This is a genomic window from Lysobacter sp. A289 (assembly GCF_054072675.1).
In genome coordinates this window covers 2,108,801-2,221,407 of record NZ_JBSVRN010000001.1, presented here as the reverse complement: position 1 = coordinate 2,221,407, position 112,607 = coordinate 2,108,801, and the positions used below count along the sequence as shown (strand labels likewise).

At 65.6% G+C, this 112,607-nt stretch carries 102 protein-coding genes, 1 tRNA gene and 3 pseudogenes (1 of these 106 cut by a window edge); 75 read left to right on the top strand and 31 right to left on the bottom strand.

Features of this window, described 5'->3' with window-relative positions; genetic code table 11:
- Positions 1 to 598 carry the 3' portion of a hydroxymethylbilane synthase gene (hemC, locus tag ACW5DN_RS10290; protein WP_456962577.1) on the top strand. It extends 341 nt beyond the left edge of the window, so the window shows 598 of its 939 coding nt (coding positions 342-939); the start codon falls outside the window, past its left edge; its stop codon occupies positions 596 to 598.
- A 15-nt stretch (positions 599 to 613) separates the two neighbouring features.
- Here the strand turns inward: hemC and ACW5DN_RS10285 are convergent, their stop codons facing one another.
- Positions 614 to 1,273: a DUF481 domain-containing protein gene (locus ACW5DN_RS10285; protein ID WP_456962576.1), complete on the bottom strand. Its 660-nt coding sequence runs from the start codon at positions 1,271 to 1,273 to the stop codon at positions 614 to 616.
- A 117-nt stretch (positions 1,274 to 1,390) separates the two neighbouring features.
- On the opposite strand from ACW5DN_RS10285, the gene ACW5DN_RS10280 reads away from it, so the two are divergent.
- Positions 1,391 to 2,368 carry a helix-turn-helix transcriptional regulator gene (locus ACW5DN_RS10280; RefSeq protein WP_456962575.1) on the top strand — a complete coding sequence of 326 codons (978 nt, stop codon included), beginning with the start codon at positions 1,391 to 1,393 and terminating at the stop codon, positions 2,366 to 2,368.
- Between the two features lie 48 nt (positions 2,369 to 2,416).
- On the opposite strand, the gene ACW5DN_RS10275 is transcribed toward ACW5DN_RS10280, so the two are convergent.
- Positions 2,417 to 2,635, bottom strand: coding sequence for a hypothetical protein (locus ACW5DN_RS10275; RefSeq protein ID WP_456962574.1), 219 nt, complete (start codon positions 2,633 to 2,635; stop codon positions 2,417 to 2,419).
- Between the two features lie 241 nt (positions 2,636 to 2,876).
- Between ACW5DN_RS10275 and ACW5DN_RS10270 the strand changes: the two genes are divergently transcribed.
- The 18 genes from ACW5DN_RS10270 (at position 2,877) to ACW5DN_RS10185 (ending at position 21,424) form a co-directional block, all read left to right on the top strand.
- Complete coding sequence (locus tag ACW5DN_RS10270) at positions 2,877 to 3,812, top strand: patatin-like phospholipase family protein (protein ID WP_456962573.1); 936 nt, start codon at positions 2,877 to 2,879, stop codon at positions 3,810 to 3,812.
- 98 nt (positions 3,813 to 3,910) lie between these two features.
- Entirely contained in the window at positions 3,911 to 4,144 is a 234-nt protein-coding gene (locus ACW5DN_RS10265) for a hypothetical protein (protein ID WP_456962572.1), read from the top strand.
- Positions 4,145 to 4,240: 96 nt separating this feature from the next.
- A complete protein-coding gene (locus ACW5DN_RS10260; RefSeq protein WP_456962571.1) occupies positions 4,241 to 6,367 on the top strand; it encodes a prolyl oligopeptidase family serine peptidase in 2,127 nt (708 codons plus the stop codon).
- A 117-nt stretch (positions 6,368 to 6,484) separates the two neighbouring features.
- Positions 6,485 to 8,605 (top strand): S9 family peptidase, encoded by a 2,121-nt coding sequence (locus ACW5DN_RS10255; protein ID WP_456963037.1) that lies wholly within the window; start codon positions 6,485 to 6,487, stop codon positions 8,603 to 8,605.
- A 98-nt stretch (positions 8,606 to 8,703) separates the two neighbouring features.
- A complete protein-coding gene (locus tag ACW5DN_RS10250) occupies positions 8,704 to 9,144 on the top strand; it encodes a YbaN family protein (protein WP_456962570.1) in 441 nt (146 codons plus the stop codon).
- 52 nt (positions 9,145 to 9,196) lie between these two features.
- Complete coding sequence (lptM, locus tag ACW5DN_RS10245) at positions 9,197 to 9,535, top strand: LPS translocon maturation chaperone LptM (RefSeq protein ID WP_456962569.1); 339 nt, start codon at positions 9,197 to 9,199, stop codon at positions 9,533 to 9,535.
- Entirely contained in the window at positions 9,528 to 10,394 is an 867-nt protein-coding gene (dapF, locus tag ACW5DN_RS10240; RefSeq protein ID WP_456962568.1) for a diaminopimelate epimerase, read from the top strand. Before lptM ends, dapF begins: the two co-directional genes overlap by 8 nt.
- Positions 10,391 to 11,065, top strand: a complete 675-nt coding sequence (locus ACW5DN_RS10235; RefSeq protein ID WP_456962567.1) for a DUF484 family protein — start codon at positions 10,391 to 10,393, stop codon at positions 11,063 to 11,065. Before dapF ends, ACW5DN_RS10235 begins: the two co-directional genes overlap by 4 nt.
- Before the next feature lie 645 nt (positions 11,066 to 11,710).
- A complete protein-coding gene (gene xerC, locus ACW5DN_RS10230; protein ID WP_456962566.1) occupies positions 11,711 to 12,610 on the top strand; it encodes a tyrosine recombinase XerC in 900 nt (299 codons plus the stop codon).
- A 126-nt stretch (positions 12,611 to 12,736) separates the two neighbouring features.
- Positions 12,737 to 13,288 carry an ATP-dependent protease subunit HslV gene (hslV, locus tag ACW5DN_RS10225; protein ID WP_456962565.1) on the top strand — a complete coding sequence of 184 codons (552 nt, stop codon included), beginning with the start codon at positions 12,737 to 12,739 and terminating at the stop codon, positions 13,286 to 13,288.
- Positions 13,289 to 13,290: 2 nt separating this feature from the next.
- Positions 13,291 to 14,670 (top strand): ATP-dependent protease ATPase subunit HslU, encoded by a 1,380-nt coding sequence (gene hslU / locus ACW5DN_RS10220; RefSeq protein WP_456962564.1) that lies wholly within the window; start codon positions 13,291 to 13,293, stop codon positions 14,668 to 14,670.
- Positions 14,671 to 14,728: 58 nt separating this feature from the next.
- Positions 14,729 to 14,914 (top strand): hypothetical protein, encoded by a 186-nt coding sequence (locus ACW5DN_RS10215; RefSeq protein ID WP_456962563.1) that lies wholly within the window; start codon positions 14,729 to 14,731, stop codon positions 14,912 to 14,914.
- Entirely contained in the window at positions 14,886 to 15,413 is a 528-nt protein-coding gene (locus ACW5DN_RS10210) for an RNA polymerase sigma factor (protein ID WP_456962562.1), read from the top strand. Before ACW5DN_RS10215 ends, ACW5DN_RS10210 begins: the two co-directional genes overlap by 29 nt.
- Positions 15,410 to 16,051, top strand: coding sequence for a hypothetical protein (locus ACW5DN_RS10205; RefSeq protein ID WP_456962561.1), 642 nt, complete (start codon positions 15,410 to 15,412; stop codon positions 16,049 to 16,051). The genes ACW5DN_RS10210 and ACW5DN_RS10205 overlap by 4 nt, the downstream gene beginning before the upstream one ends.
- Before the next feature lie 335 nt (positions 16,052 to 16,386).
- Entirely contained in the window at positions 16,387 to 18,162 is a 1,776-nt protein-coding gene (locus ACW5DN_RS10200) for a S8 family serine peptidase (protein WP_456962560.1), read from the top strand.
- A 140-nt stretch (positions 18,163 to 18,302) separates the two neighbouring features.
- Positions 18,303 to 18,875, top strand: a complete 573-nt coding sequence (locus ACW5DN_RS10195) for an NADPH-dependent FMN reductase (RefSeq protein WP_456962559.1) — start codon at positions 18,303 to 18,305, stop codon at positions 18,873 to 18,875.
- 72 nt (positions 18,876 to 18,947) lie between these two features.
- On the top strand, positions 18,948 to 19,847 hold the full coding sequence (locus ACW5DN_RS10190) for a pirin family protein (protein ID WP_456962558.1): 900 nt from the start codon (positions 18,948 to 18,950) through the stop codon (positions 19,845 to 19,847).
- Positions 19,848 to 20,149: 302 nt separating this feature from the next.
- A complete protein-coding gene (locus tag ACW5DN_RS10185; protein WP_456962557.1) occupies positions 20,150 to 21,424 on the top strand; it encodes an APC family permease in 1,275 nt (424 codons plus the stop codon).
- An 81-nt stretch (positions 21,425 to 21,505) separates the two neighbouring features.
- On the opposite strand, the pseudogene ACW5DN_RS10180 reads toward ACW5DN_RS10185, so the two are convergent.
- Positions 21,506 to 21,808 (bottom strand): annotated as a pseudogene (locus ACW5DN_RS10180) (nucleoside deaminase); the annotation flags it as partial.
- A 164-nt stretch (positions 21,809 to 21,972) separates the two neighbouring features.
- Here ACW5DN_RS10180 and ACW5DN_RS10175 point away from each other — a divergent pair.
- From ACW5DN_RS10175 to ACW5DN_RS10165, 3 genes are all read left to right on the top strand, one after another.
- On the top strand, positions 21,973 to 22,350 hold the full coding sequence (locus ACW5DN_RS10175) for a BlaI/MecI/CopY family transcriptional regulator (RefSeq protein WP_456962556.1): 378 nt from the start codon (positions 21,973 to 21,975) through the stop codon (positions 22,348 to 22,350).
- On the top strand, positions 22,347 to 23,897 hold the full coding sequence (locus ACW5DN_RS10170) for a peptidoglycan DD-metalloendopeptidase family protein (RefSeq protein ID WP_456962555.1): 1,551 nt from the start codon (positions 22,347 to 22,349) through the stop codon (positions 23,895 to 23,897). The genes ACW5DN_RS10175 and ACW5DN_RS10170 overlap by 4 nt, the downstream gene beginning before the upstream one ends.
- Positions 23,898 to 24,073: 176 nt before the next feature.
- Positions 24,074 to 26,311, top strand: coding sequence for a TonB-dependent receptor plug domain-containing protein (locus tag ACW5DN_RS10165; protein ID WP_456962554.1), 2,238 nt, complete (start codon positions 24,074 to 24,076; stop codon positions 26,309 to 26,311).
- A gap of 118 nt (positions 26,312 to 26,429) precedes the next feature.
- Here ACW5DN_RS10165 and ACW5DN_RS10160 read toward each other — a convergent pair.
- The 3 genes and pseudogenes from ACW5DN_RS10160 to ACW5DN_RS10150 all read right to left on the bottom strand — a co-directional run.
- A pseudogene (locus ACW5DN_RS10160) lies at positions 26,430 to 26,705 on the bottom strand (nucleoside deaminase); the annotation flags it as partial.
- Positions 26,706 to 26,714: 9 nt separating this feature from the next.
- Positions 26,715 to 28,145, bottom strand: a complete 1,431-nt coding sequence (locus ACW5DN_RS10155) for a metallophosphoesterase (RefSeq protein WP_456963036.1) — start codon at positions 28,143 to 28,145, stop codon at positions 26,715 to 26,717.
- 5 nt (positions 28,146 to 28,150) lie between these two features.
- Positions 28,151 to 30,712, bottom strand: coding sequence for a TonB-dependent receptor (locus tag ACW5DN_RS10150; RefSeq protein ID WP_456962553.1), 2,562 nt, complete (start codon positions 30,710 to 30,712; stop codon positions 28,151 to 28,153).
- 348 nt (positions 30,713 to 31,060) lie between these two features.
- Between ACW5DN_RS10150 and ACW5DN_RS10145 the strand changes: the two genes are divergently transcribed.
- Complete coding sequence (locus ACW5DN_RS10145; RefSeq protein WP_456962552.1) at positions 31,061 to 32,389, top strand: hemolysin family protein; 1,329 nt, start codon at positions 31,061 to 31,063, stop codon at positions 32,387 to 32,389.
- Entirely contained in the window at positions 32,382 to 33,719 is a 1,338-nt protein-coding gene (locus tag ACW5DN_RS10140) for a hemolysin family protein (protein ID WP_456962551.1), read from the top strand. The genes ACW5DN_RS10145 and ACW5DN_RS10140 overlap by 8 nt, the downstream gene beginning before the upstream one ends.
- A gap of 45 nt (positions 33,720 to 33,764) precedes the next feature.
- Here the strand turns inward: ACW5DN_RS10140 and ACW5DN_RS10135 are convergent, their stop codons facing one another.
- Together ACW5DN_RS10135 and ACW5DN_RS10130 are read right to left on the bottom strand one after the other, a co-directional pair.
- Positions 33,765 to 34,574 carry an undecaprenyl-diphosphate phosphatase gene (locus ACW5DN_RS10135; protein WP_456962550.1) on the bottom strand — a complete coding sequence of 270 codons (810 nt, stop codon included), beginning with the start codon at positions 34,572 to 34,574 and terminating at the stop codon, positions 33,765 to 33,767.
- A 72-nt stretch (positions 34,575 to 34,646) separates the two neighbouring features.
- Complete coding sequence (locus tag ACW5DN_RS10130) at positions 34,647 to 35,102, bottom strand: nucleoside deaminase (protein WP_456962549.1); 456 nt, start codon at positions 35,100 to 35,102, stop codon at positions 34,647 to 34,649.
- A 172-nt stretch (positions 35,103 to 35,274) separates the two neighbouring features.
- Here ACW5DN_RS10130 and ubiE point away from each other — a divergent pair, with 172 nt between their 5' ends.
- The 3 genes from ubiE to ACW5DN_RS10115 all read left to right on the top strand — a co-directional run bounded on the left by ubiE (position 35,275) and on the right by ACW5DN_RS10115 (position 38,949).
- The gene (gene ubiE / locus ACW5DN_RS10125) at positions 35,275 to 36,069 is read left to right on the top strand and encodes a bifunctional demethylmenaquinone methyltransferase/2-methoxy-6-polyprenyl-1,4-benzoquinol methylase UbiE (protein ID WP_456962548.1); all 795 of its coding nucleotides are present in this window, start codon (positions 35,275 to 35,277) and stop codon (positions 36,067 to 36,069) included.
- A 73-nt stretch (positions 36,070 to 36,142) separates the two neighbouring features.
- Positions 36,143 to 38,092 (top strand): M1 family metallopeptidase, encoded by a 1,950-nt coding sequence (locus ACW5DN_RS10120; protein ID WP_456962547.1) that lies wholly within the window; start codon positions 36,143 to 36,145, stop codon positions 38,090 to 38,092.
- Between the two features lie 134 nt (positions 38,093 to 38,226).
- Complete coding sequence (locus ACW5DN_RS10115) at positions 38,227 to 38,949, top strand: hypothetical protein (RefSeq protein ID WP_456962546.1); 723 nt, start codon at positions 38,227 to 38,229, stop codon at positions 38,947 to 38,949.
- Between the two features lie 30 nt (positions 38,950 to 38,979).
- Here ACW5DN_RS10115 and ACW5DN_RS10110 read toward each other — a convergent pair whose 3' ends face one another.
- Entirely contained in the window at positions 38,980 to 39,912 is a 933-nt protein-coding gene (locus tag ACW5DN_RS10110; protein ID WP_456962545.1) for a carbohydrate kinase family protein, read from the bottom strand.
- A 274-nt stretch (positions 39,913 to 40,186) separates the two neighbouring features.
- On the opposite strand from ACW5DN_RS10110, the gene ACW5DN_RS10105 reads away from it, so the two are divergent.
- The 12 genes and pseudogenes from ACW5DN_RS10105 to ACW5DN_RS10050 all read left to right on the top strand — a co-directional run bounded on the left by ACW5DN_RS10105 (position 40,187) and on the right by ACW5DN_RS10050 (position 54,213).
- Positions 40,187 to 41,233, top strand: a complete 1,047-nt coding sequence (locus ACW5DN_RS10105; protein WP_456962544.1) for a rod shape-determining protein — start codon at positions 40,187 to 40,189, stop codon at positions 41,231 to 41,233.
- Positions 41,234 to 41,270: 37 nt separating this feature from the next.
- A pseudogene (mreC, locus tag ACW5DN_RS10100) lies at positions 41,271 to 42,215 on the top strand (rod shape-determining protein MreC); the annotation flags it as partial.
- Between the two features lie 14 nt (positions 42,216 to 42,229).
- Complete coding sequence (gene mreD / locus ACW5DN_RS10095; RefSeq protein ID WP_456962543.1) at positions 42,230 to 42,715, top strand: rod shape-determining protein MreD; 486 nt, start codon at positions 42,230 to 42,232, stop codon at positions 42,713 to 42,715.
- A gap of 3 nt (positions 42,716 to 42,718) precedes the next feature.
- Positions 42,719 to 44,662 (top strand): penicillin-binding protein 2, encoded by a 1,944-nt coding sequence (gene mrdA / locus ACW5DN_RS10090; RefSeq protein WP_456962542.1) that lies wholly within the window; start codon positions 42,719 to 42,721, stop codon positions 44,660 to 44,662.
- Positions 44,659 to 45,771 (top strand): rod shape-determining protein RodA, encoded by a 1,113-nt coding sequence (rodA, locus tag ACW5DN_RS10085; RefSeq protein WP_456962541.1) that lies wholly within the window; start codon positions 44,659 to 44,661, stop codon positions 45,769 to 45,771. The genes mrdA and rodA overlap by 4 nt, the downstream gene beginning before the upstream one ends.
- Before the next feature lie 80 nt (positions 45,772 to 45,851).
- Entirely contained in the window at positions 45,852 to 46,991 is a 1,140-nt protein-coding gene (gene mltB, locus ACW5DN_RS10080; RefSeq protein WP_456962540.1) for a lytic murein transglycosylase B, read from the top strand.
- Positions 46,988 to 48,349 carry a septal ring lytic transglycosylase RlpA family protein gene (locus ACW5DN_RS10075; protein WP_456962539.1) on the top strand — a complete coding sequence of 454 codons (1,362 nt, stop codon included), beginning with the start codon at positions 46,988 to 46,990 and terminating at the stop codon, positions 48,347 to 48,349. The genes mltB and ACW5DN_RS10075 overlap by 4 nt, the downstream gene beginning before the upstream one ends.
- A gap of 78 nt (positions 48,350 to 48,427) precedes the next feature.
- Positions 48,428 to 49,645 carry a D-alanyl-D-alanine carboxypeptidase family protein gene (locus ACW5DN_RS10070; RefSeq protein WP_456962538.1) on the top strand — a complete coding sequence of 406 codons (1,218 nt, stop codon included), beginning with the start codon at positions 48,428 to 48,430 and terminating at the stop codon, positions 49,643 to 49,645.
- Positions 49,646 to 49,700: 55 nt separating this feature from the next.
- On the top strand, positions 49,701 to 49,979 hold the full coding sequence (locus ACW5DN_RS10065) for a DUF493 family protein (RefSeq protein WP_456962537.1): 279 nt from the start codon (positions 49,701 to 49,703) through the stop codon (positions 49,977 to 49,979).
- Positions 49,967 to 50,719: a lipoyl(octanoyl) transferase LipB gene (lipB, locus tag ACW5DN_RS10060; RefSeq protein ID WP_456962536.1), complete on the top strand. Its 753-nt coding sequence runs from the start codon at positions 49,967 to 49,969 to the stop codon at positions 50,717 to 50,719. Before ACW5DN_RS10065 ends, lipB begins: the two co-directional genes overlap by 13 nt.
- Positions 50,720 to 50,730: 11 nt before the next feature.
- Positions 50,731 to 51,732 carry a lipoyl synthase gene (gene lipA, locus ACW5DN_RS10055; protein ID WP_456963035.1) on the top strand — a complete coding sequence of 334 codons (1,002 nt, stop codon included), beginning with the start codon at positions 50,731 to 50,733 and terminating at the stop codon, positions 51,730 to 51,732.
- A gap of 240 nt (positions 51,733 to 51,972) precedes the next feature.
- Positions 51,973 to 54,213 (top strand): carboxy terminal-processing peptidase, encoded by a 2,241-nt coding sequence (locus tag ACW5DN_RS10050; protein ID WP_456963034.1) that lies wholly within the window; start codon positions 51,973 to 51,975, stop codon positions 54,211 to 54,213.
- Between the two features lie 21 nt (positions 54,214 to 54,234).
- Here ACW5DN_RS10050 and ACW5DN_RS10045 read toward each other — a convergent pair whose 3' ends face one another.
- From ACW5DN_RS10045 to ACW5DN_RS10030, 4 genes are read right to left on the bottom strand one after another with little or no spacing between them, the layout of a single operon-like run.
- Positions 54,235 to 55,545, bottom strand: a complete 1,311-nt coding sequence (locus ACW5DN_RS10045; RefSeq protein WP_456962535.1) for an ABC transporter permease — start codon at positions 55,543 to 55,545, stop codon at positions 54,235 to 54,237.
- A 55-nt stretch (positions 55,546 to 55,600) separates the two neighbouring features.
- On the bottom strand, positions 55,601 to 56,758 hold the full coding sequence (locus ACW5DN_RS10040) for an ABC transporter permease (RefSeq protein ID WP_456962534.1): 1,158 nt from the start codon (positions 56,756 to 56,758) through the stop codon (positions 55,601 to 55,603).
- 7 nt (positions 56,759 to 56,765) lie between these two features.
- The gene (locus tag ACW5DN_RS10035) at positions 56,766 to 57,458 is read right to left on the bottom strand and encodes an ABC transporter ATP-binding protein (RefSeq protein ID WP_456962533.1); all 693 of its coding nucleotides are present in this window, start codon (positions 57,456 to 57,458) and stop codon (positions 56,766 to 56,768) included.
- Between the two features lie 54 nt (positions 57,459 to 57,512).
- Complete coding sequence (locus ACW5DN_RS10030) at positions 57,513 to 58,742, bottom strand: efflux RND transporter periplasmic adaptor subunit (protein ID WP_456962532.1); 1,230 nt, start codon at positions 58,740 to 58,742, stop codon at positions 57,513 to 57,515.
- A gap of 168 nt (positions 58,743 to 58,910) precedes the next feature.
- Here ACW5DN_RS10030 and ACW5DN_RS10025 point away from each other — a divergent pair, with 168 nt between their 5' ends.
- The 4 genes from ACW5DN_RS10025 to ACW5DN_RS10010 are packed head-to-tail and all read left to right on the top strand — an operon-like array spanning position 58,911 to position 62,535.
- Positions 58,911 to 59,840, top strand: coding sequence for an ABC transporter ATP-binding protein (locus ACW5DN_RS10025; protein WP_456962531.1), 930 nt, complete (start codon positions 58,911 to 58,913; stop codon positions 59,838 to 59,840).
- On the top strand, positions 59,840 to 60,619 hold the full coding sequence (locus ACW5DN_RS10020) for an ABC transporter permease (protein WP_456963033.1): 780 nt from the start codon (positions 59,840 to 59,842) through the stop codon (positions 60,617 to 60,619). The genes ACW5DN_RS10025 and ACW5DN_RS10020 overlap by 1 nt, the downstream gene beginning before the upstream one ends.
- Positions 60,620 to 60,625: 6 nt before the next feature.
- Complete coding sequence (locus tag ACW5DN_RS10015) at positions 60,626 to 61,936, top strand: sensor histidine kinase (protein WP_456963032.1); 1,311 nt, start codon at positions 60,626 to 60,628, stop codon at positions 61,934 to 61,936.
- Entirely contained in the window at positions 61,933 to 62,535 is a 603-nt protein-coding gene (locus ACW5DN_RS10010) for a response regulator (protein WP_456962530.1), read from the top strand. Before ACW5DN_RS10015 ends, ACW5DN_RS10010 begins: the two co-directional genes overlap by 4 nt.
- Positions 62,536 to 62,546: 11 nt before the next feature.
- Here ACW5DN_RS10010 and ACW5DN_RS10005 read toward each other — a convergent pair whose 3' ends face one another.
- From ACW5DN_RS10005 to ACW5DN_RS09975, 7 genes are read right to left on the bottom strand one after another with little or no spacing between them, the layout of a single operon-like run.
- Positions 62,547 to 63,935 carry a leucyl aminopeptidase family protein gene (locus tag ACW5DN_RS10005; RefSeq protein WP_456962529.1) on the bottom strand — a complete coding sequence of 463 codons (1,389 nt, stop codon included), beginning with the start codon at positions 63,933 to 63,935 and terminating at the stop codon, positions 62,547 to 62,549.
- A complete protein-coding gene (locus tag ACW5DN_RS10000; RefSeq protein ID WP_456962528.1) occupies positions 63,932 to 64,666 on the bottom strand; it encodes an HAD family hydrolase in 735 nt (244 codons plus the stop codon). Before ACW5DN_RS10000 ends, ACW5DN_RS10005 begins: the two co-directional genes overlap by 4 nt.
- Positions 64,659 to 65,798 carry an AI-2E family transporter gene (locus tag ACW5DN_RS09995; protein ID WP_456962527.1) on the bottom strand — a complete coding sequence of 380 codons (1,140 nt, stop codon included), beginning with the start codon at positions 65,796 to 65,798 and terminating at the stop codon, positions 64,659 to 64,661. Before ACW5DN_RS09995 ends, ACW5DN_RS10000 begins: the two co-directional genes overlap by 8 nt.
- Positions 65,795 to 66,232 (bottom strand): hypothetical protein, encoded by a 438-nt coding sequence (locus tag ACW5DN_RS09990; RefSeq protein WP_456962526.1) that lies wholly within the window; start codon positions 66,230 to 66,232, stop codon positions 65,795 to 65,797. The genes ACW5DN_RS09995 and ACW5DN_RS09990 overlap by 4 nt, the downstream gene beginning before the upstream one ends.
- Positions 66,233 to 66,289: 57 nt before the next feature.
- Entirely contained in the window at positions 66,290 to 66,979 is a 690-nt protein-coding gene (locus ACW5DN_RS09985) for a phage holin family protein (protein WP_456962525.1), read from the bottom strand.
- A gap of 9 nt (positions 66,980 to 66,988) precedes the next feature.
- Positions 66,989 to 67,375, bottom strand: a complete 387-nt coding sequence (locus ACW5DN_RS09980) for a hypothetical protein (protein ID WP_456962524.1) — start codon at positions 67,373 to 67,375, stop codon at positions 66,989 to 66,991.
- Positions 67,376 to 67,407: 32 nt separating this feature from the next.
- Complete coding sequence (locus tag ACW5DN_RS09975; RefSeq protein ID WP_456962523.1) at positions 67,408 to 68,847, bottom strand: Do family serine endopeptidase; 1,440 nt, start codon at positions 68,845 to 68,847, stop codon at positions 67,408 to 67,410.
- A 390-nt stretch (positions 68,848 to 69,237) separates the two neighbouring features.
- On the opposite strand from ACW5DN_RS09975, the gene ACW5DN_RS09970 reads away from it, so the two are divergent.
- The 4 genes from ACW5DN_RS09970 to ACW5DN_RS09955 all read left to right on the top strand — a co-directional run bounded on the left by ACW5DN_RS09970 (position 69,238) and on the right by ACW5DN_RS09955 (position 82,036).
- A complete protein-coding gene (locus ACW5DN_RS09970; RefSeq protein WP_456962522.1) occupies positions 69,238 to 71,421 on the top strand; it encodes an adenosylcobalamin-dependent ribonucleoside-diphosphate reductase in 2,184 nt (727 codons plus the stop codon).
- Between the two features lie 145 nt (positions 71,422 to 71,566).
- On the top strand, positions 71,567 to 72,133 hold the full coding sequence (locus ACW5DN_RS09965; RefSeq protein ID WP_456962521.1) for a histone H1-like repetitive region-containing protein: 567 nt from the start codon (positions 71,567 to 71,569) through the stop codon (positions 72,131 to 72,133).
- A 77-nt stretch (positions 72,134 to 72,210) separates the two neighbouring features.
- A complete protein-coding gene (locus ACW5DN_RS09960) occupies positions 72,211 to 73,062 on the top strand; it encodes a TSCPD domain-containing protein (RefSeq protein ID WP_456962520.1) in 852 nt (283 codons plus the stop codon).
- 292 nt (positions 73,063 to 73,354) lie between these two features.
- Positions 73,355 to 82,036 carry a GH36-type glycosyl hydrolase domain-containing protein gene (locus ACW5DN_RS09955; RefSeq protein WP_456962519.1) on the top strand — a complete coding sequence of 2,894 codons (8,682 nt, stop codon included), beginning with the start codon at positions 73,355 to 73,357 and terminating at the stop codon, positions 82,034 to 82,036.
- Positions 82,037 to 82,072: 36 nt separating this feature from the next.
- Here ACW5DN_RS09955 and ACW5DN_RS09950 read toward each other — a convergent pair whose 3' ends face one another.
- Positions 82,073 to 83,368, bottom strand: coding sequence for an APC family permease (locus ACW5DN_RS09950; protein WP_456963031.1), 1,296 nt, complete (start codon positions 83,366 to 83,368; stop codon positions 82,073 to 82,075).
- Between the two features lie 151 nt (positions 83,369 to 83,519).
- Here ACW5DN_RS09950 and ACW5DN_RS09945 point away from each other — a divergent pair, with 151 nt between their 5' ends.
- Complete coding sequence (locus tag ACW5DN_RS09945; RefSeq protein WP_456962518.1) at positions 83,520 to 84,293, top strand: N-acetylmuramoyl-L-alanine amidase; 774 nt, start codon at positions 83,520 to 83,522, stop codon at positions 84,291 to 84,293.
- Here the strand turns inward: ACW5DN_RS09945 and ACW5DN_RS09940 are convergent.
- Both ACW5DN_RS09940 and ACW5DN_RS09935 read right to left on the bottom strand, forming a co-directional pair.
- On the bottom strand, positions 84,290 to 85,474 hold the full coding sequence (locus ACW5DN_RS09940) for a PQQ-dependent sugar dehydrogenase (RefSeq protein WP_456962517.1): 1,185 nt from the start codon (positions 85,472 to 85,474) through the stop codon (positions 84,290 to 84,292). The genes ACW5DN_RS09945 and ACW5DN_RS09940 overlap by 4 nt on opposite strands.
- 25 nt (positions 85,475 to 85,499) lie before the next feature.
- Positions 85,500 to 85,997 (bottom strand): hypothetical protein, encoded by a 498-nt coding sequence (locus tag ACW5DN_RS09935; protein ID WP_456962516.1) that lies wholly within the window; start codon positions 85,995 to 85,997, stop codon positions 85,500 to 85,502.
- Positions 85,998 to 86,137: 140 nt separating this feature from the next.
- Here ACW5DN_RS09935 and ACW5DN_RS09930 point away from each other — a divergent pair, with 140 nt between their 5' ends.
- From ACW5DN_RS09930 to ACW5DN_RS09905, 6 genes are all read left to right on the top strand, one after another.
- Positions 86,138 to 86,320 (top strand): CPXCG motif-containing cysteine-rich protein, encoded by a 183-nt coding sequence (locus tag ACW5DN_RS09930; RefSeq protein WP_456962515.1) that lies wholly within the window; start codon positions 86,138 to 86,140, stop codon positions 86,318 to 86,320.
- Between the two features lie 273 nt (positions 86,321 to 86,593).
- Positions 86,594 to 86,953 (top strand): EF-hand domain-containing protein, encoded by a 360-nt coding sequence (locus ACW5DN_RS09925; RefSeq protein ID WP_456962514.1) that lies wholly within the window; start codon positions 86,594 to 86,596, stop codon positions 86,951 to 86,953.
- A 78-nt stretch (positions 86,954 to 87,031) separates the two neighbouring features.
- On the top strand, positions 87,032 to 87,772 hold the full coding sequence (locus ACW5DN_RS09920) for an HAD family hydrolase (protein WP_456962513.1): 741 nt from the start codon (positions 87,032 to 87,034) through the stop codon (positions 87,770 to 87,772).
- A 100-nt stretch (positions 87,773 to 87,872) separates the two neighbouring features.
- Positions 87,873 to 88,310 carry a hypothetical protein gene (locus tag ACW5DN_RS09915; protein WP_456962512.1) on the top strand — a complete coding sequence of 146 codons (438 nt, stop codon included), beginning with the start codon at positions 87,873 to 87,875 and terminating at the stop codon, positions 88,308 to 88,310.
- A 52-nt stretch (positions 88,311 to 88,362) separates the two neighbouring features.
- Positions 88,363 to 88,812: a hypothetical protein gene (locus ACW5DN_RS09910; RefSeq protein WP_456962511.1), complete on the top strand. Its 450-nt coding sequence runs from the start codon at positions 88,363 to 88,365 to the stop codon at positions 88,810 to 88,812.
- Positions 88,813 to 88,841: 29 nt separating this feature from the next.
- Entirely contained in the window at positions 88,842 to 89,519 is a 678-nt protein-coding gene (locus ACW5DN_RS09905; protein ID WP_456962510.1) for a hypothetical protein, read from the top strand.
- Here the strand turns inward: ACW5DN_RS09905 and ACW5DN_RS09900 are convergent.
- The 3 genes from ACW5DN_RS09900 to msrB form a co-directional block, all read right to left on the bottom strand.
- Complete coding sequence (locus ACW5DN_RS09900; protein ID WP_456962509.1) at positions 89,516 to 90,238, bottom strand: DUF1499 domain-containing protein; 723 nt, start codon at positions 90,236 to 90,238, stop codon at positions 89,516 to 89,518. The genes ACW5DN_RS09905 and ACW5DN_RS09900 overlap by 4 nt on opposite strands.
- Before the next feature lie 88 nt (positions 90,239 to 90,326).
- Positions 90,327 to 90,974, bottom strand: coding sequence for a peptide-methionine (S)-S-oxide reductase MsrA (gene msrA, locus ACW5DN_RS09895; RefSeq protein ID WP_456962508.1), 648 nt, complete (start codon positions 90,972 to 90,974; stop codon positions 90,327 to 90,329).
- 83 nt (positions 90,975 to 91,057) lie between these two features.
- Positions 91,058 to 91,582 carry a peptide-methionine (R)-S-oxide reductase MsrB gene (gene msrB, locus ACW5DN_RS09890; protein WP_456962507.1) on the bottom strand — a complete coding sequence of 175 codons (525 nt, stop codon included), beginning with the start codon at positions 91,580 to 91,582 and terminating at the stop codon, positions 91,058 to 91,060.
- 231 nt (positions 91,583 to 91,813) lie between these two features.
- On the opposite strand from msrB, the gene ACW5DN_RS09885 reads away from it, so the two are divergent.
- The 5 genes from ACW5DN_RS09885 (at position 91,814) to arsS (ending at position 97,364) form a co-directional block, all read left to right on the top strand.
- A complete protein-coding gene (locus ACW5DN_RS09885) occupies positions 91,814 to 93,967 on the top strand; it encodes an FAD-dependent oxidoreductase (protein ID WP_456962506.1) in 2,154 nt (717 codons plus the stop codon).
- 3 nt (positions 93,968 to 93,970) lie between these two features.
- Positions 93,971 to 94,750 (top strand): glycosyltransferase, encoded by a 780-nt coding sequence (locus ACW5DN_RS09880; protein WP_456962505.1) that lies wholly within the window; start codon positions 93,971 to 93,973, stop codon positions 94,748 to 94,750.
- Positions 94,747 to 95,433, top strand: coding sequence for a TIGR04282 family arsenosugar biosynthesis glycosyltransferase (locus ACW5DN_RS09875; RefSeq protein WP_456962504.1), 687 nt, complete (start codon positions 94,747 to 94,749; stop codon positions 95,431 to 95,433). Before ACW5DN_RS09880 ends, ACW5DN_RS09875 begins: the two co-directional genes overlap by 4 nt.
- Positions 95,434 to 95,518: 85 nt before the next feature.
- Complete coding sequence (locus ACW5DN_RS09870) at positions 95,519 to 96,397, top strand: sterol desaturase family protein (protein WP_456962503.1); 879 nt, start codon at positions 95,519 to 95,521, stop codon at positions 96,395 to 96,397.
- Positions 96,390 to 97,364 (top strand): arsenosugar biosynthesis radical SAM (seleno)protein ArsS, encoded by a 975-nt coding sequence (arsS, locus tag ACW5DN_RS09865; RefSeq protein WP_456962502.1) that lies wholly within the window; start codon positions 96,390 to 96,392, stop codon positions 97,362 to 97,364. The genes ACW5DN_RS09870 and arsS overlap by 8 nt, the downstream gene beginning before the upstream one ends.
- Before the next feature lie 3 nt (positions 97,365 to 97,367).
- Here the strand turns inward: arsS and ACW5DN_RS09860 are convergent, their stop codons facing one another.
- A complete protein-coding gene (locus ACW5DN_RS09860; RefSeq protein ID WP_456962501.1) occupies positions 97,368 to 98,132 on the bottom strand; it encodes an SDR family NAD(P)-dependent oxidoreductase in 765 nt (254 codons plus the stop codon).
- Between the two features lie 126 nt (positions 98,133 to 98,258).
- Between ACW5DN_RS09860 and ACW5DN_RS09855 the strand changes: the two genes are divergently transcribed.
- On the top strand, positions 98,259 to 99,161 hold the full coding sequence (locus tag ACW5DN_RS09855; protein WP_456962500.1) for a LysR family transcriptional regulator: 903 nt from the start codon (positions 98,259 to 98,261) through the stop codon (positions 99,159 to 99,161).
- A gap of 14 nt (positions 99,162 to 99,175) precedes the next feature.
- Here the strand turns inward: ACW5DN_RS09855 and ACW5DN_RS09850 are convergent, their stop codons facing one another.
- The gene (locus ACW5DN_RS09850; RefSeq protein WP_456962499.1) at positions 99,176 to 99,973 is read right to left on the bottom strand and encodes an anti-sigma factor family protein; all 798 of its coding nucleotides are present in this window, start codon (positions 99,971 to 99,973) and stop codon (positions 99,176 to 99,178) included.
- 5 nt (positions 99,974 to 99,978) lie between these two features.
- On the bottom strand, positions 99,979 to 100,497 hold the full coding sequence (locus ACW5DN_RS09845) for an RNA polymerase sigma factor (RefSeq protein WP_456962498.1): 519 nt from the start codon (positions 100,495 to 100,497) through the stop codon (positions 99,979 to 99,981).
- Between the two features lie 190 nt (positions 100,498 to 100,687).
- Here ACW5DN_RS09845 and ACW5DN_RS09840 point away from each other — a divergent pair, with 190 nt between their 5' ends.
- From ACW5DN_RS09840 to ACW5DN_RS09810, 7 genes are all read left to right on the top strand, one after another.
- Positions 100,688 to 101,692 (top strand): YncE family protein, encoded by a 1,005-nt coding sequence (locus tag ACW5DN_RS09840; protein WP_456962497.1) that lies wholly within the window; start codon positions 100,688 to 100,690, stop codon positions 101,690 to 101,692.
- 31 nt (positions 101,693 to 101,723) lie between these two features.
- Positions 101,724 to 102,035, top strand: coding sequence for a high-potential iron-sulfur protein (locus tag ACW5DN_RS09835; protein ID WP_456962496.1), 312 nt, complete (start codon positions 101,724 to 101,726; stop codon positions 102,033 to 102,035).
- A 155-nt stretch (positions 102,036 to 102,190) separates the two neighbouring features.
- Positions 102,191 to 103,261 carry a tRNA dihydrouridine(20/20a) synthase DusA gene (dusA, locus tag ACW5DN_RS09830; RefSeq protein WP_456962495.1) on the top strand — a complete coding sequence of 357 codons (1,071 nt, stop codon included), beginning with the start codon at positions 102,191 to 102,193 and terminating at the stop codon, positions 103,259 to 103,261.
- 36 nt (positions 103,262 to 103,297) lie between these two features.
- Entirely contained in the window at positions 103,298 to 104,224 is a 927-nt protein-coding gene (locus tag ACW5DN_RS09825; protein WP_456962494.1) for an arginine deiminase-related protein, read from the top strand.
- 137 nt (positions 104,225 to 104,361) lie between these two features.
- Positions 104,362 to 104,736, top strand: a complete 375-nt coding sequence (locus ACW5DN_RS09820) for a PepSY domain-containing protein (RefSeq protein ID WP_456962493.1) — start codon at positions 104,362 to 104,364, stop codon at positions 104,734 to 104,736.
- A 90-nt stretch (positions 104,737 to 104,826) separates the two neighbouring features.
- Positions 104,827 to 105,510: a response regulator transcription factor gene (locus tag ACW5DN_RS09815; RefSeq protein ID WP_456962492.1), complete on the top strand. Its 684-nt coding sequence runs from the start codon at positions 104,827 to 104,829 to the stop codon at positions 105,508 to 105,510.
- 28 nt (positions 105,511 to 105,538) lie between these two features.
- Positions 105,539 to 106,933, top strand: a complete 1,395-nt coding sequence (locus ACW5DN_RS09810) for an ATP-binding protein (RefSeq protein WP_456962491.1) — start codon at positions 105,539 to 105,541, stop codon at positions 106,931 to 106,933.
- Between the two features lie 67 nt (positions 106,934 to 107,000).
- On the opposite strand, the gene ACW5DN_RS09805 is transcribed toward ACW5DN_RS09810, so the two are convergent.
- Positions 107,001 to 107,744: a M90 family metallopeptidase gene (locus ACW5DN_RS09805; protein ID WP_456963030.1), complete on the bottom strand. Its 744-nt coding sequence runs from the start codon at positions 107,742 to 107,744 to the stop codon at positions 107,001 to 107,003.
- Positions 107,745 to 107,756: 12 nt separating this feature from the next.
- Positions 107,757 to 107,954: a hypothetical protein gene (locus ACW5DN_RS09800; RefSeq protein WP_456962490.1), complete on the bottom strand. Its 198-nt coding sequence runs from the start codon at positions 107,952 to 107,954 to the stop codon at positions 107,757 to 107,759.
- A gap of 300 nt (positions 107,955 to 108,254) precedes the next feature.
- Here ACW5DN_RS09800 and birA point away from each other — a divergent pair, with 300 nt between their 5' ends.
- The 7 genes from birA to ACW5DN_RS09765 all read left to right on the top strand — a co-directional run bounded on the left by birA (position 108,255) and on the right by ACW5DN_RS09765 (position 112,542).
- Positions 108,255 to 109,250: a bifunctional biotin--[acetyl-CoA-carboxylase] ligase/biotin operon repressor BirA gene (gene birA / locus ACW5DN_RS09795; RefSeq protein ID WP_456963029.1), complete on the top strand. Its 996-nt coding sequence runs from the start codon at positions 108,255 to 108,257 to the stop codon at positions 109,248 to 109,250.
- On the top strand, positions 109,250 to 110,011 hold the full coding sequence (locus tag ACW5DN_RS09790; RefSeq protein WP_456962489.1) for a type III pantothenate kinase: 762 nt from the start codon (positions 109,250 to 109,252) through the stop codon (positions 110,009 to 110,011). The genes birA and ACW5DN_RS09790 overlap by 1 nt, the downstream gene beginning before the upstream one ends.
- Positions 110,012 to 110,047: 36 nt before the next feature.
- Positions 110,048 to 110,767 carry a hypothetical protein gene (locus ACW5DN_RS09785; RefSeq protein ID WP_456962488.1) on the top strand — a complete coding sequence of 240 codons (720 nt, stop codon included), beginning with the start codon at positions 110,048 to 110,050 and terminating at the stop codon, positions 110,765 to 110,767.
- A gap of 12 nt (positions 110,768 to 110,779) precedes the next feature.
- Positions 110,780 to 110,855, top strand: a tRNA-Thr gene (locus tag ACW5DN_RS09780).
- Positions 110,856 to 110,870: 15 nt separating this feature from the next.
- Positions 110,871 to 111,794, top strand: a complete 924-nt coding sequence (gene rocF, locus ACW5DN_RS09775) for an arginase (protein ID WP_456962487.1) — start codon at positions 110,871 to 110,873, stop codon at positions 111,792 to 111,794.
- A gap of 174 nt (positions 111,795 to 111,968) precedes the next feature.
- The gene (locus ACW5DN_RS09770) at positions 111,969 to 112,133 is read left to right on the top strand and encodes an entericidin A/B family lipoprotein (RefSeq protein WP_456962486.1); all 165 of its coding nucleotides are present in this window, start codon (positions 111,969 to 111,971) and stop codon (positions 112,131 to 112,133) included.
- 208 nt (positions 112,134 to 112,341) lie between these two features.
- Positions 112,342 to 112,542, top strand: coding sequence for a CsbD family protein (locus tag ACW5DN_RS09765; protein WP_456962485.1), 201 nt, complete (start codon positions 112,342 to 112,344; stop codon positions 112,540 to 112,542).
- Positions 112,543 to 112,607 lie beyond the last annotated feature (65 nt).

The window sequence follows — 112,607 nt, the reverse complement described above, 5'->3', positions numbered from 1 at the left end:
CGCCAGCCTGCCCGAGGGTGCCGTGGTTGGCACCTCGTCGTTGCGGCGGCAGGCGCAGTTGCGTGCGCTGCGGCCGGACCTGCAACTGCGCGACCTGCGTGGCAACGTCAACACGCGGCTGGCCAAGCTCGATGCCGGTGATTACGACGCGATCGTGCTCGCTTGCGCCGGCTTGCAACGGCTCGGCTTTGATGACCGGATCCGGTCGCGGTTGCAGGCGCCGGACTGGCTGCCGGCACCGGCGCAGGGGGCGATCGCGATCGAATGCCGCGACGACGATGCCGCCACAGCGGCGCTTTGCGCGGCACTGGACCACGCCCACACCCGCACCTGCGTGGAGGCCGAGCGGGCGATGAACCGCGCCCTGGACGGCAGCTGCCACGTGCCCGTCGCCGGTCTGGCCACGCTTGACGGCGAGCGTTTGCGATTGCACGGGCTGGTCGGTTCGGCAGCCAACGGCGGCGCGGTGCGTGCCGATGCGGAGGGCAGCGCCGATGCCCCCGAAGCGCTGGGGGCGAAGGTCGCCAGGGCGTTGCTCGATCAGGGCGCCGGCGAGTTGCTGGCGCAAGCTTTGTCATTCCCCGCGACGCGGGGCTGACTAACGAGGGTCTGGCTAGAACCGTCGCCGCAACTGCAGCGACGACTCCGCCGATTCGGTGCCGGTGACACCGGCCTCGTTATGGCGGATCTGGAAGTCGCCTTCCAGGGTCCAGAACGGCCACAAGGCGACATCCAGGCCAACCGACTGCTTGACGAACGTCGCCCCTTGTCCCGTTTCGAACTGGATGGTCTGGTTCCATCGCGCGCGCTTGGTGATCTGGTGCCCGATGTCGATCTCGCCCCGCAGCACCGGGCCTGACAGGTTGATGCCATCGTCGTGGAGTGGCGCAAGCCGGTAGGCGGCGCCCAACTGCACGCCCAGTTGGGTCGGGCCGTTGCGCAGCGCCTGCAGGTGGTAGCGGGTGCCGATACGCCAGTCATTGGCGTAGCTCGCCTTGGCATCACGCGGGCGTGCCGGTGCGCTCAGTCCGATCCACGGGCCACTGCCGGGCAAGCTCAGCCGCCCGCCGCGCTTGCTGTCGAACGCCAGATGATTGCCAAGCGGGGAGGCCGCGCGCTGCCATTCTTCATCGCCACAGCGAGTCGAATAGCAGAACAGCCGCAGCTGCGCAGGGTCGCTGCCAAGCGCCATCAGCGCCGGGTCGCCAACCGCCGCTGTGGGCAGGGTGATGAATGGGCCGGTAAGCAGGATCAGCCCCAAAGTGCCAAGCATGGTCAACTGTGGATCGGGGAGGAACGCTCATTATGGCAATGATCACGTACCGACCCAAATACGTCGGTTCAGCTGGCAACAGTGGCGGCGGCTCTAGCCCGATGCGATGCTTGCGCCATGGAACGTATCGAACGCATTCACGCCCTGCACCGGATCCTGACTTCCGCGCGCTATCCGGTCACGGTGCAGCGTCTGCAGGAGGAGCTGGAATGTTCACGGGCGACGGTCTATCGCGACCTCGCCTACCTGCGCGATCAGTTGATGGCGCCGGTGATCGGCAACGGCGAAGCCGGGTTCCGTTACGACCCCGACGAGGGTGATCGTTTCGAGTTGCCCGGCCTGTGGCTGAACTCCGAAGAGCTGCACTCGCTGTTGGCGGCCCAGCAGTTGATGCTGCGCAGCGGCGGCGGTGTGTTGTCGAACGCACTGGCGCCGTTGCAACACCGCATCGAGAAGCTGCTCGACGACCATGCCGGCGGCCGGCGGGTGCCGATCGAGCGCATCCGGGTGATCCCGCACCGCACCCGGCGACTGGACGAAACCGCGTTCCGCCACGTCGCCACTGCGGTGCTGGACCGCAAGCAGCTGGCCTTCGAGTACCGCGCCCGCTCCACCGACCAAGCCACCCGGCGCACGGTGTCCCCGCAACGCATGACCCACTATCGCGACAACTGGTACCTGGATGCCTGGGACCACGACCGCGATGCATTGCGCAGCTTCGCGGTCGACCGCATCAGCAACGCCCGCCAGCTAGACGGGGCGGTGCATGACGTTCCGGACGAGGAGCTCGATCGCCAGTTGGCCTCCAGCTACGGCATTTTCTCCGGCACTCCGAAAGGCTGGGCGACAATCGTGTTCAGCGCCAAGGCCGCGCGCTGGGTGGCCGATGAGCATTGGCACTCGCAGCAGCAGGGTCGGTTCCTCAATGACGGGCGCTATGAACTGAAGGTGCCCTTCAGCTCCGGGCGCGAGCTGTTGATGGATGTGCTGCATTACGGCAGCGACGCCGAGATCCTCGAGCCACCGGTGTTGCGGGAGCAGGCGCGCGCCTTATTGTCGCTGGCAATGGGCAACTACGAGCGCGACCCCCGCTGACCGGTCAGAACCCGTAGACGAATGCATGCCAACCCACTGCGTGCCGGGCTACGGTTTGCGCGCGCTCCTCACCAGGTACAGGCCGAGCACGACGGCGACCGCCGCCACCAGCGCGCTGGGCAGCAGTCCCCGCAGTAGCGCGCCAATCGATGCGGCACCCGCTTCCATGTCCATGCCGATCGGATCGATGACGCCGTAGCCAAGCAGCATGATGAAGGCGAAGCCGAGCGCGATACACAGGTAACCGATGTACAGCCGCGTGTTCATGACGTGTCCTCCTGTTCGCCGGTGACAAGTGTGCCGGCCGCACGGCGGTTACGCGAGCGACCGCGGGTGAGGACGGCTGGCGATGCGTCGCGTTCGCAGCGGCCGGCCATCGTTGCGTCCGTGGCATCCTTGAGCCAGGGTCACCTCGATCCGCAACCACGCCCCTTGCCATGGCCTGTATCGAAGATCTCCCAGACAGTCGACCTCAAAGACTCTCGGTCGATCCGGTTGCGGGTTGCTGATGGCCGGCGCAGACGCCCCCCGGATCGAGCGCGACGAACCGGTCGCCCTGGTGCTCGGTGCCGGTGGCGCGCGCGGGTTCGCGCAGATCGGCGTGATCGAGTCACTGCAGAAGCGCGGCCTGAATATCGTCGCGGTTGCCGGCTCGTCCTGCGGAGCGTTGGTCGGCGGCTTGTTTGCGGCCGGGCAGCTCGACGTGTTCCGCGAGTGGGTGTTGTCGATGAGCCGGACCGACATGTTGCGCCTGCTCGATCCGGTGTTTGGCCAGCCCGCGCTGTTTGAAGGCACGCGCTTGATGGCGGCGTTGCGGAAACGCACCGGCGACATCCGGATCGAGGACCTGCCGATCGACTTCACCGCGGTTGCGGTCGACTTGCCGCGCCAGCGAGAAGTCTGGCTGCGTGACGGTGACCTGTGGGATGCGGTGCGCGCCTCGATCGCGATCCCCGGCGTGTTCACCCCGCACCGCGTAGACGGTCGGGAGTTGGTCGATGGTGGCCTGCTGGCGCCACTGCCGATCGCGGCGACCCGCCTGTCGGGTGCGCACCGATTGATTGCGGTCGACATGAACAGCTGGCCGAGCAGCCCGCCCGGCAGGCCTGCGGAGCCGGATGCACCCGAACCGCGCATCGGCGATGAGAGCCCTGCGCACGGGGGCCTGCTCGACTGGATCGAGCGTCGCTTCCATCGCAACGGCAACGATGCCGGCGCGTCCATGGACACCGGATCCCAGTACGGCTTCATTGAGCTGATGGCGCGTTCGCTGGACACCATGCAGGCACAGATCGCGCGCGTGCAGATGGCGTTGGACCCGCCCGAACTGGTGATACGGATCCCGCGCGATGCTTGTGAGTTCTACGAGTTCTGGCGCGCGCGCGAGCTCATCGCGATCGGTCGCGCCGAAGCCGACAAGGTGCTTGACGCCGCCGGCTACTGAGCTTCGTCCAGGCGCGTGGCGGCAACGTCATCCATGCGGTCGCAGCCGGTGAGATCGCGCAGCGCAATGCTGCGACTCCACCCATCAGGAGCCGCGCCATGAACCGTTCCGACCGAGTTGCCATCGATCCGATTGATCCGCGTATCGAGGACGTGCTGCGTTATGCCAGCGCGATCGGCGCGACCTTGCTGGTGTTGCTGCCGGCGGCGCGCGGTTCCAGCGAGATGATCGGCTGGCTGCCGTTGTGGTTGCTGGTGATGCCGCTGAGTGGCTGGTGGTTGGTGCGCCAGGTCCGCCGCCCGCGAGTCGCTGCGTCGGCCCGTCACGGGTGACTTGGTGCACGCGGCCGGCATCGGGCCGCCGTGCTAGCGTGCGGGCTTCGTGTTTCACCTTTGTCCAGATAACTTTGTCCAGATACCGGAGCGCCCATGTCCACGCTGTCGCAGGCCTGCCAGGCCGCCATCCTCGTTGCCGGCCTGACCGTTGCTGCGGGCGCTGCCCACGCCCAGGAGTCCGCTGTGTCCGATCCCTATCTCTGGCTTGAGAACGTCGAAGGGAAGAAGGCGCTTGATTGGGTCAAGGCCCGCAACGCCGTGACCGAAGCCGAGCTCGCCAGCACGCCGGAGTTCAAGCAACTGGAAGCGAAGATCCTCGCGATTCTCGACTCGGAGGCGAAGATCCCGTCCGTCAGCAAGATTGGCGACTATTACTACAACTTCTGGAAGGACGCCGGGCACGAGCGCGGCATCTGGCGTCGCACCACGCTGGCCGAATACCGCAAGGACTCGCCGCAGTGGGAAACCGTCATCGACCTGGACGCGCTCAACCAGGCCGAGGGTGAGAACTGGGTCTGGCACGGCGCGGACTGCCTGAAGCCGGCCTATGAGCGCTGCCTGATCGCGCTGTCGCGCGGCGGCGCCGACGCCGATGTCACCCGTGAGTTCGACCTGTCCACCCAGTCCTGGGTCACCGACGGTTTCTTCCGCGACGAGGCCAAGGGCGGGCTGGGCTGGATCGACCGCGACCATGTCTACGTGTTTACCGATTTTGGCCCCGACGCGGACGGCGCGCCTACGGTGACCGAGTCCGGCTACCCGCGCGTGGTCAAGCAGTGGACCCGCGGCACCCCGATGTCCGAGGCCACGGTGGTCTATGAAGGCCAACCCGACGACATGTATATCGCCGCCGCCCACGACCACACCCCCGGCTTCGAGCGCGATTTCGTCAGCCGCTCCCTGGCGTTCTACAACGACGAGTTGTACCTGCGCAAAGACGGCGAGCTGACCAGGATTGATGCGCCCAACTCGGCAAACAAGTCGGTGCACAAGGACTGGCTGGTGCTGGAGTTGCGCGAGCCGTACGAGGCTGGTGGCAAGACCTGGCCGGCCGGCAGCCTGATCGCGGCCAATTTCGACGATTTCATGGCCGGTGGACGCGACTTCACCGCACTGTTCGAGCCCAGCGAGACCACGTCGCTGGCCGGCTCGGCCGTGACCGCCAACCATCTGGTGTTGAACGTGCTCGATGACGTGCGCAACCAGCTCAGCGTGTTGACGCCGCCGGAAGACGGCCAGGGCGAATGGACCCGCAGCGCCTTCGTCGGCCAGCCCGAGGGCAGCGTCAAGGTGTGGGCAGTCGATCCCGACGACAACGACCAGCTCTGGATCACCGCCGACGGCTATCTCAGCCCGGAGACGTTGGCGATCGCCGAGGTCGGCCAGGCACCGCAGGTGCTGAAGACCATGCCGGCGTTCTTCGATGCGTCCAGCCACCAGGTCGAGCAGTTCTTTGCCACCAGCAAGGACGGCACGCAGGTTCCGTACTTCATCGTCAAGCCGAAGGATCTGGTGCTCGATGGCACGACACCGACCCTGCTGTACGGCTATGGCGGCTTCGAGATATCGATGCTGCCCGGCTACTCGGGCAACGTTGGCACGGCGTGGCTGGAGAAGGGTGGCGTGTACGCGGTCGCCAACATCCGCGGCGGCGGCGAGTACGGTCCGCGCTGGCACCAGGCCGCGCTCAAGGCCAACCGTCACAAGGCCTATGAGGACTTTGCCGCAGTCGCCCAGGACCTGGTTGCACGCAAGATCACCTCGCCCGACAAGCTCGGCACCCAGGGCGGCAGCAACGGTGGCCTGCTGGTGGGCAACATGTTGACCCAGTATCCAGAGCTGTTTGGCGCCATCGTGGTGCAGGTGCCGCTGTTGGACATGAAGCGTTACCACAAGCTGCTGGCCGGGGCGTCGTGGATGGCCGAGTACGGCGATCCGGACAAGCCGGAGGAGTGGGCGTTCATCAAGACCTTCTCGCCGTACCACCTGTTTGATGCCGACAAGGACTACCCGCCAACCCTGTTCACCACCTCGACCCGCGACGACCGCGTCCACCCCGGCCATGCGCGCAAGATGATGGCCAGGATGCTGGAGGCCGACAAGGACGTGCGCTATTACGAGAACATCGAAGGCGGTCATGGCGGCTCGGCCAACAACAAGCAGGCCGCGCACATGAGCGCGCTGGCGTATACGTTCCTGTGGAACCAGTTGGCGGACTGAATGCACAAAGGCCGGGCATGCCCGGCCTTTTTTTGCAGGAGCGACGCCCCGTAGCCCGTTGTACTTCCCACTTCCGGCCCCCATCCCATGAATCCCACTTTGTTGCTTGCCGCCTTGATGACCCTCTCCAGCCCGACCCTCGCCCAGACCCTGCCCGCGCCGCCCGATGCGGCGCAAAAGCCGCACACCGTCACCGCGCCGCATGGTGCCGAGCGCCAGGACGAGTACTACTGGCTGCGCGATGACAGCCGCACTGCCCCGGAGATGCTGGCCTACCTCAACGCCGAGAACAGCTACGTCGACACGGTGATGGCGCCGCTGCAGGGCGTTCAGGACACCCTGTACGAGGAGATCGTCGGGCGCATCAAGCAGGACGACAGCTCGGTGCCGTATCGCGAGCGTGGCTGGTGGTACTACACCCGGTACGAGACCGGACAGGACTATCCGGTGCATGCGCGTCGCCACGGTTCGATGGACGCCGCCGAAGAGGTCTTGCTGGACGTCAACGCGATGGCCGCCGGCAAGGACTACTTCAGTGTCGGCGACTGGGAAGTCAGCCAGGACAACCGCCTGCTGGCCTGGGCCGAGGATGACATCGGACGCCGCCAGTACGTGATCCGGATCAAGGACCTGGAGACCGGCAAGGTCTTCGATGACGTCATCGCCGGGGTGGCGGCGAACATCGTCTGGGCCGACGACAATAAAACCCTGTTCTACGTCGAGAACGATCCGGAAACCCTGCTCACGGTGCGGGTCCGGAAGCACGTGCTCGGCACCCCGGTCAGCGACGACGTGCTGGTGTACGAGGAGTCCGATGACACCTTCTACATGGGCATCGGCCGCACCCGCGACGACCAGTACATCTGCATTGGCGTGGAAAGCACGGTGTCCAGCGAGTCGCGTTGCGCGCGGGCCAGCGACCCGAGTGAGTTCGTGGTGTTGGCGCCACGCCAGCGCGATGTCGAGTACGACGCCGACCACCATGGCGGGCGCTGGGTGATCCGCACCAACGCGCCGGATGCGGACGGGCAGGTGGCCGACAACTTCAAGCTGATGACCGCGCCCAGCCATGCCAGCTCGCGCGCCCAGTGGCAGGAGTGGATCGGTCACGACGAAGACGTGTTCATCGAGGGCTTCGAGCTGTTCGACGGGTTCACTGCGGTGGCCGAGCGCTCCGGTGGCCTGGAGCGGATCCGGCTGCTGCGCGGGGAGGCCGGCCAGCCCAATGCCGATGCGGAGTATGTCCAGGCCGATGAGTCGGCCTACTCGATGGGCCTGGCGGTCAATTCCGAATCCGATACCGACTGGCTGCGCTACAGCTACACCTCGCTGACCACGCCGGCGACGACCTACGAGCTCAATACCCGCACCGGCGAGCGCAAGCTGCTCAAGCGCCAGCCGGTGATCGGCTACGACCCGGACCAATACGTGACCGAGCGGGTCTGGGCGCCGGCCCGCGATGGCGTGAAAGTGCCGGTATCGCTGGTCTACAAAAAGGGCTTCCAGAAAAACGGTGAGGCGGCGCTGCTGCAGTACGCATATGGCAGCTACGGCTACTCGATGGACCCGGCATTCAACCTGCCGGTGGTGAGCCTGCTGGACCGTGGCATGGTCTACGCCATCGCCCACGTCCGCGGGGGCCAGGAGCTGGGCCGCCAGTGGTACGACGACGGCAAGCTGTTGAACAAGCAAAACACCTTCAACGACTTCATCGACGTGACGCGGTACCTGGTTGATCAGGGTTACGCGGCCAACGACCGGGTGGCCGCGTATGGCGGCAGCGCCGGCGGCTTGCTGATGGGCGCGATCGCCAACCAGGCGCCCGACAGCTACAAGGTGATCCTGTCGCAGGTGCCGTTTGTCGACGTCGTCACCACCATGCTGGATCCGAGCATCCCGCTGACAACCAACGAGTACGACCAGTGGGGCAACCCGGAAGACAAGGTCTTCTACGATTACATCCTGGCCTACTCGCCGTACGACAACCTGGTCGACCAGGACTATCCGGCGATGTTCATCGGTACCGGGCTGTGGGACTCGCAGGTGCAGTATTGGGAGCCGGCGAAGTACGTCGCCCGGCTGCGCGACCTGGCGACCGGTGACGCACCGATCCTGTTCCGGACCAACATGGACGCCGGTCATGGCGGCAAGTCGGGACGGTTCCGGCGCTATCGGGAACTGGCCGAGATGTACGCGTTCGCGCTGGATCAGTTGGAGGTTGCTCCGCCGGCCTCTTGAGCTGCGCTGGCGTGGGTTACGCCAGTGGAGTGGAGGGCCAGGGACGAAGATTGGGGTCGAGGATCGGCACCGGAGTGTCGATTCGCCGACAATGGGCCATGCCTGACCGTGCGCCAATCCCGGACCCGCTCGCCCCGACAGTCCTGCTCGCCCCGCCCGCCCCGGTAGCCAGCCGGCTGCGTTGGGCCTGGTGGCTGGTCGCCTACCTCAGCTTGGGTCTGGGTCTGGTCGGGGTGGTCGTGCCCGGCCTGCCGACCGTCCCGTTTGTGCTGCTTTCGGCCTATGCGGCCGCCCGTGGGTCTGCCCGCCTGCACCGTTGGCTGCTGGCCCATGCCCTGTTCGGGCCCATGATCGTGGACTGGCAACGCGGCGGGACGGTCGCGCGCCGGGCAAAATGGTGGGCGAGCCTATCGATGGCGGTGTGTGCGGTGGTGATGTTCCTGACCGCGCCGCAGTGGTGGATGGCCGGTACCGGCACCGGGGTCATGGCGCTGGTGGCGGGTTGGTTGTGGTTGCGGCCTGAACCGCCAATCCGATGAGCTTCGCAGCCACGGCCGCCACCGCTACACTGCGCCGATGAACACACAAAAAATGATGTGGCTTGCTGGCGCGCTGACGGTGTCGCTGTTGGTGCTGAGCGGCTGTGGCAACAAGGGCCCGCTGGTGATGCCCGATGCGGTTCCGGTCGAGCCTGCGGACACCGATTCCGAACCACTGCAGACCGATACCCCGCCGGTGGACGTTGGCTCGCCAGTGGATGACATGCCCGTCGATCCGGTGCCGATCGACCCGGCCACGGTTCCCGACACCGACACCGAATCAACCGACGCCAACGCGGACGCCGACGCCGACGCCGACGCCGACGCCGACGCCGACGCCGACGCCGACGCCGACGCCGACGCCAACGCCGACGCCGACGGGAATGGCTGAGCCGGCGACATCGGTGGCGGCACCGGCCTTGCGTTTCAGCAAGATGCACGGCGCCGGCAATGATTTCGTCGTGTTGGACCTGCGTGGCGAAGTCCCCGCGCCCAGCCGGTCGTTGTGCCGCGCATTGGCCGACCGCCACATGGGTGTCGGCTGCGACCAGGTTCTGACCGTCGAGCCGGCCCGTGAGCCAGGCTCGGTCGCCAGCTACCGGATCTGGAATGCCGATGGCTCGGGATCGCAGCAATGCGGTAACGGCGCGCGCTGCATCGCGGCCTGGCTGGTGCGTGACGGCGCGGCGGCGGCGAGTGCCGACTTCGCGATGGACAGTCCGGCCGGCACGCACGTGGCCGAGCGATTGGACGACGGCGACTTCCGGGTCGCAATGGGAGTGCCGCAATTCGATCCGGTACGGATTCCGTTGCATGGCTTCAGTTCGGCGCGCGATGCCTACGTGCTGCCGGTGCGCGGCTCGATTATCGAAGTAGGCGCGGTGTCGCTGGGCAATCCGCATGCCTTGATCGAGGTCGAGCAGATCGACGAGGCGCCACTTGAGGCCATGGGTCGCAACCTGCAACAAAGCGCCGCGTTCCCGGAGTCGGTCAACGTCGGCTTTGTCCAGGTGGTCGCGCGCGACCATATCCGGCTGCGCGTGTATGAGCGTGGTGTCGGCGAGACACTGGCGTGTGGCAGCGGCGCCTGTGCGGCGGTGGCGATCCTGGTCCGCCGGGGCCGGGTCGATCGTGACGTCCGGGTCGTCCTGCCCGGTGGCGAGCTACGCGTTGCATGGCCGGACGATGACGCGCCGATGCTGCTGGCCGGGCCGGCCAAATTCGTATTCGAAGGAGAATGGATTGCATGAGCGAGACCACCGAAACCCTGGGTGCCCACGAAGTCGCCGCGTGGCTGCGTCGTCATCCCACCTTCCTGCAGCAGTTCCCCGACTTGTCGCTGACCCTGGTGGTGCCGCGCGAGGAAGGCTCGGCCGCATCGTTGGCCAGTTACCAGTTGGAGGTGCTGCGCGACAAGAACCGCGAGCTGTCCAAGCGGCTGCGTGAGCTGTTTGGCAATGCGCAGGAGAACGAGCGGCTGGCAGTGCGCACCCATCAGTTGGCGTTGGCGCTGATGCGCCAGGACACTGCCGCCGATACGGTGCGTGCGATGGCCGCCAGCCTGGCCGAGGACTTCAACGGCGATCTGGTGCGACTGGTGTTGTTCGAGCCCGTTGAGGGGCTGGACGAGGACGAGTGGCTGCAAGTGGTGCCGCGCGATGACGCCCGTCTGCAAGCGTTCCGAGATTGCCTGGACGATGGGGAGCCGTTGTGCGGGCGGCTGCAGCCGGACAAGCATGCGTTGCTGTACGGGATGCAGGCCGAAGAGGTGCATTCCACCGCGTTGCTCTCGCTGCCCAACCTGGGCCTGGTCGCTGTGGGCAGCCGTGACCCGAACCGGTTCTTCCCGGGGATGGGTACCTTGTTCTTGCGAATGATGGGCGAGGCGCTGGAAACGGCGCTGGCGAGGTATGCGCGCTAGTCACGACACCGACACCGACCTCAGCCGCGACTGGGACAGCAACCGCGATCGCGATCGCGACAGCAACCGCCACTGCAATCTCAATCTCAATCGCAATCGCAATCGCAATCGCGACAGCAACCGCAACCGCAACCGCAACCGCGACAACTACAGCGACAGCGACAGCCAGAGCGGTCTCTCGGCTCCGGCGGGGGCGGCGCCCTGCCGGGGGTTTGCTACTCGGCTCGGTCAGGCCATCCATGGCCTGACTCGCCGCCGCAGGCCATCCATGGCCTGCTTTCCGCAAACCCCCGACAGGACGCCGCGTCGACGTTTCATTGACGAGGTGGCTACCCACCGTCATCCCCGCTACCCATCGTCATTCCTCTACCCACCGTCATCCCCGCGAAAGCGGGGATCCAGTGACGTTCGCTCCGTACCCCTGACCCCTCCAGTCGCCCACCGTCATCCCCGCCACCCACCGTCATCCGGCTACCCACCGTCATCCCACCACCCACCGTCATCCCCGCGAAAGCGGGGATCCATGGACGTTCGCGCCGTGGCCCTGACCCTCCAGTCGTCCGCCGTCATCCCCGCTACCGACCGTCATCCGGCTACCCACCGTCATCCCACCACCCACCGTCATCCCCGCGAAGGCGGGGATCCATGGACGTTCGCTCCGTGCCCATAACCTCTCCAGTCGACGACTTCCTGTCCCATCTGGCGGTTGAACGGCGGATGTCGCCGCACACCCTGGATGCCTACCGGCGCGATCTGACCGCGTTGTCGCAATGGGCGGACGGGCAGGGGCTGGCGGTGTTGGATGTGCGCACCGAGCCGTTGCGCGGCTTCATCGCCGCCGAGCATCGCCGGGGACTGTCGCCCAAAAGCCTGCAGCGCCGCTTGTCGGCGTGCCGGAGCTTCTATGCCTGGCTGCTCAAGCACGGCCGTGTCGAGGCCAACCCTGCCGCCGCGATCCGCGCACCGAAGGCGCCACGAAAACTGCCCGAAGTGCTCGATGCCGACGAGGTAAAAGTTCTGGTCGAAGTGCCGACCGACGTGCCGTTGGGGCTGCGAGACCGAGCCATGCTGGAGCTGTTCTATTCGTCCGGCCTGCGCCTGAGTGAGTTGTGCGCGTTGCGCTGGCGTGACCTCGACCTGGCGGACGGACTGGTCACGGTGCTGGGCAAGGGCAGCAAGCAGCGCAGCGTGCCATTGGGCTCCTACGCCCGTGCCGCGCTGGCCGAATGGCACGGTTCCACGGGCGCCGATAGTGACAGCCCGGTGTTTCCCGGACGCAACGGGCCGATCACCCCGCGCGCGGTGCAATACCGGTTGCGGCAACTGGCTCAGCGCCAGGGCGTGTTCAAGCGCGTCCACCCGCACATGCTGCGGCACAGTTTCGCCAGCCACATCCTGGAGTCCTCCGGCGACCTGCGCGGCGTGCAGGAACTGCTCGGCCACGCCGACATCGCCACCACCCAGATCTACACCCACCTGGACTTCCAGCATCTGGCCAAGGTCTACGATTCCGCCCACCCGCGCGCAAAACGAAAAAAGGACTGAATGATGCCCGTAGCCAGGGCGCAATAGCCCAAAGGGCGTATTGCGCCAACCGCCAATCTCGTTGCCTTCACCCTTGCCTCTCGCCGGACCCATCCCCACCTCTGGTTGACACCCACGGAGGCCTGTATGGACCCCAGCCAGAACCCCAACGTGTTCCACGCCACCACCATCATCTCGGTGCGCCGCAACGGCCGCGTCGCGATTGCCGGCGACGGCCAGGTGACGCTTGGCAACACGGTGATGAAATCCAACGCCCGCAAGGTTCGGCGCCTTGGCCGCGACGGCCAGGTCATTGCCGGTTTCGCTGGCGCCGCTGCCGATGCGTTCACTTTGTTCGAAGTCTTCGAGGCCAAGCTCGAAAAGCACGGTCAGCTGACCCGCGCCGCCGTCGAGATGGCCAAGGATTGGCGCACCGAACGCCGCTTCGGCAAGCTCGAAGCGCTGCTGACGGTCGCCGACAAGGAGGCCTCGTTGGTCATCAGCGGCACCGGTGACGTCATCGAGCCGGACGACGGCATCGTCGCCATCGGCTCCGGTGGCATGTACGCGTTGTCGGCCGCGCGTGCGCTGATGGCGCATACCGAAATGGACGCCAGGGCCATCGCGGTCGAGGCGATCAACATCGCCGGCGGCGTGTGCATCTACACCAACCGCAACGTCGTGGTGGAGGAACTGTGAGCATGAAACTGGACAACACCAACGCCACCATGACCCCGCGCGAGATCGTGCAGGCGCTGGACACCCACATCGTCGGCCAGCAGGACGCCAAGCGTGCGGTTGCCATCGCGCTGCGCAACCGCTGGCGCCGCAGCCAGCTCGACGAGGAGCTGCGCAACGAGGTCATGCCCAAGAACATCCTGATGATCGGCCCGACCGGTGTCGGCAAGACCGAGATCGCGCGGCGGCTGGCGACGCTCGCCAACGCGCCGTTCGTGAAGGTCGAGGCGACTCGCTTCACCGAGGTCGGTTACGTCGGCAAGGACGTCGAGCAGATCATCCGTGACCTCGCCGATACCGCGGTCAAGTTGTATCGCGAGCAGGCCAAGCACAAGGTTCGCACCAAGGCCGAAGAACGCGCCGAGGACCGCATCCTGGACGCCTTGCTGCCCCAGCGCACCAAGGGTCTGGGCGGTGGCATCGGCTTCGATCCGCAGGTCGCCGCCGCCGAGCCGTCGGCGCAGGAGTCGGAGACCCGCATCAAGCTGCGTCGCCAACTGCGCGCGGGTGAATTGGACGAGCGCGAGATCGATATCGAGACCGCAATGAATGTCGGCGTCGACATCCTCGCCCCGCCGGGCATGGAGGAGATGGGCCAGCAACTGCGGCAGATGTTCTCGCAGGTGTCGGGCGGTAAGACCAACAAGAAAACCCTGACCATCAAGGCCGCCCGTCCGCAGCTGATCGAGGAAGAGGCCGGCAAGCTGGTCAATGAGGACGAAGTCCGCGAGGCCGCTATCGAGGCGTGCGAGCAGCACGGCATCGTGTTCATCGACGAGATCGACAAGGTCGCCAAGCGCGGTGAAAACGTCGGCGGCGGTGACGTGTCACGCGAAGGTGTGCAGCGCGACCTGCTGCCGCTGGTGGAAGGCTCCACCGTCAGCACCAAGTACGGCTCGGTGAAGACCGACCACATCCTGTTCATCGCTTCCGGCGCGTTCCACATGGCCAAGCCGTCGGACCTGATCCCTGAGCTGCAGGGCCGGTTCCCGATCCGGGTTGAATTGTCGGCGCTGACCAAGGCCGACTTCATCCGCATCCTGACCGAACCCAAGGCTGCGCTGACCGTCCAGTACGTCGAGTTGATGAAGACCGAGGGCGTCAGCGTCGTGTTTACCGACGACGCCGTGGATCGGCTGGCCGAGATCGCCGCGACTGTCAACGAGCGCCAGGAAAACATCGGCGCCCGCCGCCTGCACACCGTGCTCGAACGCCTGCTCGACACCCTCAGCTACGAAGCCCCCGACCGCGATGGACAGGCCGTCACCATCGACAGTGCGTATGTCGACGAGCACCTGGGCGAGCTGGTGCAGGACCCGGATTTGAGTCGGTACATCCTTTAGCTGTCAGGTTTTCTGAGCGGCGGGCGACTAACCATCCAGACCCAAACGGAAACGCCACATGGATGCCGCTGTCCCGTTCGCTGCTACCCACACCCGTCCCGCCTTTCGGATTCTGTCGACTTGGCTGGCCGACGCCTGGCGTCTGTTCCGCCGGGCGCCGGTCCGGATGTTCCTGCTGCCCTTTGCCACGTTGGTCGGCTACACGAGCTATCGCGATGTATTCGACCGTCCCCAACTTGATTGACTCCGCGCCGGCGGCGACCGATATCGACGAGGTGCTCCGTCAGCACGGCCCAATGCTGTCGCGCATCGCCGCCAGCTATGAGTTCGAACCCGCGCGCCGTGAGGATCTGCTGCAGGAGATCAGCCTGGCATTGTGGCGGGCACTGCCGCGCTGGCGCGGCGAGGCATCACTGCGCACGTTCGCGGCCAGGGTTGCGCACAACCGCGCGGTGGATCACCTGGGCAAGTATTGCCGGTTGAACGAGAACGAGATCGACGAACACCATCCCGACCCGGCCGCCAACCCCCAGCAACACACTGAAGTGCAGCAACGCCGCGACGCCTTGCTGGCCGCAGTGCGACGACTTGCGCTGGGCCAGCGGCAGGTCGTCGTGTTGGCATTGGAGGGCTTCTCGCAACGTGAGATCGGCCAGTCGCTTGGGCTGGAGGAAAATACCGTGGCCCAGCGCCTCAGTCGCGCCCGCAAACAACTGGCCGAGTGGCTGGGAGGCAGTGCATGAATACCGGTGCCGACAGCCGCGACGGATCCGGCGCGACCGCCCCGGCGAGCGACGGATGGAACGCCCTGGCTGCCGATTGGCGCGCGCAGGCGACGGCGAAGATCGATGTCGAGGGACTGCGCCGGGCGGTCGCGCGGCGAGGGCGCCGCCTGCGCTGGATGATGGGCGCGGAAGTGCTGCTGACGACCGTTGTAATCGGCATGTGTGTCTGGGCGACGTTGCTGCTGGAACGACCGCTGCTCTCGCCGACCGGATTGTTGGTGGTGATCGCATGTCTGCTCGGCGTCCAAGGCTGGTCGCTGTGGATTCGTCGGCGCCAGGTCCGCGACAGCGGCCTGAACGTGCGCGCGTTGCTTGCGCTGGAGCGCGACCGCATCAGGACCTCGCTGCTCTACTGGCGAGTCAACGTCTGGCTGGCGGTCGCGCTCTGGTGCGTGCTGTTCGGCGTGTTGATGCAGGGTTTGGTGGTGCCTGCCGACGACGGCGGTTCTGGCATGTCACTGCGACAGGCGATGGCGTTGCTGGTCAACGTCCCGGTCATGCTGGGTTTCGCCACGTTTGCATGGTGGTGGTGCGGTCGCGGCAGGAAGCGACTACAGCGACTGCAAGCCTTGCAGGATGCGCTCGATGCCGACTGACGATTTCATCCGCATCCTGACCGCGCGCCGGACAGGCCGTCAACATCGCCCGCAACTACGTCGATGAACACCTGGCGAACTGATGAAGGACCCGGATCTGAGTCGGTATATTTGGTAATACTTAACCAATTGCAACCGTGCCGACCTGCTCAGGTCTAATGGCGGTTGCAATTCACGCGCGGAAATGGTGCGACGCACAGTAACCCGGCCCGAAGTCGCTGCTAGGATCTGGAGCGGGCTGCTGGAGGGAGCCCGTGGCTCGGGATATGACATCCCGGGATTACGCTCACCGGGTCTCCGCGCCCGGCCATAAAAACTCTTTGGGGATACACCAGATGAAGCAGCAGAAACTCGTAATGGCGCTCGGCGTCGCCTTGACGATCTCGGTCTCGAGCTCGGCATTTGCCGCGCAGCCGGATCCGAACCGGGTCATGGTGAAGTACAAGGATGGCGCGTCCGCGCAGGTCGAATCCGCTTTGCGCGGCGTAGGCGGCAACGTCCATGCCCGTCTGGCAAAGCAGCGCGTCTTTGCGGTCACGCTGCCGCCGCAAGCACTGCAGGGACTGCGCAACCGCCCCGACATCGAATACATCGAACTCGACGCCCCGCGTTACGCGATGGGTCAAACTACGCCCTACGGAATCAACACTGTCCAGGCGCCGCAGACGTGGTCCGTAGGCGCGGACGGCACCGGAATCAAGGTGTGCGTGATCGATTCGGGCATCAATGCCGCGCACGAGGACTTCGCCGGCGTCGCCATGTCTGGCTACCCATCGGGTTGGAACAACGACAGCTGCGGCCATGGCACCCATGTTGCCGGCACCATCGCGGCGGCCAACAACAGCGTTGGCGTCGTCGGCGTAAGCCCCGGCGAAGTATCGTTGCACATCATCAAGGTGTTCGATGGCGCCAGCTGCGGCTGGAGCTACGCCTCCACCCTCGCCGACGCCGCCAATCGCTGCGAGGCGGCCGGTGCCAAGGTCGTCAGCATGAGTCTGGGTGGCAGCACCAGCAGCCGAACCGAGGAAAGCGCGTTCGCCAGCCTCAACAGCAACGGCATCCTCAGCATCGCGGCCGCCGGCAACGACGGCAACAACCGTCACAGTTACCCGGCGTCTTACAGCAGCGTCATGTCCGTCGCCGCGACCGACAGCAACAACGTCGTGGCGAGCTTCTCGCAGTACACCGACCAGGTGGAAATCGCCGCACCAGGCGTCGGCGTGCTCAGCTCCTACCCCTTCCGTGATGCGGCCATGTCGGTCGGCGTGAGCAGTTTCATCGTGTCCGCGCTGAGTGGCAGCGTGCAATCGACCGCCAACGGCACAATGGTCAATGGCGGTCTCTGCACCAGCGCCGGCAGCTGGGGCGGTAAGGTGGTGTTGTGCGAGCGTGGCGACATCGCATTCGTCGACAAGGTCAACAACGTGACCGCCGGCGGTGGTGCCGCCGCCGTGGTCTACAACAACGAGCCGGGCGGCTTTTCCGGCACTCTCGGTGATGGGGTCACCTCCGCCATCCCGGGCATCAGCATGAGCCAGGAAGATGGCCAGGCACTGGTGGCAGGATCGCTCGGCCAGACCGCGAGCGTCAGCACGATCGTAGAGTCCAATACCAGCGGTTACGCTTATCTGGATGGCACCTCGATGGCGACCCCGCACGTATCGGGCGCCGCCGCGGTTATCTGGAGCGCCAATCCGTCTGCGACCAACCAGCAGGTCCGCGACGCCATGAATTCGACCGCCCTCGACCTGGGTGCCGCCGGCCGCGATAACTATTACGGCAACGGCCTGGTGCAGGTGTTCGATGCCACCGAAGCCCTGTTGGGTGGCGGTGATGGTGGTGGCACCGATCCGGTTGCTGCACCGACCGGCCTCAGCGCGTACTACTTCGGCACCAGCAAGGGCAAGAAGCAATTCAACCTGGCCTGGACCGATGGCGCGGTCACCGTCGACATCTACCGCGACGGCAGCAAGGTCGAGTCGGCGATCAGCAACACCGGTGGCTACAGTGACCTGGTGAAGCTCAAAGGCAGCGGCAGCGGCACGTTGACCTACAAGGTATGCAGTGCGGGAACGTCGGACTGCTCGGCCAACGCGACAGCGAGCTACTGATCCGCTGATCTCGCTGCAACCGGCAACCCCTGGGGGCCCGCATCGCGGGCCCCCTTTTTTTGCTTCTCGCGGCGGTCTCACGCGTCCTTAACCGCACAAGGTCATCCTCGCGACGTTGACCTTTTACCCAGGAGCAGATGATGAAGACCTACAAGGTGGGATATCTGATTGGCAGCATCGCCACAGAGTCGATCAACCGGAAGCTCGCCAACGCGTTGATCAAGTTGGCGCCGGACCAACTCAAGTTTGAGGAGATCTCCTACAGGGACCTGCCGATCTACAGTTACGACTACGACGCCGACTATCCCGAGCCCGGCCGCAAGTTCAAGCAGGCGATCGAGGGCTCCGACGCGATCCTGATCGTGACGCCGGAGTACAACCGCTCCATCCCCGGCGGACTCAAGAACGCCATCGACTGGGCCAGCCGGCCGTGGGGTACCAACTCCTTTGCCAAGATCCCGTCGGGTGTGATCGGCACCTCGCCAGGCGCGATCGGCACCGCGGTGTGCCAGCAGCATCTGCGCAGCATCCTGGGCTTCCTCAACTCGCCGCAGATGAACTCGCCCGAGGCCTACATCCAGTTCAAGGACGGGATGATCAACGATGCCGGCGAGATCGCCGACGCGTCGACGGCGGAGTTCCTGGGCAACTACCTCAAGGCGTTCCACGAGCACATCGCGCATGTCCTGACGGTGTTGCCACGCGGTGCCTGAGGCCGTCTGCGTGCAGTCGGTGCGATAGTTGGGCCATCGTGGACCTGTGCGGTCCCAGACCGGAGTCTTTCGATGATCGAACTCGTCATCCAGCAGCGCCGCCGCGACCTCGGCAGCTTTGAGGTCGGCCGCGTACTGCCGTTCGCCAAACGCCGCATGGTCGGCCCCTACATCTTCTTCGACCGCATGGGCCCGAAGGACCTGCCGCCGGGTCTGCCGCGCGAGGCCGACGTGCGCCCGCATCCGCACATCGGCCTGTCAACTATCAGCTACCTGTTCGACGGCGAAATCATGCACCGCGACAGCGTCGGCTCGGAGCAGGCGGTGCGCCCGGGCGAGGTCAACTGGATGACCGCCGGCCGCGGTATCACCCACTCCGAACGCTTCGAGCGGCTGCGCCGCGAGGGCGGGCCGATCGACGGCATCCAGGCCTGGGTGGCGCTGCCCGACGAACGCGAGGAGATGGACCCGGGCTTCTGGCATTACGCCAGCGACGCGCTGCCGGTGTTCGACGGCGAGGGCGTGGTCGGGCGCCTGATCGCGGGCCGACTTGCCGGCGTGGTGTCGCCGGTTCGGATCGACTCACCGCAGTTCTACGTGCACTGGCAGCTGCGTGCGGGCTCGCGCGTGTCGCTGCCCGCCGAATATCCCGAGCGAGCGGTCTACGTCGCCAGAGGCGAGGTTGAAGTGGACGGCCAGCTGATCGAGCCCGGCGCCATGGCAGTGCTCACCCCCGGCAAGGCCGTCACCATCGCCGCCCTCGGCGACGCCGTGGTCATGGCCCTGGGCGGCGAGCCGGTGGGGCCGCGCTATATCGACTGGAACTTCGTGTCGTCGTCGAAGGAGCGTATCGACCAGGCGCGTGAGGACTGGAAGGCCGGGCGCATGAAACTGCCCGACCTCGACAACGATGAGTTCATCCCGCTGCCGCCGAAGATCGGCGAGGCGCGTGAACCCGAACCGATGTCGTGAGCGAGAGGGCGCCGCGTGTGGCTGGTAACGGGTTCTGGCCGGGAGCCGACGTTTTCGTTAAGTGGCCGCTCCCGACCCGAAGCGGACATCGGTCGCGCTAGTCAACCGCTGAGATCCAACTCAACGCTGAGCTGGTAGCCTCCCGGGTACTATCCGCGTTCGCCTCCAATGCAGCTCTGTCGATCCCCACTCAAGCCCCGAGGCCATCCGCTGCAGGTCGCTGCCCGCCGCTGTTTTTCGCACGAAGCTTCCTGACCCTGCCGACAGCCCGGCACTACTGATGTAGCTGGAGCCGCCGATAGATGACGAAGCCAACTCAGACCACGCCGGCTGAGCCGACCCGATTGGCTCGAAAGCTCCACATGCTTGATGCGATCGTGATCGGGCTGGGAGCGATGATCGGTGCCGGTGTATTCGCCGTAGTCGGACCGGCGGCAGAAGCCGCCGGCACCGGCCTGCTGGTGGCACTGGTGATCGCGGCACTAGTGGCCTACTGCAATGCCCTGTCGTCGGCGCAGCTGGCTGCGCTCTATCCAGAATCAGGCGGGGCCTACGTCTACGGCCGCAAACGGCTCGGCGACCTGTGGGGCTTTCTGGCCGGCTGGGGTTTCGTGGTCGGCAAACTGGCCAGTTGTGCGGCGATGGCGCTTACGTTCGCCAGCTATGCCGCGCCGCAATGGATGCGGCCTCTGGCGGTGTCGGCTGTGTTGATGATGACGGCGGTGAACTATTTCGGCATTCAGAAGACGGCGCTGCTGACGCGTGCGATCGTGGTGGTGGTCCTGATCTCGCTGGGAATCGTCGTGGCTGCCTCGTTATCCGGCGGGCAGGTTCGAGCCGACCGTCTGCTGCCCCTGACCGGAACCGGACCGTACGGTGTGCTGCAGGCCGCCGGCCTGTGGTTCTTCGCCTTTGCCGGTTACGCGCGCTTGGCCACGCTGGGTGAGGAGGTGGTCGATCCTGTGCGCACAATTCCGCGGGCGATCCCGGTCGCGCTCGGCATCACGTTGCTGGTCTATGCCGCGGTCGCAACCACCGCTGTGCTTGCAGTCGATGTCGAAACGCTCGCTCGCGCCACGGCGCCCCTGGTCACGATGGTCGAAGCCGGCGGCCGGGCAGCCTGGTCGCCGGTGGTGCGGATCGGCGCGACGGTGGCCTCGCTTGGTGTGTTGCTGTCGTTGGTGGTCGGCGTCAGCCGCACCACGTTCTCGATGGCCGCCAACCGTGATCTGCCGCACTTCTTCGCCGCGGTGCACCCGCGTTATCGGGTGCCGCACCGTGCCGAGCTCGGCGTCGGCTTGCTGGTGGCCACCGCCGTGGTGTTCGTCGACCTGCGATCGGCCATCGGCTTCAGCGCGTTCACAGTGCTGACCTACTACGCGGTGACCAATGCATCGGCGCTGACGTTGAAACCCTCCGAGCGCCGCTGGCCACGCTGGATCGCGGCAGTCGGCCTGGCCGGATGCGCGACACTGGCCTTTACGCTGCCTGTGCCATCCGTACTCGCGGGTGCCGCGGTGTTGCTGACGGGTGTACTCATATTTCTGGTGCGGGGCCAACGAGCACCGGCACCGTAGATGCCGCTCGGGACAAGGAGGCGGCTCGCTGTGTGTTGCATCGATCATATGAAGCCGCCGCCGGAAGCAGCCATTCAACAATCACTCCTCCCCAATATCCTCATTCCACACCGCCGGATTCTCCGCGATATACACCTGCATCATCTCGATGCTTTCGCGGTCCGCAAGGTCGATGACCTTGACGCACGCTTCGCGCAGCCAGTCGATGCCGCCGCTGAACGTCTCCGATTCGCCGACCACCACGGTGCCGATGTTGAACTGCCGCACCAGGCCGCTGCAGTACCAGCACGGGGCGAGGGTGGTGACCATGATGGTGTCGCGGTAGCTGCGCTGGTGGCCGGCCTTCGCATGGTTTGCTGGTGCCAGCCGACGACGGCGGTTGTGGCATGTCACTGCGACAGGCGATGGCGTCGTTGCTGGCCAACGCCCCGGTCATGCTGAGTTTCTCCACGTTTGCATGATGGTGGTGCGGTCGCGGCAAGAAGCCATTGCCCGCGTGCGACAACTGTCGTAAGGTTGCGACATCCGTCAGGGCAAGGACAACGCCGATGCTACGCCCCTCTAATGCCGAGCTGGAGTTACTGAAGTGCTTGTGGAGAAGCAACGCGTGCAGCGCTCGTGAGTTGCACGATGGCGTCGTGGGTACTCTCGGCTGGTCCTACTCTTCGACTCGGAAAACGTTGGACCGGATGGTCGAAAAGGGACTGGTTTCTGAATCCAGCCATCACGGCCTGAACGTCTACAGGGCTGCCGTCAGCAAAGTCTCGATGCTTGCTGCGCTGAGCCGGGACTTTGCCAAGCGTGTACTGGAGATCGACGGGCCATTGCCCATTCAGGCGTTTGCAGATAGTCGTCTGCTGAGCGAGCGGGAAATCGAGCAGCTCGAGACCATGCTGCAGAAGCCTGATCCGGACAAGCAGCCGTGAATCCGAACCCGCCTGATGTCGGGTTCTGGGTGCTCACCCTCACCTCATGTATGGCTATGGGCGCGATGGCGTGGGCAGGGGGGCGATACTTCCACGCCGCGCTGCGCGTTTCTCACGCATCGCGAGGCTATTGGATATCCGTGTGGGCACTTGCCGTGGTGCCGCCCTGCTTGGCGATGGCACTGCAGTGTCTGCTGCCGGATCACACGCTCGCTTCGCTGCCCACGCCACTACCGCTCGACGAAGCGCCTTATCTAGCCGCTTGGTCTTCGGGGCTGGGTTCGACGACAGGGATCGACGACGGTGTTCGGACAGCGAACACCTGGCTGGAGCTGTTGATGTTGACGGCCTACTTGGTCGGCGCGGCCGTCAGCGCCTTCCGCTGGGGCAGGGGAACGGCTGCGGTAAAACGTATCGTGCAGAACAGCCGCTCGTTCGACCGGTCCAGAGTCGGGGCCCTGACGAACCTGGAGGCACGGCGCCTCGATGACTGCGGAATCAATCTACTGATGACGGAAGATCGTGTCAGCCCGTTCGCGCTGTGCTGGCCGCGGTCAACCATCATCATTCCCGTGGCGCTCACCCAGCGCTTGAGTGACGCGCAGCTGCAAATGGTGCTGCGTCATGAAGCGGCACATATTTCAGCCAGAGATCCCAAGCGTGCGGCGTTCCTGCGTGCCGTCGGGGTTCTGTTCTGGTTCAATCCGTTCCTGCCGCGGATCGTGCACCGTATTCAGATGGCTGCAGAATTGTGCTGCGATGCATCTGCAGTAGCAGGTGATACGCACGGACGTCGTGCCTATGCCGAAGCGTATTTGAGCACGCTGCGTATCAGCGCATCCTCCTTGATCCCCGTTTCAGTTGCGTTCTCGGCATGGGATCCCGCTCTCCACAAGCTGAGGATCAGCCACATGATCCAAGGGGACCGACGTGGCAGACCGCGATTGATTGTGCGTGTTTTGCTCGCCGGATTGGCCTTGACGGCCGGCGGTGTCCTCGCGACGACCCACCTCGGCGCTGCAGACCTCCGCCGAACAAACGGAACCAGCATCGGGCCGGCTTTCGTGACATCCAACACGCGGACAGAAGATGCGCGAGCGTCAGCAGTCGAGGCTGCGTTTTCGCGAACCACCCCTGCACTGCCGCAGCAGCGAACTTTCAGGTTTCCGCTCGCACATCCCGAAATTACCGGCGCCTTTGGTGAGATGGGAAGCGCACGCGCTCGCGCGCATAGGGGCCTGGATTTTCGCGGGCGACGCGGCACACCGGTTCATGCACCGGCTGCCGGCACCGTCGTCGCAGCGACGGCCCTCTACGGAGGGTCCCCCAACTACGGGACCGTTGTCGTGCTGGACCACGGCGACGGATGGCAGTCTCTGTACGCGCATCTCGATGGGTTCGATGTCTCGGTGGGCGACCGCGTCTCCATCGGTGATCGGATCGGACGTGTCGGTACCACGGGGAAAGTGACCGGCGCACATCTGCACATGGAGTTGCTGTTGAACGGGCAGCGGGTCGACCCCCAACCCTTGTTGGTGAGCGGATAGCCCACCGTTTCGCCGCGGGCTCGCACGGCCGCCACACCATTGCTACAACCCCCTGCTCTGTCGATTCATGAGGGCAGCGGCTGAGCTTTGCCTGCCCGCAGGACCACCCCCCGACCAGAGCACTTCGAATGCTATTTCTAGACAACAGGCGGAACGTCCACCATGGCCGACTGCGTATGCAGATGGGCCTCCTCGCTATATTGCTGCCGATGGCAGCCATGTCCCATGCGTCGTTAGCATCGCAGACGATTGACGACACGCCATCCTCCGCAGCCACGAAACTCGCGCCCGCTCCCACCGAGCCCACTGCGTCCACTACCGCCGCAACGCTCGACGGGGGAAACAACGTATCGGCCACCGACCTGTCCACCTTGACCGTAACTGGTGCCGGCTATGACCCGCGGCGCGACGACACCGCGGCCAAGATCGTGGTGGACCAGAAAGAACTGCTCAGGCACGGCGACATCACGCTGACCGACGCACTCAAGCGCCTGCCGGGGATAACCATCGGCTCGTCAGGCGGCATCTCGCTACGCGGTTTGGGCAACGGCTACACGCAAATTCTGGTCAACGGGGTAAAGCCCCCCGCGGGCTTCGACATCGAATCACTGTCGCCGGAAACGATTGAGCGTATCGAAATCATCCGTTCGGTGACGGCCGACCTGCGCGCCGAGGGCATTGCCGGCACCATCAACATCGTGTTGACCCAGGGCGCCCGCAAGGACAGTAGCCAACTCAAGTTGGGCTTGGGCAACTCGAACGGTAAGTGGCTTCCGAATCTGAGCTGGCACCAGTCGCGGCAGGACGACTACCGAAGCTATACGCTTAACGCCACGGCTACCCGGCGTGAATTGCTGGTCGAGGAAAGCGGCACCGAAACGGGTCGGGATGCTATGGGCGTGGCCAACCTGCTGCGTACCACGGCGGTACGCGCGGAAGGCTTCCGCGATGCCTTGTCCGTGGCGCCCAGCCTCAACCTGAAGCTCGAGAACGGCGGCAACTTCTCAGTTCAAGGATATTTTGACGCGAGCAATTATAACAAGTACGTCGATGTCGACTGGCACACCCTGCAGGGTCCAGAACTCAAGCATGCGCACTACGACCAGTTCACCGGCATCAACGTTGTGCAGCTGCGCGGCGACATCAACTGGACCTACGATTTCGAGAACGGCGGCAGCTTCACCACCAAACTGAGCTTGGGTGGCAATCGGGAGGAGTCGGAGTTTCGCGAACAGGGCTACGCCGTCAACGGCACCCAGAATCTTGAGGATCATACCGACGGCCAACTGCGCGTCCACGGTGCCAACTCCACCGGCAAGTACTCGTTCGCGACACTGGGCGACCATCGCCTCGAACTGGGCTGGGAGGGCAGCGTCGACCGCCGCCGAGAGAGCCGCGTGCAGCGTCTCTTTCCGGTCGGCGGCGAGTCGGAGTACTTCAGCGACCTGTCCTACGACGCTCAAGTTCGACACCTGGCCTTCTACGGGCAGGACGACTGGACCCTGACACCGCACTGGTCGATGTACCTGGGTCTGCGCGGGGAACGCATCGAAACCATCAGTGACGGCAACGAGTTCGAGCGGATTCACAACCGCGCCACCATCCTCTCGCCGGTGCTGCAGTCATTGTGGAAATTACCGGGTAGTAACAACGATCAGATCCGTCTGGGTGTGAGCCGCACCTACAAGTCACCAACCTTGCGGCTGCTAATCCCACGTCCCTACACCTCCACCAACAACCGTGCTCTCAATCCCGACCGGCAGGGCAACCCCGACCTGCGGCCGGAACTGTCTACCGGCCTAGACTTGGCGTACGAGAAGTACTGGAGCAATGGCGCACAGCTAAGCATGGGCGCCTATCTGCGTGAGATAGAAGGCGTCATCCGCAGCGAAACCCGCCTGATCAACGGTCGCTGGGTGTCATCGCCATTCAACGGCGACGATGCCACTGCGTGGGGCCTGGAGATGGACACCAAGTTCAGCCTGAACAAGCTGTTTAGCGGCGCGCCGGCGATGGACGTCCGCTTCAATGTGACGCGCAACTGGTCGGAAGTAGACGGCGTGCCCGGTCCAGACAACCGCCTAGACCAGCAACCCAAGCTTAGCTCCACCTTGGGCACGGACTATGAGGTCAGTCCGGTCTGGACGGTGGGTGCGAGCTATACCTATCGTAGTGGCGGCTCCATCCGCACGACCCTGTCCCAGATCGACAGCGAATCGGCCCGAAGGGAGTTCGATGCCTATTCGCTGTGGACGATGTCCGACAAGGCCAAGCTGCGATTGAGCGTGAGCAGCATTCTCGAGCAGGACGTCGTCACCGGCACGAAACACTTCTACGAGGAAGGCACACAGCAGATTGAGCGGCGCCGACAGACGCCAGTGATCGTTCGCGCCCAAATGGAACTGAAGCTCTGAACTTCATTGTCACCTTTCCGCTCACGCTGATAACGTCTCTACGCGACGCGTTCTTGAGGAACGCCAATAGGGTGCAGTTTTGAGTGTCTGCTCATGCCGGGAGCGGTCACCGAGCTAATCACTCTTCCCCAATATCCTCGTTCCACACTTCCGGATTGCCGGCGATATACCCCTGCATCATCTCGATGCATTCCCGGTCCGCGAGGTCGATGACCTTGACGCCGGCTTCGCGCAGCCAGTCGATGCCGCCGCTGAACGTCTCCGACTCGCCGACCACCACGGTGCCGATGTTGAACTGCCGCACCAGGCCGCTGCAGTACCAGCACGGGGCGAGGGTGGTGACCATGATGGTGTCGCGGTAGCTGCGCTGGCGGCCGGCCCGGGCTGGTGTGTCGCGGATCGCCTACTCCCAGCATCTGTCGGTACGCCCTTTGAGCGTCTGCGTGCGCGGGCAACTGCGCTCGCCGATGCGGCCCTCCTCGACTTCGCGCAACTGTTTGCCGTCCGAACCTTCATCGATCAGCTCGAACGCGTCGTACAGGCGCCCGGTAGCCGTGCGCGCTTCGTAGCGCAGGCGCGGCCCGCTGATGCGGATCACCTGGAACAACTGGCTGTCCTCGGCGATCGGGTGCATGTCGCGGCGTGCGACATCGGAAATTCGGTACTGCTTGGCACCGGCCACGGACACTACGAACTGCGGTGTGGCAGGTGCATCGTCGCCGGTGCTGGCAGCGCGTCGGCCGTAGAGGTGGTCGTGTCCCTGCAGTACCAGGTCGACCCGATGTTTCAGCAATACCGGCAGGATGTGCTCTTCCAGTTCGGCACTGTCGCGGCCTTCGCGCAGCGGCCAGACCGGCTGGTGCATCAGCACGATCGACCAGCGATGTGGGTTATCCGCCAGTACCGTGTCGAGCCAGCGCGCCTGCGCGGTACCGGCATCCAGATCCAGTACCGAGGTGCCGTCGATCACCGCCACGCGCACGCCCTGGTAGTCGAACCAGTAGGTCGTGTCCGGCGCTTCCGGCGCGCCATTGCGCGGCAATGCAAAATGGCGCTGCCACGGCACGCCGAGTACGCGTCGCTCGCGGGGGGTGTCTTCGTATTCCTCGAAGAACTCATGGTTGCCCGCCGCAGCCGCGGTCGCGATCCGGGAATGCAGCGCGTCGCCCGCGTCGAACCACTCGCCCCACTCGTTGTCGTCCTCGCCGTCGCCGCCGCTGACCAGGTCGCCGGCATACAGCGCCAGGCGCGCGTCCGGTGCGGTGCGCAGTGCCTGATGTATGACCCGGGTAGTCAGGCTCAGGTTCTTGTTCTGGGTATCGCCGAAGTACAGCAGGGTCAGCGGCACGTCTGCCGCCGCGGCAGTGCGCAGGTGGGTCCACGCGCTCCAGGTGCGGTCGCCCTGCACCCGCCAGGCGTACAGCGTGTCCGGTTGCAGCCCATCGACCTCGGCACGGTGGTGGTGCGCCATTCCGTTCTCGGTCTGCAGGGGCTGGCTGGCCGCACGCACCTGCCGGGGCACGCCCATGTCGGGCGAATCGCCGGCAATCACGATTTCCAGCAGCGGCGCCTGCACCGACGCGTTGGTGCGCCAGGCCACCGCGAACCCGGTGGATGCATCCTGCGCGGGCGACGAGACGACGCGGTCGGGAAAGCCGCTGGGGGCGTAGCGCATCACGCCAGCGGGCACCAGCGTGTTCGGTTCGACCTCGCGGGTATCCTCCGCGGCGTGCGCCGTCGTTGCCAGGCCGATCGCGAGCAGCGCCGCGACCACCGCGCGACGTCGTGGCTGAAGACCCGGGGTCACCCGCCCGATCGCGCGAACAATCCGCATCGTCATCAGAAGTTGGCCTTCAGGCCGAGCGCATAGGTGCGGCCGTACAGTTCCTGCTGAAGCGTATTGTCCGGCGTGCCCTGATACAGCTCCAGCGGCTCGTCGAGCAGGTTCGCGGCTTCCAGATACACCGTCCACGCATCGTTGAACGCGTAGCCGACCTGAAAGTCGAGCTGGGTGTTCTGGGCGACGTAAATGTCGTTGTTGGCGTCGTCGCCGATGCTGTCCAGGTACTCGCCGCGCTGCACGAGCGCCAGGCGCGAGCTTAACCCGCCGTGCTCGTAGCCCACGAATGCGCTGTAGATCTCTTCCGAGGCACGCGGCAGGCTGAAGGTTTCGCCGCTGCGATCCTGGTCCAACATCGTGAACTCGGTATCGAGCACGGTCGCGCTGACCCCGACCAACAGACCGTTCAATGCACCGGGCAAACCGCTCAGTTGTTGTTGCCAGTTGAGCTCGATGCCGGTGACCTGCGCATCGTCGCCGTTGACCGGGCGGGTGACTTCAAAGTCGGGGAACTCGCCGTCGTTGTCGCTGGTGGTCTCGGCGATGTAGCCGTCGATCGACTTGTGGAACAGGCCGACGGAGAAGATGCCGGAATCACCGATGTAGCGCTCGGCGGAGAAGTCGAAATTACTGGACTCGTACGGGTCCAGGCCCGGATTGCCAGCGTCGATTTCGGCGTCTTCCAGGTTGATCGACAACCGTGGCGACGCGTCGCCGAAAGCCGGTCGCGAGACGGTATTGGTCCACGCGCCGCGCAGCACCCAGTCGTTGGCGTCGTAACGCAGATGCAGGCCCGGCAGCACGTTGGTGTAGCTGCTGGACACGCTGCGCTGGCCGAACGGCACGATCACCTCGCCGTCGGCGCCGGTCTCGATAACGGTACCGGTGGCCTCGAAATCGGTGCGCTCCACGCGCGCGCCGGCGATCACCCGCAGCGCGTCGAAATCCATGGTTGCCATCAGGTAGCCTGCAGTTATGTCCTCGCTGGCGGTATAGCTGTCGGCCTCCATCAGCACCATGTTCTCGATTGCATCCTTCGGACGCTCGCCGATCCGGTCGCCGTTGTCGCGCAGGTAATCCAGCAGCGCGCCGGAGCTGATGCCATCGCCGAGCTGGCCCAGACGGAACGACGGCGCGGCCGTGGTCCATTCGCCCAGGCTCAGGTCGGGGACGTCGCGCAACTCGAACTCGCCGACATCGGCCTCGCGGTCGCGCCAGCGGCCGATCAGGCCGGTCTTCCATCGCACGCTGCCGCTGCCGAACGCGAAGTTGACAGCGGCGCTCAACTCGTCGTCGTCGACGGCCTTGGGCTCGAACACGAAGCGGTCGAGCTGGTAGTTGTCGTTGCGCAGCCAGGCGTCGCCGGCCGGGTCGAGGATGTCGTAGCGCGGGACGCTGCGGGTCTGGTCCACGCGCGCACCAACGTGGGCCCCGGTGTACTCGAACCTGCCTTCGACCTCGTCAGCCACGCGCTCGTTGGTGTCGGTGTAGCCGATGTTGTAGTCCAGCAGGGAGTTGGCAAAACGGTTGGAGCCGCCGACGCTCAACGCCAGCGTGCTCTGCTCCTTGGTGCGGAAACGAATGCGGCGTCGGATCTCGTCGGCCGGGATGTTCTCGATGTCGTGGACGCCGCCGCTGCTGGACACGATGTCGCCGGCACCGAAGCCAAAGATGCTGCGCTGGCGGGTCTCGGCATCGGTGAAGTCGCTGTACAACGTGCGCAGGTAGTACCGGCTGTCGGCGTTGGGGCGCCAGTCGAGATTGAGGTTGGCACCCAGGCGCTCGCGATTGACGAAGTACTTGCGGATCTGGGTTTCGGTGGCGAACGCGGTGCCCTCGCCCAGGTCGCTGTCGAAGTCGTACTCGGTCTCGATGTTGTCGGACTCGAAATCGCGGTCCTGGTAGCTCAGGCCCAGTGCGACGCCGAAGGTGTCGCCCAGCACGTCGCTGTAGTTGAACGCGAGTTTGGGGCTGGTCTGGCCGCTGAGCTGGTTGTGGCTGGCCTCGATGCGGCCGCGCACGCTGCGGCCGTCGCGGTCGAAGCCCGAGGCGGACTCGATGTTGATGCTGCCGCCGATCGAATCGCCCGGCATGTCCGGGGTCGGCGCCTTGATCACGGTGATGCGCTCTGTGGAATCGGAGGGAATCACGTCGAGCGTGGCCGAGCGGCTGGAACTCTCGGGGGTGCCGATGGCGACGCCGTTGACCGTGACCGAGTTCAGCGCCGCGTCCAGACCGCGCACGACCACGAAACGCGCTTCGCCCTGGTCGCGGGTCACGCTGACGCCGGGCAGACGCTGCAGCGATTCGGCGACGTTCTTGTCGGGATACTGGCCCAGCGAGTCGGCGGCGATCGCATCGGAGATCGCGTCGTTGCTCCGCTTGAGGTCGATGGCGCGCTCCTGCGATTCGCGCTGCGACTGCACGACGACCGTATCCAGAGTCACGGGATCGTCAGCGCCGGTACCGCTCTGGGCACTGGCCGACGGCGCGTGCAGGACAATGGGCAACGCCGCGAGCGCGAGCGAGACGGCGTAGCAAAGTCGGTTCCGGGCAGCCATGGCATTTCGACCAGATGAGAGACAGCCGACACCCTATGACCGTGTTGTTGCATGGGCATGACAGTCGCCATCTCGATGGCACTGCCACGGCATCAGAAAACAGGGGTCGGAGCGGGCCGCTCCCCATTCCACAGACAAAGGCGCAATGGACCTCGAATCGCAAATCACATCTGACATAATCGCACCCATGCAAGATCCAACCGCTGTCCACATCGACGCCAGCAGCGACCTGGCGTCATCCGAAGACCCGGACAGTCCAGGTTTTTCCGACCGGCCCGGAGCCCACGTTTCATGGTCGGCAACCACCGCGTCCCAGCTCGAACGTGAGTTTCCGCGGTGAGTACATGGATGTTCGTGGTCGTAGCGTTGCTGATCCTCGCCAACGCGCTCTACGTGGCGGCCGAGTTCGCGGTCGTGGGCGTTCGCGCCAGCCGTATCCAGCAATTGGCCGAGAATGGCAGTGGCCTGGCCGCCCGGCTGCTGCCGGTCCTGCTCGACACCGCCGCACTCGATCGCTACATCGCGGCCTGCCAGATCGGCATCACGGTATCCAGTCTGGTGCTGGGTGCGTTCGGGCAAGCCACGATCGGCCTGGCACTCGGTGGCACCCTGATCGAGCGTTTCGGCCTGGACGCAGTAACCGCCTACGGGCTGTCAGCCACGCTGGTGCTGGTGTTCCTCACCGCCACCCAGGTGGTGATGGGCGAGCTGATTCCGAAGACCGTGGCGCTGCAATACCCGGCGCGGACTGCCATCTATACGTTCCTGCCGATGAGCGTCTCGCTGACGCTGTTCCGCCCCTTCATCAAGCTGCTCAACGGTAGTGGCAACGCAGTGCTCAGGCTATTCGGCGGCAACCCCGATGCCAGCCACCGCCACCTGCACTCGCCCGAAGAAATCGAATTGCTGGTGCGTGACAGCCGCAAGGGCGGCCTGCTCAAGCCCAGTGACAGCACCCGGCTGCGCATGGCGCTGCGGCTGGGCCGGCGCACCGCGCGGCAGCTGATGGTGCCGCGCCGTCAGATCGCCGCGCTGGACCTCGACGAGCCCTTGGAGGCACTGTTCGAAGCAATCAACGCATCGCCATTCACCCGGCTGCCTGTGCACCGCGGTGGCCTTGACCAGGTGCATGGGCTCCTGCACGTGAAGGACCTGGCGGCGGCGCTGGCGGCAGGCCCAGTCGCCTCGATCGACCCGCTGGTACGGCCGTTGCTGGCGATCCCGGCGGGACTGAAGATCGACCGGGTGCTGGCGCAACTGCGCGAGCGCCGGGCACGGATCGCTTTGCTGGTGGACGAGTTCGGCGGGATCGAGGGGCTCATCAGTCTGGAGGACGTGATCCGGGAGTTCATCGGCGGTCTTTCCGACGAATTCAAGGCGGACTTGGCACTGGCCCCGAAGACTCTCGAGGACGGCCGCTGGCGCCTGCCCGGTCGCATGCCACTGGACGAATTCGTGGATTGGATCAGCGCCGAGTGCGACCCATCGCTATGGCAACAAAGTGATGCTGAGACACTGGCAGGCTGGGTGTTCGAGCGCTTTGATCGCGTGCCCAGCACCGGCCAGAGGCTTGAGGCGGGCGGTCTGGGATTCGAGGTCGAATCCATGGACGGCCCAGCCATAACGTCAGTGTTGGTCGATCGCCGACCGACGACCGCGAGTGGGCGTAATGAATGAACTGTTGATCGTCGTGATCGTGGTGCTGGCGCTGGTCGCCCTCAACGGTCTTTTTGTCGCCGCGGAGTTTGCGATCATCGGTACGTCACGCGCCGCGATGGCCGCGCGCGGCGCGAAGGGCGACCGGCTTGCACGCACCGTGACCGGCATCCTGGAGGATCCGGTTCGGCTGGATCGCTACGTGGCGACCGCGCAACTGGGCATCACCTTCGCCAGTCTCGGCCTGGGCATGTATGGCGAGCACAAGCTGGCCGGCTTCATCGAAGGCTGGCTGCTGATGGCCGGTTTCGAAGGAATCGGCGCGACGGTGTCCGCTCATGGCGTCGCAGTGATCATCGCGATCAGTGCCATGACCTACATGCACATCGTCTTCGGCGAGATGATCCCGAAATCGCTGGCGCTGACCCATGCCATGCGCACCGCATTGTGGGTGTCCCGACCGATGCTGTTGATCGGCATGGTGTTCTACCCGTTCGTGAGAGTGCTCAACTTCGTTGGAAATACGCTGCTGCGGCTGGTGGGCTTCACCCGCGGCCATGGGTCGGGGCATTACTACAGCACCGACGAGCTCGATTCGGTCGCGCGCGAAAGCTTGGCCGGCGGACTGCTCGGCCAGGAGAGCGGCCGGCTTTTCCAGGAGATGATCGACTTCAGCTCGATCAGTGCCGGAGAGGCGATGGTTCCGCGCGTGCGCATGCACGGGATTGCGCTGGACTGCGGTCTCGGCGGGTTGCGCGAAATCGTCACCAGTCATCGCCACACGCGCTACCCGGTATACGAGGGCAGCCTCGACGGCATCATTGGCAGCGTGCACGTCAAGGATCTTCTTGGCCTGCTGCGTAAAAGCCAGCCATTGACGCGGGCGGTGGTGCGGGAGACTGCGTTCGTGCCCGAGGGCGCAACCCTGGAAGACGTCCTCAGCGCGATGCGCCGCGTGCGCAACCAACTGGTGGTGGTGATGGATGAGCATGGCGGAACCGCCGGCATGGTGACCATGGAGGACATCTGCGCGGAGGCGGTCGGTGACTTCGAGGAAGGCGCGGACGATATGCCGGACGTCCTGGCCGTCGGTAAACGCGGTCACCAGGTCCAGGGCACCGTGAGGCTCGACACACTGGGCGACCTGCTGGGTCTGGAGCTGGTGCATGAGGACGTCGATACCGTGTCGGGTCTGATCCTCAGTGAATTGGGACGTCCTCCACTGAAGGGCGATTGCGTGCACTGGGGCGGCCTGCGCTTCGATGTCGCCAGCGTGCGGGGGCGCGGCGTGCTGCAGGCACTGGTATCCACCGACCCATCAGCCGCCCCGCGCGTGGATGGCGTGCAATAGCGCGCTGCCGCCGGTGATATTCCGGGCGGCGACCAGCGCGGGTTCCTAGAGAAACAGGACCAGCAGGACGACACCGAGGACGATGCGGTAGCCGACGAAGGGCTGCATGCCGATACGGCGGATGAAGATCAGAAAATAGTGGATGCACAGAAAGGCACTGATGCCCGAGAGCACGGTGCCCAGCGCCAGCGCGCGCCAGTCGACTTCGGCCCCTGATCGCAGCAGGTCGGTCATCTGCAGCATGCACGCCAGTACGATGACCGGGATCGACAGCAGGAACGAGAAGCGTGCTGCTGCGTCGCGGCTGAAGCCGAGAAAAAGCGCAGCGGTCATGGTGACGCCCGAGCGGGAGGTACCCGGGATCAGTGCCAACGCCTGAGCAAGGCCGACTACCAGCACGTCGGTCCAGCGCAGGTCATGCTCATTGCGCTCACCACGAAAGCGCCAATCTGCGAGCCCAAGCAGCAAGCCAAAGACAATCAGGGCACCCGCCATGACGAGCGCACCGGTTTCAGGCGTTCGCAGCACGCCCTCCACCACATCCCTGAATGCAAGCCCGGCAACACCGACTGGAATGGTGCCCCACACGATCGCCCACCCCAAGCGCGAATGCTCGGTGTGGCGACGACGCAGTACCGATACCGCCCAGTCGTGCGCAACCAGGCGGACGTCCTGCTTGAAGTAGATCAGCACCGCCGCAAGGCTGCCCAAATGCAGGGCCAGGTCGAAGACCTGCCCTTGATCCTCCCAGCCAGTCAGCAACGGCACCAGGATGAGGTGTGCGGCGCTGGAAACCGGAAGGAACTCGGTCAAGCCCTGTAGCAGGGCAAGAATGACGATTTCGGTCAGGCTCACGCTTCAAGGAATCACTATGGGTGTCGGAGCGGGGATTGGAGCGCAGGGCTGCCCACGCGTCAAACCCGACAATCACTCCTCCCCGATATCCTCGTTCCACACCGCCGGATTCTCCGCGATATACCCCTGCATCATCTCGATGCATTCCCGGTCCGCGAGGTCGATGACCTTGACGCCGGCTTCGCGCAGCCAGTCGATGCCGCCGCCGAACGTTTCCGATTCGCCGACTACCACGGTGCCGATGTTGAACTGCCGCACCAGGCCGCTGCAGTACCAGCATGGGGCGAGGGTGGTGACCATGATGGTGTCGCGGTAGCTGCGTTGGCGGCCGGCCTTGCGGAAGGCGTCGGTCTCGCCGTGGATGGAGGGGTCGTTCTCCTGCACGCGGCGGTTGTGGCCGCAGCCGAGCAGGCGGCCGTCGGCGTGGTACAGCGCGGCGCCGATCGGGATGCCGCCTTCGGCCAGTCCCTGGCGGGCTTCGGCGACGGCGGTGGCGAGCAGGGCGTGGTAGTCGGGAGTGGCGATCATTCGGATGGGCCGTAAGGGTAAGGAGTGGATGGGCTGATCGTCGTCGTGGTGGCGCCGGATGTCGAGGCCGGCCGGCTGAAATGAGTGCGCGTCCGTGCAGGGCTGCGGGCGTCGTGGCGCCGGAATTGGGTGGCCGGCGACACTGCCGGCGGGCCGGTGCGATAATCGGCGCATGAACGATCCGACCCGGCACGACCCAGGCTCCGCGACGCCATCAGACAGCGTTCCCGGCACCACCCACTTCGGTTTCCGCGACGTCCCCACCGGGGACAAGCAGAAGCTGGTCGGGGAGGTGTTTTCCTCGGTCGCCGGCAACTACGACCTGATGAATGACCTGATGTCGATGGGCATCCATCGGGTCTGGAAGCGTTACTTCGTTGCCACCGCGCAGGTGCGGCGCGGCGACCGGGTGCTCGACCTGGCCGGCGGCACCGGCGATATCGCGCTGCTGCTGAAGGATCGTGTCGGCGATGCCGGTTCGATCGTGCTGGGCGACATCAACGGCGAGATGCTGCGCGTCGGCCGCGACCGCATGACCGACAAGGGCAAGGTCGCCGGTTTCGAATACGTGCAGATGAACGCCGAGAAGCTGCCGTTCCCGGATGCCAGTTTCGACCTGGTCACGATCGCGTTCGGCCTGCGCAACGTCACCGACAAGGACGCGGCGCTGGCCGAGATGCACCGGGTGCTGAAGGTCGGCGGGCAGGCGCGGGTGCTGGAGTTCTCGGAAGTGAAGTTCGACTGGTTCAAGCCGATCTACGACTTCCACTCGTTCAAGGTGCTGCCGCGGCTGGGCAAGTTGTTTGCCAACGATGCGGACAGTTACCAGTACCTGGCCGAGAGCATCCGCAAGCACCCGCCGCAGGACGAGCTGAAGGCGATGATGGCCGCGGCCGGTTTTGCGCGATGCGACTACCGCAACCTGTCGGCGGGCATCGTCGCCATCCATACCGGCTACAAGGTCTAGCCGGGACGGCACTTCGCACCGGCTATCGGTCGACGCTACACTCGGGGACTTATTTGTAACCGTGGGCCCGCCAATGCGTTCCTCGATCCTGACCCTGTGTTTTGCTGCCGCCGTGGTAGTGGCTGGTTGCTCGCGCGACGCCGCGCCGGCCGCCGATACCGCCGCCCCACCCGATGCCGACGCGGTGACCGCGCCGGGTGCCGAGTACGACTCGCTGTCCTATGCCGAGCCCGACAAGGTCCGGATCAAGGACCTCGCGCTGGCCCTGGATGTCGACTTCAACGACAAGCAGATCAGTGGCAGCGCGACCTACCAGCTGGACTGGGTGGATCCGGACGCGACCGAGCTGGTGCTGGATACCCGCGACCTGACCATCGAGAAAGTGGTCGGTGAGCGCAGTGACGACAAATGGGTCGACCTGAAGTACGAGCTCGCCGACGCCGACAAGCGCCTGGGCAGCAAGCTGACCATTCAGGCCCCGGATCGCAGCGAGCGTATCCGCGTCACCTATCACACCGCGCCGCAGGCTTCGGGCCTGCAGTGGCTGACCCCGGCGATGACCGAGGGCGGCGAGCAGCCGTTCATGTTCAGCCAGTCCCAGCAGATCCACGCGCGCTCCTGGGTGCCGCTGCAGGACACGCCGCGGGTGCGTTTCACCTACACCGCGCACGTGACCAGCCCGGAGGACGTGATGGTGCTGATGAGCGCCGACAACGACCCCGACGCCACGCGTGACGGCGACTACACGTTCGCGATGCCGCAGGCGATCCCGTCCTACCTGCTCGCGATCGCCGCCGGCGACCTGGCGTTCAAGCCGATCTCCGAGCGTAGCGGCGTGTGGGCCGAGCCGGCGATGGTCGACAAGGCCACGGCCGAGTTCGCCGATACCGAGAAGATGATCGAGGCAACCGAAGAGCTCTACGGCCCGTACCGTTGGGAGCGCTACGACCTTCTGGTGCTGCCGCCGTCGTTCCCCTACGGCGGCATGGAGAACCCGCGCCTGAGCTTCATCACCCCGACCGTGATCGTCGGCGACGGCTCGCTGGTCTCGCTGATCGCCCATGAGCTGGCGCACAGCTGGTCGGGCAACCTGGTCACCTTCTCCAGCCCGAAAGACCAGTGGATGAACGAGGGCATCACCAGCTACGTCGAGAACCGCATCATCGAATCGCTGTACGGCAAGGACTTCGCCAACATGGAGGCGGCGATCGCGCAGAACGAGCTGCGCAAGACCATCGGCGACATGGAGCCGCACGCGCAGTCGCTGGCGATCCGTCCCGACGTGCACGTCAAGGCCGGCGACACGCTGACTGCCGTGGCGTACGACAAGGGCGCGTGGTTCATGATGTTCCTGGAGCACCGCTTCGGCCGCGAGGACTTTGATCCGTTCCTGCGCGGGTACTTCGACCACTTCGCGTTCCAGTCGATCCCGACCACCACCTTCATCCAGTACGCCAAGGACAACCTGCTGGCCAAGCACCCCGGCAAGGTCACCGAGGCCGAGCTGGACGAGTGGATCTACGGTCAGGGCATTCCCGAGTCGGCACCGGTCACCGGGTCGCCGCAGTTCGACGCCGTGGACGAGGCACGCAAGGCCTGGCTGGACAGCGGTGAGTTGCCGGCCGACGACGTGATCGCGAAGTGGAGCACCCAGGAATGGCTGCACTTCATCGAGGGCCTGCCGGAAACGCTGGGCCACGAGCAGTTGGTGGCGCTGGACGAGGCCTACCAGTTCACCGGCACCGCCAACGGCGAGTTCGCGATGCGCTGGTATCCGCTGACCGTGCGGAGTGGTTATCCGGAAGCCAATGAGGCGATTGCCGAGTTTCTGGCCCGCGTTGGCCGCCGCAAGCTGATCATGCCGACCTACGCGGCGCTGGTGAAAACGCCGGAAGGCCTGGCGATGGCCGAGCAGATCCTGGCCGAGGCGCGGCCGGGCTACCACCCGATCACCACCGGTTCGGTGGATGCGGTGATTGCCGAAGCCAAGGACGATGACACGGTGGCGACGCCGGTCGATTGATGCGCGCTGCATAGTCCATCAAGAGCAACACGACCGCCTCCGAGGCGGTCGTGTTGTCTGGGCCGTCCGGATCACTGGCCAGGTGGCGGCGGCTTGCGGCAATCTGGCCCCAATGAACACCAAGGAGTCGCGCAATGAGCAAGACCACATCGGCGCTGTTGCTGGCAGCGGCCATCGCGCTGTCGGCGTGCCAGCCCGCGCCCGATCCGGAAGCCGTGCGCGCCCAGCAAGCCGCCGCGGCAGAGCAGCAAGCCGACGTCATGGCGGTGCAGTTCGACGAGCAGTTCGTCGCCGGCAATTGGGATCTGGCCAAGGCCCATGGCGACGTGCTGTTTGCCGAGTATCCCGATAGCGCGGCGGCGGCGCGGATCGAGGCCCAGCATGCCGAGGCGGCAGAGAAGGCGCATGCGGCACGCGAGGCACGACGCACCGAAGCGCTGTGGGCTTACCAGAGCCAGCAGGTCGGCGCCAAACAGCAACTATCAGCGGCGATCTATGCCAAGGACAACGTCGAGACCGATGGGGCGACGGCACGGCCGGTACGACTGATCTTCCGCGACCATCCCGAGTGGGGCGACAGCAGCTATATGGTGCTGGAGGCGGGTGATTTCGATTGCTACGGCGGTTGTCGGGTCACGGTGACGGTTGATGATGACGAGCCGCGGCGCATGGCCGCCAGCCGGCCCGACACCGATGACGCGATTGCGATGTTCATCGAGGACGAGGCCGCCCTGTGGAAGCTGGCGAAAACCGCCGAGGTGATCTCGATCGAGTTCCCGGTCAAGGCCGGCGGGACGCGGACGGCGGTATTCGAAGTTGGCGGCCTGGATCCGGCCAGGTTGCCGGACTGGAACTGACCGGCACGTGCTCGATCAGGGCGTACTCGATCAGAACGCGTAGCCAAATTGCTGGCGGAACTGCCCGGCGAACCCGGTCGCGTCGAATCGCTGGTTCTGGGTACCGGGATGCTCGACCTTGAGTGCGCCCATCAGGTTGCCGATCCGGCCGATGGTCTCCCAGTCGCAGTTCTTCTGGATGCCGAAGATCAGCCCGGCGCGGAACGCGTCGCCACAGCCGGTCGGGTCGGTGATGCGGCGCTCATGCGCGGGTGGGATGTCCATGCTGGCGCCGTCGGCGTGGATCACCGCGCCCTTCGGCCCACGGGTGACGATGTAGGCTTTCACCTTGCCGGCGATCTGCTGCTCGCTCCAGCCGGTGCGTTCCTGCAGCAGGTTGGATTCGTAGTCGTTGACGGTGACGTAGTCGGCCAGCTCGATGAAGTTGCGCAACTCCTCGCCGTTGAACAGCGGCATCGCCTGGCCGGGGTCGAAGATGAAGGGAATGCCGCCCTCGGCGAATTCCCGCGCGTTCTGGATCATGCCGTCGTAGCCATCGGGACTGACGATGCCGATGGTCACACCGGCCACGTCGCGCACGTGGTTCTCGTGCGAGCGCATCATCGCGCCGGGATGGAACGCGGTGATCTGGTTGTTGTCCAGGTCGGTGGTGATGAATGCCTGCGGGGTGAACAGCTCGTCGATTACCTTGACCTGGTCAAGCCGGATCTGCTGCTGCTCGAACCAGCCGCGATAGGGCCCGAAATCCTGGCCGACGGTGGCCATCGGGATCGGGTCGCCGCCAAGCAGCTTGAGGTTGTAGGCGATGTTGCCGGCGCAACCACCGAACTCGCGGCGCATCCGCGGCACCAGGAACGAGACGTTCAGGATGTGCACCTTGTCCGGCAGGATGTGGTTCTTGAACTGGTCGGGGAACACCATGATGGTGTCGTAGGCCAGCGAGCCGCAGATCAGGGCAGACATCGATAATCACACTCCGCGATTGCCGGCCGTCGTGGCCAGACAGGATGAAAATGGGGGTTGGCGGACCCGACGGAGGCCGCGCCGCCCGCTAGCGTAGCGGCTGCTACGGCCGGCGACCAGTCAAACGAGCCACCGGCGGCGCCCGGGTGACTTCGGCCGGAATGACCAAAACGGGTACAAAGCGCCGGAGAGCGCCATTTCTCCTTGCCCGGCAGGGGGGCGGTTGCTACGCTAGCCGACCGCCCCGGCACCCCATTTCACGGCCCAATCGACGATGTTCAAGAAGTTTCGTGGCATGTTCTCCAACGACCTGTCCATCGATCTGGGCACGGCCAACACCCTGATCTACGTACGTGGGCAGGGCATCGTCCTCAACGAACCATCGGTGGTCGCGGTGCGCCAGGACCGGATCGTTGGCGGTAACCGCACCGTGGTGGCCGTGGGTACCGAGGCCAAGATGATGCTGGGCCGCACGCCTGGCCACATCACAACGATCCGGCCGATGAAAGACGGTGTCATCGCCGATTTCACCTATACCGAGGAAATGCTCAAGCATTTCATCCGCAAGGTGCACAAGTCGCGCTTCCTGCGGCCCAGCCCGCGGGTGCTGGTGTGCGTGCCGTGCGGTTCGACCCAGGTCGAGCGCCGCGCGATCAAGGAGTCGGCCGAGGAGGCCGGCGCGCGCGAGGTCTACCTGATCGAGGAGCCGATGGCGGCGGCGATTGGTGCCGGCATGCCGGTGACCGAGGCGCGCGGCTCGATGGTGGTGGATATCGGCGGCGGCACCACCGAGGTGGCGGTGATCGCACTCAACGGCGTCGTTTACGCGGCCTCGGTGCGCATTGGTGGTGACCGTTTCGACGAGTCGATCATCGCCTACGTGCGCCGCACCTACGGCACGTTGATCGGCGAGGCCACGGCCGAGCGGGTCAAGGAAACCCTGGGCTGCGCGTACCCGCAGGAAGAGAACGCCAGCATGGAGATCACCGGCCGCAACCTGGCCGAGGGCGTGCCGAAGATGATCACGATCACCGCCAACGAGGTGCTCGATGCGCTGCGCGAGCCGCTGGCCGGCATCGTCACCGCGATCAAGCTGGCGCTGGAGCAGACCCCGCCGGAGTTGGGCGCGGATGTCGCCGAACGCGGCATCGTGCTGACCGGCGGTGGCGCGTTGCTGGCCGACTTCGACCGCATGGTCAGCGAGGAAACCGGTTTGCATGTGCAGGTCGCCGATGATCCACTGACCTGCGTTGCCCGCGGTGGTGGCCGGGCCCTGGAGTTGGTCGACATGCACGGCAACGAGTTCTTCGCACCCGACTAACCCCTCCACGAGCAAGACGGTTCCCGATTAAGCATCAGTGCCTTCCTACGCCAGCCCCACCACCCCCAACCGTCCTGGTGAAGTCGCCGGCACGCTGTGGTTGCTGGCGTATCTGACCCTGGCGGTGGCGTTGATCGTGCTGGATCACCGTGGCGGCTGGCTGCACCAGGCGCGCTACCAGGCGTCGGGGTTGGCGCAGCCGTTGTGGGCCGTGGCCGGCTGGCCGGGACGGATGGTCAGGAAACTCTACGACGACGCCGGCACGCTGGCCCAGTTGGGCGCGGAGAACCAGCGTCTGCGCAATCAACTGCTGGTCAACAGCGCCCGCATCGCGCGTCTGCAAACGCTCGCATCAGACAACCATCGCCTGCGTGGCCTGCTTGATGCGGCCGATAGTGGAAGCCTGGATGTGCAACTGGCGCCGATCCTGGATGTCGACCTGGATCCGACCCGGCAGCGGCTGGTACTCGATGCCGGCAGCAACGACGGCATCCACGTTGGCCAGAGCGTGATCGACGCCGGCGGCCTGGTGGGGCAGGTCATCGCCGTCACGCCGATCCATTCGACCGTGTTGCTGCTGACCGATCCATCCCATGCGGTGCCGGTGGCGGTGGCGCGCAACGGCGTGCGGCTGGTGGCCTACGGTGATGGCCGAAGCGACTTGCTGCGGGTACCGAGCATTCCCCTGTCCAGCGATATCCGGGTCGGTGACCAACTGGTGACCTCCGGATTGGGCGGGCGGTTTCCGGCAGGTTTTCCGGTGGGAACCATTATCTCCCTGCACCCGGATCACAGCCGTGCATTCCTGCTGGGTGAGATACGACCGGCGGCCCAACTTGATCGCGGGCGCGACGTACTGCTGTTGCGCCTGGTTCCGGCGCCGGTGACCGACACCCCGATGACCGACATCCCGGTGACTGGCAACAGCGATTCGACCGACGCGACGGACGCGGCAGACGCGCCCGCGCCTTCTGAAACACCTGCGCAGGTGCTGCCGTGAGGCGCTCGCGTCCGGCCTGGTTGCTGCCGGTCAGCGTGGTGGCCGGCTTGCTGGCGGGCCTGCTTCCCTTGCCGCCTTCGCTGCTGCCGCTACGACCCTTCTGGCTGGCGCTGGTGGTCGCCTACTGGGTCATCGAAGACCCCGAGCGGCTGGGGCTGGGCTTTGCCTTTATCGTGGGGCTGCTGGCCGATATCAGCTTCGGCAGCCTGCTGGGCGAGCACGCACTGCGTTTGGTGGTGATTGCGTTCATCCTGCAACGCTTCCGCGCCCGGATACGGTTTTTCCCGCTGTGGCAGCAAGCGTTGGCGATCGGCGGGTTGTTGCTGAACGACCGTGTGGTTGCCGCCGGCATCCACGTAGCACTCGGCATCCAGCCATTGCCGATGATGTTCTGGCTCGCCTCGTTGACCGGGATGCTGTTGTGGGGCCCGGTGTTCCTGCTGCTGGACGCGCTGCGCCTGGGCAGCTGGCGCAGGAGCTAGGGCGTGCGCCGTTTGCGCAAGGTGGTCAAGAATTCGGCGGCGGAATCCGGGCAGTTCCGCCGGCGTGCGGGCGTTGCGTTCGCCGGCGTGATGCTGGCGCTGGGCGGGTTGGCACTGGGGTATTTCCGCCTGCAGGTCTGGCAGTACGAAGACTACGCGACCCGTTCGGAGCAGAACCGGATCAAGTTGCAGCCGGTGGTGCCTGGGCGTGGCCTGATCTACGACCGCGACGGCCGGATCCTCGCCGACAACGTGCCGGCATTCCGCCTGGAGGTCACTCCCGGTGAGGCCGGCGACCCTGACGAGTGGCTACCGGAGCTGGCAAGCATCGTCGAGCTGGCGCCGCAGGACGTCGAGGAGTTCCTGCAGGCGCGCAAGGTGACCCGTGGATTCAAGGCGATCCCGCTGAAACTGCGCGTCACGCCGGAAGAAGTCGCCCGGTTCGCAGTCGACCGCTGGCGTTATCCGGGAATCGAGGTGGTGTCGTACCTCAATCGTCGTTACCTGTATGGCGATTTGCTGGCCCACGTGATCGGTTATGTCGGCCGGGTCGATGTCGAGGACCGGGAGACCATGGGCGAGGCGGGCATGTTGTTCAGCCATACCGGCAAGACCGGGGTGGAGCGCTTCTACGAGCAAGCGTTGCGCGGCAAGGTGGGGTACGAGAAGGTCGAGACCAATGTCGATGGTCGACCGATGCGGGTGGTCGGGCGGGTGGCGGCGACCCCGGGGGCGGACTTGCAGCTGTCGATCGACGTGGGCCTGCAACGGGCGATGGTGGCGGCATTTGGCGATGCCGACGGCTCAGCGGTGGCGATCGATCCCAAGACCGGCCAAGTGCTGGCGATGGTCAGCCTGCCGTCGTATGACACCAATTTGTTCGTCAACGGCATCTCCCATACCGACTACAACGCGTTGATCAACAATCCGTCGCGGCCGTTGTTCAACCGCAACGTGCTGGGCGGCGGCCCGCCGGGGTCGACGGTCAAGCCGATGGTGGCGCTGGCCGGGGTCGACAGCGGCCTGCGCACGCCGGCCGACAAGACCTTCTCCAGTGGCGAGTTCCACATCCCGGGGCAGAGCCGCGGTTATCGCGATTCGCACCGCGGCGGCCACGGTTGGGTCGATCTGCGCGATTCGATCTCGCAATCGGTCAACACCTACTACTACAAGCTTGCGCTGGACATGGGCATCGATACGTTCGCCCAGTACATGCATCGCTACGGGTTCGGCGAGCAGACCGGTATCGACCTGGCGGGAGAGACCGACGGGGTGGTGCCGTCGCGCGATTACAAGCGATCAATCAGTACCGAGCCGTGGTACCCCGGCGAGACGGTGATCTCCGGCATCGGCCAGGGCTACTGGATTGCCAGTGCGCTGCAACTGGTGCGTGCCACGGCGGCGATTGCCAACGGTGGCGACCTGCACGAGCTGCGACTGCTGCAGGCCCGGCGCGACCGTTACGGCGCCCCTTGGCAGCCGCTGGCGGAGACACCCAGCTCAGCGATCACCGACAACCCCGGGCATCTGCGTGCGGTACAGGAGGGGATGGTGGCCACCGTCAACGGACCCCGTGGCACGGCCCGCGCGACCGGCCGCGGTGCGCCGTACACCATCGCCGGCAAGACCGGCACCGCCCAGCGCTCCAGCCGCAAGGGCAACATCAGCCGTGATCCGCACTCGCTGCCCTACCACCTGCGTCATACCGCGTTGTTCATTGGATACGCACCGGCGGAGGAGCCGACGATCGCGATCGCGGTGGTGGTCGAGCACGGCGGCTACGGCGGCAGCACCGCTGCGCCGATCGCGCGTGCCGGCTTTGATGCCTGGCTGCTGGGCAAGATGCCGGACGGCCTGGCGCCGCTGGACGACAGCGCGACCGAGCCGGCAACCGATGCACCGCTGGATCCTTCAGCGACGGCCACCGCTGACGAGCCTGCGCCATGAACGTGATCCTGCGCTGGTTGTTCGACCTGTTGCGGCGCGGCGTGCGTACGCTGGACTGGCTGTTGCTGGGGGCGTTGCTGGCGCTGATGGCGATCGGCCTGGCGGTGCTCTACAGCGCCGGTGGCCAGTCCACTGCTCTGGTGGTGGCGCAAGGCTCACGGTTTGCGGTGGGGCTGGGTGCGTTGTGGCTGCTTTCCCGGTTGCCGCCCATCCAACTGCGCAACTGGACCCCGTTGGCGTATGGCATCGCATTGTTGCCGCTGCTGGTGGTGCTGTTTGTCGGTCAGGGCCGGCACGGGGCCCACTGGATCAACCTGGGGCTGTTCTACTTCCAGCCCGCCGAGTTGCTGAAGCTGGCATTGCCGATGATGGTGGCGTGGTATCTCAACCGTCAGCCGCTGCCGCCGCGGTTCTCCGTGGTGCTGGTCGCGGCCGCGATCATCATCGTGCCGACCGGACTGATATTGCTGCAGCCGGACCTCGGCACCGCCATGCTGGTAGGTGTCAGCGGCGCGTTCGTGCTGTACCTGGCCGGACTGTCGTGGTGGTGGTTCGGTGTCGGCTTTGGTGCGGTTGCCGCCAGCGCGCCGGCGGCGTGGTTCTGGCTGCTCAAGCCTTACCAGAAAGACCGCATCCTGATGTTTCTCGATCCCGAGAGCGACCCGCTAGGCGCCGGCTGGAACATCATCCAGAGCAAGATCGCGATCGGCGGCGGTGGCTTCACCGGCAAGGGCTGGGGTGAGGGCACCCAAGCCCACCTCAACTATATTCCCGAGCACACCACCGACTTCATCTTCGCCGTGCTCAGCGAGGAATTCGGCTGGATCGGCGTGGCAGTGACGTTGACGTTGTACATGTTCGTGGTGGGGCGCTGCCTGTGGATTGCCGCCCAGGCGCGCGATGGCTATTCGCGACTGCTGGCCGGATCACTTGGTCTGGCATTTTGCGTCTATGTGGTGGTCAACGGCGGCATGGTGGCCGGGTTGATGCCGGTGGTGGGGGTGCCGATGCCGCTGCTGAGCTACGGCGGCACCTCGGCAGTGTCGTTGCTGGCGGGCATGGGCGTGGTGATGGCAGTGCGCGCGCATCGACCGGTGCACGGGCGTTGAGACAACACCACCTGACTCACGGCGTCGTGATACGTCTTCAACGGTTCTGGGCCTTTCGCGTGCGTGGTAATCTCGCCGCGATGACACGCCAACTCGCCAGTCGCGCCCTGCTATGTGCGCTCCCGCTCGTGCTGGTGGCCTGCGCCACGCAGACGCCGCCGCCGATTCCTCAATCTGAGCCGCCCCAGGTGGCCGAGCCGGTGGCACCGACGCCGCCGCCATCGACGCCGGTGGTGTCCAGTGCGCAGCCGATCGAACAGGCGGTGCCGGTCTTCGTGCGCACCGCAGCGGCCAAGTACGACGTCGATGCCGATTACATCAAGACGGTGCTGGACCAGGCGGAGATCCGCGACAGCATCATCACCGCGATGACGCGCCCGGCAGAGGCCAAGCCATGGAGCGGCTATCGGCCGATCTTCATCACCCAGGGCCGGATCGACCAGGGCCGGGCCTTCCTGGCCAAGCACCGCGATGCGCTGGAAAAGGTAGAGGCCGAGTACGGCGTCCCGCCCGAGATCATCGTGGCCATCCTGGGCGTGGAAACCAGCTATGGCGGCAATACCGGCAGCTACCCGGTGATCGATGCGCTGTACACGCTGGCCTTCGCCTACCCCCGCACCAACCTGCCCGGCAAGATCGAGCGTGAGAACAACCGCGAGGCGTTCTTCCGCGACGAGTTGGCGCAGTTGTTCGCGCTGGGCAAGGAAGCCGGTTTCGACGTCACCACGCGGAAGGGAAGCTATGCCGGCGCGATGGGCTGGGGCCAGTTCATGCCGTCCAGCTACCGCGACTATGCCGTCGATGGCAACGGTGATGGCAAGATCGACCTGTTTACCGACCTGGACGACGTGTTCGCATCGGTCGCCAATTACTTCGTGGAAAAGGGCGGCTGGCAGCGCGGGGAGCCGGTCACCGTGCGGGCGGTTCGCGCCAGCGACGCGCAGGACTTCGAGCCCGAAGGCCTGGAGCCACGCTATACCCTTGCCCAGTTGGCCGCGCGCGGTTACACGCCGGCGGTTCCGGTGACCGGGGTGGACACCGCGACCTTGCTGAATCTGGATGGCGTGGATGGCAAGGAGTACTGGTTCGGGTTCCAGAACTTCTACGCGATCACCCGCTACAACATCTCCAAGCACTACGCGATGGCGGTCTACCAGCTGTCGGAGGCCATTGCCGGACGTGAGATCCCGGTCGCCGGCACGGGCCAGCCGGGCGCATGAAGCGGCTGCTGGTCGCGACCCTGGTCATAGGTCTGGCATCCTGCGCCAGCGCTCCTGAAAAGCCGGCCACCGCGCCCGGTGCGGCCGCCGACCAGGACCGCAGCACCAGCAGCAAGCGAAAATCTCCCTACCCCGCTGCCAAGGAGGACCTGAGCAAGCGCGGCGACTACACCGCCGGCGGCCTGTACGCGCCGCACATCGCCGATTCCGCACCCGACGTGGATATCGATGTCTCGCTGATCCCCGAGCCCGACGTGGAGGCGCTGGAGCGATCGCGTTACGGCAACCGGTCGACCTACAGCGTGCTCGGCAAGAAGTACCACGTCATGGACGACAGTGAGGGCTACGTCGAGCGCGGCAAGGCCTCCTATTACGGCAACAAGTTCCATGGCCGGCGTACCTCCAACATGGAGGTGTACGACATGTACGCGTTCACCGCAGCGCACAAGACCCTGCCGCTGCCCAGCTTTGCCCGGGTCACCAACTTGGACAACGGCAAGACGGTGGTGGTGCGGGTCAATGACCGCGGACCGTTCCACGAAGGCCGGGTGATCGACCTGAGCTATGCCGCCGCGCTCAAGCTGGGTATCACCCAGGCCGGCACCGGAAGCGTGGAAGTTCGCGCGTTGCAGCCCGGTGAGGGTGGCTCGAGCTACGCCGGCGACGCGCCTGCCACGAATGACACGGCCGCAGTTGCCGTGCCGGCGGCAGCGGCCAGTTCGATGGACAAACTGGTGGCGTCGTTGCCGGTCGCCGCCGCCGATGCGGTCAAGCTGCCACCGGGGGTGCGGATTGCCACCGGCAAACCGAGGCCGGCCGCCGGCGCGGCGGAAAGCCCGGCGAACACTGCGGCGGTGACTGCTGCTTCTGCCGCCGGCACCGTGGTGACGGATGGTTCGACGGCGCAACAATGGCGCTTCGACATGAACCAGGACGGCCGGACCATGACGGCCGAGGAATTCGATACCTGGATGCAGCAGCGCCGGGTACGCGTCGCCACCGGACGGCCGGGCACGCCCGATCGCGTTGCCACCACAGCCAGCCCGGTGATCGACGATCCTGCCACCCCGGCCCAGGCCGCCGCGGCGGTGGCCAAGGTCGTGACCACTGGCGCGGACGCGTCCGATGAGAGCGTGACCTTGCAGGTCGCGAGCTTTGCCGGGCGTGACAATGCCGATCGCGCGTTGGCAATGTTGCGTGGCGCCGGTATCGCCGATGCCAGCCTCCAGGGCGGCAATGCGGCTGGCCAGCATGTCTGGCGCCTGCGCGTCGGCCCGCTGCCGGCCGATACCGCACCGGCGCTGGCCAGCCGTATTGCCAGTCTGGGCTTTGGCGCACCGCAACGCGTCATCGAATGATTACCCCTTCCTTCCAGATATCCCGATAGAGATATCCCGATACACCTCGGCCGCGCGTCGACCCGGAGCAGTTCAACGATGAAGTCCCCAACCGTCTTTCGCTCGATCAGTCTTGCCGCACTGGCCACCTTTGCCGTCGGTCTGGCCTTTGCCCAGACGCCCGCGCTGCCAAAACCGGCGGCGCTCGCGCCGGCCAGTGAATCGCTGCCGGTGCCGCCGCCGCCCGAGGTGGTGGGAGAGGCATGGGTGGTGATGGACGCGGCCAGTGGCAATGTGTTGGCGGGAGAAAATATCGACGCCCCGTTGCCGCCGGCCAGCATCACCAAGGTCATGACCAGCTATGTGATCGCCGCCGAAATGGCCGGCGGCAAGGTCAAGGCCGACGATCAGGTGATGATGACCGAGAACGCCTGGCGCAAGGGTGGTGCGGGCACCGATGGCAGTTACTCGGGTTTCCAGGTCAACCAGTCGGCGCCGCTGCTGGAGATGGAGAAGGGCATGGTGGTGCAGTCAGGCAACGATGCCGCGATTGCACTGGCCGAGCATGTCGCCGGCAGTGAAGGTGCGTTTGCCGCGCTGATGAACCAGTACGCCGAGCGCATCGGCATGAAGAACACCCATTTCGTCAACGCCACCGGATTGACCGACGAAGGCCACGTGTCCACGGCCCGCGACCTGGCGTTGCTCGGCCGGGCGCTGGCGTTGAACTTCCCGGAGACCTACGCCTACAACAAGATCAAGGAATTCACTGTCGGCCCGATCACCCAGCCCAACCGCAACGTGCTGTTGTGGCGCGACAAGAGCGTGGATGGCATCAAGACCGGGCACACCTCGGCTGCCGGCTACTGCCTGATGGCCTCGGCCAAGCGCGGTGACCAGCGGCTGGTTTCGGTGGTGCTTGGCTCAAGCTCGGAAAAGCAGCGCGCCGATGACAGCCAGGCCCTGCTCAACTGGGGGTTCCGCTTCTACGAGACGCATAAGCTGTATGACGCAGACACCTCGATCGCGACCCAGAAGGTCTGGAAGGGCACCGCCGACGAGGTCCAGCTTGGGGTGGCCGAGCCGTTGCTGGTGACCTTGCCGCGCGGCAAGTACGAGCAGCTCAAGCCGACCATGGATGTACCCAAGACCCTGGTCGCGCCGATTGCCAAGGGCCAGGCGATCGGCAGCGTGAAGGTCACGCTGGACGGGAAAGTCATTGCCGAGAGGCCGTTGGTCGCGCTGGCCGCGATCGAAGAAGGCGGCTTCTTCAAGCGCCTGTGGCACGAGCTGCTGATGTGGTGGGAATCGGTCTGAGTGCACTTGCCGCCGCCACCTTGGGTTGGCGGCCGGTCGTACCCATAATTGACCGATGGACATAACCTCCGACAATCCCGAACACGGGTTCCAGTTTCCCGGTGAATTCCAGCTCAGCGCCATGGGCGCGGCCGATATCGGACTGGAGCAGGAACTGCCGCAACGCTTGCTTGATGCCGGTATCGAAGTGCGCAGCGAACACATCGACTGGAAACACTCGTCCAACGGCAAGTACGTCTCGGTGCGGATCGTGTTTCTGGCGGACAGCCGCGCGCAATACGATCTCGCCCATCAGGTGCTGCGCGACCACCCGGAAGTAAAGTGGACGCTGTAGTTGCCGCGCAGGATCGGCCGCGCCTGCGGCCTGCCGCCAAGCTGCGTGACCTGGCGGGCCGCCAGCCCTACGAGCCGGTCTGGCGCGCGATGCAGGCCTTTACCGACGCGCGCGATGGCGACACCGCCGATGAGCTGTGGCTGGTCGAACACGAGCCGGTATTCACCCTCGGCCAGGCCGGCAAGTCCGAGCACGTGCTGGCTGCGGGCGACATCCCGGTGATCCATGTCGACCGCGGCGGCCAGGTGACCTACCACGGGCCGGGGCAGCTGGTGCTGTATCCGTTGCTGGATCTGCGTCGGTTGAAAATCGGGGTGCGCGAGTACGTGTGCCGGATCGAGCAGTCGGTCATCGACACCCTGGCCGATTGGAACATCACCGCGGTTCGCCGCGCAGGCGCCCCCGGGGTCTACGTGGCCGGCGCCAAGATCGCCGCACTGGGTATCCGGGTGCGGCGCGGCTGCACCTTCCACGGGCTGGCGCTCAATGTCGACATGGACCTGTCGCCATTCCAGCGCATAAACCCTTGTGGTTACGCGGGGTTGCAGGTGGCCTCGATGGTAGACTTTGGCGGCCCTTCGGGACTTGAAGCGGTCAAGCCGGCGCTGGTCGGGCATCTCGCCAGCCAGTTCGGATTGGCGGTCGAAGCGGCGGCAGGCGTGTTTCACGCGCCATCATCCAGCCCTCCCGTGAAAACCGGACCGGGGGCCAACAACATCAAGAGCACTGCATTGCCATGACCGACTCCGCCATGACCGGCACCGCAAAATCCATTCCGCTCGCGGTTGTCGGCAATGACGCTCCGGCGTCGCTGCAGCCGGGCGTGAAGCAATTGGCGGGCGACAAGATCAACCGTTCGCCGGTGCAGTTTGCCGACGTCCCGGTATTGCGCAAACCGTCCTGGATCCGGGTCCGGATCCCGTCCGGCAATGCGGTCGCCAAGCTCAAGGCGAAGCTGCGCGAGAACCGGTTGGTGACGGTATGCGAGGAAGCCAGCTGCCCCAACATCCATGAGTGCTTCGGCCACGGCACCGCCACGTTCATGATCCTGGGCGAGGTGTGCACGCGTCGTTGCAGCTTCTGCGACGTCGCCCACGGCCGTCCCAAGCCGCCCGATGCCTCCGAGCCGGAGAACCTGGCCCGCACCGTCGCCGACATGGGCCTGAAGTACGTGGTGATTACCTCGGTGGACCGGGACGACCTGCGCGATGGCGGCGCCCAGCATTTTGTCGACTGCATCGCCGCCATCCGTGCCCACAGCCCGAGCACCCGGATCGAGATCCTGACTCCGGACTTCCGCGGCAAGGGCCGGATGGACCGCGCGCTGGAGATCCTGGCAACCAACACCCCGGACGTGTTCAACCACAACCTGGAGACCGTGCCGGAGCTGTACCGCAACGTCCGCCCCGGCGCCGATTACCAGTGGTCGCTGACCCTGCTGCAGAAGTTCAAGGCGCGCCATCCGGAGCTGACCACCAAGTCCGGGATCATGCTGGGGCTGGGCGAAACCATGGACCAGATCCGGCAGACCCTGCGCGACCTGCGCGCACACGATGTCGACATGATCACCATCGGCCAGTACCTACAGCCCAGCGCCCACCACCACCCGGTGATGCGCTATTGGACGCCGGAGGAGTACAAGGAGCTGGAAGTGTTTGGCTTGGCGCTCGGGTTTGGCCACGTCGCCTCCGGCCCGCTGGTGCGCTCGTCCTACCATGCGGACCGTTCGGCAGCGGAGGCCGGTGTGGCCTGATGGCGCCATCGGGTTCCCACCCGACGCGCCTGCCTGGCCGCCAAACGCGATCAAACTGAACCAAAACCGTCATTGAAGGGGTCGATTGCGCCTGTTTCGGGGTTTTCCCGGGCCGATGTCGTGACAGCGGCAGCAACTTTAGGCACTGTCGACTTGTCCAAGATATTTGCAACCTGAGTTCCATGGCCCCGCGCCAGGCCTGTCCCCCCTTCACTATTGGCCGCCCAGCCCTATTCCATGATCAACACTCCCCTGCTTGCGTTGCTGCTGACCGCGCCCCTGGCGATGTTGGGGCATGCCGACACTTCCCCATCCGTCGCGCCCGTGCCGGTAGCGCCGCCAGTGACCCAGGTCGCGGCGGACAAGCCCAGCCTGAGCATGGACTTGCCCGACAACGTGACCCCCGACCAGGCCACGGCGGCCAAGCTGGTCTACGGCTTGTTGTCCGACAGCCGTTACGCCTATCGGCCACAGCCGCTTGACGATGCGTTGTCGGTGGACATGTACACGCGCTACCTGGAAGCGCTCGACGGCGGCAAGCAGTTTTTCACCCAGGCCGATATTTCCAGTTTTGACCGCTACCGCACCGAGCTTGACGACGCCATCAAGAGTGGCCAAATGCAGCCGGCATACGAGATTTTTGACCTCTATGCCCAGCGCGTGATGGAGCGGGTGGCCTATGCCCGCGAATTGTTGAAGCAGGACATCTTCGATTTCACCGGCGATGACCGCTTCCATTACGACCGTGAGGACGCGCCGTGGGCGGCCGACGCGATCGAGCTGGATCAACTGTGGAAGCAATCGGTTCGCAACGACTGGCTGCGCTTGAAGCTGGCAGGAAAGGACGCCGAAAAGATCCGCGAGACGCTGGACAAGCGTTACGGCAACCTGGCCGAGAACATCACCCAGCTGGAGGGTCAGGACGTGTTCCAGACCTTCCTCAACAGCTACACCAGTGCGATTGACCCGCACACCAGTTACTTCACGCCGCGCTCGGCGGAGAACTTCAACCTGTCGATGTCGCTGTCGCTGGAAGGCATCGGCGCAGTGCTGCAAAGGCAGGACGACATCGTTGCAATCCGCGAAATCGTGCCCGGTGGACCGGCCGACAAGTCCGGGATCCTGGCGCCCGGTGACCGCGTGGTTGGTGTCGGCCAGGATGAGGAGGGTCCGATGGAAGACGTGATCGGCTGGCGCATCGACAACGTGGTCGAGCTGATTCGTGGGCCCAAGGATTCCCAGGTGCGCCTGGACATCATCCCGGCCGAGGCCGGGCTCGACAGCAAGCCGGTACGGGTGCTGATCACCCGCGACAAGGTACGGCTGGAGGACCAGGCGGCGAAGTCGAAAGTGCTGGAAATCGATGGCGAGGGTGATGTCCCGGACCAGCGGATCGGCGTCATCGAGCTGCCCGGTTTCTACCAAGACTTTGAAGGTCGCCGACTGCACAAGGACGACTATGCCTCCGCCACGCGCGACGTCGCCAAGCTGCTGGCCGAACTGGAGGCCGATGGCGTGGACGGGGTGGTCCTGGATCTGCGCAACAACGGCGGCGGCTCATTGAACGAGGCGATCGAGTTGACCGGTTTGTTCATCGACCAGGGACCGGTGGTGCAGGTGCGCGAGTCCGGCGGTCGGGTCAGTGTCAATGGCGACGAAGATCGCGGCGTGGCCTGGGATGGCCCGTTTGCGGTGCTGGTCAATCGCGGCTCCGCGTCGGCCTCGGAGATCTTCGCCGGTGCGATCCAGGACTACGGCCGTGGCCTGGTGATCGGCGAGACCACCTTCGGCAAGGGAACCGTGCAGAACCTGGTCGACCTGGACCGCTGGCCGGCGACCGAGCAAGAGCGCTTCGGTCAGGTCAAGCTGACCGTCGCCCAGTTCTTCCTGCCCGATGGTAGCTCGACCCAGAACAAGGGCGTGGTGCCGGACATCAATTTCCCCGCCTCGGTCGATGCCAGCGAATACGGCGAGAGCACCTACGACAACGCGTTGCCCTGGACCCGGATCGCCGGAGTGCCGCACGTCAGCTACGGCAACTTCCAGCCATTGTTGCCGAAGCTTGACACCCTGCATGCCGAACGGATTGCCGAGAACCTGGAGTTCACGTGGTGGAAGGAGGATGTCGCCAGGTTCCGCAAGGAAGCCGACAAGACCTCGATCTCGTTGAACGAGCAGGAGCGTCGGACCGAGCGTGATGCCAACGAGGCGCGACGCCACCAACGCCAGGACACCCGCAAGGAACTGGGCCTGGCGCTGGATCCGCTGGCACTGGCTTCCGCTGACGACGGCCTGACCGCCAACGAGCGCGACATCATCAAGGATACCGCGCGCGAGAAGGCGGCCGAAGATCGTCCCGACCCGCTGCTGCAGGAGTCCGCCGCGATCCTTGCCGACGCGATCTACCTGCTGGGCAACGACGCGCAGCTGTCCAGCGTGGTGCTGCCGCAGTCGACTGTTGTTGGCAGCTGGGCCGATTGAGAACGACGCGTTGAAACCGCTTCAGGCCCCCCGCAGGGCTTCGGTCACGGGCAACCGCGCCGCCCGCAATGCCGGAAACAGCCCGCCCACCAAGCCGATGCCCAGGGCCCACTTCAAGCCGGTCCACAGCAGCTCCGGTGAGACCTTGAACTGGAACACGACCTGGCTGAAGTTGTTGCCCAGCGTCGATACCGTATAGCCGTTGAACACCAGCCAGGCGATCAGGCCGCCCAACACGCCGCCCAGCAGGGCGAGCAGCATCGTCTCCAGCATCACCGCCATCACCACCGGCAGGCTGCGAAAGCCAATCGCGCGCATGGTCGCGATTTCGCGCGCACGTCCGGCGACGGCCGCGTACATGGTGTTGAGGGCGCCGAAGACCGCGCCAATGGCCATGATCCCGCCGATCGCGGTGCCCAGGATGCTGATCAGCGTGGTCAGCTGTCCCGATTGCTTGGCGTAGTAGTCGCGGGTGGTTTCGACGTCCAGCTTCAGCCGTGGGTCGGCGTCCATTGCGGCCTTGAGTTGCTCGAAACCGGCCTTGCCCTGGACGCGCACGGTGATCGACTGGAAGGCGTTGCGCCGGTAGGCCGCGGCGATGGTTTCCGCATCGCCCCACAGCTCCGAGTCGTGGGCATCGCCGGAGGCGAACGTGCCGACGATGGTCCACTCCTGATTGGCGAAATCCAGCGTGTTGCCGACCTCAAGGCCGGCGAACTGCGACTGCGCGCCCTGGCCGACCATCAGCTCATGCAGGCCGGCGCCGAACTTGCGGCCCTCGATGATGCGGATGCCGTCGCGCACCTCCCAGGCCTCTTCGCCGACTCCGCGGAACTGCGCGTTGGCATCGCTGCCATCGGCGCGTGACGGCAACGCCACCACCTGTGACAGTTCGGCTGACAGCAGCGGCTTGCCGTCGGCGCCCTGCTGGATGCCGGGCAGGTTGGCGACCAGTGGCACCTGCTCGCGCAAGATAATCGAGTTGGTTTCCGCCTGCGAACCGCCGCGCAGGATGATCGCGGTGTCGTCGCTGCCGGTCGCATCCAGGGTGGCCTTGAAGCCTTCTCCCATCGCCAGCATCGCGACCAGCACGCCGACCACGCCGGCGATGCCGATGATGATCACCGAGGAGGCCCCCCAGCGCTGCGGCAGGCTGGCGATGCCGATCCGCGCCGCCGCCAGCGCGAGCCGGCCGGCATGGGTGAACGACAGCCACAGCCCGAGCAGCACCGCCACCGCGAGCACGGCGTACCAGGGCAGCGTGGCCCACACGGCCAGCCCGACCAGCAGCAACAGGATCGACAACAGGTTCCACAGCCATTGCTTGTTCATGGTCCGATCCCCGAGGCGTTAATCATTGGAGTGGGCAGGCCGGTCCGAGCCATGGTCAGCGTCCCGCCAGAGCGTCGACGATCTTCAGCCGCTTCGCCCGCAGTGCCGGCAACAGGCCGACGACGATGCCGATCGCGACCATCAATCCCAAGCCGACCAACCAGGTCTGCGCGGGTACCTGCGGCAGTGAAATCATGCCGCCGCTGGCCGCGGCGATGCCGGGCATGATCGCCGACGCCAGCCCCAATCCGATCAGGCCGCCCAACACCACCAGCAGCACCGATTCCACCATCACCAGGGTCAGCACGGTGCCATCGGTGAAGCCCAGGGTTTTCAGCGTGGCCAGCTCCGGCACGCGCTCGCGCACCGCCTGGGCCATGGTGTTGCCGGTCAGCAGCAGCAAGGTGAAGAACACCGCGCCCATGATCGCGCTGACGATCAGGCCGATGTCGGCGAACTGTTTCGCGAACGCCTGCTGGAACGCGGACTCGGTCTGGCTCTTGGTCTCGTGGTCGGAGTTCGCCGACAGCGCATCGATCGCCTGCGCGATCCGTGAGGCCTGGGCGGGGTTGCCGATCTGCACGGTGAAAAAACTCACCCGGCTCTTGATGTAGTCGTTGGCCTCGTCGAAATACGTCCAGTGCATCATCAGCTGGTTTTCGGCCCCCATGTTCTCGCGGTCCCTGGCGCGGAAGATCGCGCTGACCTGTAAAGGCCAGTCGTTGCTGCCGTCGCGCGGAAAGATCGTTGCCTGCAACGGGATGGTATCGCCCAGCTTCCAGTCGAACTTGTTCGCCAGCGCCTCGCCCACGGCGGCCCCGGTGCGGTTGGCGCGGAACGCCTTCAGCTGCTCCGGTGGCACATCGAAGTCGCTGTAGACATCGAAGTAGTTGTCGGCCACCGAGAAGTTCGGGAAGAAGTTCTTCGGGTCGCGATAGATGCCGCCGAACCACATCGCGTAGGTCACCTTCTCCACGCCCTGAACCGCCTCGATCTGTGGCAGCAGGCGGGTCGGCAGGGTCTGGGTGATCGACAGGCGCGAGGCGACGATCAGCCGGTTGGCACCGTCCACGCTGCCGCCGGAGTTGAATGCCACGCGCACCGAATCGAGCATCCCGAACAGCATGAAGGCGGCGACCACCGACAGCAGCGTCAACAAGGTGCGGGTCTTGCTGCGGAACAACTGGGCCCAGATCAGCGAGAGGTATTTCATGGCCGCCTCAGTGCGCCATCGCCGGCGCGTCGACCAGTTCACCCTTGTCCAGGTGGATCGTGTGGCTGGCGTACTCGGCGGCCTTGGGGTCGTGGGTGACCATGATGATGGTCTTGCCGTGCTCGCGGTTGAGCATCTGCAGCAGCTGCAGGATCTCCTCGGCCGAATGGCGGTCCAGGTCGCCGGTCGGCTCGTCGCAGATCAGGAAGGTCGGGTCGGAGACAATGGCCCGTGCAATCGCCACGCGTTGCTGCTGGCCGCCGGACAACTCGTTGGGCTTGTGCGTCTTGCGATCGGCCAGGCCGACCAGTTGCAGCGCGATATCGGCGTTGCGCTTGCGTTGCGCGCTGCCCAGGTGGGTCAGCAGCAGTGGCAGCTCGACGTTCTTCTGCGCGGTCAGCATCGGCATCAGATTGTAGAACTGGAACACGAAACCGACATGGCGGCTGCGCCAGTTGGCCAGTTGGCCGGCGCTCATCCGGTCGATGCGCTCGCCTTCGATCTCGATCTCGCCCGAACTGGGGTTGTCGAGCCCGCCGATCAGGTTGAGCAAGGTGGTCTTGCCCGATCCCGACGGCCCCATCAATGCGACGAAATCGCCTTTCGGGATGTCCAGGTCGAGGCCGTGCAGCACCTGGATCTTCTCGGGACCACGCTGGTAGGTCTTGGTGAGGTTGCGGATGCTGACCAGGGGTGACATTGCGTTTGCCTCGGTGGGTTGTCGGCGGGTGTCGCCGATCTAGCTGTCTTGGTTCTAGCTGTCCTGCTCCGCCATGCGTACTTTCGCGCCGTTCTGCATCGCCTCCGGCGGGTCAAGCACGACGGTCTCTCCGGCGCTCAGGCCCGATATCACCTGGCGGTCCTCGCCCATCGCCCGCCCGGTTGCCAGTGTGCGCTGCACAACCGTGTCGTCGGGGTCGAGCACGAATGCCACGTCCTGGCCGTCGCGTTCCACAATGGCCGCCGCCGGCACGCGTACGCCCTGCGGTTGCTGCGAAGCGGGGTTTGGGGCCTGCAGGAAGCTCACCCGCACGCCCATTTCCGGCACGATCCGGTCATCCTGCTCGTTCAGCGCGACCCGCACTTTCACCGTCGCCTTGCCGCGGTCGGCGGTGGGCACGATCGCGATCACCTCGCCGGGAATCTTCCAGTCCGGATATGCGTTCAGCGTCGCCTCGACCGGCATCCCCGGCTTGACCCGGCCGATGTAGGCCTCGCCGACGTCGACCTCGACCTCCAGCGAATCCATGTCCACGATCGTGCCGATGCCGGTACGGGTGAAGCCGCCACCGGCCGACAGCGGAGAGATCATCTCGCCGGGCTGGGCCGCCTTGGCAATCACCACCCCGGCAAACGGCGCGCGCACCACGGTGTTGTCGACGCCGTTGTCGGCGATGGCGAGCTGGTCTACGGCGACCTGCGCCTGGCGCTGTGCGGTCAGCAGTTGCGCACGCAACGCATCGCGCTCGGCCACGGCCTGGTCGTACTGCGCTTGCGATACCAACTGCTGTTTGACCAGCGGACCCAGGCGGGTTGCACTGGCTTCGGCCTCGCGCAGACGGGCCCGGGCGCTACCAATCTGGCTGCGCGCCGCGCCAAGCTGGGCGGTGGCGAGCTCGCGCTGGGCGGCGGCATCGACCGGATCCAGGGTTGCCATCACCTCTCCGGCCTCGACATGCTGGCCTTCCTCGATCAACACCTCACGCACCTTGCCGGTGATCTTGGACGATACCGTCGCCATGCGCCGGGCGACCACGTAGCCACTGGCATCGAGCACCGAGCTGGATGCGCTGTTGCTGCCGATCGCCACCACCGGCGCGGACTGCACTTCGATCCCGCTGTCGCGGCTCAGCAGCCATGCGCCGATGGCCAACGCTGCGAGCGCCACAATCGCCAACGCCACCCACAACCCGCGCCGTGATGGCGGCGGCGCGGGTTGGCGGTCGATGCGGAGTTCCTTCAGCAGTTCGGCGTTGGTAGTCATCGTGGGCCGTGGTGTTGGTGGAGTCGCTCCCTGCGACAGAAACAGCCTAAGCGGCCGCCGGGGCAGCGTCACGTGACGGTTGTCATGCGAATCGGGTGATCGTCGGGACTGCCGGCGCCGCCGCGCGCTGCCTATTGTGACTGCATCCCGCAAACAAGGACGCACACGATGGATGATTGTCAGACAGAACTCGCCAGCCTGCGCGGTGTGCGCAAGCATTACGGCAAGGTGCTCGCCCTGGACGGGGTCGACCTGTCGCTGCAGCGCGGCCAGGTGCTTGCCCTGCTGGGCGCCAATGGCGCCGGCAAGAGCACCGCGATCGCGCTGCTGCTGGGCCTGTTGTCGGCCGATGCCGGCGAGGTCGCTCTGTTCGGGCAGTCGCCGCACCGGCTCGCCGCGCGCCGGCGCATCGGGGTGATGCTGCAGTCGGCAGGCATTCCCGACACCAGCACGGTCCGTGAATTGCTTGACCTCACCCGCAGCTATTACCCGCAGCCGCGCAGCGTCGCCGAGTGCATGGCGCTGGCCGGACTGGACGGCCTGCTGAAGCGACGTTACGGGCGGTTGTCCGGCGGCCAGCAACGCCGGGTACAGTTTGCGCTGGCGGTGTGCGGCAATCCGCAGTTGCTGTTCCTCGACGAACCCACCACCGGGCTGGACATCGAGGCGAGGCAGATGCTGTGGCAGGCGATCCGCACGATGGTCGAAAACGGCTGCGCCGTAGTGCTGACCACCCACTATCTGGAAGAAGCCGAGGCCCTGGCCGATCGCGTGGCGGTGCTGCATCGCGGCAGGGTGATCGCCACCGGCGGCATGGACGAGATCCGCACGCATGTCGCGCAACGGCGCATCCGCTGCCTGTCGGCGCTGGACGCCGCGCGCATAGCCGGCTGGCCGCAGGTACGCAGCGCGCTACGCCGGGACGCGCACATCGAGATCATCACCGACGACGCCGAGGCCGTAGTGCGCCGGCTGCTGGCCGATGACCCGGCGCTGGGCGGGCTGGAAGTCCAGCGCGCCGGACTCGCCGAAGCCTTCATCCATCTCACCCGCGACGAGGGTCACGCCGCGTCGTTATCCACTGCCGAGGCCGCATGATGATCCCCCTTGCATCCACCACGCCGTTCGCCGACCTCCCGCATCCACCCTGGCGCAGCTACCTGCTGGAAGCGCGCTGCGAGTTCCGGCGCATGCTGCGCACGCCGTCGTTCGTGCTGCCGCTGCTGCTGTTTCCTGCGCTGTTCTACCTGCTGTTCGGGCTGGTGCTCAACCGTAGCGACGGCGGACAGGCGGCGCGGTATCTGCTCGCGACCTACGGTGTGTTCGGTGTCATGGGCACCGGCCTGTTCGGCTTCGGCGTGACGGTGGCGATGGAGCGCGATCGCGGTTTCATCGCCTACAAACGCGCGCTGCCGATGCCGCCGGGCGCGTACCTGTTCGCCAAGATGGTGATGGCGATGCTGTTCTCGGTGATGGTCTCGCTGCTGCTGGCCGTGCTCGCGTCGACGCTGGGCAAGGTGTCGCTGGCGGCGTCGCAATGGCTGTTGTTGTTGATCGTCAACGTGATCGGCGTGCTGCCGTTCTGCGCGCTGGGCCTGTACATCGGCACGATGGGCGGGCAGGGTTCACCGGCCGTGCTCAATCTGATCTACCTGCCGATGGCGTTCCTGTCCGGATTATGGATGCCGCTGTCGATGCTGCCGCCGGTGCTGGGCGCCATCGCGCCGGTGTGGCCGTCCTGGCATCTGGCGCAGATCGCGCTGAAGGTGATCGGCATGGACTCAGGTAGCGGATTGCTGCTGCATTTGGCGGTGCTGGCGGGCGTGACCACGGTGTTCTTCCTGCTTGCACAGCGCCGGCTGCGCCGACACGGCTGATGCGGGATCATGGGTCGTGATCAACCGGAGGCATTCGTGATGCGGAAAGCCCTGCCTGCGTGGTTGTCGCCCGCGCCGGACTCGCAGGTGGCGATCGCACTGCAGCGCGGCAAGTCGCCGTGGCTGCATGCGGTCCACCTGCTGTGGTCGGTGTGGGTGTTCCTGACGCCGGTGTTTGGCCACGGTTTCAGCTGGCAGTGGGCGGCGCTGACGCTGGTGTCCTATCCGCTGTTCCTGCTGCTGTTCGCGCTGACCCTGCTGATGTCGCGGCGCACTGCGTACCGCCCGGCGCTGGGCATGATCGCGCTGAGCATGGTGTTGTTGCCGGTGTACCCGTCGGGCCTGAGCTATTTCATCTTCGGCTGCGTGATGCTGCACGGCAGCGCCCGGACCATGACCGGGTATCTGGGCCGGTTGTTGCTGCTGAATACCGTGTTCTGGGCGCTGGCGTGGTGGATCGGTTATCCGCTGCAGATGATGGTCTGGATCCCGGTAATGACCGTCATCATCGGTGTCATCGTCAACGTCGAGCACATCAGCCAGGAGAAGGACGCCGCACTGAAGCTGTCCCACGACGAGGTGCGCCGGCTGGCCGCGACCGCCGAGCGTGAGCGCATCGGGCGCGATCTGCACGACCTGCTCGGCCATACCCTGTCGTTGATCACCTTGAAGCTGGAGCTGTCGCGCAAGCTGGCCGACCGCGACAGCGCGGCCTCGCGGCGCGAAGTGGAGGAAGCCGAACGCATCGCCCGGCATGCGCTGGCCGAAGTGCGCAGCGCGGTCACTGGCATCCGCGCCACCGACCTGGCGGCGGAGCTGGCATCGGCGCGACTGCTGCTGGAATCGTCCGGCGTGCATCTGGACTACGACGCACCGCCGGGACTGCCGCTGGAGATCGAGCGCGGGCTGTCGCTGGTGCTGCGCGAGGCGGTCACCAACATTGGCCGCCATGCCCATGCCAGCCAGGCACAGGTCCGGTTTGCGCTGGTCGATGGCAGCGTGCATCTGGACATCGCCGACAACGGCCGCGGTGGCGTCGTGCGCGAGGGCCGGGTGCGTGAAGGCAATGGCCTGAGCGGCATGCGTGAGCGGATTGCGGCGCTGGCCGGCACGCTGGAGGTGGAATCGTCCAAGGGCGACGGCACCCGCCTGCGGGTGTGCGTGCCGATGACGCCGTTGCGTGCCGCCGCTGCCGAATCACATGCGGATGACGGCACCAGCGCGGCCGGGACGGCTTTCGCGCCGGCGGCACGGGGCACGACAACCGGCATCAGCCTCGTGAATGCCGCGATCGCCGACCGCAGACGCAGCGCATGATCCGGATCCTGCTGGCGGAGGACCAGGCGATGGTGCGCGGCGCGTTGGCGGCCCTGCTCGGGCTGGAGCCCGACATAGACGTGCTCGGTGCGACCGCCGACGGTGAGAGTGCGTGGCGCGAGTTGCAACGCCTGCAGCCGGACGTGCTGGTCACCGATATCGAGATGCCGGGCCTGACCGGGCTGGAGCTGGCCCAGCGCATCCAGCGCCACGGGCTGCCGATCAAGGTGGTGATCGTGACCACGTTTGGCCGCGCCGGATTCCTGCGTCGGGCGCTGGACGCCGGCGTGGCGGGGTATCTGCTGAAGGACGCGCCGGCCGAAGATCTCGCCCAGGCGCTGCGCACGGTGCATCGCGGTGGCCGGGCGGTCGACCCGCAGTTGGCGCTGGATGCCTGGAGTGAGGCCGACCCACTCAATGATCGCGAACGCCAGGTGCTGCGGTTGGCCGGCGAGGGCATGCCCGCCACCGACATCGCCGCGCAACTGCAGCTCTCCCACGGCACCGTGCGCAACTACCTGTCCGAGGCGATCGGCAAACTCGGTGCCGGCAACCGCATCGAGGCGTACCGCTCGGCGCGGCAGAAGGGCTGGCTATAACGCCCGGCCGATCAGCGCCCGGCGCGGGCCTGCAACATCGCGAACGCGGCACGCAGCCCTTGTGCCTCACCGCCCGGGGGGTGGCCGGGACGGTCGGCGTCGTTCCAGCTGTAGACGTCCAGGTGGGCCCACTTCTGCCTGGCGGGAACGAAGCGCTCCAGGTACAGCGCGGCGGTCACACTGCCGGCCATCCTGGACGGGCCGGCGTTGGCGATGTCGGCGATGTCACTGGTCAGGTAGCGCCAGTACGGGCGCCACAACGGCATCCGCCACACCGGGTCACGTTGCTGGCGGCCCGCTTCCAGCCACGCGTTGGCGAGCTCGTCATCGTTGCTGTAAAGCGCCGGCAGGTCGGGGCCAAGTGCCACGCGGGCGGCACCGGTAAGGGTCGCGAAGTCGATCAGCAACTCCGGCGATTGCTCGCCGGCGTAAGCGAGCGCGTCGCCGAGTATCAACCGGCCTTCGGCGTCGGTGTTGTCGATTTCCACGTTGATGCCGGTGCGGGTGCTGATCACCTCGCCGGGGCGGAAGGCATCGGGGCCAATGGCGTTTTCCACCGCCGCCACCAGCAGGGTGATCCGCAGGGGCAGCTTGCGCGCCATGATCCATTCGGCCAGTGCAATGGCGTGCGCCGCGCCGCCCATGTCCTTCTTCATGTTGCGCATGCCGGCGGAAGCCTTCAGGTCCAGGCCGCCGGTGTCGAAGCACACGCCCTTGCCGACCAGGGCCACGTGCGGATGTGACTCGTCGCCCCAGCGCAGCGCGATCAACCGGGGTGCGCGGTGGCTGGCGCGGCCGACGGCGTGGATCGCGGGGAAGTTCTGCTCCAGCAAGTCCTCGCCACTGATCACCTCGATGGCCGCGCCGTGGCGCTCGGCGATCTCGCAGGCGACCTGCTCCAGCTGGTCCGGGCCCATGTGCTCGGACGGCGTGTTGACCAGGTCGCGCACCCGCACGCAGGCGGCCAGCGCGTCATGCACCTGGGCATCGCCGTCGACCTGCAACAGCGCCGGTTGGCGCAGGGGCTGCTTGTAGCGGTTGAAACGGTAGGCGCCCAGCCCCCAGCCCAGCTGCAATGCGGCCAGGACGGCGGGCTCATGCTCCCCGGCAAGGTGGAACGTGCGTATCGGCAACCCGAGTGGCAGGTGGCCATAGCTGGCCGGATCCAGTGGGTCGCCGACGCCGGCCACCGCCCCGACGATCGTGCCATCGGTCCCCGGCAACACCAGCACCGTGCCGGGTGCGGCGTCGAAACCTTTCGCCGTCACCCAGCTACCGGTCTGCGCCGATTGCGCCGATTGCGCCGACAGCCAATCGGTCAGCTGACTGCGGTCGATGACATGCAGCGGGAGGGTGTCGGTCGCCGTGCTGGCATTGATGAAACCGGTGGTTGCGCTCATGGGGAAATCGGGTCCTGGTGGTGCGCCGCGTCGAGCCAGTCGGCCAATGCGGCAAGGGTGGAAAATTCGAGGTCGGGCCGGATGTCGCTGCGCTGCCAGGATCGGGTCTTGCCGGAGGCATCGGGCCGGTTGATCCAGCAGGTACGCAGACCGGCGCGGTGGGCGCCAACGACGTCCATCCGGGGATCGTCACCGACATGCAATACGTATTGTGCCGCGACGCCAAGCTGGCCGCAGGCGGCGTGGAAGATGCTCGCTGCCGGCTTGGCCGCGCCATGCTCGCGTGCGCCCAACTGGAACGCGAACAGGTGCATCAACCCGATCGTGCGCAAGCAGGCATTGCCGTTGCTGAGCGCGGCCAAAGGCAGCTTGGCCGCCAGTCGCTCCAGCGCCGGCACACTGTCGGCATAATGCTCGACGTCGCAACGCGCGGCAAAGTAGGCGGCATACGCATCGGTGGCCAGGTCGGCATCCTCGCCGGCCAGCACCAGCATTCTTTCCAGCATCCACTGGCGCTGGGCGGTCATGTCATGGGCCAGGTGCGGCCGTTCGGTGTTGGCGACGTCGCGCAGTCGTTGGCGCTCGTCCAGCGGCCACATGCGGGCGGCGCGTGGTGCGTGCTTCACCAGCCAGGCGTCGAGCGCGAGTTCGGCACCGACGATTGCCGGCATGACCGGCCAGATCGTGTCGTCGAGATCAAGGGTAATGGCGTGAACCGGGAAGCTATTCAAGCAGCTTCGCCCAGCCTTCCAGGCCATCGATCCGGGCCAGCACGATCTTCACGCATACCAGCAGCGGTACCGCCAGCAGCAAGCCGATGATCCCCCACAGCGAGCCAAAGACCATCAGCGCAAGGATCAATACCAGCGGCGACAGCCGCATCTGCCGGCCGAGCACGACCGGCGTCAGGATCTGGCCTTCCAGGGTATGCAGGAACAGGTAGATGCCGGCTGGCAGCAACGACATCCACAACTCGTCAAAGGCGACGAACCCCATCATCAGCATGATGATGATGCCGATCAGCGGACCGACGTAGGGGGCGAAGTTGAGCACAGTGGCCATTGTCCCCCACAGCAGCGCTTCGGCCAGCGGCACCTGCAGCAGGTACAACGCGCCAGCCAGCGCCAGCCCGACGGCGATGTTGATCAAGCTGATGGTCAGCACGTAGCGCGAGATCTCCCGTTCCATGGATTGCATGATCTCCACGCTGACCCGCTTTTGCTGGCGCGTGGGCAGCAATGAAATCGCATTGCGTTGCAGGTTCTCGCCGTAAACCATGAAGAAGAACGTCAGCAGCACCACCGCCAGCCCCGATGCCAGCATCAACGGCGTTGTCGTCAGGGCCTTGTAGGGATTGTTGACTTCGGTACGGACCACGCGCACCGGCTTGCCGTCACCGGTGTCGGTGGCCCGGGCGATATCGGCGGCCGCCTCGTTGGCGGCCTGCATCGGCTTGGTCATCTCGCGCAGCTTGGGTGCCAGCTGGCGCAGCTCGCGCGGGACCTGCCGGGCCCATTCGGAGGCCGGCTCGACCAACTGGACGCCCAGCGCCGCGGTGCCGGCCATGCCTCCCACCAGGACCAGCAGCGCCCCCAGCGCGCGCGGGATGTAAAGCCTGCGCAAGCCGCGAATGATCGGGTTGCCGATCAGTGCGAAAAATACCGCCAGCAGGATCGGCAACACCACCGTTTGCGCCGCCCACAAGGTGAAGCCGACCGCGAGGATGGCCAGGATCATCAGGGCGGCCGATGCGCGTGGCCGCACGGACGACAGTGAGGGTTCGGCCGGATCGGGGTGGGCGCCGACGACCGTCGCGCCGGTGGCTGGCTCCGGTGAACCCGGCGCCGGTGTCTGGGTGGTCATGGCCCGGTCGCGCCGCCTGCTTGTCGCGCCGCCGCCGCGGCGCGCTCCAGGAAGTCGTGGGCGAGCCGCTCGCTTGCGGCAGCCGCAGTGTCCGGACCCGGGGTGGTTCCGGCCGCGACACCGACGGCCCGCTGCGCCGTCTGTTCGGCATCCTCGGCCGTCTGGTTGGCAGCGCTCGCCGTGGTGCTGGCGAACAGGCCGGTCAGCAACGACACGATCCGCACCACGCCACCATTGCGGGCGGCGCTGCGCAATGGTTCGCCGCGACCCACCAGGAACCCGCCGGCCAGTCCGGCAATCACGATCCGTCCGGGTGTCCACGCCGACTTCCAGCTGTCCCTGAGCTGGCGCAAGTCGGCGCCGACGCGGCGCTCGTTCGCCTCCAGGGCGTTCTCGGCCTGCGTAACCTTGCTGATGAGTTTGTTGAAGCTCATGACGCTGCAATCCCCTGCATGGTGGTTACTCCCGTCAGTGTGTTGCCATCGACGGTGTCATGGCGGAGTTACTGACACGCCTTGCCCATCCTTTGCCGGTTCGCCGCCGGGTCGGTCGTGGAGCCGCTGCCGGACGACCTCGCGCGTCGAGTCTGGCGATTCGGGATCGGGGGCGAAATCGGCCAGTTCACCGATCCCCAACCGTGCCAACTGCCGTCGCGTGGCATGCAACCGGGTGTGTTCGAAATATCGCATGGCCATCCACGCGGCAATCGCGGTGACCGTCAGGCTGAATAGTGCCGAAATCAACAGCGCCACCGCCCAAGACATGCCCACTGGCCCCTTGAGCACGACCACCAGTGTGGTCATCAGCAGCAGCCACGCCGAGCCGCCAAAGGCGATGGCGACGCCGGTAAATGCCAGTGCCCGGCCCAACGCGCTGCGTGCCAGCGAGACGTCTGCGGCCACCAATGAGCGTAGCGACTTGGCGGTAGCGCCGGCAGCGCCGAGGCTGGCCCGCCCGGTGAGTCCGAGCTGGCGGATCGCCTCCAGCAGGTCGGGCTCGACCTGATCGGGGTCGACATGATTCGAGTCGACGTGATCCGACTTGCTCTGGTTCGAGCCGGCATCGTCCGCGCGCGCGTCGTCCTTTGCGGCGCGCGTATGAAGCCGCTCCCGCATCGATTCGCGGGAAGCGTCGTCCATGGGAGGCGATTGCTGGTCGCCCGGCTCGGCGGTTCCGGACATGCCCCGGGGCTACCTGTCGTTGCTGCGGCCAAGCTTGGAGATGATCCAGCCGGCGGCAAAGGCAGCACCAAATGAGGCGATCGGGCGTTCGCGGATCAACTCGGCGGCGCTGTCGATCAGGTCACGTCCCTTGTCCATCAGCACGTCGGCCTGCTCGCGCATCGCGTCGCCCGCCTGTTCCGCGGCGGCGATACCCGCCAGGGCGCTGTCGGCCATTTCCGACTTGATCTGGGCCCGGCCGAGCTTGAGCTCGTCGCCCGCAGCATTCGCGGCGCCCTTGATGGCTTCGCCGCTGTCGTGCGCTGCCTGCTTCAGGTGGCTTCCGGCTTCGCCCAGATGGCTCTTGAAATTCTGCGATGACAGGCCGGGGTTCGGTGTGGTGTCGGTGGGGCTCATTCGGGTACTCCAGGGTTGGGGTGGTTGTCGGGTCACTGCATCGGCAGGATGCCACGCCGATTGCCGCGCACGATCTGCAGCGCCAACTGTGCCGGAGTCGGTGTGAAGCCCGCGCGGAAGCCAGACAGGTTGTCGAATTCTCCACTGCCGCTGGCCACCACGACATCGCCCACACGCAGACCGTTGCGGGCCGCCCGGCTGCCGCCGGCAACCGACTCCACCCGCACCCCGGATATGCCCGACTGGCGCAGTCGCTCGGGCAGTTCGCTGAATACCGCGCCGCCCAAGCGCGGATCCAGATCCACCCCGGTCAACGTGGTCGGCTGTTCACGCAGGGTCGCGGTCACCTGCAATGGCTTGCCGTCGCGATGGATGCCCAGCACCACCTGGCTGCCGATTGCCTGCAAGCCCTCGAAATTGCGCAGCGCATCGCGGCTGTCGATCCGCTCATCGTTGGCCGAAAGGATCACATCCCCGGGCTGCAGCCCCGCGGCCGCGGCCGCCGAGCCCTCGAACACCCGGGTCACCAGCGCGCCCCGCGGATCCTCCAGGTCCAGCGCTTCGGCCAGGCGCGCATCGACGTCCTGTGCATCCGCCCCGAAGGTTCCGCGGCGCACCTCGCCGGTGGTGACCAACTGGTTCATCACGTTGCGGGCCAGGTTGGCCGGGATCGCAAACCCGAGGCCGATGTTGCCCGCCATGCTGCCGCGCGGGTTGAAGCTGGCGGTGTTGATGCCGACCAGCTCGCCGCGCAGGTTGACCAGTGCGCCGCCGGAGTTGCCCGGGTTGATGGAGGCATCGGTCTGGATGAAGTTCTGGTAACCCAGCCCACGCAAGCCGCTACGTCCCACCGCGGAGACGATCCCGGAGGTGACGGTCTGGCCGATACCAAACGGGTTGCCGACCGCGACCACGAAATCGCCGACCCGCAAGTCGGCCGAATCGGCCAGCGCAACCTGCTGCAGGTCTTGTGCGGGGATCTTCATCACCGCCACGTCGGTATCCGGATCAGAGCCGACGAACTCGGCTTCCAGGGTGCGGCCGTCGGCGAGCGTAACGGTGACCTGCTCGGCGCCCTCGATCACATGGTGGTTGGTCAACACCAATCCGCGCGCGGCATCGACGATGACCCCGGAACCCAGCGACCGCTCGATCCGCTCGCGCGGGACATGCGGGAACATCCGCTGGAACAGCGGGTCGTTCGCAAACGGGCTGCGGATGCGCACCCGGTGTTTGGTCTGCACGCTGACCACGGCCGGAGTCACCTGTGCCAGCATCGGTGCCAGCGAGGGCAGGGGCTGGCCGGCCACCGCGGTTGGCAACGCCGCGACCGTTGGAGTTGCAATCGGCGCCGGCGGCACGGGTGACGCAAGCGCCGGGGCACGCGCGCCAAGCATGACCGCGGTGGCTACAAATCCGCCGAAACACGCCGCCAGGGCCAGCGCGAGCAGGGTCTTTGTCGAAGTCGCCATGGTCCGCATGCGGGTTCCTCAAACACGATATCGGCAGCAAGCGGCCAAGTGTGACGCAATCGCATTGAATCTTCGATAAAGTCCGCCCCTGGCGGTGTCAGGCCCGGTTTGCCAAGGGATCACTACAGGGTTCCGTGTCGCAGAAGAAGCGTTGACTTGCCGCCGGTCCGGAGGTAGCTTGAACCTCCGCCTGGGACACAACATGTTGTGGTTTACCCAGCGCCCGCAACCCAAGCATTAGGGGTTAGCCATGTTCAGCACCCGACAAGAAATTCCATCAATATGCACTGCTGGCACGGTTGCCGCGGGCTCGGTGGCGTTGCCTGTCGGGCCCACGATCGCAAGTGCGAGCGCCCGCAACGGCGACCATCACCAGGAGACAAGGCAAGCATGAGTACGGTGCGCCTCGAGGCAGTGAATATCGACACCCCCAACAACGACCAGGCAGGCAGGGACGTGGCCAGAAAGGACATTCCGATGCAGCCGGCGTCCCTGGATATCTGGGACAAGAAGTACCGGCTGATGACCAAGGATGGCGTGGCGGTCGATGCCGACATCGACGCCACCTACCGGCGCGTGGCCAAGGCCCTGGCCGGGACCGAGCCGACCGCCGAGTTGCAGCACTACTGGAACGAGCGTTTCACCTGGGCGCTGCGCCGCGGGGCGATCCCGGCCGGCCGTATCACCTCCAATGCCGGCGCGCTGGAACACAAGCCGGCGACCAGCACCATCAACTGCACCGTCTCGGGCACGATCGAAGACTCGATGGACGGCATCCTGGAGAAGGTCCACGAGGCCGGCCTCACGCTCAAGGCCGGTTGCGGCATCGGTTACGAGTTCTCGACCCTGCGCCCGCGTGGTGCGTTCGTGGCTGGCGCCGGTGCGTACACGTCCGGGCCGATGTCGTTCATGGATATCTACGACAAGATGTGTTTCACGGTCTCGTCCGCCGGCGGTCGCCGCGGCGCGCAGATGGGCACCTTCGACGTGTCGCACCCGGACGTGAAGGACTTCATCCGTGCCAAGCGCGAGGACGGTCGGCTGCGCCAGTTCAACCTGTCGCTGCTGATCACCGACGGCTTCATGGAAGCGGTGGCCGCCGACCACGACTGGCCGCTGGTGTTCCCGGTGCACGTCAAGGAAAAGGCCGAAGTCGACCTGGACGACGCCGCGCAGGTGGTGTGGCGCGAGTGGCCGACCCACCGCAACTATGTCGTCCGCGACGACGGTCTGGTGGCCTGCAAGATCTACGGCCACATCAAGGCCCGTCACCTGTGGGACATGATCATGGTGTCCACCTACGACTACGCCGAGCCGGGCTTCATCCTGATCGACCGCGTCAACGAGATGAACAACAATTGGTGGTGCGAGGACATCCGCGCGACCAATCCTTGCGGCGAGCAGCCACTTCCCGCCTACGGCGCCTGCCTGCTGGGCTCGGTCAACCTGACCAAGTTCGTGCGCAACGCGTTCACCGACCAGGCGGCGTTCGATTGGGACGAGTACAAGGAAGTGGTGCGCGTGTTCACCCGCATGCTCGACAACGTGGTCGAGATCAACGGCCTGCCGCTGGAGCAGCAGCGCAACGAGATCCTGCGCAAGCGCCGCCACGGCATGGGCTTCCTCGGCCTGGGCTCGACCGTGACCATGCTGCAGATGAAATACGGATCGCAGCAGTCGTGCGAGTTCACCGAGCAGATCGCCCGCGAGATGGCGGTGGCTGGTTGGGAGATGGGCCTGGAGCTGGCGAAGGAGAAAGGCCCGGCGCCGATCATGGACGAGACCTTCAAGGTTGACGCGGAGATGCTGCGAAAGCGCCCGGAAATGGTCAGCGATGGCTGGAAGATCGGCCAGGACGTGGCGGGTAAGGTGTTGCATGCGAAGTACTCGCGCTACATGCAGCGCGTCGCCGAAGTCGCCCCGGAGCTGGTGGCCGAGCTGGCCGAGGTCGGTTCGCGGTTCACCCATCACAGCTCGATTGCCCCGACCGGCACCATCTCGCTGTCACTGGCCAACAACGCCTCCAACGGCATCGAGCCCAGCTTCGCCCATCACTACAGCCGCAACGTGATCCGCGAGGGCAAGAAGTCCAAGGAGAAGGTCGACGTGTTCTCGTTCGAACTGCTGGCCTACCGCGCGTTGGTGAACCCGTCCGCGATGCCGTTCTCCGACGAGCCGGAAACGCGGCTGCCGGACTACTTCATCGCTGCCGACGACGTCACTCCCAAGCAGCACGTCGACGTCCAGGCCGCCGCGCAGAAGTGGGTCGACAGCTCGATCTCCAAGACCGCCAACGTCCCGACCGATTATCCGTACGAGGACTTCAAGGAGATCTACACCTACGCCCACGCGCAGGGTCTGAAGGGCTGCACCACGTTCCGCTTCAACCCGGCCGCCTTCCAGGGCGTGCTGGTCAAGGAAGCCGACCTGGAAAGCACCACCTACCGCTTCGAGCTGGAAGACGGAACCGTGGTGGAGGCCAAGGGCAACCAGGAGATTGAATACGATGGCGAAATGCACTCTGCCGCCAACCTGTTCGATGCCTTGAAGGAAGGGTATTACGGCAAGTTCTAGCGGGTGGTTGTGGATGCTGGCTGGTTGACGGGACGCGACACGAATTCATGGTGTCTTGCACCCGTCCCGGGTATACGATCGCGTGGCAACACGAGGTTCCAATGGGTTACCCGACAAGCCAGCAAGACGCCCGTCAGGAGGGCACATGAGCAACGGTAATGGAGTGACAAAAACCCTTTCCCAGGCAGCCGACACCGCAAGGCAAACCGCCGGCAATCTTGCCGCCACGGTAGCCACTACGGCCGAGGCGGCCGTGGCGAAAGTCCGTAGCAGCGCCAGCCGCGTACGCAAGGCCGCCAGCAGTGGCGTGGACAACACCAAGAAGAAGTTGGCCAAGGCCAGCGCCGAGGCAAAGAAGGAGGCGCTGGCACGCAGGTCCACCTCGGGAAAAAAAGCGGCCACGAAGAAGGCAGCGTCAAAAAAGGCGCCAGTCAAGAAGGTAACCGCGAAGAAGGCGACCGCGAAGACGACCAGCAAACCTGTCGCAAAAAAAGCCGTAGCCAAGAAGGCTGTCGTCAAGAAGTCCGCCGTCAAGAAGGCAGTCGCAAAGAAGTCGGCGACCAGTAAGGCTGTCGTCAAGAAGTCCGTCGCCAAGAAGGTGCCTGCGAAGAAAGCCACAACCAGGAAAGTCGTCGCCAGCAAAGCGCCAGCCACCCAAGCCGTCGCGAGCAAGAAGACCGCAGCACCCAGAACCACAGCAAAGAAACGATAAGCCGTGCCCGGCCTCTCCTCGCGGGAGGCCGGGTCGGATGTACCCGAACCAGGCAGCAACGCACCAGGAGTTGGCCGATGGCCATGAAGATCGAACATAAAATCACCGGTTACAGCGTCGTCACCGCCGATGAGAAGGCGCAGGAGGTGGTGAAGTCCGATGCCGCCGCTCGCGAGGCGGCCAGTGCCGCAAAGCCAGGCACCAATGTCATCCAGATGCACGAGAAGATCGAGCGTCCCGAGACCCTCATCGGCTCGACCTACAAGCTCAAGACGCCGTTGTTCGAGCACGCGCTGTACGTGACCATCAACGACATCGTCCTCAACGCTGGCAACGAGCATGAGCAACGCCGCCCGTTCGAGATCTTCATCAACTCCAAGAACATGGACCACTTCCAGTGGATCGTGGCGCTGACCCGGATCATGTCTGCGGTGTTCCGCAAGGGCGGCGACGTGACCTTCCTGGTCGACGAGATGAAGGCGGTGTTCGATCCCAAGGGCGGCTACTTCAAGGCCGGCGGCGTCTACATGCCATCGCTGGTCGCCGAGTTGGGCTGCATCGTCGAGGAGCACCTGAAATCGATCGGCCTGCTGCACGACCCGGAAATGAGTGACGAGCAACGCGCGATGATCGCCGAGAAGCGCGCCGCCTACGCCGCGCTCGACTCAAAAAAAAACTCTGACCTGAGCGCAAACGCCGGACACGACGCGGTCAGCGACGTTCCGGCACGCGATGACCACAGCGGCGAGCTGTTTCCCGAGCCGCGCATCAGCGCTCCGGCGCGTGCCGAAGACGTCTCTGTCACCGGCGATGGCGGGGTGTCATTCCCGCCCACCGCGTCGATGTGCCACAAGTGCAGCGCCAAGGCCGTGGTGATCATGGATGGCTGCGCGACCTGCCTGAATTGCGGTTACTCCAAGTGCGGTTGAGCCAATAGTCGACGCGACAAAAAAAGGGCCGCTTGTGTGATCAGCTCAAGGCGATCCCGAGCGAAGCCCTGCGGCCCTCAAGGGGGATGTCTAGGCAACTGTCGTCGTTCCCGCGAAGGCGGGAACCCAAGGACGTCAGGCGCGTGAACAGCAAGGTCGCTGGATCCCCGCTTTCGCGGGGATGACGGGAGAGAGGGGGATGACGGCTTGCCCGTTTCACGAGGTCTTGGTGCCGCTGGTGCCAGCATGACCGTACGCGCGATTGGCGCGGGTTGCCGGGGACGCCAGATCCATGACCTTTCGTCGCCCGTTGACTGGCAAGGGACGAGGCACGCTGGATGCCGCCACGCATCGCCTCCGGGCTACACCGGTTGCGTCTGGCGAGCCACCGCTGCGCGGGCAGTTGTTCAGTGCCGAACGTATGGAGCGTCATGGCCGCGAATTGGCGGCCAGCCACCAGGTCAGTGAGCAGCGCCACGCCGATCTGCTGCTGGAGCGATTGACCGATAACCAGCAGATACTCGAGCGCACCTGCGACACGCTTACCGAGGCGGCCCAGGCAAGCCGCCGGCTGACGCCCGCCGGCGACTGGTTGCTCGACAACATCTACCTGATCGAGGAACAGATCGCGTTGGCGCGGCGGCATCTGCCCCGGGGCTACAGCCGTGAATTGCCGCGACTGGGCAGTGGCGCATCGGCCGGCCTGCCTCGCGTGTACGACATCGCGCTCAATGCGGTCTCGCACAGCGACGGCCTGATCGACGCGGAGAGCCTGAGCCGTTTCGTGGCGGCCTATCAGTCGGTAACCCCGCTCGCGCTGGGCGAGTTGTGGGCGATCCCCATCATGCTGCGCCTGGCGCTGATTGAAAGCCTGCGGCGGGTCAGCGCGGGCATCATGGCCGACCGTAGCGACCGTAACCTCGCCGATCTGTGGGCGGATCGGTTGACCGAGATCGCCGCGTCCGATCCCAAGAGCCTGATGCTGGTGATCGCCGACATGGCGCGTTCCGACCCGCCGCTGGCCACGCCCTTCGTGGCCGAGCTAGCCCGTCGCCTGCAGGGGCGCAGTTCCGCGTTGGCACTCGCACTGACCTGGGTGGAGCAGTGGGCGGCCGACAGCGACCAGACCATCGAACAGATGGTGCAGGTGGAGAACCAGAACCAGGCCGCCGACCAGGTGTCGGTGAGCAACGCCATTGGCAGCCTGCGATTCCTGTCACGACTGGACTGGCAGGAGTTCGTCGAGACGATGAGCGTGGTGGAGCGCACCTTGCGCAAGGATCCCAACGGCACCTATGGGCTGATGGACTTTGCCACCCGCGACCGCTATCGGCATATCACCGAGCAGATCGCGCGACGCGGCGGGCTGGACGAGATCGACGTGGCCCAAAAAGCACTGCAACTTGCCCGCGCCCAGGCGGCGCAAACCAATGCCGACGACATCCAGGCCCATGTCGGCTATTACCTGGTCGATGACGGGCGCCCGTCACTGGAGGCGGCGCTGTCTGCCCGTTACGGCGTGCGCGGCTCGATGCGCAAAACGGCCCGCCGGGTACCGCTGTTGGCGTACACCTTGCCGATTGCACTGATCGTTGCATTCTTCACCAACGGGCTGGTGCTGGAGGCGCAGTCGGCATTGCCGGGCATCGGCTTTGCGTGGCTGGTCGGCGTGTTGTGCGTGATTGCCTTCAGCGAGCTGGGCGTCGCCCTGGTCAACTGGGCCAGCACTTTGCTGGCGACCCCGACCATGCTGCCGCGGCTGGATTACTCGCGGGGCATTCCGACGTCGGCACGAACCCTGGTGGCGGTGCCGACGATGTTTGGCAACCTGGGCCAGGTGGCGGATCTTGCCGAGGCACTGGAAGTGCGTTTCCTCGCCAATCGCGACCCCAATCTGCACTTTGCGTTGTTGACCGACTTCTTCGACGCCGACCAGCAGACGCTGCCACAGGACGCCGCCTTGCTGCAGGCCGCGCGTGACGAAATCGCATCACTCAATGAGCGTTATGCCGATGGTGACGACGACATCTTCTTCCTGTTCCACCGCCCACGGCTGTGGAACCCGCGCGAACGTCGGTGGATGGGCCATGAGCGCAAGCGCGGCAAGCTGGCGGCCCTGAATGCTTACCTGCGCGGCGGCGCGCGCGACTGCTTCATCAGCGTCGTGGGCAACACCGCGGCGTTGGGCAACGTGCGCTACGTGATCACTCTGGATACCGACACCGGTTTGCCACGTGATGCCGCGCGCAAGCTGGTCGGCACCCTGGCCCACCCGCTCAACCGCGCCCAGTTCGACGGCAAGCGCGGGGTCGTGACCCGCGGCTACGGGATTCTGCAGCCGCGCGTGGGCATCAGCATGAGTGGGCAGGCGCGGTCGTGGTATGCGCGATTGTTTGGCAGCGAGCCGGGCATCGATCCGTATACGCGGGCGGTGTCGGACGTCTACCAGGATCTTTTCAGTGAAGGCTCGTTTGTCGGCAAGGGCATCTACGACATCGACGCTTTCGACACGGCGCTGGCCGGCCGGATCCCGGACAACCGGGTACTGAGTCATGACCTGCTGGAGGGCTGTTACTCGCGTGCCGGCCTGGTCAGCGATGTGCAGCTTTACGAGGACTATCCCTCGCGCTATGCGGCCGATGTGAAGCGGCGGCATCGCTGGATCCGCGGCGACTGGCAGTTGCTGCCCTGGATCTGTCCCTGGATGCGTCGGGGTGGCGGGCGCATCGAGCGCAATCCGCTGTCGATGCTGTCGCGCGGAAAACTGGTCGACAACCTGCGACGCAGCCTGGTGCCAGCGGCGATGACGGCCTTGCTGGTACTGGGTTGGCTGTTGGGATCCAACGCGGTGACGTGGACATTGTGGGTGTTGCTGATCGTGGTGGTGCCGCCGCTGCTGGCCTCGCTTATCGAGCTGGCCAGCCGGGCGCCCGACCTACCGTGGAACGCACACTTGCGACACGTGACCAGCAATGGCTTGCGCAACTTCGCCCATGCGCCACTGACAGTGGCCTGCTTGCCCTACGAGGCATTCTTCAGCCTGGATGCGATCACCCGCACGCTATGGCGCACCGGGTTGTCGCGACGCCGGCTGTTGCAATGGAGTCCGTCCGCCGAAGTGGATCGCTCGCTTGGCGATGGCTGGGTAACCACCGTGCGCATGATGTGGTTCGCCCCGGTCTTCGCGGTCGCCGTTGCGCTGACGGTGCTGGTGCTGCAACCGGCGGCTTTTCCGGTGGCATCGCCGGTACTGGGCTTGTGGTTTCTGTCGCCGGCGCTGATGTGGTGGCTGGGGCGGCCGCGACGCGACGAGGTGGCCGTGTTGTCACAGGAGCAGACGCGCTTCCTGCGCCGCCTGGCGCGGCGAACCTGGGCGTTCTTCTCCACCCATGTCACCCGCGACGACCACTGGCTGCCACCGGACAACGTGCAAGAGCATCCTTCGTTGCTGGTGGCGCGACGGACTTCGCCGACCAACATCGGCCTGTCGCTGCTGGCCAACCTGGGCGCCTTTGATCTTGGTTATGTGCCGGTCGGGGTGGTGATGGATCGCAGTGCCAACACCCTGGGCACGCTGGAATCGATGCCGCGCTACCGCGGGCACTTCTACAACTGGTACGACACCCAGACATTGCAGCCGTTGCCGCCGCACTACGTATCCAGCGTCGACAGCGGCAACCTCGCCGGACACTTGTTGACCTTGCGCCAGGGCTTGCTCGCGCTGGCGGACGCGCCCCTGGTGTCGCCGATGGCATTGCAGGGACTGGCCGATACCCTGGACGTATTGCGCGAGTCCGAGGGCGACATCCCCGGCGGCGAGACGGTCAACAACCTCGAGCGCGTGCTGCAGTCCGCGTTGGCGTCCCCGCCGGTGGAGCTGGCCGAAGCGGCCCGGTTGTTTGATCGCTTGCACCAGCTTGGCGATGACATCCGGCGCGACCAGACTGCCGGGTTTGGTGAGTCCGGCGACTGGGTCCAGGCATTGATGGACCAGTGCCGGATGGTGTCCGACGACCTGGCCTGGCTGGCGGCAACGGCAGACACCGACCAAAGCGATGCCGCCGCGGTGAAAGGGATCCCGACCTTGCGCCAGTTGGCCGCCAGCGACCTGCCGGTGGCGGCGACCAGGGCAAGGTTGCGGATCACCGAGCTGGAGCGACTGGCCCACGTCGCCGGCCAGTGTGCGCAGCAGGAGTATGGCTTCCTGTACGACCCGGCCCGGCGCCTGCTGTCGATTGGCTACAACGTCGAAGAGCAGCGGCGTGATATCGGCTTCTATGACCTGCTTGCGTCCGAGGCGCGCCTGGGCAACTTCGTCACTATCGCCCAGGGACAGTTGCCACAGGAATCGTGGTTCGCGCTGGGTCGTTTGCTGACCGAGGTCGACGGCGAGCCGACCTTGCTGTCGTGGAGTGGCTCGATGTTCGAGTACCTGATGCCGCAACTGGTGATGCCCAGCTACCGCGGCACCTTGCTGGACCAGACCGCGCGCAATTGCGTGGAACGGCAAATCGGCTACGGTCGTCAGCGCAATGTCCCCTGGGGTATCTCCGAGTCGGGTTACCAACTGTTCGACGTGCGCATGAACTACCAGTACCGCGCCTTTGGCGTGCCGGGACTGGGGCTGAAGCGCGGCCTCGCCCAGGATCTGGTCATCGCTCCCTACGCCAGCATGATGGCGTTGATGGTTGCGCCCGAGGCGGCCTGCGAGAACCTGCAGCGACTGACCCGCAAGGGGTTTTCTGGCCGGTTCGGGCTCTACGAAGCCATCGACTACACCGCCTCCCGCCTGCCGCCGGGGCAGGATCATGCGGTGGTGCAGTCGTTCATGGCGCACCACCAGGGCATGGGCTTGTTGTCGCTGGTGTATTTGTTGTGCGACCAGCCGATGCAGACGCGTTTCATGGCCGACCCGGAGTTCCAGGCGACCTTGTTGCTGCTGCAGGAGCGGATTCCGCGCACCGGGATGCTCCACCCCCACGCGGGCGAGGTCGCCACCGCCGGGCTGCGCACCGAGGTCAATGAGACCCAGTTGCGTGTGTTCCGCAGTCCGGACGTGGCGCGTCCGGCGGTGCAGATACTGTCCAACGGGCGTTATCACGTGATGCTGAGCAGCGCGGGCGGCGGCTATAGCCGGACCGGCGAGATGGCCGTGACGCGTTGGCGCGAAGATGGCACCCGCGACCACTGGGGCAGCTTTTGTTATGTGCGCGATGTCACCGATGGCCACTTCTGGTCGACCGCCTTCCAGCCCAGTCGGGTGCCGGTGGAGGGTTACGAGGCGATTTTCTCGGACGCCAAGGCCGAGTACCGCGGCCGCATGCGCGACTTCGAGATGCATACCCAGATCACCGTCTCGCCCGAGGACGACATCGAGTTGCGCCGCTTGCGGATCACCAACCGTGCTGGCGTGGCCCGCAGTGTCGAGATCACCAGCTACGCCGAGGTGGTATTGGCGCCGGCGATTTCCGACGAGCTGCACCCCGCCTTCAGCAACCTGTTCGTGCAGACCGAGCTGGTGCCCGACAAGCAGGCCATTGTCTGCACCCGGCGCCCGCGCGCCCACGACGAAGTCCCGCCGTGGATGTTCCATCTGCTGGCCGTCCACGATGCCGATATCGACGCGATTTCCTATGAGACCGATCGGGCGAAGTTCGTCGGCCGTGGCAACTCCCTGCAGTCTCCGGCGGCGATGACCGGTCACGACGAGTTGTCGGGCAGTGACGGCTCGGTGCTGGATCCGATCGTTGCCATCCGCTGCCGGTTGACCCTCGCGCCGGGGCAGACTGCCAGCATCGATATGGTCTCCGGGGTGGCAACCACGCGCTCGAGCTGCGCAGCCCTGGTGGGCAAGTACCGCGACCGGCGCCTGGCGGACCGCGTGTTCGACCTCGCCTGGACCCACAGCCAGGTGGTCCGCAACCAGATCAATGCCAGCCAGGCCGACGCCCAACTGTACGAGCGCTTGGCGGGTCTGGTGCTGTATGCGAACCCGATCCTGCGGGCAGGCCAGGCGGTGTTGCTGCAGAACCGTCGTGGCCAGTCCGGGCTGTGGGGGCAATCGATCTCCGGCGACTACCCGGTGGTGCTGCTGCAGATCGCCGAGGCGGCCAACATCGAACTGGTCCGCCAGTTGGTCCACGCGCATGCGTACTGGCGCTTGAAGGGGCTTGCCGTCGACCTGGTGATCTGGAACGAGGACCAGGCCGGCTACCGCCAGCAACTGCAGGACCAGATCATGGGTCTGGTCGCGGCGGGCGTGGAGGCGCATGTGATTGACCGGCCGGGCGGTATCTTCGTGCGACCGACCCACCAGATATCGCAGGAGGATCGGATCCTGGTCCAGTCGGTCGCACGGGTCATCCTCAGTGATGCGCGCGGCAGTCTGTCGGAGCAACTGGCTCGGCGCCCGAGTGCGGTGCCGGCGATCCCGTTGCTGGTGCCGGCACCGATCCAGTACGAGCTGGTGGACGCCGATAATGCCTGGCCACCCGGCCAGGACGGCGGCATCGACCCGATGGTCGGACCGGACGACGATCCCTGGCCATTCGACGTCGGAGCGTCGACCCGGATCCTCGACAATGGCGTCGGCGGTTTCTCGCCGGACGGGAGCGAGTACATCATCGATCTGGCTCCCGACCAGACGACCACGGCGCCCTGGTCGAACGTGCTTGCCAATGCCCATTTCGGCTGCGTGGTGAGCGAGAGCTCTCCGGGCTACACCTGGAGCGAGAACGCGCACGAGTTCCGGCTGACACCGTGGCACAACGACCCGGTCACCGACGCTGCGGGCGAGGCGTTCTACCTGCGCGACGAGGACACCGGCCGGGTCTGGTCCCCGATGCCACTGCCTTGTCGCGGCAGCGGCCAGTTCCGAACCCGGCACGGCTTTGGCTACAGCGTGTACGAGCACGTCAACGATGGCATCGCCAGTGAGCTGTGGATCTATGTCGACCTGCACGAGGCGGTCAAGTACAGCGTGCTCAGGGTCGCCAACCGCTCCGGCCGGCCACGCCGGCTGAGCGCTACCGGCTACGTCGAATGGATCCTCGGCGACCTCCACGCCAAGACCCAGATGCACGTGGTGACCGAGGTGGATGGCGATACCGGAGTGCTGACGGCGCGCAATCCCTACAACACCGAGTTCGAAGGCCGGGTGGCGTTCTTTGACGTCGACCCCGCGGCCGGCGAGCGGACCATCACCGGCGACCGTCTGGAGTTCCTGGGTCGCAATGGCAGCCTGCAACGTCCCGCCGCGCTGCAGCGCGAGCGGCTGTCAGGCCGGTTGGGCGCGGGACTGGATCCGTGCGCGGCGATCCAGGTGGTTCTTGAGCTGGACCCCGGCGAAGCCAGTGAAACGGTATTCCGGCTGGGCATGGGAAGTGATTGGGGCGCTGCGGTGGCGTTGGCGACCCGCACCCGTGGCACCAACCCGGCACACGATGCACTGGATGCGGTGCGGATGTACTGGAACCGGACTTTGGGCACGATCAAGGTGGAGACGCCGGACCCAGCCTTCGACGTGCTCGCCAACGGCTGGCTGCTGTACCAGACCATCGGCTGCCGGTTCATGGCGCGCAGCGGCTACTACCAGTCCGGCGGCGCCTTCGGTTTCCGCGACCAGTTGCAGGACTCCATGGCGATGGTGCATGCCGAGCCGGAACTGGCCCGCGGCCACCTGCTACGCAGCGCGGCCCACCAGTTTCCCGATGGCGATGTGCTGCACTGGTGGCATCCGCCGCTGGATCGCGGCGTGCGCACACGGTGCTCGGATGATTACCTGTGGCTGCCGTTGGCGGTGTGCCGCTACGTGTACGCGACAGGCGATGCCGACGTACTCGACGAGGTCGTGCCCTACATCGAGGGCCGCCCGGTCGGCATCGACGAGGAGTCCTACTACGACCTGCCGCTGCGCTCGGCGTTGCGACAGGATCTGTACCGGCATTGCGTGCGCGCGATCAAGCGCGGGCTGGAGTTGACCGGCGAGCGCGGATTGCCGTTGATGGCGACCGGCGACTGGAACGACGGCATGAACCGGGTGGGCGAGCGCGGCCGCGGCGAGAGCGTCTGGCTGGGCTTCTTCCTGCATCACGTGCTGGTTCAGTTTGCGACTCTGGCGGAAGGACGACACGACGATGGCTTTGCCCGCGACTGTGTCGTGGCCGCCGAGCAGTTGCGCGGGAACCTCGACAAGCACGCCTGGGACGGCGACTGGTACCGGCGCGCATGGTTCGACAACGGCGTGCCGCTGGGCTCGGCGAGCAACGACGAATGCCGGATCGACTCGATATCGCAAAGCTGGGCGGTGCTGTCGGGCGCTGGCGATCCGGAGCGCACGCGTCGAGCCATGGCCTCGCTGGACCAATACCTGGTACGTCGCGATGCCGGCCTGATCCAGCTGTTGGATCCACCGTTCGACAAGACCGTGCAGGATCCCGGCTACATCCGTGGCTATGTGCCCGGGGTGCGTGAGAACGGCGGCCAGTACACCCACTCCGCCGTGTGGGCGGCGATGGCGTTTGCGCAGATGGGTGACACCGAGCGGGCGTGGGAGCTGATGCGGATGATCAGTCCGCTCAGCCACACCGGCACCGCCGAAGACGTGGCGATCTACAAGGTCGAGCCATACGTCATGGCCGCGGACGTGTATGCGGTGGCCCCGCATGTCGGCCGTGGCGGCTGGACCTGGTACACCGGCTCGGCCGGCTGGATGTACCGGTTGATGGTGGAGTCGTTGTTGGGCGTACGCCGGCAGGGCCGGCGGTTACACATCGAGCCGCGCATGCCATCGGATTGGCCGGGCTTTGCGTTGCGCTATCGATTCGGCGAGACCAGCTACCCGATCACCGTGCGGCGCGCTGGCGCCGGCGAGCCGTCGCGGATGACGGTCGACGGCGTCACACAGGACCAGTTGGCAATTGAACTGCGCGATGACCGCGAAATCCATGCCGTCGAGGTCTGGCTGCAGCGGTGACAAGCCGCCTGCAGCCGGAGGATCGGTGCCCTTGCTCTATGGCGTCGGATTGCGACGGAAGCGATAGATCACCGCGCCGATCAGTATCGCGATGGCACCCGCGATCAGGTTGTCCAGCTCGGCACTGGCCAGCAACGCCACCGACAGTGCCGTCGCTGCCAACGGGATCAACGGGCCGCCCGGCAATTGCATGGCCTGCGGCTCGTTGCCGTGGCGGCGGCGCAACACGATCACCGATAGCGCAGTGCCGATGTAGGTGACCAGCCGGGCCACCACTGACAGCAGTGCCAACTCCACGAACGTCCCGGTCAGTGCCAGCACCAGCGATGCAGCACCGATCGCCACCACCGCGTTGGCCGGTGTGCGGAACCGCGGGTGGATCCTGCCCAGTGCCTTCGGACCGTAGCCGTCATCCGCCAGCGCCAGCAGGTAGCGCGGACCAAACATGATCGTGTTGCTGTTGGTGCCCAGGATGGAGATGGCCGCGCCGATGGTCAGCAACCAGGCCAGGCGCTCACCGCCGAAGCGCGCGGCCGCATCGGCCAACGGAGCGGTGGATTCGGCCAGTCCGGGCAGGGTGCCCAGGGCGACCCATTGCACAGCGACATACACCAGGGTGACGGTGGCGATCATCGCCAGCAAGGCAAACGGCACGTCACGCCGCGGATTGCGGTATTCACCAGCGGCCGCAGGCAGGTTCTCGAAGCCGGCGTAGGCAAACAGCAGCAGCAACGCTGCCTGCCCCAGGTCGGCCATCGGTATCGGGCCAGCCAGTGGCGAGGCCAGCGAGGTGTCGACGTAGAACGCCCCGATCGCCACGAACATCAGCAGCGGCAGCAACTTGGCAATTGCCAGAAACACCCCGGTGCGCGCCGCAGTGCGCACGCCCACCACGTTGACGATAACCAGGAACACCAGCGAGCCGACCACGATCCCGATCCGCATCGAACCACCCGCCGCGGCGGGCCAGAAGTGGGTGACCGCCTCGGCCAGGCCATTGCTGAGTGCGGCGGCGCTGGCAATGCGGGTCAGCACCAGCATCCAGCCGATCTCGAAACCGATGAACGGCCCGAACGCCTCGCGTGCGTACAAATAGCCGCCACCGGGCTGGTCGAAGTAGCTGGAGGCCTGCGCGTAGCAAAGCACCAGCAGGGTCACCGCCAGTCCGGCCAGCAGGATCGCCCAGAGACTGGCCGGCCCCAGCAGCAGCGCCGCCGAGGCGGGCAGCAGGTAGATGCCGCTGCCGATGACGTCGTTGACCGACAGCCCGAACAGCTGCCAGCGGCCTACGGCGCGCAGCAATGCGGGTTGCTCACCCGGAGCGGGAGGCACGGCGGTGGAGCGGTTTGATGGCGTGTTTTGCAAAACGCTCTCCACATCGGTTGGCGTTGCCCAGAGTGCATGAACACGCGGCGAGCGTCCATGCAGTGCGTCACTCGTCGTGGCGGCCGGTTTGGCTTACCGTAGTTCCATGCAGGTATTCATGAAGACTTGTCGGATCGTCATTGCCGCAGCGCTGCTTGGGTTTCTGGGCGCTTGTGCCAGTGTGCCCAGCCACAACCCGCTCGCGCAATGGGAGGGCTCGCCGAACCACGAGCCACGCCGGGCCCGGGTGATCGTGCTGCATCACACGGCGATGGACAGCGCCCGGGGCGCGATAACGACGTTGCAGACGGCCAATTCCGGTGGTCCGGTGAGTTCGCACTATGTGATTGGCGACGACGGGCGGATCTACCAACTGGTCGCCGAGGATCAACGGGCCTGGCACGCGGGCGGCAGCCGCTGGTCCGGGATCAGCGACCTCAACTCCTATTCGATCGGCATCGAGCTGGACAACAACGGCCATGAGCCTTTCAGCGCGCCGCAGATCGATGCATTGCTGGTGTTGCTGGAAGATCTCACCACGCGGCTGGGGATCCAGCGCCACTTGGTGGTGGGTCACGGCGACGTCGCGCCCACCAAAAAGGACGATCCCAGCCGGCTCTTCCCCTGGCAGCGCCTGGCGGAATCAGGGTTTGGCTTGTGGCCCCGGGACCGGCTTGCCGCGCCACCCCCCGGATTTGATCCTTGGGCCGCGTTGCGCCTGGTGGGTTACGACCTGCGGGATCGGTCGGCCGCACTGGCTGCCTTTCACCGCCACTTCCGCGCCAACGACGGCACCGAGTGGCTGCCGGGCGATGCCGAAATCCTGTACGACCTGCAGTTGCAACTGATGGACGCGCCGGTGCGGCCCACCCCAGCCGGCCTGCCGGACTAAGGCGTCGGGACCTCCGACGTCGCCGTTTCCGTAGTGGCCACGACGGGACTCAGGCGCAACAGTCGGCCGTCCTTGCCATCCTCCAGCAACCACAGGTTGCCCGCCGGACCTTGCTCGACTTCGCGGATGCGTGTGTCCATGTCGAACCGCTCCGCCTCGCGCACCTCGCCCTGCGCCAGCTCAACCCGGATCAGCGCCTCGGCCGAAAGACCGGCGATGAACGCGTCGCCTTGCCACTGCGGAAACGCGTCGCCGGAGTAGATGACCAGGCTTGCCGGTGAGATGACCGGAGTCCAACTGGTCTCCGGTGCGTTGTATTCGGGCTGGGTGTCGTGGTCGGGGATCGGCCGGCCGTCGTAGTGATCGCCATTGGAGACGACCGGGTAGCCGTAGTTGCCACCGCGCACGACCTGGTTGAGCTCGTCGCCGCCGCTCGGGCCCATCTCGATGTTCCACAACTGGCCTTCCGCATCAAAGGCGATGCCGAGCGGGTTGCGGTGGCCCAGTGACCAGACCTGAGCTGCAACCTCGCCCTGATCGGCGAACGGGTTGTCTTTCGGGACGCTGCCGTCGGCGTTGAGACGGACGATCTTGCCGAGATTGGATTGCAGGTTCTGCGCCGGATCGAATTTCTGACGCTCGCCCGAGCTGATCCACAGATAGCCGTCGGGGCCGAACGCAAGCCGATGGCCGTAATGACCGTGACCCTGCACCTTGGGCACCTGGCGCCAGATCACTTCCAGCCCGGTCAGCTTGCCGCCACCTTGCTGGTCGAGCACCAGCTTCGCACGCGCCACCGCGGCGCCACTGGTATCGCCCTTGCCGGCCTCGGCATAACTCAGATAGACCTGTTGGCTGTCGGGGAAGTCGGGACCGAGAATCACGTCGCCCAGCCCGCCCTGGCCCTCGTCAACCACGTCGGGTACGCCGCTGATCTGGCCGACCTCGCCGCTGTCCAGTTGCACCAGCTTCAGCGCGCCGCCTTTCTCGGTGACCAGCAACCGGTTTCCGTCGGGCAGGAAGGTCATGGCCCAGGGGGCGTTGAAGTGCGCGATGGCGGTGACGGCAAGCGCGTCGCCGTCGGCCGTCGTCATCGTGTCGACACCCTGCGGCTCGGTCGGTGTGCTGATGCCATCGGCGGGATGGCACGCGGAAAGCAGTGCCACGGACAGGGTTGCCATCAAACGCATGCGCATGGGTCGACTCTCAGGACAGGGCGGAGGTGGCCTCGAACGGTAACGCTACCGCGCCGGCGGCGACAATGCGAGGGTGCGCGGCGGCCAGCAGTTCCTTGTCGCCATCGACCAGCACCAGGATATTGCCGGCCTCGATCTCGTCGTGGAACTTCTGCCGCACCGGATCGGGCATCGACGAGCCGACCAGTGCGGACGACCAGCTGCCCACCGCAGCGCCGGCAACCGTTGCGGCGGCGGCACCGATCATGGTCACACCCAATGCCGGGATGGCGACCGCAACCAGACCCGCCAACAGGCCGGCGCCAGCGCCATAACCGGCGCCGCGCATTGCGGCAGGCATCATGTCGGTGTCGGCTTCCTTGCGCTCCTGCGGAATCACGTCCATCTCGATGTCCGAGCGCGCCACCAACAGGATGTGGCTATCGGGTACCCCGGCGGCCAGGGCAGCGTCGATGGCCGCGATCGCAGCCGGCATGTCTGGTGTACTGAATACGTGTCGGTGCTTCATGAGTCGCTTCCTCCACTATTGCGATCCAGCATCGCCCCGGTGCGGTTATCCAGTGGTGAACACCGCGTTGGCGTGGTGTTCCGGCTTCCGTGGCATTGTCCAAGAGGGCCGCCGATCGCCCATCACGCACAGGAGCTCCCATGTTGCCCACCGCCACCGTCCACTGCCCGTATTGCGGCGAGTCGATCCAATTGCTGATTGATGACTCGATCGAGGAACAGCGTTATATCGAGGACTGCCAGGTGTGCTGTCGGCCGATCCGGGTCGCGGTCGACATCGTGGACGGCGAACTGCAGGTGGGGACGGCGGCGGAGAACGAATGAGCGTTTCGGCGGCCGCGTGAAGGTTGTGTTGGGTTCAGCAATATCAAAAGGGTGGAGGCCTCCGAAGCGATGTCGGGCATCACGGTTTTCCGGCTGCGCGGCGCATCTGCAGCGGTGTCCTAGCGCCAAATTCGGGGCCGATGGTTAAACCAACGTTGCCGTAACGATTGACCCATGGCGACGGTTCATGGCGCCGTGCGCAAGGTGCGAGTCGTGCGGCAGGAATCCCCCGTCCTGCAGCGCCATTCCCATCTTTGTCCAGGAGAAGTACCAATGAAGATTTCGACCATCAGCCTCGCCTTGGTGGCCGCGCTGGCCGCACCGCTTGCCTTTGCGCAGGACGCCACCACTGCCGACCCCGTGGAGGGCGCAGCGGCGACACCGACGCAGCAGGCGGCACCATCAGAGAAGAAAAGCTGGAATGACGTCGACACCAATGGCGACGGTGCGCTGAGCCAGGCCGAGGCGGCCTCGGTGCCGGCGCTGGACGCGGTATTCGCCGAGGCGGATGTCGACGCCGATGGCTTGCTCACTGCCGATGAGTACAAGGCCTACGTTGCCAAGATGCAGGGCGGTGCCGGTGCCGGTGCTGAAGCGGCCGGCGACGCGGCAGCCACCGACTCGGGTCAATAACAGCGGCGGGTTCAACGCCGATGCGTACCGAAGGGCGGCCCACTGGGTCGCCCTTCGGCTTTCCGCCATACTGGGGCGATGGAAAGAATCGAGATGGTCGCCTTCGACGCCGACGACACCCTGTGGCGCAGTCAGGATTATTTCGACCAGGCGCAGGAGGAGTTCGAGCAGATCATCGCGGCATGGGTCGATCTGGACGAAGGCCAGTTGCGCCAGCGCCTGTACGAGGTGGAGAGCGGCAACATCGCGGTGTTCGGCTATGGCGTGAAAGGCATGGTGCTGTCGATGCTGGAAGCCGCCGTCGAGCTGACCCAGGCGCGCATCAGCGCCACCGACCTGCAGCGCATCGTCGGGCTGGGCAAAGCGCTGCTGCAACATCCGGTCGAGCTGCTTCCGGACATCCGCGACGCGGTCGAGGTCATTGCCCGCGACTACGCGATCGTGCTGATCACCAAGGGTGACCTGTTTCACCAGGAGGCCAAGGTGCGTCAATCCGGCATGGCCGACCTGTTCCGCCGGATCGAGATCGTGAGCGAGAAAGACCCGACCACCTATAAACGACTGCTGACTGAATTCGAGCTGCCCGCAAGCCGCTTCCTGATGATCGGCAACTCGTTGCGCTCCGACATCGCGCCGGTGCTGGCACTGGGTGGGTGGGGCATCCACGTGCCGTACCACACCACCTGGGCGCATGAGAATGCGGTGCTTCCCGATAGCTCAAGCGTGCCCTCGCGCATGCGTCGGGTTGACGCCGCTGCCGACTTGCCCGGTGCGGTCGCCGAGCTGGCAGCATTGACGACAATGCCGAACGCTTGCTGAGCGGGACTGGCCGGGCAAAGTCGCCATTGGATGCGTGTTCAGGCGTGTCCGGGCATCGTCGGGTCATGGCTGGAACGGCCGGCCAATAAAGGAGAACTCCATGTCCAATCTATTCCGGTGGCTCACTCCGGTTGCACTGGCGGCCGGTATCGGCCTGTCGGCGTTGGCTCCTGTGCCCGCCCACGCAAACGGTGGCGACGACCTGGTCCGGGTGCTGGTCAACGCGGCCGATGTGATCTTCAACAACGGTCATGCGTACTATCAGGACGACTATCGCAACAACCGACGCGGCGCCAACAACCGCCTCATCGTGGTGCGCGACAACCGTGGCAACCCTCGTTATTACCGCAACAGTTACCGCTCCAGCCCGCGCAACAACGCCCGCGACGTGAAGTGCAACAAGCACGGCAAGTGCAAGGTCAAGGCGACGTACTACGACCCGCGCTACGACCGGGATCGCAGCCGCTATCGTGCGCGGAATGATCGCGACTCGCGCCGCTATTACAGCCGGTCGTATCGCGACCGAGACGACGATTGAGCGCCGGCAAGGTAGGCTGATCCGTTCCCGCAAACATCCAAACGAGTATGTAATGAAGACTCCCAGCCTCATCAGGATCGTGTTCCCCGTGGTGGCTGCCGGCCTGCTTGCCATCACTGCGTTGCCGGCCAGCGCCGCCGGATCGGTTGATTGCGAAATGCGCTTCGACATGTCGGGCTGGTCGCTGTTCTACAAGACCGGCTCCGGCACCGGTACGGTCAGTTGCAGCAATGGCCAGCGCATGTCGGTGAAGATCCGTACCAAGGGTGGCGGCGTCACGGTTGGCAAGACCAATATCGTCGATGGTCGTGGCGAGTTCTCCGGGGTGTCGCAGATCGAGGACGTCCTCGGCACCTACGTCACCGCCGAGGCGCACGCAGGCGCGGGCAAGTCGGCCAAGGCGCAGGTGATGACCAAGGGCGAGGTTTCGCTGGCGTTGGCGGGCAAGGGCACCGGCTGGGATCTCGGTGTCGCGTTCGGGAAGTTTGTCATCTCGCGTTGACCGTGAGTCCCCCTGAAGGGAGTAGAACTATGAAGAACAAATCAACATCCAGGATGCTTGCCGTCGCCGCCGCAGTGGCCGCGTTGTTCGGGGCCGGACAGGTTGCGGCGCAGGACTTCAGCTTCGGCTGGAACCCGCGCAGCGGTGATGTCTGGGTCGACAGCCGGCTGGACGACGTCAACCGTTATGGTTCTCGCTATCAGCAGCCGTTCGTCGATGAAATGGTTCGTTACCACGGTGCCCCGCGTAGCTTGGTGAGCAGCTTGCTCACCGAGCGCAACTGGGCCCCGGGTGATATCTACTACGCGTGTGCGATCGCCCAGATCATCGGCCGCCCATGCCGTTACGTGGTCGATGAGTGGGAGCGCGACCACGCCCAAGGCTGGGGCAACGTTGCCAAGCGGATGGGAATCAAGCCAGGTTCGGCCGAGTTCCATCGGCTCAAGCGCGGCTTCGTATCGAGCTATGACCGTTGGGGCCGGCCGATCCGGATCGACGAAGACCTGTATCGCGACTACCCCGAGCGCGCCCGTGCTGCCCGTCTGCATGCCGATGATGATCGGGGCAAGAGCAAGGGCAACAAGAGCAACAAGAGCAACAAGGGAAATAGCAGCAACAAGGGCAACAAGGGCAACAACGGAAAGGGCAACAACGGCGGCAAGAAAAGTCAGGGAAACAACGGCAACGACAAGGGCCGGGGCAACTAGTTTCCCAGCAGTTCCAGGTAGGCGCGGATGCGTTTCGCGTTGGTGCCCGCATCACTCTTGCCGACCCGTGATACCGAGCGCACGTCGACCTGGCTGCCGCTGCCGCTGCCGGTGACTTCCGGTTCGACCCGGATCACCACATCGTCCTTGAAGCCGAACCACAACGTGGTCGCGGTGGCCTCGATGCGGCCACTGGCCGGGTCGGCGGCGACGATCTCCCAGTCCATGCTGCGCGCGGTGGACAGCGCGCGCTGGAATGCGTCGGCCGGCGGAACCCCGAGGTGGCGTGTGTCCAGGTCGGGGTAGGCGGTGGCTTGTGCTTGCGCCACCTCCGATCCGGCGTAAGCGGAAGGGTTGGTTGCGTCAGCTCGCAGCGGCAGGATTGCGACGAAAGTGGGCGGACGCTCGGTGTCGGTACTGATGTCGTGGATCGGCGGCACGGTCCTGGCCTGTCGCATCCCGTTCCAGGGCACGAATGCAACCGCGACACCCATCAGCAACGCGGCCACCAGCGCGCCGGTGCCGGTGCGCCGGATGCGCGGGATCAGCAACATCACCAGCGCGATCGCCGCTGCGGCCAAACCGGCATAGGCAGCCCAGCTCATCAGTTTGAAACCGGTGGGGAATGCCCAAAGTCCCAGCCGGGTGCCCGGCCCGGCCACGGCCAGCAGCAAGACGGCGATAACGCTCAGTGCGAGGGGGTACCGGGGTGCTTTCATGGCGGCTTCCATCGAGTGGCGGTCGGACGCAGTGTGAACCAGCCCGCGTCGGGATGCGAAGCGATCCCCGCACCGCCTTGATGCCGGGCTAGCTGCCAGACCCCCAAAGCTCCTCAAGGCGCCCGTCGCGGCCGCAACTGAATCGGTAGTACCTGTAACGGATCGGGTTCTTCTCGTAGTAGTCCTGGTGATAGGTCTCGGCCGGGTAGAACGCGGTCGCGACGACGACCTGGGTCGCGATCGGACGCTCGAAGCGACCGGAGGCCTGCCACGTGCGCTTGCTGGCCTCGGCGAGGCGTTGCTGGTCCTCGCCGATGGTGAAAATCGCACTGCGGTATTGGTCGCCGATGTCGCAGAACTGGCGGTCGACCGCGACCGGATCGATGTTGTGCCAGAACACCTCCAGCAACTTCTCGTAGCTGACCTGGCGCGGGTCGTACTTCACCTGCACCGCCTCGGCGTGGCCGGTGGTGCCCGCGGAGACCTGCTCGTAGGTCGGGTTGGCGACGGTGCCGCCGATATAGCCGGAGGTCGTCGATAGCACCCCGGGCAATTCGTCGTACGGCGGCTCCATGCACCAGAAGCAGCCGCCGGCGAACACCGCGACGGCGATGTCTGTCGAAGGCGCGGCGGCCTGTTGGGTGTCACCGACACTGCGCTCACCACTGCCCGATTGCGCGCAAGCTGCCAGCGCGGTCAGCAGCGGCAACAGCGCGACCAACATGGCCCGGCGCAAGGGATGTTTCCGCTGCTTGCGCGGCTGCCGGCCACAGCGGGGATCCCGTTGGGTTTGTGAGCCCGGATAGCTGGTCATGGCCGTCACCCCCGCAGTGCTGGAAGTTGCTGGCCTTGCGGCACAAAGCGTAATGCCAGCCCGTTGTTGCACCAGCGCTTGCCCAGTGGCGGCGGGCCATCGTTGAAGATGTGGCCCTGATGGCCGCCGCAGCGGGCACAGTGGTATTCGGTGCGCGGGATCAACAGTATGAAGTCGCGCTTGGTCCCCATCTGGCCGGCGATGGGTCGGGTGAAGCTCGGCCAGCCGGTGCCGCTGTCGAATTTGTCTTCACTGTTGAACAGCGGCAGATAGCACGCGGCGCAGAGGAAGGTGCCCAGGCGCTTCTCGGTGTCCAACGGACTGCTGAAGGCACGTTCGGTATTTTCCTTGAACAAAACATCAAAGGCCGCCGGACTGACCTTGTCGCGCCAGAAGGTGTCGGCATGACCCAGGGCCGACACGACCGCTGTGCCGGGTGGAAGTGCGGGCGGGGCGGCGCGTGAACAGGCCGGCAGCAGTGGCATTGCTGCCATCGCGGCCAAGCCTTGCAGGACGGTGCGACGGTTCATGGACGGTCTCCAGGCGCGGGGCGGTCGGGCACGTAAGGCACGTACGAATTGGTGTCGACTATTAGGTTGGACGTCTGGCGCGGCGGATAATTCCATCCCGGGGGGAAATCCAGCCTGCGGATCAACCAGGCGCACATTTTCGACAGTGACCCGGCACGCCGGTGACGACTGCCGTGGCAATTGGGCTACGTTGTAGGGAGCTGTTGTTTCCCCCCGCCCCCGGAGCCATCCATGAATCCAAAACCCGCCATTGCCGCTTGGCGCTGGATCTTGCTGCTGGCACTGGTTGTCGCGGTGGCGTGGGCCTGGCAGGCGGGCGCAGGCGACGCGTTGTCGCTGGAAAACCTGAAAGCGCGGCAGGCCGACCTGCTGGCGTGGGTGGCGACCAACCCGTGGCTTGCGGCGGGACTGTTCTTCCTGGTCTATGTCGCGGTCGCCGCGGCATCGATCCCGGGCGCGGCGGTGCTGACGGTAGCCGCCGGTGCGCTGTTCGGATTGCTGGAAGGCACGCTGTTGGTGTCGTTTGCCAGCACCATCGGCGCGTCGCTGGCGTTCCTGGTGGCACGCTTCGCGTTGCGCGACAGCCTGCGCCGTCGGTACGGCGAGCGCCTGAAGAAGATCGACGCCGGGGTTGAGCGCGATGGCGGGTTCTACCTGTTCACGCTGCGGCTGGTTCCGGTGTTTCCGTTCTTTGTGGTCAACCTGCTGGCCGGGCTGACCGCGCTCAAGCTGCACACCTTCTACTGGGTCAGCCAGCTCGGCATGCTGGCCGGCACCATCGTGTATGTCTACGCGGGCACCCAGTTGGCGGAAATACGCTCGTTGGGCGACGTGCTGTCACCGGGCTTGATCGGTGCCTTCGTGCTGCTGGGCCTGCTGCCGTTGCTGGCGCGATGGCTGACCCGGTGGTTGGCCGCACGACGGGTGTATCGCGGTTTCAAGCGGCCGGCGCGCTTCGACTACAACCTGCTGGTGATCGGCGCCGGCTCGGCCGGGCTGGTGTCGGCGTATATCGGTTCGACGGTCAAGGCAAAAGTCGCGTTGATCGAGAAACACAAGATGGGCGGCGACTGCCTCAACACCGGTTGCGTGCCCTCGAAGACCTTGCTGTGCACCGCGCGACTGTTGGCGCAAGCGCGTGACAGCCAGCGTTACGGCGTGCGCGCAATGCAGGTGGACTTTGATTTCGCCGAGGCGATGGAGCGCGTGCAGGCGGTGATCGCGAAGATCGAGCCGCATGATTCGGTCGAGCGCTACACCGGCCTGGGCGTCGAGGTGATCCGCGGTGAGGCGAAGATCGTCTCGCCTTGGGAAGTCGAGGTGGACGGTCGCCGGCTCAGTGCCCGCAGCCTGATCGTCGCCACCGGTGCGCGGCCGCTGGTGCCGACGCTGCCGGGCTTGGATACGGTCGACTACCTGACCAGCGATACCGTGTGGAGCCTGCGCAGCTTGCCCGGGAAATTGCTGGTGCTCGGCGGTGGCCCGGTGGGGTGTGAGCTGACCCAGGTGTTCGCACGCTTCGGCAGCCAGGTGACCCAGGTGGAGATGGCGTCGCGACTGCTGCCGCGCGAGGATGCCGATGCGGCGGTATTGGTGACCGACCAGTTGCGCGCCGACGGCGTGCACGTCGCCACCGCACACAAGGCCTTGCGGGTGGAAGCAAATGGCAGCGGCGGCTGCCTGGTGTGTGAGCACGAGGGCGCCGAGGTCAGGTTCGAATTCGACACCCTGCTGCTGGCGCTGGGCCGCACCGCCAATGTCGAAGGTTACGGGCTGGAGGAGCTCGGGGTGCAGCTGACCGCGCGCCGCACGATCGAAGCCGACGCATTGCTGCGGACCAACTTCCCCAACATCCATGTCTGCGGCGACGTGACCGGTCCGTTCCAGTTCACCCACGTCGCATCGCACCAAGCCTGGTACGCGGCCGTCAATGCATTGATCGCGCCGTTGTGGTCGTTCGACGTCGATTACCGGGTGATCCCGTGGGCGACGTTCACCGAGCCGGAGGTCGCGCGCGTTGGCCTGTCGGAGGACGAGGCAAGCCGAGAGCAGATCGAGGTCGAAGTCACCCGCTACGGCATTGATGACCTCGACCGTGCGATTGCCGACGGCGTCGACCACGGCTTCGTCAAGGTGCTGACCGCGCCGGGCAAGGACAAGATCCTGGGCGCGACGATTGTCGGTGCCCATGCGGGCGAGCTGCTGGCCGAGTTCGTGCTGGCGATGAAGCACGGTATCGGCCTCAACAAGCTGCTCGGCACCATCCATATCTACCCGACCATGGCCGAGGCCAACAAGTACGTCGCCGGCAACTGGAAGCGCGCGCATGCGCCGCAGGCGGTGTTGCGCTGGACCGAGCGATTCTTCGCCTGGCGTCGGGGCTGAGCGATGGATGCCACGGCGGTGCTGGCGAAGCTGACGGTGGTGGTGCCGGTGGGGCCGGGCGATGCGATGTCGGCGCGATTGCGCACGCAACTGGCGGCGTTGCCGTCACAGGTCCGGGTGGTTCATGCGCAGACCGGAGCGGTCGCGGACGCGTTCCCGGTGGCGCCTGCGGTTGTGGCAACCGTGGCGGGCCAGGGAGCCGGGGAAGCAGGTCAGCTGGCTATCGGCGAGACGGTTCGACCGTCGCCGCGCTGGCAGGTCATCGCTGCGCCACCCGGGCGCGCCACGCAACAGAATGCGGGTGCGCGCGATGCAGACGGTGAGTGGTTGTGGTTCCTGCACGCCGATTGTGTGTTGGCCGCCGGCACGTTGCCGGCGCTGGCGCGGTTTATCGATCTGGCCGGTGCATCCGATACCGCCGAGGCGGGATATTTCGACCTGCGCTTCCTCGATGACGGGCCGGTATGGATGCGCCTGAATACGCTCGGCACCTGGCTTCGCAGTCGCTGGCTGGGTTTGCCATTTGGTGACCAGGGCCTGGTCCTGCCGCGCGCCGTGTTTGAACGCCTCGGTGGTTTCGACCCGGTGCTGGACCGCGGCGAAGACCATGACCTGGTCTGGCGTTTGCGCCGAGCCAACGTGCGACTGCGGCCGATTGGCGCCTGGTTGTTCACCAGTGCACGCAAGTATGCCGAGCAGGGTTGGTGGTCGACCACGTGGTGGCACCTGCGCGAGACCTGGCGACAGGCCCGGCGCTTCTCGCAAAGTGAGTCGGGTCGATGAGCGGCGCGCTGGCGATCTTCGTCAAGACGCCCGGGCGTTCCGGCATCAAGACCCGGCTTGCGGCCGAGTGCGGCGAGGCCTACGCCATTGACTGGTATCGCCGTGCAGCCGCTGCGGTTGCATCGGTAGCGCGTGCCGCGCAGGCGCGCTTTGGGGTGACGGCCTATTGGGCCGTCGCCGAAAGCGACGCGCTGCACGCCTGGCCCGGACTGCCCACCATCGCGCAGGGCGAGGGTGGCCTGGGCGAACGCATGGGCCACGTGCACGCGCAACTGGTCGAACGCCACGGCTTCGGCCTGCTGCTTGGCGCCGATACACCGCAGCTCACGGTGGAGGCGATCGCCGGGGCGGCCGACTGGCTGTCGACACCGTCGCCGCGGCTGCTGCTCGGTCCGGCCGATGACGGTGGCTTCTGGTTGTTCGGCGCCAATACCGTGCCGCCGTTGCCAACGTGGACCGCAGTCCGCTACAGCACCTCTGACACCGCACAGGCGTTGCAGCACTCGATGCGCGACTGCGGCGACTGGCGCACACTGGCAACGTTGACCGACGCCGACCACGCCAGTGACCTGGTGGCCGTGCTGCGCGCCTTGGAGGCCTTGCCCGCTTCAACGCTGGAGCAACGCGACCTCGCGCACTGGATGCGCGAACCGCAGGGCTCCATCGTGGGTTCAACCTCATGACAGGCTCATGGAGCCATCGCGTCTTGCATTGGCGTCCGCGCCTTTTCGGAAATGACGGATCAAAACGAGGTCTTTCGATATTCCCGTGAGTTATCTGGATGCCATCGTCGGCCACGAAGCGGCACTGCGACTGGGCGGATTCGTGCTGGTGCTGTTGACGCTGGCGGTGGCCGAGCGGGTGTGGCCGGCGCGCGGTGATGCCGCGCCGGCGCCGCGTCAGTGGTCCAACCTGGGATTGGTGGTGCTCGACACGGCGTTGGTGCGCCTGGCGTTTCCGTTGCTCGCGGTGGTCCTGGCAACCCGGGTACATGCTCGCGGCGGCGGTTTGTTCGGCCTGCTGGATTGGGCGCCGTGGCTGGAGATATCGTTGGCGGTGTTGCTGCTGGATGCCGCGATCTACTGGCAGCACCGGCTGCTGCACGTGATCCCGCTGCTGTGGCCGCTGCATCGCGTGCATCACAGTGATGTCGCGTTCGATGTCACCACCGGAGTGCGCTTCCATCCGCTGGAGATTGGCTTGTCGATGGCGGTCAAGCTCGGGCTGGTCGTCGCGCTTGGGGTGCACCCAGCCGCCGTGGTGATCTTCGAGGTGTTGCTGTCGGCGGCCAGCCTGTTCACCCATGCCGACTTTGCCTTCCCGCCACGGCTGGACCGCAGCTTGCGTGTGGTGATCGTGACTCCGTCGATGCACCGCATCCACCATTCCGTGCGTCGTGAGGAAACCGACAGCAACTACGGCTTCAACCTGTCGCTGTGGGATCGCCTGTTCGGCAGCTATCGCGTGCGTGCCGCGGAACCCGAACGCAGCATGCCGATCGGCCTGTTGCAGTGGCGCGATCCAGCCGAACTGGGGCTGGGCGCGCTGTTGCTGCAGCCGTTCCGGCGTGCGCCACGCCCGCCGGATGCGGCCGCCCCCGTGGTGTCGGCCCGTCCCACGTCACCCAAGGACTCCCCACATGCATGACACCTGGCCGCTACTGCAGGACAGCGACTTTCCACGAATCCAGCGCGAGCGGCTGGACACGCTGCAGCTCAACCTCGGCTACCTGTGCAACCTCAGCTGCATCCACTGCCACGTCGCCGCCGGCCCGCGTCGCACCGAGTTGATGGACCGCGACACCATGGTGCTCGCGCTGGAGGTCGCAAAGCGGCACCGCGTCGGCACCCTCGATGTCACCGGCGGCTCGCCCGAGATGAACCCGGATTTCCGCTGGCTGGTGACCCAGGCGCGTGATGCCGGCCTGCATGTGATGGACCGGCTCAATCCCACCATCATGGAAGAGCCTGGCTACGAATGGGTCGGCGAATTCCTCGCGCAGCATCGTGTCGAAGCCATCGCCTCGCTGCCCTGTCACAGTCAGGCCAACGTCGACGAACAACGCGGGCAGGGTGTGTTCGAGGCCTCGATCCGCGCGCTGCAAACACTCAACGCGCTTGGCTACGGCCGTGACGGCAGCGGCCTGGTGCTCAACCTGGTCTACAACCCCAACGGCGCGTTCCTGCCACCGGGCCAGCAACAGTTGCAGGCCGACTACAAGCGCTTGCTGGGCGAGAATTTCGGTATCGTGTTCAACCAGTTGTTCGCGTTGGCCAACATGCCAATCCAGCGCTACGGCTCGTGGCTGCTGTCGAAGGGTCATTTCGCGACCTACATGGCGACCCTCAAGAGCGCGCACCGCGACGACAACCTGGACGGCGTGATGTGCCGCTCACTGCTCAGCGTCGACTACCAGGGGTACCTGTACGACTGCGACTTCAACCAGATGCTGCACCTGCCGCTGGGCGCCACCGGCCCGGCCACTGTAGGCGCGTCGCGGCCACACCTGCGTGACCTGATCAATGGCCCGCTGACGCGCAGGATCGCCACCGCGGAGCATTGTTACGGCTGCACCGCCGGCCAGGGTTCCAGCTGCGGTGGCGCGTTGGACTGATCCCTAGAGGAACATCCCGCCGGAGGCCTCGATGCGTTGCGCGTTGATCCAGCCGCTGCCCGAGGCGAGCAGCGTCGCCACCACGCCGCCGATATCGTCGGGCAACCCGGCCCGCCCCAATGCCGTATTGGCGGCGATCAGTGCGTTGAGATCGGCGTTGTCGCGCACCGCGCCGCCGCCGAAATCGGTCTCGATGGCGCCGGGCGCCAGCGTGTTCACGGTGATGCCGCGCGCGCCCAGTTCCTTCGCCTGGTAACGGGTGAGCACTTCGATACCACCCTTCATCATGGCGTACACCGCGTAGCCGGGTAGCGCGAAGCGGGTCAGCCCCGACGAGACGTTGAGGATGCGGCCACCATCGGCCAGCAATGGCAGCAGTGTCTGGGTCAGGAAGAACGGTCCCTTGAGGTGCATGGCCATCATCTGGTCGAACTGTGCGGGCGTTGTGTCGGCAAACGGCGTGTTCACGCCTAACCCGGCGTTGTTGATCAGGAAGTTGAAGTGTTCGCGTTGCCAGTGCGTCGCCAGTGTCTCGCGCACGGTGTCGGCGAAGGCCGGGAACTGCCCGGTGGCCGTCACGTCCAACCGCAGGGCCGTGGCGCGGCGGCCGAGCGCCTCGATCTCCGTGACGACGGCGTGCCCCTCGTCGGCATGGCTACGGTAGGTGAGGATGACATCGACGCCCTGGCGGGCGAGCGCAAGTGCAGCGTTGCGGCCAAGGCCGCGGTTTCCGCCGGTGATCAGGGCGATGGGGGAGTGGGTTGTCATGACAGGGATCCTTGGCGTCTGGGGGACGGCGCGAGTCCCGCGCCGAACAGCCACACTATTGGCCTGCGTCCAAATCATAAACACCTTAAAATTGATTTAATTGTTCATAGATAAGCAACAAAGCGCATGCATGACATTGATGCCATGAAGGTCTTCGTCCGCGTTGCCGAGCGCGCCAGCTTCACACGCGCCGCCACAGATCTGGGGTTGCCCAAGGCCAGTGCCTCCGTCGCGGTGCAGCAACTGGAAGCGCTGCTTGGCACGCGCCTGTTGCACCGGACCACGCGTCGCGTCGAACCCACCCAGGACGGCCTGGCCTTCCTGGAGCGCTGCCGGGACATGCTTGATGACATTGATGAGTTGCAATCGATGTTCCGCGATGACGAGCGTGACCTGCGCGGCCGTTTGCGGGTGGACATGCCGGCCGCCACGGCGCACCTGTTCGTGTTGCCGCACTTGCCGGAATTTCTCGCTTCGCACCCAGGCATCGAGCTCGAGCTGAGTTGCGCCGATCGGCGCGTCGACCTCGTTCGCGAAGGGTTCGACTGCGTGCTTCGCGTGGGCGAGTTGGAGGATGTCGGCAACCTGATTGCGCGACCGCTCGGTGTGCTGGAAATTGGCACCTTTGCCAGTGCCGACTATCTCCGGCGCCATGGCGAGCCGCTTAGTCCCGACGACCTGGATGCGCACCGCATGATTCATTACGCGCAGAGCTTCGGCGGACCGGCGGACGGTTTCGAATATCTCGACGGCGACGGTGTGCACGTACGACCGATGGCAGGCGCGCTCACCGTCAACAACACCGACAGCTACCAGGCCGCGTGCGTGGCCGGGCTCGGTCTGATCCAGGGGCCGACGGCGGGCGTGAGCCGCTTGGTCGAGGCGGGGCAGTTGAAGGAAGTGCTGACCGGTTATCGGGCAGCACCCATGCCGATGACCCTGTTATACGCACACCGACGCCACCTGCCGCGTCGCGTGCGCGTGTTCATGGACTGGCTGGCCGCGCGCCTGGCACCTTCGCTCAGGTAGCAGGCGGCGGGCCGTCAAATGGGTGTGGGCAGCAGCGCATCGCGCATTGCTCTTACATCGGAGGTATCGGCACGACTGACCAGCGCGTAGTTGTAGCCATCGTCCGACCAGTACGCCGTGGCCAGTTGTCCTTCGCGCCGTTGTCCGCGCAGTAGTGCGCCGGCGTGCGGTGATGGCGGACGGATATAGAAGCTGATGGCGTTGCCCCGCTGGTCTTCATACAGCACCATCGCCGCCGGGCCGCTGTCGGTGGCAGTCAGGCGGCCACCGACGGGATGAAAACCGGCGCCAGCCAGGTTTGGCAGCCGGGCGGCATTCTGGAAGCGCTGGTCCAGCCATGTCTGCAGCTCGCCCGCATGACGTTGCGTGATATCAAGTTGCATCCGCCGATCTACCGCAAACATGCGGTAGGCCTGCAGTGCGTCGGCCATCGGCGCTGCGGCCGTTGCTGTGGCGGCCAGCGGTGCTTCCGCGCTGGGCGCTGTCCGGCTGCGCGCCTGCCAACCGCCGATGCCACCCATGCCAAGCGTCAGCACCAGCGAGGCCGCCAACGCCAGACGCGCGCGCGTGCGATGCCGACGCCGTGCGCGGATCGCAGACGGATCGAGATTTGGCTGACCCGGCGACGGCGGCAAGCTGCCCAGCCGGGCGCGCAGTTGCTGCGCGTCACGCTGCCATCCGCGTATTTCCTCGGCGCGGGTCGGGTGGCGATCCAGCCACGCTTCCACACGTGCGCAACCGGCTTCGTCCAGATGGCCATCGATATAGGCGTGGATCTCGGCTTCGTCGAGCGATGGGCTGTTTTTGGTCATGTCATTCATTTGAGTAACCGCAACGAAGGAGTCTTCGATACATCACCATCGCCAAGCCGACGCAATGCTGCGCGTGCACGCGACAACCGGGACATCACGGTGCCGATGGGGATATCGAGCAGGCCGGCCACTTCGCGATAGCTGAGCCCTTCCACTGACACCCAAAGCAACAACTGCCGCTGCTCATCGGACAAGCGCTCCAGCGCCTGCACCACCGATTGTGCAATCACTTCGCGTTCCACTGACGGCTGCTCGACCGCCGCGCCGCCACGAAAAAGTTCCAGCATGCTGGCGTAGCGGCTCGCACGCCGCTTGCTGTCCAGGAATTGGCGATACGCGATAGCAAATAGCCACGGGCGCAGCGCGGTGTTATCACGCCGGCTGCCCCAGCGCGATATTGCCCGTTCCAGCGTGGACTGGACCAGGTCGTCGGCGCTGCTGGCATCGCGGGTCAGCCATCGCGCAAACCGTTGCAACCGTGGCAACAGCTCGCGCAGCTGGTCGTCGATGTCGTGATCGAGCATGACCGGATCGACCTCCTGCGGTGTGACCTATACAGGGTAGACGCCGCTGGCCATCGATTATTCCCTGCGTCCTGTTTTCCACAGGGGCAGCCCTGTCGGTGGGCGCACGTCAGGGAATAAACCTCCGGGGCGTGCGTCTCCCTTGACGAACAAACCCTCCGATTGCCTTCACCCGCCCACAGGAATCAACATGACCTCCAACAGCAGCTTTCCGACCGCACGGCATCCGCATCTGATGCTGGCGAGCTTCGCCGCGGCCCTTGCCCTCGCCTTTGGCGTTGCCAGCGCCAATGCCGCCGAACCGCAGGACGTGTTTCCCGCATCGGTCTACGTGACATTGCAAACCAGCAACGCGGTGGAAAGCATGCCGGCGGGAGACACCTGGGGTGCGCTGACCGGCGCCCATTACAACACCATCAGCGCTGATGGCACCCGCATGCTGGTCAGCAGCAAGGATCTGCCGGAGGCCTATCTGGTGGACGCGCACAGCGGTAAGAAGCTGGCGACCTTTGAAATTGGCCCGACGCCCCAGGGCGTGGCAATCAGCCCCGATGGCCGCTGGGGACTGGCCGTCAGCGCCGGCGACGGCACGGTCGCGGCCATCGACATGAAGACCCAGAAGCTGGTCAAGTCGATCGACGTTGGCAAGGTTCCGCATAACGCGCGCTTTACCGCGGACGGCAAGCTCGCCTACGTCACCTTGCAAGGTGGTACCGGCGTGGCCGTGGTGGATATGCAGACGCTGACAAAGATCGACGAGATTCCGGTGCCGGGCATCAAGGGACCGCACAACCTTGATCTTTCCGCCGATGGAAAAACCCTGTGGGTGCGCGATCTTGTCGGCAAAGTCGCCGCAGTCGACATCACGTCCCAGAAGGTGCTGGCGGTGATCCCGGTTGGCCTGAGTCACGGCGGTATCGATGTGATTCCCGGCGGTCGTTACGTGGTCACTGGCGCGATTGCCGACCATCAGGTGGACGTGATCGATCCGGCCACGCTCAAGGTGGTCAAGCGTATCGATGTCGGCCAGGGGCCGCATGGTGTTCGTGCCAGCCATGACGGGCGTTGGGTCTACGTCGGCGTCACCGGCACCGACAAAGTCGCGGTGATCGACACCAAGACCCTGGAAGTCGTGAAGCAGGTGCCCACCCATGGCGAGTTGCCGTTCTGGATCACCGTGGTCGGCAACGACTGAGTCCGCCCGATTTTCTCCAGAGGATCACCCCATGACAGACACGTTCATTCCCGACATCTCCCGCCGCATCCTGCTCCGGAAACTGGCCGTGGCCGCCGGCGCGGCCGCCAGCCTGCCGCTGTTGGCCTGGCCCGCGTCGGCGCGCGCCGAAACGGCCGCCGACGCCGGCAAGGCGAGCAAATCGGCACTGCAATACCAGGATCATCCAAAAGGAACATCCGCGTGCGTGAATTGCGCCAACTTCGTACCGGGCAAGAACCCCAGCGCCGATGGAACCTGCATCATCGTTGCCGGCGACATCAGCCCTCAAGCCTGGTGCCTGGCATATGCGGGGAATGGTTGAGGTGAACAACGGAAGCGAAGAAGGGCCGTGCAACCTGCGTCCCGTTCTTCCAGCATCGGGTGGGGATCGAGCCCATGCCCGGCACGTAACAACGGCTTTGGCGTTGCACCACGCGTTACACTTTGTGACCCGAAAATCGCCGAAATTGACCGGACATGACCGCAACTGGGCACCCCGAGCATTCGGGTAACTCATTGGCCAGGCGCGAAAATTCGCGTTATGAGGCCTCCTTGCGTCTTTCGGTCGCCCCGATGATGGACTGGACCGACACCCATTGCCGGGTGTTCCATCGCCTGCTCGCGCCGCATGCGCGGCTGTACACCGAGATGGTCCACGCCAACGCGGTGATCCACGGCAGCAAGACCGAGGAGGGCCGTGCACGGTTGCTGGCGCTGGATCCGGTCGAGCATCCGGTCGCGCTGCAACTCGGCGGCAGTGAGCCAGCGTTGCTGGCCCAAGCGGCGCGGATCGGAGCCGATATTGGCTTCGATGAGGTCAACCTCAATTGCGGCTGTCCCTCCGACCGCGTCCAGGCCGGGCGCTTCGGCGCCTGCCTGATGCGCGAGCCGGCCTTGGTCGCCGCTTCGGTGAAGGCGATGGTTGGCGCGTGCGACGTGCCGGTGACGGTGAAGTGCCGGCTCGGAGTCGATGACGACCACGACTACGACCGCTTCCGGGCCTTCATCGACGAGGTTGCTGCGGCGGGTTGCCAGATGTTCGTGGTCCACGCACGCAATGCCTGGCTCAAGGGCCTGTCGCCAAAGGAGAACCGCGAGGTGCCGCCGCTGCGTTACGACTGGGCGTACCGGATCAAGCGCGAGCGGCCCGACCTGCAGGTGATCGTCAACGGCGGCATCAACGAGGCGACCGAGGCGGGCGCGCACCTGGACCACGTCGACGGCGCGATGCTCGGCCGCGCTGCGTATCACGATCCCTACCTGCTGCACCGGCTCGATGCCGCCTGGTTTGGCGGTGAGGTGCGCCCGCGCGCCGAGCTGTTGCGCCAGTTCCAACCCTACGTCGAGGGGCAACTTGAACGCGGTGTGTATCTCAAGCACATTACCCGCCACCTGCTTGGCCTGTTTGCCGGCCAGCGCGGTGGTCGGGCATTCCGTCAGGTGCTCAGCGAGGGCGCGCACAAGCCCGGCGCGGACTGGGGGCTGGTCGAGCGCGCACTGACGGTTACCGAGTCGTTCCAGTCCGATGCCGTCACGGCCTGCCCCTGACCCTTCCTCTATCGCCTGAACCTGCAAGGACCGCACATGCTGACCCGTGACACCGCTGCCTTTCTCGATTTCGCCCGCCGCGTCGACGCCGACTTCGGCCCCGCCACCGCGCGCGCCGCCTTCATGGTTGCGCCCGACGGGTTCCGGCTGGCCGAGCAGTCCGCCGCCGACAACCGCTACATGGCCCAGGCCGATGGATTCGACGCCGCCCGCGCCTCGGCGCAGCACCGGGACTTGCAGCGCGCGTTCGCCGACGTCATCCCGACCATCTGCTTCGCCGGTGATCCGGATACGCCGGACGCGCTGTTTCCCAACAACGTGTTCGCGACCTCGCGGCCCGAAGGTGGCACGCCGCGTTACGTGATCGGCCGCATGCGCCATCCGGTGCGCCAGCGCGAGGCGACCCGTGCCGACATCCGCGGGTTCTTCGGCGACGTGCTGGGCTATGCCGAGATCGACCTGTCGTCCCAGCCGCACCCGTGCGAGCTGACCGGCGCGCTGGTGATCGACCGCGCGCGCGGCCTTGGTTTTGCCGGTTTGTCGGAGCGTTGCGACGAGCAGGGCGCGCGGTTGATGCACGAGGCGTTGGGCTTGCGCGCGACGCTGCTGTTCGACCTGGCCGGAGGCGAGTACCACACCAACGTGGTGCTGGCGGTACTGGCCGGTCGCGCCGCGCTGATCTGTCCCAAGGGGTTTGCCGATCCGGCCGTGGTCGAGGCGATCGCCGCGTTGTATGCACCCCACGCGATCGAACTGTCGCCGGCCGAGCACGCCGCCTTTGCCGGCAATGCGATTTCACTGTCGCCTGATGCGGTCTGGATGAGCGCCGAAGCCGGTCGTTCGCTGACGGCGGGCAGCCGCGACACCTTGACCTCCGCCGGGTTCCAGGTGAGGACGGTCGAGCTGGATGCGATCGAGGCCGGCGGCGGGTCGCTGCGCTGCTGCGTGGGCGAGATTTATTGACGATGGGCCGCAATGCCCGGTGAGGCTGAACGGGACGGGGATGTGAAGAAAAAGTTCAGACCGGATTCACAGCCTCGTCACGAGAATGCAAGGTCCTCATCCAGCTGGCTGCGCCTATTGCGCGGCCCCGGAGCGTCATGTCCCGCCGCGTCGTCATCTTCGCCTCGTTGATCGCCTTCATTGCCACGGCGATGGCGGGCGGTGATGCGTTGGCGCAGCGTACCCGCGACAAGGCGCGCGAGTCGGATCGCAGTGACATACGGCGGGTCCAGATTGATCCGGTCCAGCGCGTTATCAACCGTCGCAATCACGACAACGAACGCCGCGCAGACCAGCGCGCATTGTCCGAGGCCGTGCGTCGGGTTGAGCGACGGACCGACGGCGAGGTGATCAGCGCCGAGCGGGTGCCGTACGATGGGCGTGACATCAATCGCATCAAGATCGTCGACTCCAGCGGGCGCGTCCGCGTGTATGTTGATGATCCGCGCAAACACGCCGCGCAGGACGATTGACGCCGTACACGCCACGACAACAACTGAACAGCCATCCTGCCTCGTAACGCTCCCCTGTTCAGGGCAGCCGACAGCATCCAAGGAGTAACCATGCGAATCCTGCTGGTAGAAGATGAAGCGCCGTTGCGCGAGACCTTGGCCGCGCGCCTCAAGCGCGAAGGCTATGCGGTGGATGCCGCGCAGGACGGAGAGGAGGGCCTGTACATGGGCCGCGAGGTGCCGTTCGACCTGGGCATCATCGACCTGGGCCTGCCCAGGATGTCGGGCATGGAGCTGATCAAGGCGCTGCGCGACGAGGGCAAGAAGTTCCCGGTATTGATCCTTACCGCTCGATCGAGCTGGCAGGACAAGGTCGAGGGGCTGAAGCAGGGCGCTGACGACTACCTGGTCAAGCCGTTCCATGTGGAAGAGTTGCTGGCGCGCATCAACGCGCTGGTGCGTCGTGCCGCGGGCTGGAGCAAGCCGACCCTGGAGTGTGGCCCGGTAAGCCTGGATCTTGCCGCGCAGACGGTGAGCGTGGATGAGGTCAATGTCGACCTCACCAGCTATGAGTACAAAGTGCTGGAATACTTGATGATGCATGCCGGTGAGCTGGTCTCCAAGGCTGACCTGACCGAGCACATCTACCAGCAGGACTTCGACCGCGACTCCAATGTGCTGGAAGTCTTCATCGGGCGGCTGCGCAAGAAGCTTGATCCCGAAGGCAGCCTGAAACCGATCGAGACCGTGCGCGGTCGCGGCTACCGCTTCGCCATCCCGCGCAGCGGCGAATAACCCGCGCACCGGCGGTCGCCCGCGCAAGATGAGCCGGACCCAGCCGCGTTCGCTGCAGGCACGCCAACTGTTGGCCGCCAGCCTGGGCCTGGTGGCATTCCTTGCCCTGGCGGGTGTCGCGCTTGATCGCGCGTTCCTGGAGACGGCGGAAAGCAACCTGTACCAACGCATGCGCAGTTATGCGCTGGCTTATGCCGACAGCGACTTTGCCCGCGATGGCACCTTCATCCCGCCTTACATGCCACCGGATCCGCGTTTCGAGCGTCCGGGCAGTGGCCTGTACGCGGAAGTGGTGTTGCCCAATGGGCGATGGGACTCGTCATCCTCGGTCGGTCCGATACTGCCCGACGGGGAACTGCTGGATGCGCGCCGAGAGACCTTCGAAGGGCCGCTGCAGATCACCGAGATCAATGGACAGCCGGGACAGGCGTATCGCTATGGTCGTGGCCTGATCTACGCCGGTGGCGACGATCCTCGCGCCGAGTTTCCGTACACGATCTATATCCTGGAAGACACCACCGCGTTGAGCCGCCAGGTGGAGGTGTTCCGCGAAGCCTTGTGGCGGTACCTCGGTGGGGCCGGCCTGGTCTTGCTATTGCTGCAAGGGCTGGTCCTGCGTTGGAGCCTGCATCCGCTGCGACGGGTGATCGAGGAACTCAAACGGGTCCAGCGCGGCGCCATGTCGCGCATGAGTGAGCGCCACCCGCGCGAGCTGGAGCCGCTGGCCGAGAGCATCAACGCCTTTATCGAAAGTGAGCGCGAGAACCTCGATCAGCAGCGAAATACCCTGGCCGATCTCGCCCACAGCCTCAAGACACCGCTGGCGGTGCTGCGTGCGCGGCTGGAAGACGACGCGCCGGAGACCGAGCTGCGCGAGGACGTACTCACTCAACTGCAACGGATGAACGACCTGGTCTCCTATCAGCTTGCTCGCGCCGCATCCGGTGGCCATGCGCTGTTTTCGGCGCCGTTGGACATCGAGCCGTACGCCGAGCAACTGGTGCGCAGCCTGGAAAAGGTCTACGCGCACAAAAACGTGTTGTGCGAGTTCGACATCGCCGAGGGAGTCCAGTTCAACGGCGAGCCTGGCGACCTGATGGAGTTGCTGGGCAACCTGTTGGAGAACGCATTCAAATGGGCCGGTTCACGTGTGTTGTTGACCGTCAAGGCCGGTGGGGATGCGCCCAATCGCCGCCCCGGGTTGGTGATTGCGGTGGAAGACGATGGGCCGGGGATTGCGCCGGAGCAGGTTGCGCTGGTTTTGCAGCGCGGCGTGCGCGGTGACGAGCGGGTGCAAGGCCACGGCATTGGCCTGGCCATCGTGCAGGACATCGTGCGTGCCTATCGCGGGACCCTGGACGTGGCTGAATCCGCAGAACTCGGCGGCGCCTGTTTCGAGATCCAGCTGCCTCCCCGCTTGTAGGCAAGCATGCGGTAAGCAGGCTTGCGGTAAGTCGGCATGCCGTGAACGGGTGCGTCGTGCCCCGGCGCTATCGCGCAAACGGCGACGGGCCATAGAACCGCACCAGGTGTGCGGCCACCGCCGGCATCGCACGCGCCAGGCTGGCCGGGTCACTGAAGTGGTACTCGGTTGCCACCGCGAAGAATTCTTCCGGAGCCTGCGCCGCATAGGCATCGATCGCGGTCTCCCGGCCAGCGTCGACCTGGGCGACCAATGCGTCGAAAGCGGCCTGGAAATCGCGTGCCCACTCGCGTTGCCAGCGACGCGGCAGCGGCGGGGTGCCATCAAGCACGCCGTCGAGGACATCGATCTTGTGGGCGATCTCATGCGCCGCCACGCAGTAGCCGGCGCGCGGATCGGCGCAGTCAGCCATCACGTCCGCCCACGAGAGAATTACCGGGCCGGCATCCCAGGCCTCGCCGATCAACTCGTCCTGCCATTGGTGCAAAACCCCGGCCGCGTCGATGTGGCTGCGCTCGACCCGGAACGCGTCCGGATACATGATCAGTTGCGACCAACCCTGCAGGCCTTGCTCGCCGAACTCGATCAACGGCAGGCAGCACAGCGTTGCCAGCAGGCAGCGATCCGCCGGGCCCAGTTGCAGCGTGTCAATGGGGGTGATGGTTTTGGTGCGCAGGAAGCGCGACGCCAGCTGCCGCAACCGTGCCTCGCGTGGGGCATCCAGTCCGGCCAGCCATGGCAATGCGGCGCGGGTCTCGCGCCACAAGGTGGGGTCAATCGGGTCGGCAGGGCGCCATAAGCGACGCAGCAAATTGCTCAAGGATCAACGAAACATGCCCGGCACGAAGCTGTGCAGCCGGATCGACGGCGACCGGTTGGAGGGGGTCTCGGTCTGGATGCCGGGCTTGATCTTGATGGTCTCGCTGCGGGCTGGAGTGCTGCGATGCATGGCCGGGGCGAGTTCATCGGAATGCCGGCTGATGCCGTCATCCGGGCAGCCACCACCGTCGGGCGAGCTCATCTTGACCTCGCGCGCAGCCACGGTCGAACTAATCAGAAGTAACAGTAAGCACAGGGCGATCCGCAACATCATTGGAAACCTCGGCGCAGCGGGATTTTGATCCCGTCGATCTCCGACTATAACGCGAAAACCAGCGGGGCGTAGCGCGGCTCATGCTGCGTTGCAGCACGCTGGCGATGGGGTGCCGGCGCGGCGACAGTGGTGCGCGTTCGCGCATAATCGGGCCATGTGTCCTTCCCTCCGTTCCTGTCGCCGGTCATTCGCTCTGCGGCCAAATCGCCCGGCGCCGGTGGCGCGCTGATGGACGAGCGGGCGTTGTTGAAGCGGTTGATCCAGGGGCCGGTATCGGGCGATGCGCTGGCACGCGACGGTGGCCAGACCCGCGCTGCGGTCTGGAAGCGCATTGAGGCTTTGCGCCGGGCCGGGGTGGTGATCGATGCCAAGCCGGGCCGTGGTTACCAGTTGGCCGGGCCGCTGGACCTGCTCGATAACGACGCCATCATCGCGCGGCTGTCGGCGCCGGTGCGCGCGCGAATGGCGTCGTTGGAGCTGGCCTGGACGCTGGATTCGACCAACAGCGAGTTGCTGCGCCGACCGTGCGCGGAAGAGGGCAGCGCCACCGTGTTGCTGGCCGAGCGCCAGACTGGAGGCCGAGGCCGCCGCGGGCGGGAATGGCATTCGCCGCTTGCCGCCCACCTGTATCTGTCGTTGTCGCGCAGCTTTACCGGTGGCCTGGCACGGCTTGGCGGCCTCAGCCTGGCGGCAGGGATTGCCAGTGTCGAGGCGCTGCATGGACTGGGCTTCCGTCAGGTTCGCCTGAAATGGCCCAATGACCTGGTCGTGGCGGGACCCGACGGAAGCCTGCGCAAACTGGGGGGGTTGCTGGTCGAGGGCAGCGGTGAACATGCCGGGCCGGTGCGGGCGGTGATCGGGCTGGGGCTGAACGTGCGCATGCCCGACGGCGACGCGAGCCGGATCGAACAGCCCTGGTGCGACCTGTCCCGGCTGATGTCGCAATCACCCTCGCGAAACGCCGTGGCTTCCGCACTGCTGACGGAGCTGGTGGCAACGATGGACGCCTTCGACCGTAGTGGACTGGGGCCGTTGTTGCCGCGCTACGCCGCGATGGATGCACTGGCAGGCGAAGCCATCACCTTGCGCGGCGAAGGCTGCGAGCAGACCGGCACCGCGATCGGTTTGGCGGCGGACGGTGCGTTGCGCGTACGGCTGGACGATGGCAGCGAGAAGTCTTTCCATTCCGGTGACGTCAGCGTGCGCCGGATCGGCGCCGACTGATGGTGCCAACCCCACACTCGCCGCGACGTTGGCTGTTCGACCTGGGCAACAGCCGGCTCAAGTGCGCGCCGATCGAAGACGACGGCAGTGCCGGCGAGGTCGTCGCGATCGATCATCGCAACGACAATCTGGTTGCCGAGCTGGAGCGGCGCCTGCCCTCGCACATACCGGTCGCCTACCTGGCCAGCGTCGCCCCCGACGAATTGCGGGTGACCCTGTTGCAGGCGCTGTCGTCGCGGTGTGGGCGGATATCGATCGCCCGCACCTCGCGCGGTCGGCATGGGCTTCGAGTGGCCTACGCGGATCCCTCGCGGTTGGGCGTGGACCGGTTCCTGGCCATGCTCGCCACGCATGCCCGCGGCGATGGTGCGGCGTTGGTGTGCGCGGTCGGTACCGCCTTGACCATCGACCTGATGGATGCCGAGGGGCTGCATCGCGGGGGCCGCATTGCCGCCTCGCCGAGCTTGATGCGCGAGGCCCTGCACGGGCGGGCGCGGCAGTTGCCGGAGACGGGCGGGAATTATCTCGAGTTCGCCGACGACACCCTCGACGCGCTGGTTTCCGGTTGCGAGGGCGCGGCGTTGGGGCTGATCGAGCGCAGCCTGGCCCTGGCCCGTGAGCAGTTGGACGTCGCTCCCACTTTGTACCTGCACGGCGGCGGTGCGCCGGCATTGTTGCCGCGACTGCCGCAGGCGCGTTGGGTGCCACGGCTGGTACTGGACGGGCTTGCCCATTGGGCGCGGGTCGAGGATCCCGCCTGACCTCGCGCTGCGGCAAGGGATCGATACAATCGGCGGATGCTGATTCGCGCCCTTGTCGTCCTTCTGGTGGTCCTCAACCTTGGCGTCGCCCTGTGGTGGGCGCTGCGTGTGCCCGCGCCCGCCGACGCGCCTGCCATTGCGGACGGTGTCGCCCGTTTGCAACTGGTGACGGAGACACGGGCCGATCCAGCGATAGTCCCGGCGGCCTCGTCCACGCCAGCGGAGCAGGTCCAGGCCGAGCCCAGCCAATGCTTTCGCTTTGGCCCGTTCGCCGATGCCGCGGCGGCCAGGCAGGCGCAGCTTCGCCTGCAACCGCAGCTGTTGCGTGCCAGTATCCGCAGCTTGTCTGCGGGCACTCCACGCAGCTGGCAGGTGCTGCTGCCACCATTGCCGAGCCGGGATGAAGCGCAGGACACCGCCAAGCGCGTGCTGGCCGCCGGATTCAAGGACTACTACGTGATCGGTGACGGTGGCCAGGCCAATGCCATCTCGCTGGGATTGTTCGGCGGCGAGTCTTCGGCGCGCCAGCACGCCGCCAGCTTGGCCGCCGCCGGGTTTCCCGCGCGTGTCATCCCCATCGGCGCGGGACCGGCTGAGCACTGGTTGGACGCAGGGGCCGGAGAAGAATTTGATCCCGCCGACGCACAGGCATCGATCAACGGATCCCGCGCCAAGCCGATCGACTGCGAGGTGTTTGATGCCGACCTGCCGGCGGTATCGTCGGCCACGGATCAACCGACCCCGCCGCCGCGTTAGAATGACCGATTCGCCGGCTTAGCTCAGTTGGTAGAGCAACCGCCTTGTAAGCGGTAGGTCGTCAGTTCGACTCTGACAGCCGGCACCAAGCTCTGGAGGCACCATGAACCGTACCTATCGACCCGTCTCGATCATCGGAGCGCCCACGGATGTCGGCGCGGGGGACCGGGGGGCCCGGTTGGGGCCGGAGGCGCTGAGGATTGCCGGGATCGGCGAGGCGCTGACGGCACGCGGAATCGACGTGCTCGACCGCGGCAACCTGGAAGGCCCGCGCAACCCGTGGCAGGGGCCGGTCAATGGTTACCGCCACCTGCCCGAAGTCACCGAATGGAACCGGCTGGTAATGGATGCGGTGCATGCCGAGCTGGCCGCTGGCCGGATGCCGATCATGCTCGGCGGCGATCACGTCCTGGGCCTGGGTTCGGTGACGGCGGTCGCGCGTCATTGCCGCGAGACCGGCAAGACCTTGCGCCTGCTCTGGCTTGACGCCCATGCCGACTTCAATACCAGCGATGTCACTCCCACCGGCAACACCCATGGCATGCCGGTGTCCTGCTTGTGTGGGTTGGGCCCGCGCGAGTTGACCCACCTGGGGGGCGATGCGCCGGCGATCCAGCCGTCGATGGTTCGCCAGATTGGCATCCGCTCCGTTGACGAAGGCGAGAAGCAACTGGTCAAGAAGCATGGCCTGGACGTCTACGACATGCGTTACATCGATGAGGTCGGGATGAAGCAGGTCATGGAGGAGGCGCTGGACGGGATGGACGACAACACCCACCTGCACGTCAGCTTCGATGTGGACTTCCTCGACCCCAGCGTCGCGCCTGGCGTGGGCACCACCGTGCCGGGTGGCCCGACCTACCGCGAGGCGCAACTGGTGATGGAGATGATTGCCGACAGTGGACGCATGGCATCGCTGGACATCGTGGAACTCAACCCGATCCTGGACCGGAACAACATGACTGCGCTGGTCGCCGTCGACCTGGTGGAAAGCCTGTTTGGCAAATCCACCCTGATGCGCGGCTAAGGGAGAGCGGGCCGGGTTTTCTGAACGGTTACCGCAGCGGCCGCTGTTGGATTGGTCGCCGTCCCCTTGCGATGCACGCTGGCTTCACATGCCTTCGCGATGATGGTTCCACGGCTGCAGGCAACGAGCGCGGCCAAATATGTAACTTGATCATCTGTCCCGAGGAGAAAACCCATGAAGCGATTGATTGCATTGATGTTGTTGTCCCTGTTTTCTATGGGCACCCTGACCGCCTGCCACACGGTGGCCGGTGTGGGTGAAGACGTGCAGAAGGCCGGCAGTGCGATCGAAGATGAGGCGGAAGGCCACATCGATTGTGATACCTCGACAGAGTGCTGATCGGTCGATTCGATTAGCAGGTTCGCTGCAAAAAGCCGGAGCAATCCGGCTTTTTGCATTTGCGGCAACGCGAGTTTCCACCGACGCCCCGCGCTCGTCATCAGCTGCTAACGCAATCGTGACGCGGGTTGAACGGGCCGACGACGATACTGGTCTCGCAGTGCAAAGGCGCTGTTAGTTCCCCCTCCCCCAACACGAGGACGACTCTATGAACAAGGACATCATCTCCGGCAAGTGGACCCAGCTCAAAGGCAAGGCGCAAGCCAAGTGGGGCGACCTGACCGACGATGTTTTTGACGTCTCCGAAGGCAACGCCGAATACCTGTCGGGCAAGTTGCAGGAGCAATACGGTTATGACCGCGAACGTGCGGACCAGGAAGTGAAGGACTTCAGCCAGACCCTGGGCTGATCGACGCGGGTGCCACGGTGGGATGAGAGCCGTGGCAGGTACAAACGGGCCGGGAAACCGGCCCG

What these genes read in the sequence shown, in the direction of transcription:
- ACW5DN_RS10285 (WP_456962576.1), bottom strand. Translation starts at nt 1,273, where the DNA reads ATGCTTGGCACTTTGGGGCTGATCCTGCTTACCGGCCCATTCATCACC.
- ACW5DN_RS10280 (WP_456962575.1), top strand. Translation starts at nt 1,391, where the DNA reads ATGGAACGTATCGAACGCATTCACGCCCTGCACCGGATCCTGACTTCC.
- ACW5DN_RS10275 (WP_456962574.1), bottom strand. Translation starts at nt 2,635, where the DNA reads ATGAACACGCGGCTGTACATCGGTTACCTGTGTATCGCGCTCGGCTTC.
- ACW5DN_RS10270 (WP_456962573.1), top strand. Translation starts at nt 2,877, where the DNA reads ATGGCCGGCGCAGACGCCCCCCGGATCGAGCGCGACGAACCGGTCGCC.
- ACW5DN_RS10265 (WP_456962572.1), top strand. Translation starts at nt 3,911, where the DNA reads ATGAACCGTTCCGACCGAGTTGCCATCGATCCGATTGATCCGCGTATC.
- ACW5DN_RS10260 (WP_456962571.1), top strand. Translation starts at nt 4,241, where the DNA reads ATGTCCACGCTGTCGCAGGCCTGCCAGGCCGCCATCCTCGTTGCCGGC.
- ACW5DN_RS10255 (WP_456963037.1), top strand. Translation starts at nt 6,485, where the DNA reads ATGACCCTCTCCAGCCCGACCCTCGCCCAGACCCTGCCCGCGCCGCCC.
- ACW5DN_RS10250 (WP_456962570.1), top strand. Translation starts at nt 8,704, where the DNA reads ATGCCTGACCGTGCGCCAATCCCGGACCCGCTCGCCCCGACAGTCCTG.
- lptM (WP_456962569.1), top strand. Translation starts at nt 9,197, where the DNA reads ATGATGTGGCTTGCTGGCGCGCTGACGGTGTCGCTGTTGGTGCTGAGC.
- dapF (WP_456962568.1), top strand. Translation starts at nt 9,528, where the DNA reads ATGGCTGAGCCGGCGACATCGGTGGCGGCACCGGCCTTGCGTTTCAGC.
- ACW5DN_RS10235 (WP_456962567.1), top strand. Translation starts at nt 10,391, where the DNA reads ATGAGCGAGACCACCGAAACCCTGGGTGCCCACGAAGTCGCCGCGTGG.
- xerC (WP_456962566.1), top strand. Translation starts at nt 11,711, where the DNA reads ATGGACGTTCGCTCCGTGCCCATAACCTCTCCAGTCGACGACTTCCTG.
- hslV (WP_456962565.1), top strand. Translation starts at nt 12,737, where the DNA reads ATGGACCCCAGCCAGAACCCCAACGTGTTCCACGCCACCACCATCATC.
- hslU (WP_456962564.1), top strand. Translation starts at nt 13,291, where the DNA reads ATGAAACTGGACAACACCAACGCCACCATGACCCCGCGCGAGATCGTG.
- ACW5DN_RS10215 (WP_456962563.1), top strand. Translation starts at nt 14,729, where the DNA reads ATGGATGCCGCTGTCCCGTTCGCTGCTACCCACACCCGTCCCGCCTTT.
- ACW5DN_RS10210 (WP_456962562.1), top strand. Translation starts at nt 14,886, where the DNA reads ATGTATTCGACCGTCCCCAACTTGATTGACTCCGCGCCGGCGGCGACC.
- ACW5DN_RS10205 (WP_456962561.1), top strand. Translation starts at nt 15,410, where the DNA reads ATGAATACCGGTGCCGACAGCCGCGACGGATCCGGCGCGACCGCCCCG.
- ACW5DN_RS10200 (WP_456962560.1), top strand. Translation starts at nt 16,387, where the DNA reads ATGAAGCAGCAGAAACTCGTAATGGCGCTCGGCGTCGCCTTGACGATC.
- ACW5DN_RS10195 (WP_456962559.1), top strand. Translation starts at nt 18,303, where the DNA reads ATGAAGACCTACAAGGTGGGATATCTGATTGGCAGCATCGCCACAGAG.
- ACW5DN_RS10190 (WP_456962558.1), top strand. Translation starts at nt 18,948, where the DNA reads ATGATCGAACTCGTCATCCAGCAGCGCCGCCGCGACCTCGGCAGCTTT.
- ACW5DN_RS10185 (WP_456962557.1), top strand. Translation starts at nt 20,150, where the DNA reads ATGACGAAGCCAACTCAGACCACGCCGGCTGAGCCGACCCGATTGGCT.
- ACW5DN_RS10175 (WP_456962556.1), top strand. Translation starts at nt 21,973, where the DNA reads ATGCTACGCCCCTCTAATGCCGAGCTGGAGTTACTGAAGTGCTTGTGG.
- ACW5DN_RS10165 (WP_456962554.1), top strand. Translation starts at nt 24,074, where the DNA reads ATGCAGATGGGCCTCCTCGCTATATTGCTGCCGATGGCAGCCATGTCC.
- ACW5DN_RS10155 (WP_456963036.1), bottom strand. Translation starts at nt 28,145, where the DNA reads ATGCGGATTGTTCGCGCGATCGGGCGGGTGACCCCGGGTCTTCAGCCA.
- ACW5DN_RS10150 (WP_456962553.1), bottom strand. Translation starts at nt 30,712, where the DNA reads ATGGCTGCCCGGAACCGACTTTGCTACGCCGTCTCGCTCGCGCTCGCG.
- ACW5DN_RS10145 (WP_456962552.1), top strand. Translation starts at nt 31,061, where the DNA reads ATGTTCGTGGTCGTAGCGTTGCTGATCCTCGCCAACGCGCTCTACGTG.
- ACW5DN_RS10140 (WP_456962551.1), top strand. Translation starts at nt 32,382, where the DNA reads ATGAATGAACTGTTGATCGTCGTGATCGTGGTGCTGGCGCTGGTCGCC.
- ACW5DN_RS10130 (WP_456962549.1), bottom strand. Translation starts at nt 35,102, where the DNA reads ATGATCGCCACTCCCGACTACCACGCCCTGCTCGCCACCGCCGTCGCC.
- ubiE (WP_456962548.1), top strand. Translation starts at nt 35,275, where the DNA reads ATGAACGATCCGACCCGGCACGACCCAGGCTCCGCGACGCCATCAGAC.
- ACW5DN_RS10120 (WP_456962547.1), top strand. Translation starts at nt 36,143, where the DNA reads ATGCGTTCCTCGATCCTGACCCTGTGTTTTGCTGCCGCCGTGGTAGTG.
- ACW5DN_RS10115 (WP_456962546.1), top strand. Translation starts at nt 38,227, where the DNA reads ATGAGCAAGACCACATCGGCGCTGTTGCTGGCAGCGGCCATCGCGCTG.
- ACW5DN_RS10110 (WP_456962545.1), bottom strand. Translation starts at nt 39,912, where the DNA reads ATGTCTGCCCTGATCTGCGGCTCGCTGGCCTACGACACCATCATGGTG.
- ACW5DN_RS10105 (WP_456962544.1), top strand. Translation starts at nt 40,187, where the DNA reads ATGTTCAAGAAGTTTCGTGGCATGTTCTCCAACGACCTGTCCATCGAT.
- rodA (WP_456962541.1), top strand. Translation starts at nt 44,659, where the DNA reads ATGAACGTGATCCTGCGCTGGTTGTTCGACCTGTTGCGGCGCGGCGTG.
- mltB (WP_456962540.1), top strand. Translation starts at nt 45,852, where the DNA reads ATGACACGCCAACTCGCCAGTCGCGCCCTGCTATGTGCGCTCCCGCTC.
- ACW5DN_RS10075 (WP_456962539.1), top strand. Translation starts at nt 46,988, where the DNA reads ATGAAGCGGCTGCTGGTCGCGACCCTGGTCATAGGTCTGGCATCCTGC.
- ACW5DN_RS10070 (WP_456962538.1), top strand. Translation starts at nt 48,428, where the DNA reads ATGAAGTCCCCAACCGTCTTTCGCTCGATCAGTCTTGCCGCACTGGCC.
- ACW5DN_RS10065 (WP_456962537.1), top strand. Translation starts at nt 49,701, where the DNA reads ATGGACATAACCTCCGACAATCCCGAACACGGGTTCCAGTTTCCCGGT.
- lipA (WP_456963035.1), top strand. Translation starts at nt 50,731, where the DNA reads ATGACCGGCACCGCAAAATCCATTCCGCTCGCGGTTGTCGGCAATGAC.
- ACW5DN_RS10045 (WP_456962535.1), bottom strand. Translation starts at nt 55,545, where the DNA reads ATGAACAAGCAATGGCTGTGGAACCTGTTGTCGATCCTGTTGCTGCTG.
- ACW5DN_RS10040 (WP_456962534.1), bottom strand. Translation starts at nt 56,758, where the DNA reads ATGAAATACCTCTCGCTGATCTGGGCCCAGTTGTTCCGCAGCAAGACC.
- ACW5DN_RS10035 (WP_456962533.1), bottom strand. Translation starts at nt 57,458, where the DNA reads ATGTCACCCCTGGTCAGCATCCGCAACCTCACCAAGACCTACCAGCGT.
- ACW5DN_RS10030 (WP_456962532.1), bottom strand. Translation starts at nt 58,742, where the DNA reads ATGACTACCAACGCCGAACTGCTGAAGGAACTCCGCATCGACCGCCAA.
- ACW5DN_RS10025 (WP_456962531.1), top strand. Translation starts at nt 58,911, where the DNA reads ATGGATGATTGTCAGACAGAACTCGCCAGCCTGCGCGGTGTGCGCAAG.
- ACW5DN_RS10020 (WP_456963033.1), top strand. Translation starts at nt 59,840, where the DNA reads ATGATCCCCCTTGCATCCACCACGCCGTTCGCCGACCTCCCGCATCCA.
- ACW5DN_RS10010 (WP_456962530.1), top strand. Translation starts at nt 61,933, where the DNA reads ATGATCCGGATCCTGCTGGCGGAGGACCAGGCGATGGTGCGCGGCGCG.
- ACW5DN_RS10005 (WP_456962529.1), bottom strand. Translation starts at nt 63,935, where the DNA reads ATGAGCGCAACCACCGGTTTCATCAATGCCAGCACGGCGACCGACACC.
- ACW5DN_RS09995 (WP_456962527.1), bottom strand. Translation starts at nt 65,798, where the DNA reads ATGACCACCCAGACACCGGCGCCGGGTTCACCGGAGCCAGCCACCGGC.
- ACW5DN_RS09990 (WP_456962526.1), bottom strand. Translation starts at nt 66,232, where the DNA reads ATGAGCTTCAACAAACTCATCAGCAAGGTTACGCAGGCCGAGAACGCC.
- ACW5DN_RS09985 (WP_456962525.1), bottom strand. Translation starts at nt 66,979, where the DNA reads ATGTCCGGAACCGCCGAGCCGGGCGACCAGCAATCGCCTCCCATGGAC.
- ACW5DN_RS09980 (WP_456962524.1), bottom strand. Translation starts at nt 67,375, where the DNA reads ATGAGCCCCACCGACACCACACCGAACCCCGGCCTGTCATCGCAGAAT.
- ACW5DN_RS09975 (WP_456962523.1), bottom strand. Translation starts at nt 68,847, where the DNA reads ATGGCGACTTCGACAAAGACCCTGCTCGCGCTGGCCCTGGCGGCGTGT.
- ACW5DN_RS09970 (WP_456962522.1), top strand. Translation starts at nt 69,238, where the DNA reads ATGAGTACGGTGCGCCTCGAGGCAGTGAATATCGACACCCCCAACAAC.
- ACW5DN_RS09965 (WP_456962521.1), top strand. Translation starts at nt 71,567, where the DNA reads ATGAGCAACGGTAATGGAGTGACAAAAACCCTTTCCCAGGCAGCCGAC.
- ACW5DN_RS09960 (WP_456962520.1), top strand. Translation starts at nt 72,211, where the DNA reads ATGGCCATGAAGATCGAACATAAAATCACCGGTTACAGCGTCGTCACC.
- ACW5DN_RS09955 (WP_456962519.1), top strand. Translation starts at nt 73,355, where the DNA reads ATGACCTTTCGTCGCCCGTTGACTGGCAAGGGACGAGGCACGCTGGAT.
- ACW5DN_RS09945 (WP_456962518.1), top strand. Translation starts at nt 83,520, where the DNA reads ATGAAGACTTGTCGGATCGTCATTGCCGCAGCGCTGCTTGGGTTTCTG.
- ACW5DN_RS09940 (WP_456962517.1), bottom strand. Translation starts at nt 85,474, where the DNA reads ATGGCAACCCTGTCCGTGGCACTGCTTTCCGCGTGCCATCCCGCCGAT.
- ACW5DN_RS09935 (WP_456962516.1), bottom strand. Translation starts at nt 85,997, where the DNA reads ATGAAGCACCGACACGTATTCAGTACACCAGACATGCCGGCTGCGATC.
- ACW5DN_RS09930 (WP_456962515.1), top strand. Translation starts at nt 86,138, where the DNA reads ATGTTGCCCACCGCCACCGTCCACTGCCCGTATTGCGGCGAGTCGATC.
- ACW5DN_RS09925 (WP_456962514.1), top strand. Translation starts at nt 86,594, where the DNA reads ATGAAGATTTCGACCATCAGCCTCGCCTTGGTGGCCGCGCTGGCCGCA.
- ACW5DN_RS09920 (WP_456962513.1), top strand. Translation starts at nt 87,032, where the DNA reads ATGGAAAGAATCGAGATGGTCGCCTTCGACGCCGACGACACCCTGTGG.
- ACW5DN_RS09915 (WP_456962512.1), top strand. Translation starts at nt 87,873, where the DNA reads ATGTCCAATCTATTCCGGTGGCTCACTCCGGTTGCACTGGCGGCCGGT.
- ACW5DN_RS09910 (WP_456962511.1), top strand. Translation starts at nt 88,363, where the DNA reads ATGAAGACTCCCAGCCTCATCAGGATCGTGTTCCCCGTGGTGGCTGCC.
- ACW5DN_RS09905 (WP_456962510.1), top strand. Translation starts at nt 88,842, where the DNA reads ATGAAGAACAAATCAACATCCAGGATGCTTGCCGTCGCCGCCGCAGTG.
- ACW5DN_RS09900 (WP_456962509.1), bottom strand. Translation starts at nt 90,238, where the DNA reads ATGAAAGCACCCCGGTACCCCCTCGCACTGAGCGTTATCGCCGTCTTG.
- msrB (WP_456962507.1), bottom strand. Translation starts at nt 91,582, where the DNA reads ATGAACCGTCGCACCGTCCTGCAAGGCTTGGCCGCGATGGCAGCAATG.
- ACW5DN_RS09885 (WP_456962506.1), top strand. Translation starts at nt 91,814, where the DNA reads ATGAATCCAAAACCCGCCATTGCCGCTTGGCGCTGGATCTTGCTGCTG.
- ACW5DN_RS09880 (WP_456962505.1), top strand. Translation starts at nt 93,971, where the DNA reads ATGGATGCCACGGCGGTGCTGGCGAAGCTGACGGTGGTGGTGCCGGTG.
- ACW5DN_RS09875 (WP_456962504.1), top strand. Translation starts at nt 94,747, where the DNA reads ATGAGCGGCGCGCTGGCGATCTTCGTCAAGACGCCCGGGCGTTCCGGC.
- arsS (WP_456962502.1), top strand. Translation starts at nt 96,390, where the DNA reads ATGCATGACACCTGGCCGCTACTGCAGGACAGCGACTTTCCACGAATC.
- ACW5DN_RS09860 (WP_456962501.1), bottom strand. Translation starts at nt 98,132, where the DNA reads ATGACAACCCACTCCCCCATCGCCCTGATCACCGGCGGAAACCGCGGC.
- ACW5DN_RS09855 (WP_456962500.1), top strand. Translation starts at nt 98,259, where the DNA reads ATGCATGACATTGATGCCATGAAGGTCTTCGTCCGCGTTGCCGAGCGC.
- ACW5DN_RS09850 (WP_456962499.1), bottom strand. Translation starts at nt 99,973, where the DNA reads ATGACCAAAAACAGCCCATCGCTCGACGAAGCCGAGATCCACGCCTAT.
- ACW5DN_RS09845 (WP_456962498.1), bottom strand. Translation starts at nt 100,497, where the DNA reads ATGCTCGATCACGACATCGACGACCAGCTGCGCGAGCTGTTGCCACGG.
- ACW5DN_RS09840 (WP_456962497.1), top strand. Translation starts at nt 100,688, where the DNA reads ATGACCTCCAACAGCAGCTTTCCGACCGCACGGCATCCGCATCTGATG.
- ACW5DN_RS09835 (WP_456962496.1), top strand. Translation starts at nt 101,724, where the DNA reads ATGACAGACACGTTCATTCCCGACATCTCCCGCCGCATCCTGCTCCGG.
- dusA (WP_456962495.1), top strand. Translation starts at nt 102,191, where the DNA reads ATGACCGCAACTGGGCACCCCGAGCATTCGGGTAACTCATTGGCCAGG.
- ACW5DN_RS09825 (WP_456962494.1), top strand. Translation starts at nt 103,298, where the DNA reads ATGCTGACCCGTGACACCGCTGCCTTTCTCGATTTCGCCCGCCGCGTC.
- ACW5DN_RS09820 (WP_456962493.1), top strand. Translation starts at nt 104,362, where the DNA reads ATGTCCCGCCGCGTCGTCATCTTCGCCTCGTTGATCGCCTTCATTGCC.
- ACW5DN_RS09815 (WP_456962492.1), top strand. Translation starts at nt 104,827, where the DNA reads ATGCGAATCCTGCTGGTAGAAGATGAAGCGCCGTTGCGCGAGACCTTG.
- ACW5DN_RS09810 (WP_456962491.1), top strand. Translation starts at nt 105,539, where the DNA reads ATGAGCCGGACCCAGCCGCGTTCGCTGCAGGCACGCCAACTGTTGGCC.
- ACW5DN_RS09800 (WP_456962490.1), bottom strand. Translation starts at nt 107,954, where the DNA reads ATGAGCTCGCCCGACGGTGGTGGCTGCCCGGATGACGGCATCAGCCGG.
- birA (WP_456963029.1), top strand. Translation starts at nt 108,255, where the DNA reads ATGGACGAGCGGGCGTTGTTGAAGCGGTTGATCCAGGGGCCGGTATCG.
- ACW5DN_RS09790 (WP_456962489.1), top strand. Translation starts at nt 109,250, where the DNA reads ATGGTGCCAACCCCACACTCGCCGCGACGTTGGCTGTTCGACCTGGGC.
- ACW5DN_RS09785 (WP_456962488.1), top strand. Translation starts at nt 110,048, where the DNA reads ATGCTGATTCGCGCCCTTGTCGTCCTTCTGGTGGTCCTCAACCTTGGC.
- rocF (WP_456962487.1), top strand. Translation starts at nt 110,871, where the DNA reads ATGAACCGTACCTATCGACCCGTCTCGATCATCGGAGCGCCCACGGAT.
- ACW5DN_RS09770 (WP_456962486.1), top strand. Translation starts at nt 111,969, where the DNA reads ATGAAGCGATTGATTGCATTGATGTTGTTGTCCCTGTTTTCTATGGGC.
- ACW5DN_RS09765 (WP_456962485.1), top strand. Translation starts at nt 112,342, where the DNA reads ATGAACAAGGACATCATCTCCGGCAAGTGGACCCAGCTCAAAGGCAAG.